The sequence below is a fragment of the Bradyrhizobium sp. BR2003 genome (assembly GCF_009720285.1).
Lineage (GTDB): Bacteria > Pseudomonadota > Alphaproteobacteria > Rhizobiales > Xanthobacteraceae > Bradyrhizobium > Bradyrhizobium elkanii.
Genome location: NZ_SMYJ01000027.1, coordinates 53,439 through 165,383, shown reverse-complemented (window position 1 = coordinate 165,383; position 111,945 = coordinate 53,439). Strand labels below are relative to the sequence as shown.

General features: G+C 65.3%; 110 protein-coding genes, 1 tRNA gene and 3 pseudogenes (1 of these 114 cut by a window edge). 64 read left to right on the top strand and 50 right to left on the bottom strand.

Going from position 1 to position 111,945, the window contains the following annotated elements; genetic code table 11:
* The 3 genes from E2I15_RS22175 to E2I15_RS22165 all read left to right on the top strand — a co-directional run.
* Positions 1–1,114, top strand: the 3' portion of a protein-coding gene (locus E2I15_RS22175) for a sensor domain-containing protein (protein ID WP_137478981.1). Its footprint begins 1,574 nt before the window's first position; only the last 1,114 of its 2,688 coding nucleotides appear in the window; its start codon lies beyond the left edge, outside the window; the stop codon is at positions 1,112–1,114.
* Between the two features lie 364 nt (positions 1,115–1,478).
* Positions 1,479–3,008, top strand: coding sequence for an ABC-F family ATP-binding cassette domain-containing protein (locus E2I15_RS22170; protein ID WP_137478982.1), 1,530 nt, complete (start codon positions 1,479–1,481; stop codon positions 3,006–3,008).
* Positions 3,009–3,348: 340 nt separating this feature from the next.
* Entirely contained in the window at positions 3,349–4,815 is a 1,467-nt protein-coding gene (locus E2I15_RS22165; RefSeq protein WP_137478983.1) for a glycerol-3-phosphate dehydrogenase, read from the top strand.
* A gap of 153 nt (positions 4,816–4,968) precedes the next feature.
* Here the strand turns inward: E2I15_RS22165 and E2I15_RS22160 are convergent, their stop codons facing one another.
* Entirely contained in the window at positions 4,969–6,198 is a 1,230-nt protein-coding gene (locus tag E2I15_RS22160) for a tetratricopeptide repeat protein (RefSeq protein WP_137479083.1), read from the bottom strand.
* A gap of 438 nt (positions 6,199–6,636) precedes the next feature.
* Here E2I15_RS22160 and E2I15_RS22155 point away from each other — a divergent pair, with 438 nt between their 5' ends.
* From E2I15_RS22155 to E2I15_RS22145, 3 genes are read left to right on the top strand one after another with little or no spacing between them, the layout of a single operon-like run.
* Positions 6,637–7,734: an ABC transporter ATP-binding protein gene (locus E2I15_RS22155; protein ID WP_246668074.1), complete on the top strand. Its 1,098-nt coding sequence runs from the start codon at positions 6,637–6,639 to the stop codon at positions 7,732–7,734.
* On the top strand, positions 7,731–8,642 hold the full coding sequence (locus E2I15_RS22150) for an ABC transporter permease (protein WP_137478985.1): 912 nt from the start codon (positions 7,731–7,733) through the stop codon (positions 8,640–8,642). The genes E2I15_RS22155 and E2I15_RS22150 overlap by 4 nt, the downstream gene beginning before the upstream one ends.
* Positions 8,642–9,457 (top strand): ABC transporter permease, encoded by an 816-nt coding sequence (locus tag E2I15_RS22145; RefSeq protein WP_137478986.1) that lies wholly within the window; start codon positions 8,642–8,644, stop codon positions 9,455–9,457. The genes E2I15_RS22150 and E2I15_RS22145 overlap by 1 nt, the downstream gene beginning before the upstream one ends.
* Positions 9,458–9,663: 206 nt before the next feature.
* On the opposite strand, the gene E2I15_RS22140 is transcribed toward E2I15_RS22145, so the two are convergent.
* The 4 genes from E2I15_RS22140 to E2I15_RS22125 all read right to left on the bottom strand — a co-directional run bounded on the left by E2I15_RS22140 (position 9,664) and on the right by E2I15_RS22125 (position 15,087).
* Entirely contained in the window at positions 9,664–10,515 is an 852-nt protein-coding gene (locus tag E2I15_RS22140) for a carbohydrate ABC transporter permease (protein WP_137478987.1), read from the bottom strand.
* Entirely contained in the window at positions 10,512–11,381 is an 870-nt protein-coding gene (locus E2I15_RS22135) for a carbohydrate ABC transporter permease (protein ID WP_028340608.1), read from the bottom strand. Before E2I15_RS22135 ends, E2I15_RS22140 begins: the two co-directional genes overlap by 4 nt.
* 196 nt (positions 11,382–11,577) lie before the next feature.
* On the bottom strand, positions 11,578–12,963 hold the full coding sequence (locus E2I15_RS22130) for an ABC transporter substrate-binding protein (RefSeq protein WP_137478988.1): 1,386 nt from the start codon (positions 12,961–12,963) through the stop codon (positions 11,578–11,580).
* Positions 12,964–13,122: 159 nt separating this feature from the next.
* Positions 13,123–15,087, bottom strand: coding sequence for an AsmA family protein (locus tag E2I15_RS22125; RefSeq protein ID WP_069280107.1), 1,965 nt, complete (start codon positions 15,085–15,087; stop codon positions 13,123–13,125).
* A 245-nt stretch (positions 15,088–15,332) separates the two neighbouring features.
* Between E2I15_RS22125 and E2I15_RS22120 the strand changes: the two genes are divergently transcribed.
* The 7 genes from E2I15_RS22120 to E2I15_RS22090 all read left to right on the top strand — a co-directional run bounded on the left by E2I15_RS22120 (position 15,333) and on the right by E2I15_RS22090 (position 20,945).
* Positions 15,333–16,040: a CoA transferase subunit A gene (locus E2I15_RS22120; protein WP_092123538.1), complete on the top strand. Its 708-nt coding sequence runs from the start codon at positions 15,333–15,335 to the stop codon at positions 16,038–16,040.
* A gap of 24 nt (positions 16,041–16,064) precedes the next feature.
* Entirely contained in the window at positions 16,065–16,715 is a 651-nt protein-coding gene (locus E2I15_RS22115) for a 3-oxoacid CoA-transferase subunit B (RefSeq protein ID WP_018268725.1), read from the top strand.
* Position 16,716: 1 nt separating this feature from the next.
* A complete protein-coding gene (locus E2I15_RS22110; RefSeq protein WP_137478990.1) occupies positions 16,717–17,361 on the top strand; it encodes an N-acetyltransferase in 645 nt (214 codons plus the stop codon).
* Positions 17,362–17,715: 354 nt separating this feature from the next.
* Positions 17,716–18,723, top strand: a complete 1,008-nt coding sequence (locus tag E2I15_RS22105) for a GlxA family transcriptional regulator (protein ID WP_137478991.1) — start codon at positions 17,716–17,718, stop codon at positions 18,721–18,723.
* Between the two features lie 102 nt (positions 18,724–18,825).
* Complete coding sequence (locus E2I15_RS22100) at positions 18,826–19,353, top strand: tautomerase family protein (protein WP_137478992.1); 528 nt, start codon at positions 18,826–18,828, stop codon at positions 19,351–19,353.
* Positions 19,354–19,366: 13 nt separating this feature from the next.
* Positions 19,367–20,350 (top strand): carbon-nitrogen hydrolase family protein, encoded by a 984-nt coding sequence (locus tag E2I15_RS22095; protein ID WP_137478993.1) that lies wholly within the window; start codon positions 19,367–19,369, stop codon positions 20,348–20,350.
* Between the two features lie 109 nt (positions 20,351–20,459).
* A complete protein-coding gene (locus E2I15_RS22090) occupies positions 20,460–20,945 on the top strand; it encodes a Crp/Fnr family transcriptional regulator (protein ID WP_016842321.1) in 486 nt (161 codons plus the stop codon).
* Here the strand turns inward: E2I15_RS22090 and E2I15_RS22085 are convergent.
* The gene (locus E2I15_RS22085; RefSeq protein WP_137478994.1) at positions 20,884–21,711 is read right to left on the bottom strand and encodes a metallophosphoesterase family protein; all 828 of its coding nucleotides are present in this window, start codon (positions 21,709–21,711) and stop codon (positions 20,884–20,886) included. The genes E2I15_RS22090 and E2I15_RS22085 overlap by 62 nt on opposite strands.
* 449 nt (positions 21,712–22,160) lie before the next feature.
* The gene (locus tag E2I15_RS22080; RefSeq protein WP_137478995.1) at positions 22,161–26,033 is read right to left on the bottom strand and encodes a sensor histidine kinase; all 3,873 of its coding nucleotides are present in this window, start codon (positions 26,031–26,033) and stop codon (positions 22,161–22,163) included.
* Between the two features lie 354 nt (positions 26,034–26,387).
* Between E2I15_RS22080 and E2I15_RS22075 the strand changes: the two genes are divergently transcribed.
* From E2I15_RS22075 to E2I15_RS22055, 5 genes are all read left to right on the top strand, one after another.
* Positions 26,388–26,786 (top strand): phasin family protein, encoded by a 399-nt coding sequence (locus tag E2I15_RS22075; protein WP_137478996.1) that lies wholly within the window; start codon positions 26,388–26,390, stop codon positions 26,784–26,786.
* A gap of 271 nt (positions 26,787–27,057) precedes the next feature.
* The gene (locus tag E2I15_RS22070; RefSeq protein WP_137478997.1) at positions 27,058–27,492 is read left to right on the top strand and encodes a phasin; all 435 of its coding nucleotides are present in this window, start codon (positions 27,058–27,060) and stop codon (positions 27,490–27,492) included.
* A 190-nt stretch (positions 27,493–27,682) separates the two neighbouring features.
* Positions 27,683–27,759, top strand: a tRNA-His gene (locus E2I15_RS22065).
* 200 nt (positions 27,760–27,959) lie between these two features.
* Positions 27,960–28,253 (top strand): hypothetical protein, encoded by a 294-nt coding sequence (locus tag E2I15_RS22060; protein ID WP_422109840.1) that lies wholly within the window; start codon positions 27,960–27,962, stop codon positions 28,251–28,253.
* A gap of 216 nt (positions 28,254–28,469) precedes the next feature.
* Positions 28,470–28,796, top strand: coding sequence for a hypothetical protein (locus E2I15_RS22055; protein ID WP_137478998.1), 327 nt, complete (start codon positions 28,470–28,472; stop codon positions 28,794–28,796).
* A 13-nt stretch (positions 28,797–28,809) separates the two neighbouring features.
* Here E2I15_RS22055 and E2I15_RS39570 read toward each other — a convergent pair whose 3' ends face one another.
* A complete protein-coding gene (locus tag E2I15_RS39570; protein ID WP_276486511.1) occupies positions 28,810–28,944 on the bottom strand; it encodes a hypothetical protein in 135 nt (44 codons plus the stop codon).
* 34 nt (positions 28,945–28,978) lie between these two features.
* On the opposite strand from E2I15_RS39570, the gene E2I15_RS22050 reads away from it, so the two are divergent.
* Positions 28,979–29,659, top strand: a complete 681-nt coding sequence (locus tag E2I15_RS22050; RefSeq protein ID WP_028336032.1) for an AAA family ATPase — start codon at positions 28,979–28,981, stop codon at positions 29,657–29,659.
* Positions 29,660–29,775: 116 nt separating this feature from the next.
* Here the strand turns inward: E2I15_RS22050 and E2I15_RS38835 are convergent, their stop codons facing one another.
* Together E2I15_RS38835 and E2I15_RS22045 are read right to left on the bottom strand one after the other, a co-directional pair.
* Positions 29,776–29,922, bottom strand: coding sequence for a hypothetical protein (locus E2I15_RS38835; RefSeq protein WP_016841361.1), 147 nt, complete (start codon positions 29,920–29,922; stop codon positions 29,776–29,778).
* Positions 29,923–30,071: 149 nt separating this feature from the next.
* On the bottom strand, positions 30,072–30,368 hold the full coding sequence (locus E2I15_RS22045) for a DUF4282 domain-containing protein (RefSeq protein ID WP_026193358.1): 297 nt from the start codon (positions 30,366–30,368) through the stop codon (positions 30,072–30,074).
* 320 nt (positions 30,369–30,688) lie between these two features.
* Here E2I15_RS22045 and E2I15_RS22040 point away from each other — a divergent pair, with 320 nt between their 5' ends.
* The 3 genes from E2I15_RS22040 to E2I15_RS38830 all read left to right on the top strand — a co-directional run bounded on the left by E2I15_RS22040 (position 30,689) and on the right by E2I15_RS38830 (position 31,954).
* Positions 30,689–31,147, top strand: a complete 459-nt coding sequence (locus E2I15_RS22040) for a MaoC family dehydratase (protein WP_028340591.1) — start codon at positions 30,689–30,691, stop codon at positions 31,145–31,147.
* An 8-nt stretch (positions 31,148–31,155) separates the two neighbouring features.
* Positions 31,156–31,638: a MaoC family dehydratase gene (locus E2I15_RS22035; protein ID WP_016841368.1), complete on the top strand. Its 483-nt coding sequence runs from the start codon at positions 31,156–31,158 to the stop codon at positions 31,636–31,638.
* A 172-nt stretch (positions 31,639–31,810) separates the two neighbouring features.
* Positions 31,811–31,954 (top strand): hypothetical protein, encoded by a 144-nt coding sequence (locus E2I15_RS38830; RefSeq protein WP_167350177.1) that lies wholly within the window; start codon positions 31,811–31,813, stop codon positions 31,952–31,954.
* Positions 31,955–32,429: 475 nt separating this feature from the next.
* Here the strand turns inward: E2I15_RS38830 and E2I15_RS22030 are convergent, their stop codons facing one another.
* The 5 genes from E2I15_RS22030 to E2I15_RS22010 all read right to left on the bottom strand — a co-directional run bounded on the left by E2I15_RS22030 (position 32,430) and on the right by E2I15_RS22010 (position 35,751).
* Entirely contained in the window at positions 32,430–32,852 is a 423-nt protein-coding gene (locus E2I15_RS22030; RefSeq protein WP_016841371.1) for a hypothetical protein, read from the bottom strand.
* 155 nt (positions 32,853–33,007) lie between these two features.
* Complete coding sequence (locus E2I15_RS22025) at positions 33,008–33,949, bottom strand: hypothetical protein (protein ID WP_155262509.1); 942 nt, start codon at positions 33,947–33,949, stop codon at positions 33,008–33,010.
* A 257-nt stretch (positions 33,950–34,206) separates the two neighbouring features.
* The gene (locus tag E2I15_RS22020; RefSeq protein WP_170991521.1) at positions 34,207–34,641 is read right to left on the bottom strand and encodes a nuclear transport factor 2 family protein; all 435 of its coding nucleotides are present in this window, start codon (positions 34,639–34,641) and stop codon (positions 34,207–34,209) included.
* A gap of 318 nt (positions 34,642–34,959) precedes the next feature.
* The gene (locus E2I15_RS22015) at positions 34,960–35,220 is read right to left on the bottom strand and encodes a hypothetical protein (RefSeq protein ID WP_137479000.1); all 261 of its coding nucleotides are present in this window, start codon (positions 35,218–35,220) and stop codon (positions 34,960–34,962) included.
* A 60-nt stretch (positions 35,221–35,280) separates the two neighbouring features.
* A complete protein-coding gene (locus E2I15_RS22010) occupies positions 35,281–35,751 on the bottom strand; it encodes a nuclear transport factor 2 family protein (RefSeq protein WP_137479001.1) in 471 nt (156 codons plus the stop codon).
* A 311-nt stretch (positions 35,752–36,062) separates the two neighbouring features.
* Between E2I15_RS22010 and E2I15_RS22005 the strand changes: the two genes are divergently transcribed.
* The 4 genes from E2I15_RS22005 to E2I15_RS21990 all read left to right on the top strand — a co-directional run bounded on the left by E2I15_RS22005 (position 36,063) and on the right by E2I15_RS21990 (position 38,494).
* Positions 36,063–37,181 (top strand): alpha/beta fold hydrolase, encoded by a 1,119-nt coding sequence (locus E2I15_RS22005; RefSeq protein WP_137479002.1) that lies wholly within the window; start codon positions 36,063–36,065, stop codon positions 37,179–37,181.
* Between the two features lie 412 nt (positions 37,182–37,593).
* Positions 37,594–37,833 (top strand): hypothetical protein, encoded by a 240-nt coding sequence (locus tag E2I15_RS22000; protein ID WP_137479003.1) that lies wholly within the window; start codon positions 37,594–37,596, stop codon positions 37,831–37,833.
* A 112-nt stretch (positions 37,834–37,945) separates the two neighbouring features.
* Positions 37,946–38,137: a hypothetical protein gene (locus E2I15_RS21995; protein ID WP_172646835.1), complete on the top strand. Its 192-nt coding sequence runs from the start codon at positions 37,946–37,948 to the stop codon at positions 38,135–38,137.
* Between the two features lie 96 nt (positions 38,138–38,233).
* The gene (locus E2I15_RS21990) at positions 38,234–38,494 is read left to right on the top strand and encodes a GNAT family N-acetyltransferase (protein WP_338134465.1); all 261 of its coding nucleotides are present in this window, start codon (positions 38,234–38,236) and stop codon (positions 38,492–38,494) included.
* Positions 38,495–39,474: 980 nt separating this feature from the next.
* On the opposite strand, the gene uvrB is transcribed toward E2I15_RS21990, so the two are convergent.
* From uvrB to E2I15_RS21965, 5 genes are all read right to left on the bottom strand, one after another.
* The gene (gene uvrB / locus E2I15_RS21985) at positions 39,475–42,387 is read right to left on the bottom strand and encodes an excinuclease ABC subunit UvrB (RefSeq protein ID WP_137479004.1); all 2,913 of its coding nucleotides are present in this window, start codon (positions 42,385–42,387) and stop codon (positions 39,475–39,477) included.
* A gap of 112 nt (positions 42,388–42,499) precedes the next feature.
* The gene (locus tag E2I15_RS21980) at positions 42,500–42,706 is read right to left on the bottom strand and encodes a zf-TFIIB domain-containing protein (RefSeq protein ID WP_155262508.1); all 207 of its coding nucleotides are present in this window, start codon (positions 42,704–42,706) and stop codon (positions 42,500–42,502) included.
* Positions 42,703–42,990, bottom strand: coding sequence for a hypothetical protein (locus E2I15_RS21975; RefSeq protein WP_246668071.1), 288 nt, complete (start codon positions 42,988–42,990; stop codon positions 42,703–42,705). The genes E2I15_RS21980 and E2I15_RS21975 overlap by 4 nt, the downstream gene beginning before the upstream one ends.
* Positions 42,991–43,100: 110 nt before the next feature.
* Positions 43,101–44,321 carry an NAD(P)-binding domain-containing protein gene (locus E2I15_RS21970; RefSeq protein WP_137479005.1) on the bottom strand — a complete coding sequence of 407 codons (1,221 nt, stop codon included), beginning with the start codon at positions 44,319–44,321 and terminating at the stop codon, positions 43,101–43,103.
* Entirely contained in the window at positions 44,314–45,216 is a 903-nt protein-coding gene (locus E2I15_RS21965; protein ID WP_018273588.1) for a LysR substrate-binding domain-containing protein, read from the bottom strand. The genes E2I15_RS21970 and E2I15_RS21965 overlap by 8 nt, the downstream gene beginning before the upstream one ends.
* A gap of 146 nt (positions 45,217–45,362) precedes the next feature.
* Between E2I15_RS21965 and E2I15_RS21960 the strand changes: the two genes are divergently transcribed.
* Positions 45,363–45,596 (top strand): hypothetical protein, encoded by a 234-nt coding sequence (locus E2I15_RS21960; protein WP_137479006.1) that lies wholly within the window; start codon positions 45,363–45,365, stop codon positions 45,594–45,596.
* A gap of 69 nt (positions 45,597–45,665) precedes the next feature.
* Here E2I15_RS21960 and E2I15_RS21955 read toward each other — a convergent pair whose 3' ends face one another.
* Genes E2I15_RS21955 through E2I15_RS21945 form a run of 3 tightly spaced genes read right to left on the bottom strand, consistent with a single transcriptional unit; the run spans position 45,666 to position 47,661 of the window.
* Positions 45,666–46,322: an SCO family protein gene (locus E2I15_RS21955; protein WP_137479007.1), complete on the bottom strand. Its 657-nt coding sequence runs from the start codon at positions 46,320–46,322 to the stop codon at positions 45,666–45,668.
* Positions 46,319–47,434, bottom strand: a complete 1,116-nt coding sequence (locus E2I15_RS21950) for an MBL fold metallo-hydrolase (RefSeq protein ID WP_137479008.1) — start codon at positions 47,432–47,434, stop codon at positions 46,319–46,321. Before E2I15_RS21950 ends, E2I15_RS21955 begins: the two co-directional genes overlap by 4 nt.
* 47 nt (positions 47,435–47,481) lie before the next feature.
* Positions 47,482–47,661 carry a hypothetical protein gene (locus E2I15_RS21945; RefSeq protein ID WP_137479009.1) on the bottom strand — a complete coding sequence of 60 codons (180 nt, stop codon included), beginning with the start codon at positions 47,659–47,661 and terminating at the stop codon, positions 47,482–47,484.
* Here E2I15_RS21945 and E2I15_RS21940 point away from each other — a divergent pair.
* The gene (locus E2I15_RS21940; protein WP_137479010.1) at positions 47,660–48,367 is read left to right on the top strand and encodes a glutathione binding-like protein; all 708 of its coding nucleotides are present in this window, start codon (positions 47,660–47,662) and stop codon (positions 48,365–48,367) included. The genes E2I15_RS21945 and E2I15_RS21940 overlap by 2 nt on opposite strands.
* 78 nt (positions 48,368–48,445) lie before the next feature.
* On the opposite strand, the gene E2I15_RS21935 is transcribed toward E2I15_RS21940, so the two are convergent.
* Positions 48,446–49,237, bottom strand: a complete 792-nt coding sequence (locus E2I15_RS21935; protein WP_137479011.1) for a crotonase/enoyl-CoA hydratase family protein — start codon at positions 49,235–49,237, stop codon at positions 48,446–48,448.
* Between the two features lie 93 nt (positions 49,238–49,330).
* On the opposite strand from E2I15_RS21935, the gene E2I15_RS21930 reads away from it, so the two are divergent.
* Positions 49,331–49,927, top strand: a complete 597-nt coding sequence (locus E2I15_RS21930; protein WP_137479012.1) for a TetR/AcrR family transcriptional regulator — start codon at positions 49,331–49,333, stop codon at positions 49,925–49,927.
* 140 nt (positions 49,928–50,067) lie between these two features.
* On the opposite strand, the gene E2I15_RS21925 is transcribed toward E2I15_RS21930, so the two are convergent.
* Positions 50,068–51,783: an arylsulfatase gene (locus tag E2I15_RS21925; RefSeq protein WP_155262507.1), complete on the bottom strand. Its 1,716-nt coding sequence runs from the start codon at positions 51,781–51,783 to the stop codon at positions 50,068–50,070.
* A pseudogene (locus tag E2I15_RS21920) lies at positions 51,780–52,148 on the bottom strand (SUMF1/EgtB/PvdO family nonheme iron enzyme); the annotation flags it as partial. The pseudogene E2I15_RS21920 and the gene E2I15_RS21925, both read right to left, overlap by 4 nt.
* A gap of 478 nt (positions 52,149–52,626) precedes the next feature.
* Between E2I15_RS21920 and E2I15_RS21915 the strand changes: the two are divergent.
* A complete protein-coding gene (locus E2I15_RS21915) occupies positions 52,627–53,697 on the top strand; it encodes a SphA family protein (RefSeq protein ID WP_422109841.1) in 1,071 nt (356 codons plus the stop codon).
* A gap of 156 nt (positions 53,698–53,853) precedes the next feature.
* Here E2I15_RS21915 and E2I15_RS21910 read toward each other — a convergent pair whose 3' ends face one another.
* Positions 53,854–54,528 carry an HAD family hydrolase gene (locus tag E2I15_RS21910; RefSeq protein WP_137479014.1) on the bottom strand — a complete coding sequence of 225 codons (675 nt, stop codon included), beginning with the start codon at positions 54,526–54,528 and terminating at the stop codon, positions 53,854–53,856.
* Between the two features lie 315 nt (positions 54,529–54,843).
* Between E2I15_RS21910 and E2I15_RS21905 the strand changes: the two genes are divergently transcribed.
* The 3 genes and pseudogenes from E2I15_RS21905 (at position 54,844) to E2I15_RS21895 (ending at position 58,053) form a co-directional block, all read left to right on the top strand.
* Positions 54,844–56,403 carry a DUF1800 domain-containing protein gene (locus E2I15_RS21905; protein WP_137479016.1) on the top strand — a complete coding sequence of 520 codons (1,560 nt, stop codon included), beginning with the start codon at positions 54,844–54,846 and terminating at the stop codon, positions 56,401–56,403.
* Positions 56,400–57,629, top strand: a complete 1,230-nt coding sequence (locus E2I15_RS21900) for a DUF1501 domain-containing protein (protein ID WP_137479017.1) — start codon at positions 56,400–56,402, stop codon at positions 57,627–57,629. Before E2I15_RS21905 ends, E2I15_RS21900 begins: the two co-directional genes overlap by 4 nt.
* An 80-nt stretch (positions 57,630–57,709) precedes the next feature.
* Positions 57,710–58,053, top strand: a pseudogene (locus tag E2I15_RS21895) (endonuclease domain-containing protein).
* Between the two features lie 66 nt (positions 58,054–58,119).
* Here E2I15_RS21895 and E2I15_RS21890 read toward each other — a convergent pair.
* The 3 genes from E2I15_RS21890 to E2I15_RS21880 form a co-directional block, all read right to left on the bottom strand.
* On the bottom strand, positions 58,120–59,061 hold the full coding sequence (locus tag E2I15_RS21890) for an aldo/keto reductase (RefSeq protein WP_137479018.1): 942 nt from the start codon (positions 59,059–59,061) through the stop codon (positions 58,120–58,122).
* Between the two features lie 270 nt (positions 59,062–59,331).
* Positions 59,332–59,793: a GNAT family N-acetyltransferase gene (locus tag E2I15_RS21885; protein WP_137479019.1), complete on the bottom strand. Its 462-nt coding sequence runs from the start codon at positions 59,791–59,793 to the stop codon at positions 59,332–59,334.
* Between the two features lie 89 nt (positions 59,794–59,882).
* Positions 59,883–60,701 carry a PAS-domain containing protein gene (locus tag E2I15_RS21880; protein WP_137479020.1) on the bottom strand — a complete coding sequence of 273 codons (819 nt, stop codon included), beginning with the start codon at positions 60,699–60,701 and terminating at the stop codon, positions 59,883–59,885.
* 212 nt (positions 60,702–60,913) lie between these two features.
* Between E2I15_RS21880 and E2I15_RS21875 the strand changes: the two genes are divergently transcribed.
* The gene (locus E2I15_RS21875) at positions 60,914–61,267 is read left to right on the top strand and encodes a DMT family protein (RefSeq protein ID WP_028336063.1); all 354 of its coding nucleotides are present in this window, start codon (positions 60,914–60,916) and stop codon (positions 61,265–61,267) included.
* Positions 61,268–61,284: 17 nt separating this feature from the next.
* Here E2I15_RS21875 and E2I15_RS38825 read toward each other — a convergent pair whose 3' ends face one another.
* From E2I15_RS38825 to E2I15_RS21870, 3 genes are all read right to left on the bottom strand, one after another.
* Positions 61,285–61,437 carry a hypothetical protein gene (locus E2I15_RS38825; protein ID WP_196238926.1) on the bottom strand — a complete coding sequence of 51 codons (153 nt, stop codon included), beginning with the start codon at positions 61,435–61,437 and terminating at the stop codon, positions 61,285–61,287.
* Between the two features lie 60 nt (positions 61,438–61,497).
* Complete coding sequence (locus E2I15_RS38820; RefSeq protein WP_170991522.1) at positions 61,498–61,674, bottom strand: hypothetical protein; 177 nt, start codon at positions 61,672–61,674, stop codon at positions 61,498–61,500.
* A gap of 178 nt (positions 61,675–61,852) precedes the next feature.
* Positions 61,853–62,506 (bottom strand): glutathione S-transferase family protein, encoded by a 654-nt coding sequence (locus E2I15_RS21870; protein ID WP_137479021.1) that lies wholly within the window; start codon positions 62,504–62,506, stop codon positions 61,853–61,855.
* Positions 62,507–63,130: 624 nt separating this feature from the next.
* On the opposite strand from E2I15_RS21870, the gene E2I15_RS21865 reads away from it, so the two are divergent.
* The 3 genes from E2I15_RS21865 to E2I15_RS21855 all read left to right on the top strand — a co-directional run bounded on the left by E2I15_RS21865 (position 63,131) and on the right by E2I15_RS21855 (position 65,905).
* Positions 63,131–64,333, top strand: a complete 1,203-nt coding sequence (locus E2I15_RS21865) for a pyridoxal phosphate-dependent aminotransferase (protein WP_028340563.1) — start codon at positions 63,131–63,133, stop codon at positions 64,331–64,333.
* Between the two features lie 245 nt (positions 64,334–64,578).
* On the top strand, positions 64,579–65,100 hold the full coding sequence (locus E2I15_RS21860) for a DUF992 domain-containing protein (RefSeq protein ID WP_057015953.1): 522 nt from the start codon (positions 64,579–64,581) through the stop codon (positions 65,098–65,100).
* A gap of 322 nt (positions 65,101–65,422) precedes the next feature.
* A complete protein-coding gene (locus tag E2I15_RS21855; RefSeq protein WP_137479022.1) occupies positions 65,423–65,905 on the top strand; it encodes a DUF992 domain-containing protein in 483 nt (160 codons plus the stop codon).
* Here E2I15_RS21855 and E2I15_RS21850 read toward each other — a convergent pair.
* A complete protein-coding gene (locus E2I15_RS21850) occupies positions 65,902–66,834 on the bottom strand; it encodes an alpha/beta fold hydrolase (RefSeq protein WP_137479023.1) in 933 nt (310 codons plus the stop codon). The two genes, E2I15_RS21855 and E2I15_RS21850, sit on opposite strands and share 4 nt — an antisense overlap.
* Before the next feature lie 124 nt (positions 66,835–66,958).
* Between E2I15_RS21850 and E2I15_RS21845 the strand changes: the two genes are divergently transcribed.
* From E2I15_RS21845 to E2I15_RS21820, 6 genes are all read left to right on the top strand, one after another.
* Positions 66,959–67,873: a LysR substrate-binding domain-containing protein gene (locus E2I15_RS21845; RefSeq protein WP_137479024.1), complete on the top strand. Its 915-nt coding sequence runs from the start codon at positions 66,959–66,961 to the stop codon at positions 67,871–67,873.
* Between the two features lie 159 nt (positions 67,874–68,032).
* Entirely contained in the window at positions 68,033–70,081 is a 2,049-nt protein-coding gene (locus tag E2I15_RS21840) for an elongation factor G (protein WP_137479025.1), read from the top strand.
* A gap of 199 nt (positions 70,082–70,280) precedes the next feature.
* A complete protein-coding gene (locus E2I15_RS21835; protein WP_137479026.1) occupies positions 70,281–70,922 on the top strand; it encodes a YoaK family protein in 642 nt (213 codons plus the stop codon).
* A gap of 31 nt (positions 70,923–70,953) precedes the next feature.
* Entirely contained in the window at positions 70,954–71,796 is an 843-nt protein-coding gene (locus E2I15_RS21830) for a shikimate dehydrogenase (protein WP_137479027.1), read from the top strand.
* 116 nt (positions 71,797–71,912) lie between these two features.
* Positions 71,913–72,491, top strand: a complete 579-nt coding sequence (locus tag E2I15_RS21825; protein WP_170991527.1) for a hypothetical protein — start codon at positions 71,913–71,915, stop codon at positions 72,489–72,491.
* 292 nt (positions 72,492–72,783) lie between these two features.
* Positions 72,784–73,392 carry a single stranded DNA-binding domain-containing protein gene (locus E2I15_RS21820; protein ID WP_137479029.1) on the top strand — a complete coding sequence of 203 codons (609 nt, stop codon included), beginning with the start codon at positions 72,784–72,786 and terminating at the stop codon, positions 73,390–73,392.
* A gap of 265 nt (positions 73,393–73,657) precedes the next feature.
* On the opposite strand, the gene E2I15_RS21815 is transcribed toward E2I15_RS21820, so the two are convergent.
* Entirely contained in the window at positions 73,658–74,794 is a 1,137-nt protein-coding gene (locus tag E2I15_RS21815) for an alpha-hydroxy acid oxidase (protein WP_016846679.1), read from the bottom strand.
* Between the two features lie 142 nt (positions 74,795–74,936).
* On the opposite strand from E2I15_RS21815, the gene E2I15_RS38815 reads away from it, so the two are divergent.
* The 11 genes from E2I15_RS38815 (at position 74,937) to E2I15_RS21770 (ending at position 86,390) form a co-directional block, all read left to right on the top strand.
* Positions 74,937–75,110 (top strand): hypothetical protein, encoded by a 174-nt coding sequence (locus E2I15_RS38815; protein ID WP_170991523.1) that lies wholly within the window; start codon positions 74,937–74,939, stop codon positions 75,108–75,110.
* A gap of 216 nt (positions 75,111–75,326) precedes the next feature.
* Positions 75,327–76,673: a phosphoglucosamine mutase gene (gene glmM / locus E2I15_RS21810; protein ID WP_137479030.1), complete on the top strand. Its 1,347-nt coding sequence runs from the start codon at positions 75,327–75,329 to the stop codon at positions 76,671–76,673.
* A 287-nt stretch (positions 76,674–76,960) separates the two neighbouring features.
* Positions 76,961–78,208, top strand: coding sequence for an MFS transporter (locus tag E2I15_RS21805; protein WP_170991524.1), 1,248 nt, complete (start codon positions 76,961–76,963; stop codon positions 78,206–78,208).
* Positions 78,209–78,511: 303 nt separating this feature from the next.
* Entirely contained in the window at positions 78,512–79,360 is an 849-nt protein-coding gene (locus tag E2I15_RS21800; RefSeq protein ID WP_170991525.1) for an outer membrane protein, read from the top strand.
* Between the two features lie 180 nt (positions 79,361–79,540).
* The gene (locus E2I15_RS21795) at positions 79,541–80,425 is read left to right on the top strand and encodes an outer membrane protein (protein ID WP_246668072.1); all 885 of its coding nucleotides are present in this window, start codon (positions 79,541–79,543) and stop codon (positions 80,423–80,425) included.
* Between the two features lie 81 nt (positions 80,426–80,506).
* Entirely contained in the window at positions 80,507–81,097 is a 591-nt protein-coding gene (locus E2I15_RS39310; RefSeq protein WP_137479032.1) for a glutathione S-transferase family protein, read from the top strand.
* A gap of 18 nt (positions 81,098–81,115) precedes the next feature.
* A complete protein-coding gene (locus E2I15_RS39305; protein WP_137479033.1) occupies positions 81,116–81,586 on the top strand; it encodes a GNAT family N-acetyltransferase in 471 nt (156 codons plus the stop codon).
* A 170-nt stretch (positions 81,587–81,756) separates the two neighbouring features.
* Positions 81,757–81,969 (top strand): hypothetical protein, encoded by a 213-nt coding sequence (locus tag E2I15_RS21785; protein ID WP_137479034.1) that lies wholly within the window; start codon positions 81,757–81,759, stop codon positions 81,967–81,969.
* A gap of 78 nt (positions 81,970–82,047) precedes the next feature.
* On the top strand, positions 82,048–83,220 hold the full coding sequence (locus E2I15_RS21780; RefSeq protein ID WP_137479035.1) for a phosphoserine transaminase: 1,173 nt from the start codon (positions 82,048–82,050) through the stop codon (positions 83,218–83,220).
* Between the two features lie 146 nt (positions 83,221–83,366).
* Positions 83,367–84,956, top strand: coding sequence for a phosphoglycerate dehydrogenase (serA, locus tag E2I15_RS21775; protein ID WP_137479036.1), 1,590 nt, complete (start codon positions 83,367–83,369; stop codon positions 84,954–84,956).
* A gap of 261 nt (positions 84,957–85,217) precedes the next feature.
* Positions 85,218–86,390, top strand: a complete 1,173-nt coding sequence (locus E2I15_RS21770) for a thiolase family protein (protein ID WP_137479037.1) — start codon at positions 85,218–85,220, stop codon at positions 86,388–86,390.
* A gap of 112 nt (positions 86,391–86,502) precedes the next feature.
* Here E2I15_RS21770 and E2I15_RS21765 read toward each other — a convergent pair whose 3' ends face one another.
* Entirely contained in the window at positions 86,503–86,748 is a 246-nt protein-coding gene (locus E2I15_RS21765) for a hypothetical protein (protein ID WP_137479038.1), read from the bottom strand.
* Between the two features lie 25 nt (positions 86,749–86,773).
* Here E2I15_RS21765 and E2I15_RS21760 point away from each other — a divergent pair, with 25 nt between their 5' ends.
* Positions 86,774–88,447, top strand: coding sequence for a mucoidy inhibitor MuiA family protein (locus tag E2I15_RS21760; protein ID WP_137479039.1), 1,674 nt, complete (start codon positions 86,774–86,776; stop codon positions 88,445–88,447).
* 207 nt (positions 88,448–88,654) lie between these two features.
* Here E2I15_RS21760 and E2I15_RS21755 read toward each other — a convergent pair whose 3' ends face one another.
* The 5 genes from E2I15_RS21755 to hemP form a co-directional block, all read right to left on the bottom strand.
* Positions 88,655–90,007: an esterase-like activity of phytase family protein gene (locus E2I15_RS21755; protein ID WP_137479040.1), complete on the bottom strand. Its 1,353-nt coding sequence runs from the start codon at positions 90,005–90,007 to the stop codon at positions 88,655–88,657.
* Positions 90,008–90,244: 237 nt separating this feature from the next.
* The gene (locus E2I15_RS21750; protein WP_137479041.1) at positions 90,245–91,036 is read right to left on the bottom strand and encodes a heme ABC transporter ATP-binding protein; all 792 of its coding nucleotides are present in this window, start codon (positions 91,034–91,036) and stop codon (positions 90,245–90,247) included.
* A complete protein-coding gene (locus E2I15_RS21745; RefSeq protein WP_137479042.1) occupies positions 91,033–92,082 on the bottom strand; it encodes a FecCD family ABC transporter permease in 1,050 nt (349 codons plus the stop codon). The genes E2I15_RS21750 and E2I15_RS21745 overlap by 4 nt, the downstream gene beginning before the upstream one ends.
* A gap of 47 nt (positions 92,083–92,129) precedes the next feature.
* Positions 92,130–93,080 (bottom strand): heme/hemin ABC transporter substrate-binding protein, encoded by a 951-nt coding sequence (locus E2I15_RS21740; RefSeq protein ID WP_137479043.1) that lies wholly within the window; start codon positions 93,078–93,080, stop codon positions 92,130–92,132.
* Between the two features lie 8 nt (positions 93,081–93,088).
* Positions 93,089–93,295, bottom strand: coding sequence for a hemin uptake protein HemP (gene hemP, locus E2I15_RS39300; RefSeq protein WP_137479090.1), 207 nt, complete (start codon positions 93,293–93,295; stop codon positions 93,089–93,091).
* A 252-nt stretch (positions 93,296–93,547) separates the two neighbouring features.
* On the opposite strand from hemP, the gene E2I15_RS21730 reads away from it, so the two are divergent.
* From E2I15_RS21730 to E2I15_RS21705, 6 genes are all read left to right on the top strand, one after another.
* Entirely contained in the window at positions 93,548–95,884 is a 2,337-nt protein-coding gene (locus E2I15_RS21730) for a TonB-dependent hemoglobin/transferrin/lactoferrin family receptor (RefSeq protein ID WP_137479044.1), read from the top strand.
* Between the two features lie 135 nt (positions 95,885–96,019).
* Complete coding sequence (hmuQ, locus tag E2I15_RS21725; protein WP_137479045.1) at positions 96,020–96,352, top strand: heme-degrading protein HmuQ; 333 nt, start codon at positions 96,020–96,022, stop codon at positions 96,350–96,352.
* Positions 96,353–96,399: 47 nt separating this feature from the next.
* Complete coding sequence (hutX, locus tag E2I15_RS21720) at positions 96,400–96,873, top strand: heme utilization cystosolic carrier protein HutX (protein WP_155262518.1); 474 nt, start codon at positions 96,400–96,402, stop codon at positions 96,871–96,873.
* 58 nt (positions 96,874–96,931) lie between these two features.
* Positions 96,932–97,684 (top strand): tonB-system energizer ExbB, encoded by a 753-nt coding sequence (gene exbB, locus E2I15_RS21715; RefSeq protein WP_246668075.1) that lies wholly within the window; start codon positions 96,932–96,934, stop codon positions 97,682–97,684.
* Between the two features lie 3 nt (positions 97,685–97,687).
* On the top strand, positions 97,688–98,134 hold the full coding sequence (exbD, locus tag E2I15_RS21710) for a TonB system transport protein ExbD (RefSeq protein ID WP_137479047.1): 447 nt from the start codon (positions 97,688–97,690) through the stop codon (positions 98,132–98,134).
* A 3-nt stretch (positions 98,135–98,137) separates the two neighbouring features.
* A complete protein-coding gene (locus tag E2I15_RS21705; protein ID WP_137479048.1) occupies positions 98,138–98,959 on the top strand; it encodes an energy transducer TonB family protein in 822 nt (273 codons plus the stop codon).
* Between the two features lie 155 nt (positions 98,960–99,114).
* On the opposite strand, the gene E2I15_RS21700 is transcribed toward E2I15_RS21705, so the two are convergent.
* The 4 genes from E2I15_RS21700 to E2I15_RS21685 all read right to left on the bottom strand — a co-directional run bounded on the left by E2I15_RS21700 (position 99,115) and on the right by E2I15_RS21685 (position 103,622).
* Entirely contained in the window at positions 99,115–99,957 is an 843-nt protein-coding gene (locus tag E2I15_RS21700; protein ID WP_016840579.1) for a carbohydrate ABC transporter permease, read from the bottom strand.
* 46 nt (positions 99,958–100,003) lie between these two features.
* Positions 100,004–100,960, bottom strand: coding sequence for a carbohydrate ABC transporter permease (locus E2I15_RS21695; protein ID WP_137479049.1), 957 nt, complete (start codon positions 100,958–100,960; stop codon positions 100,004–100,006).
* Between the two features lie 128 nt (positions 100,961–101,088).
* On the bottom strand, positions 101,089–102,435 hold the full coding sequence (locus E2I15_RS21690; protein ID WP_137479050.1) for an ABC transporter substrate-binding protein: 1,347 nt from the start codon (positions 102,433–102,435) through the stop codon (positions 101,089–101,091).
* Between the two features lie 143 nt (positions 102,436–102,578).
* Positions 102,579–103,622 carry a C-terminal binding protein gene (locus E2I15_RS21685; RefSeq protein WP_137479051.1) on the bottom strand — a complete coding sequence of 348 codons (1,044 nt, stop codon included), beginning with the start codon at positions 103,620–103,622 and terminating at the stop codon, positions 102,579–102,581.
* A gap of 283 nt (positions 103,623–103,905) precedes the next feature.
* On the opposite strand from E2I15_RS21685, the gene E2I15_RS21680 reads away from it, so the two are divergent.
* The gene (locus E2I15_RS21680; protein WP_137479052.1) at positions 103,906–105,591 is read left to right on the top strand and encodes a methyl-accepting chemotaxis protein; all 1,686 of its coding nucleotides are present in this window, start codon (positions 103,906–103,908) and stop codon (positions 105,589–105,591) included.
* 82 nt (positions 105,592–105,673) lie between these two features.
* Here E2I15_RS21680 and E2I15_RS21675 read toward each other — a convergent pair whose 3' ends face one another.
* On the bottom strand, positions 105,674–106,651 hold the full coding sequence (locus E2I15_RS21675) for a Bug family tripartite tricarboxylate transporter substrate binding protein (RefSeq protein WP_137479053.1): 978 nt from the start codon (positions 106,649–106,651) through the stop codon (positions 105,674–105,676).
* 258 nt (positions 106,652–106,909) lie between these two features.
* Positions 106,910–107,293 (bottom strand): nuclear transport factor 2 family protein, encoded by a 384-nt coding sequence (locus E2I15_RS21670; RefSeq protein ID WP_137479054.1) that lies wholly within the window; start codon positions 107,291–107,293, stop codon positions 106,910–106,912.
* Between the two features lie 135 nt (positions 107,294–107,428).
* On the opposite strand from E2I15_RS21670, the gene E2I15_RS21665 reads away from it, so the two are divergent.
* The gene (locus tag E2I15_RS21665; protein WP_137479055.1) at positions 107,429–108,385 is read left to right on the top strand and encodes a LysR family transcriptional regulator; all 957 of its coding nucleotides are present in this window, start codon (positions 107,429–107,431) and stop codon (positions 108,383–108,385) included.
* A gap of 13 nt (positions 108,386–108,398) precedes the next feature.
* Here the strand turns inward: E2I15_RS21665 and E2I15_RS21660 are convergent, their stop codons facing one another.
* Positions 108,399–109,283 (bottom strand): DUF1254 domain-containing protein, encoded by an 885-nt coding sequence (locus E2I15_RS21660; protein ID WP_137479056.1) that lies wholly within the window; start codon positions 109,281–109,283, stop codon positions 108,399–108,401.
* Positions 109,284–109,598: 315 nt separating this feature from the next.
* Here E2I15_RS21660 and E2I15_RS21655 point away from each other — a divergent pair.
* A pseudogene (locus E2I15_RS21655) lies at positions 109,599–109,753 on the top strand (IS5/IS1182 family transposase); the annotation flags it as partial.
* A 93-nt stretch (positions 109,754–109,846) separates the two neighbouring features.
* On the opposite strand, the gene E2I15_RS21650 reads toward E2I15_RS21655, so the two are convergent.
* Together E2I15_RS21650 and E2I15_RS21645 are read right to left on the bottom strand one after the other, a co-directional pair.
* Entirely contained in the window at positions 109,847–110,800 is a 954-nt protein-coding gene (locus tag E2I15_RS21650) for a DMT family transporter (RefSeq protein WP_137479057.1), read from the bottom strand.
* A 275-nt stretch (positions 110,801–111,075) separates the two neighbouring features.
* Positions 111,076–111,921: a metal-dependent phosphohydrolase gene (locus E2I15_RS21645; RefSeq protein WP_137479058.1), complete on the bottom strand. Its 846-nt coding sequence runs from the start codon at positions 111,919–111,921 to the stop codon at positions 111,076–111,078.
* Positions 111,922–111,945 lie beyond the last annotated feature (24 nt).

The following is a 111,945-nucleotide window of genomic DNA, read 5'->3' as shown; positions in this document are numbered from 1 at the left end:
GCGCTTGCAGACCGTGGCGCGCGGCGGCGTGGTGGCGCGGCTGTCCGGCGACGAATTCGGCCTCATCATCGACGGCAAGCAGCCGGTCGCCGGCATCGCACTGGCCGAGCAGGCCGCCGAGGCGCTCGGGCAGGATTTCCTGATCGACGGCAAGTCGGTGCGGACCGGCCTCACCACCGGCATCGCGGTGTTTCCGGACAACGGATCCGACGCGGCGTCGCTGCTGGCCAATTCCGGCGCGGCGCTGTTTCGCGCCAAGGCGAAGTCGCGCGGCACCATCTCGATCTTCGAACCGGAGATGGATCAGCAGATCCGTGATCGCCGCGTGCTGCACCAGGAGCTGTCGGTCGCGATCAAGAATGGCGAGTTGTCGCTCTACTACCAGCCGCAGGCCGCCGCGGGCGGCAGCGTGGCGGCCAGCCGGATCATCGGCTTCGAGGCGCTGGCGCGCTGGCACCATCCGGTGCGCGGCTTCGTGCCGCCCGGCGACTTCATTCCGCTCGCGGAAGAAAGCGGCCTGATCGTCGAGATGGGCGAATGGATTCTGCGCGAAGCCTGCCGCGAGGCGGCTTCCTGGGCGATCCCGCTGCAGGTCGCGGTGAACCTGTCGCCGGCGCAATTCACCCATGGTGACCTCGTCGGTCTCGTGCATTCGATCCTGCTCGAGACCGGGCTCATGCCTGACCGACTCGAGCTCGAAATCACCGAGGGCGTGCTGATCGAGGATTTCGACCGCGGCCTGTCGCTGCTGCGGCGGCTGAAGGCGCTCGGCGTCCGCATCTCGATGGATGATTTCGGCAGCGGCTATTCCTCGCTGAGCTACCTGCAGGCGTTTCCGTTCGACAAGATCAAGATCGACCGCGCTTTCGTCATCAATCTGGGCCGCAACCCGCAATCGGCCGCGATCGTACGCGCGGTGATCGATCTCGGCCACGGCCTTGAAATGTCGATCGTCGCCGAAGGCGTCGAGACCGAGGCGCAGCTCGGCTTCCTCGCCGAAGAAGGCTGCGACGCGGTGCAGGGCTATCTGATCGGCCGGCCGGCCCCGATCGGTCAATTTGCCGCGCTGGTCGGCGGCGACCATCTTGCCGAAACCGTGCGCAGAGCCGGGTAATTTGGCCTGAATGGTCGGGCCGGCCCGGCCGGCTGTACTTGCCATCCGTTGCACGTCCGGCTACATCTCGACCCACCACATCATTTCAGCCGAGAAAGGAGGGCCGCGTCGTGGCGAGATACACCGATCCCCACCTCAAGCGTGGCCCCGTCAACGCCCTGCAGATGCGTTTGCAGGGCTGACCGGAAACTCGCGCAACATCTCTTCCTGGTCTGCCCTTCGTGGCCGTGCGGCGTCGAACGCTTGAGCGTTCGTGCCCGCATATCAATCCCTCGCCGCGCTTCGACACGCACATCCGATGGCTGGATGCCCAAGGGCATGCTGGCATGCCCGGGGATGTCGCGATGGCCGGCAAGACCAGAGAATGATCGTGACCCTCATCAATGTCCGCAATCTCGGCGTGACGCTGAACGCGCCGCTGTTTTCCGAACTGAATTTTGTCGTCAATGCCGGCGACCGCATCGCCCTGGTGGCCGCCAACGGCCGCGGCAAGTCCACGCTGCTGCGCTGTATCGCGGGCCGAATGGAGCCCAACGCGGGCGACATCACCCGCGCGCGCGGGCTGACCGTCGGCCATGTCGAGCAGAATGCGCCACTGAGGCTGCTGGATACGCCGTTCCATATCGCTGTGCTCGAGGCGCTTCCCGGCGAGCAGCGCGCCAGCGAGGGCTGGCGGGTCGACGTCGCCCTGCAATCGCTCGAGGTGCCGGAGGAGCTGTGGACGAGACCGCTGAAGCAGCTGAGCGGCGGCTGGCTGCGGCTTGCGGTGCTCGCCCGCGTGCTGGTGACCGAGCCCGATGTGCTGCTGCTCGACGAGCCGACCAACCATCTCGATCTCGCCAAGATCGGCCGGCTTGAGGCCTGGCTGAACGCGCTGCCGCGCGAGATGCCGGTGGTGATCGCAAGCCACGATCGCGCCTTTCTCGATGCAACGACCAACCGGACGCTGTTCCTGCGCCCGGAGCGGTCGCAGCTGTTCTCGCTGCCCTATACCGCGGCGCGCGCGGCGCTCGACGAATTCGATGCCTCGGACGAGCGGCGCTATCGGCGCGACATGAAGGCCGTGCGGCAGCTCCGGCAGCAGGCCGCGAAGCTCAACAACCTCGGCATCAATTCCGGCAGCGACCTCCTGCTGTCGAAGACCAGGCAATTGAAGCGGCGCGCCGAGAGGCTGGAGGAGACGGCGAAGCCCGCGCATCTGGAACGCTCGGCCGGAGCGATCCGGCTCGCCAACCGCGACACCCATGCCAAGGTTCTGGTCAGGCTGAACAACGCCGGGATCGCCACGCCCGACGGCAGGCTGTTGTTCAGGACCGGGCAGCAGTTCATCTGCAAGGGCGACCGGATTGCGCTGCTCGGGCCGAATGGCGCCGGCAAGACGCGCTTCGTCGCGGCCCTGCGGCTGGCGATCGAGGATGCCGGAACGGCACCGGCCGAGATCCGGGCCACTGAGTCATTGGTGCTTGGCTATTGCGACCAGGCACTGGCCGATCTCGCCGATAGCGACACGCCGATGCGCATGCTGACGCGGCGCTTCGAGGTCGGCGATCAGCGGGCGCGCGGCCTGCTCGCCGGTGCCGGGCTCTCGATCGAGATGCAGGCCCGACCGATCGGGCGGCTGTCGGGCGGGCAGAAGGCCCGTCTCGGCATGCTAGTGCTGCGGCTCACCCAGCCGAACTTCTATCTGCTCGACGAGCCGACCAACCACCTCGACATCGAGGGCCAGGAGGCGCTGGAGGACGAATTGATGGAACAGCAGGCCAGCTGCCTCCTGGTGTCGCACGACCGCCAGTTCGTGCGGACCGTGGCCAACCGGTTCTGGGTGATCGAACGCAAGACGCTGATCGAGGTCGATGGACCCGAAGGCTTCTTCGCCGCGGCCGGTGCGGACTAGCACGTGATGGAGTCCGATAGGATAGCGTCGCGAAAACGGTGTGCCTCGCTTGCGGGGCCCGCCGCAGGAGGAGCGCTGCCAAAATATCGAAAACAACCCCATGCAAAGGAGCCGGTGGCGGCCGGCGTTCGAGCAGGCGACTTGACACGTCGGGCAACTCAGGGCCATTATTCCAATATTCCGAAATCCTGCAAACGTACGCTCGCCCCGCAAGCGGGAGAGGTGGGATGGGCCGTGAGACCGCTTCCCCCCAGGCATCATGTGGTTCGGCGCCACGCCCTGACGCAATTTGGGTGCGACCACGTATTCCGTTCGCATTGAAATGCGATAGGCGTTGCGCATGGCGGACTATGACGTCGCGATCATCGGCGGTGGCCTGAACGGCACCAGCATGGCCCGTGACGCCGCCGGCCGCGGCCTGCGCGTGATCCTGCTGGAGCAGGGTGATCTCGGTTCCGGCGCATCGCAGGCTTCGCCGCGGCTGGTCCATGGCGATCTGGCCGGGCTGGAACGGCGGGAGTTCTTCCGCGTCCGCAGGGCGCTGAGGGAACGCGACGTGTTGCTGCGCATCGCGCCGCATCTGGTGCGGCCGGTGCGCTTCGTGATCCCGTCGCATGCCGAGGAGCGGCCGCCGTGGCAGTTGCGGTCGTTGCTGCTGCTCTACGAGCGGCTGGCTTCGCGCAGCGGTCTGCCGCGCTCGGCGACGCTCGATGTCACCCACCATCCGGTCGGCAATGCGCTGAAGCGGCCGTTCGGAACCGCGTTCGAATATTCCGACTGCGTCGTCGACGATTCCCGGCTCGTCGTGCTCACCGCCGTCGACGCCGCGGCGCGCGGCGCCGATATCCGCACCGGCGCGCGCGTGACCCGGGCCGAGCGCAGTGAAACCTGGCGGCTCATCGTGATCGACCGAGGCTATCGGCGGGTGCTCACGGCGCGGGCGCTGGTCAACGCGACCGGTGCGTGGACCGCCTCGGTCGCCGACACCGTGCTGCGCGTGCCCGCGCCTCAGCTTGCGACCGTGCAGATCAGCCAGATCGTGGTGCGCCGCCTGTTCGACTGCGACAACGTCTATGTGTTTCAGAACCCTGACGGCCGGCTGATCTTCGCCAGTCCCTACGAGCGCGATTTCACCCTGATCGGCAGCGTCAGTCATCCCTTCAAGGGCGATCCGGCGGTTGTTGCGATGGATGTGCGCGAGGTGGCCTATCTCTGCGACGCGGCCAATCGCTACTTTCGCGAGCAGATCGCTCCAGTCGACGTGTTGCGGACCGTCTCCGGCGCCAATTCCGTCGTCGCGCCCGCGCGCCGGCACATGAGCGATGGCGCAGCGCTGCTCGATGTCGGGCGCGGCAAGGCGCCGCTGCTCACGATCTTCGGCGGCGACGTCACCACCGCGCGGCGCCGCGCCGAGCGGGCGGTGTCGGAGTTCATGCGGTTCTATCCGATGACGCCGCGCTGGACCGCAACGGCGTCGCTGCCGGGCGGTGAATTCGCCTGGCAGCGCTTCGAAACCGAGGTCGAGATCGCCCGCGACCGCTGGCGCTTCCTCGGCGAGGCGCAGGCGCGGCGGCTGGTGGCCGCCTATGGGCTGAACGTCAGGGATGTTCTGGGCGACGCCAGGGAAACGGCCGATCTCGGCCCGGCATTCGGTCCCGACCTGACCGGCGCCGAGGTGCGCTACCTCATGCGCAGGGAATGGGCGCGCTTTCCGGACGATATCTTGTGGCGCCGCTCCAAGCTCGGGCTGACCATGCCGCAAGCGGATTGCGAGGCGCTCGCGACGTTCATGGCGAAGGCGGATTGAGACTCTCAAACCTCCCCTTGCAAAGGGGAAGTCGCTTTTGCGCAAGAGCAAAGGGGTGGGGATCTTCGCTCCACAACGACCGGTGTCGCTTGTGGCCGCCCCCCATCCCGACCTTCCCCCTTTCAGGGGGAAGGAGAGTAGCTCCAGCAGCGGCTATTGCCGGGCAGCCTCTTGTGACCAGGCGAGGTCCCGCCGGGACGGACGGCGATGCAGCCGCTCCGAGATCAGGCTCGTTGCCTGCCGGCCCTGACCGGCGCGCAGGCAGGCGACGATGAAGGTATCTTCCCATAATTCGCGCTGCGCGTGGCTGCCGCCGATCCGCACCAGCTCGGGCATCAGCGGCGCAAGGATGCGCACGGCGTCGTGGTGGTCGCCGGCGGCGAAGGCCGCGATCCCACGTCCCAGCCCGATCGCGGCAGGGCCGGGCGCCAACCGTCCGTCGGCGTCGCGCGCGGCCATCTCGGCCAGCCGCGCCTCCAGTGCGCCATTGTCGGTCGTGGCCGCGACCAGCGCGTGGTGCACGTCGGCGAAATGCACGCCGGCCTTCGGAAAGTAGCCGTCGCCATAAGCGGCGACCTCCTTCCAGTACTGTTCCAGGCCGGTCTTGCCGGCGACCGACAGCCGCCACAGCAGCGAGGCCGTGTCTGTAAAGATATTGAGCGGCGGATAGGGCCGGCCCGCCGGCTTGATGTGCTGCTCGTAGATGTCGAGCGCGCCGTCGGCGTCGCCTTCCTCGATCGCGATCAAGGCGAGGTGCCAGGCGAGATGGCCCTGCAGGAAGCTGGTGCGATCGTTTGCCGGCAGCCACGCGGAGAGGAAGCTGCGGCCTTCCGCCCCGTCGCCCTGCTCGAACAGCGCATGCGCCACGGCGTGCGCGGCGCCGGCATTCTCCGGCTTCAGCGCGTAGCCGCGCTCGGTGATGGCACGGCCCGAGATGACGTCGCCGGCCTCGGTCTTCGACCAGCCGAGATAGGTGAGGAACCACCAATCGTCGCCATAGTCGCCGATATAGCGTTCGGAGATCGCGAGCCGCGCGGCGTCATGGTCGGCCCGGCCGGAGAAGGCGTAGAGGCCGAAGGCGCCGAGCAGCAGCGACAGCACTTGCGCATCGCGCGGATATTCGCCGAGATGCTGTTCGGCCGATGTCATCGCCTTCCTGGGCTGCCCCTCGATCGCCGACGCCATGATCTCGATGTGCTGGCGCTCGCGCGGGCTTGTGGCCGTGGCCAGCTGCCGTGCATCGGCCGCCTTGGCGCGGGCCTTGGCGCCTTCCATGTTGAGCTGGTGCACGCGGGCGCGGCCGATATGGGCCAGCGCGAAAGCGGGGTCCTCGGCGATCGCCGCCTCGAACGCCGCATCGGCGCCGTGCAGCGCCGCCAGCATGCGATCGACGCCGTCGACATAGTAGGCGGCAGCGCGGTCCGAGGTGGTGGTCAGCGGCAGGCCGTAGCGGTCGTGAATCATCGGTTGCCCTCCCGGATTTGGCTGCGAAGTCTAGAGCATTCTCGGTTCTGATTGAATCAGAACCGAAGCTCTGGCTTTTTGTTTTGACGCGTTTTCTACCGCAGATAAGTCTACGCAATCTGCGTAAACTTGATTGCTACGTGAACCGGTTTCCACTTCGCTCGAAAATGCTTTAGCAGAGGCGCGGACGCCGACAATATTGCGGGAGATGTCCGTGAGGCGGTTGAGCCGGTGGCGATCCACCGCTAGCTTGCCGCCAGAATCGGACCTTACGGGGAATCGGGGCTGACGGACGTGACATCGGGCGAAGCGAGTGCGGAGGCGGCAAGGCGGTTGCCTGAACCGGCCGTCTCGGACATGCCGCTGCTGCGGATCGAGGGTGTCGCCAAGTCGTTCGGCAATTTTCGCGCGGTCGACAAGCTCTCGCTCGATATCCGCGCCGGCGAATTCTTCGCGCTGCTCGGCCCGAGCGGCTGCGGCAAGACCACGCTGCTGCGCATGCTCGCGGGCTTCGAGACGCCGGACGCGGGCCGCATCCTGCTCGGCGGCAGCGACATCGCCCAGGTGCTGCCGCACGAGCGGCCCGTCAACATGATGTTCCAGAACTACGCGCTGTTTCCGCATCTGTCGGTGCGCGACAACATCGCCTTCGGCCTGAAGCGCGCCGGCATGGCGCGCGGCGACATCGCGACCCGCGTGGCCGAGATGGTGGCCCTCGTCAAGCTCGAGGGGATGGAGAAGCGCAAGCCCGACCAGCTCTCCGGCGGACAGCGGCAGCGCGTCGCGCTGGCGCGCTCGCTGGCGCGGCGCCCGCAGGTGCTGCTGCTCGACGAGCCGCTCGCGGCGCTCGACAAGAAGCTGCGCGAGAGCACGCAAGGAGAGCTGATGGAGCTGCAGCGCCGGCTCGGCATGACCTTCATCATCGTGACCCACGATCAGGAGGAGGCGATGACGATGGCCGGCCGGATCGGCGTGATGGATGCCGGACGTCTGGTCCAGGTCGCCACCCCGCGCAATCTCTACGAGGCGCCGGCCTCGCGCTGGATCGCCGAGTTCGTCGGCGACATCAATCTGTTCAACGGCGAGGTTACGGCCCGCGAGAATGGGCGCCTGACGGTCGCGACCGCTGATGCGGGCAGGCTGGCGGTCAGCGAGCTGTGGCCACCGGTGACCAGGCAGGTCGCCGTCGCGATCCGCCCCGAGAAGGTGAAGCTGTCGCGCCGCGCGCCGGCAACGGACGGGGGCGCGTCGCAAACGATCAACTGGCTGGAGGGCGTCGTCACCGACGTCAACTATCTCGGCGGTGTGACCAGCTACCGGGTGAAGCTGGAGACCGGCGCGGTGCTGCGCGCGTCGATGGCCAACACCGCGCGGCTCGATGTCGATGCCTATCTCGCCGGCCAGCGGGTGGTGGCTTGGTTCACCGCCGACGATTGCCTGGTGCTCGAGCAATGAGTGCGCGCCGCATCTTCGCCCGGCCGGCGCGGCTCGCCGCGATCGCGCCCTATCTGTGGATGGTGCTGTTCTTCCTGGTGCCGTTCGGCTTCGTGCTGAAGATCAGCCTGTCGCAAACCGCGATCGCGCAGCCGCCCTATACGCCGGTGTTCGATTTCAGCGAGGGCCGCGCCGCGCTCGCGGCCTTGGCGCAACTGTCGTTCGACAATTTCCGACTGCTGTTGCAGGACAATCTCTACATCCTGTCCTATCTGCGCAGCCTCGTCGTCGCCGTGACCTCGACCTTGATCCTGCTCTTGATCGGCTATCCCATCGCCTATGGCATGGCGCGGTTGCCGCAGCGCTGGCAGGGCGTCGCGATGATGCTGGTCATCGTGCCGTTCTGGACCTCGTTCCTGATCCGCATCTATGCCTGGATCAACATCCTGCAGCATGACGGCCTGCTCAACCAGATCCTGCTGGCGCTGCACATCGTGTCCGCGCCGGTGGTCTGGCTGTCGACCGACAGCGCGATGTATCTCGGCATCGTGTATTCCTATCTGCCGTTCATGATCCTGCCGCTCTATGCGACGCTCTCCAGGATGGACGCGTCGCTGCTGGAGGCCGCGGGCGATCTCGGCGCCTCGCCGCTGCAGGCGTTCTGGCTGGTGACGTTCCCGCTGTCGCTGCCCGGCGTCGGCGCCGGCGCGCTGCTCTGCTTCATTCCGATCGTCGGCGAGTTCGTGATCCCCGACCTGCTCGCGGGCTCCAATTCGCTGATGATCGGGCAGACGCTGTGGCTCGAGTTCTTCACCAACAAGGACTGGCCGGTCGCATCGGCCGCCGCGGTCGCCTTGTTGCTGCTGCTGGTGCCGCCACTCGTACTCTACGACCGCCTGCAGCGGCGGCAGCTGGAGGCGGGCCGCTGATGGCGCGCACCGCGACCCGCCTCACCCGCTTCAACATGACGTCGCTGGCGCTCGGGCTGGCGTTCCTCTATCTGCCGATCGTCATCCTCGTGATCTACTCGTTCAACGCCTCGCGGCTGGTGACGGTGTGGGGCGGCTGGTCGCTGCGCTGGTACCGCGAGTTCTTTGGCGACCGCGCCATGCTGGAGGCGGCGTGGATGAGCCTGTCGGTCGCCGCGGTGTCGGCGACGCTGGCGACACTGCTGGGCACGCTGGCGGCGATCGGGCTGGCGCGCGGCGAGCGGTTCCGGGGGCGCGCGCTGTTCTCGGGCATGCTGTATTCGCCGCTGGTGATGCCGGAGGTGATATCCGGCCTGTCGCTGCTGCTGCTGTTCGTCGCGCTCAACGCCGAGCGCGGGTTCTGGACGGTGACGATCGCCCACACCACGCTGACGATGTGCTTCGTCACGGTCGTGGTGCAGTCGCGCCTCTCCACGCTCGACCGCAGCCTGGAGGAGGCCGCGATGGACCTCGGCTGCGATCCGGTGCGCGCGTTCCTCCTGGTGACGCTGCCGCTGATCGTGCCGGCGATCGTGGCGGGGTGGATGCTGGCCTTCACGCTGTCGCTCGACGACGTCGTGATCGCGAGCTTCACCACCGGTCCGGGCTCGGCGACGCTACCGATCCGGATCTATTCCGAGGTCCGGCTCGGCGTGAAGCCGGAGATCAACGCGATCTGCACGCTGGTGATCGCGCTGATCGCCGTGATCATCGTGGTCGCCTCGTTCGCCTCGAAACTGTCGAGCGCGCGCGGCGAGAGCGCCGCGCCGCTGTAGACTCTCGTTTCGACGCTCTTTCCTTGCTCGAAACATCCCTGTGCAAGGGAGCCACTGGCGGAAGGGCTCCCTCCCCCCGCAAGGGGGGAGGGAGCTTGGGCAGTGTGCCCACCTCACGTCAGTTGCTGGCGCAATGAGGAGAGAGAACTTGCGGGCACCGCGAACGTGATGGGAGCGTCTACTTCGCTAGAAAACGCTCTGGCGCATCAAGACTTCACCGCGCCTGCGGTCAGCCCGCCAACCATGTAGCGCTTGAAGGCGTAATAGACCGCGGCCGGCGGCAGCGCGTAGATGAAGCCGGTGGTCATCAACAGCTCCCACGGTGAGTCGTCGGCGGCGAGGAAGTTGCCGAGTGCGACCGGCAGCGTGATGTCGGTGTCCTTCGACAGCAGCAGGAACGCGTAGAGATATTCGTTCCACGCGAGCAGGATCGCATAGGTGCCGACCGCGACCAGCGAGGGCATCATCAGCGGCACATAGACCAGGCGGAACAGCTGAAGCGTGGTGGCGCCGTCCATCGTCGCGGCCTCGTCGAGCTCGACCGGCAGCTTGTCGGAGGCCTGCTTCAGGACCCAGATCGCGTAGGGCGCGGCGATCGTCACCATCGCGAGAATCAGCGACCAGTGATTGTTGAGCAGGCCGTAATTGCCCATGGTGCGGTACATCGGCACGGCGAGGAACGCGGCCGGGATGAAGTAGGTGAACAGCGCCATGTTCATGACGGCGCGGCCGCCCGGCACGCGCAGCCGCGAGATCGAGAACGCGGCGGCGGTGGCCACGAACAGCGTCAGCGCGCCGACCGCGAGCGCGATCACGGTCGAATTCCAGAACTGGATCCAGAAGTCGCGCAGGAAGTAGTGCTGCTGGTTGAACACGATCTCGAAATTGTGCAGCGTCGGATGCGCCGGCCACAGCTTGCCGGAGAACGCGTCCTCCTTCGGCGAGATCGCGAACACGAACATGTGGTAGATCGGGATCATGGTCCAGATGAAGACCGGGATGCCGATCAGGAGCAGCTTGGCTTCGGTGCCGACTTCGCGGAGGGTGGGCAGCTTCATCGCGACAACCGTTTCATCATGAAATAGACCAGCGGCAGCACGAACGGCATCGCGCAGACGATCGAGGCCATCGCCAGCGAGAGCTGGTCGAGGCGCAGATAGCGGATGCCGAGAGTCGACAGCACGTGGGTGAGGTCGGCGGGGCCGCCGCCGGTGAGCAAATAGACGCTGTTGAAGTCGCCGAGCGTCCAGATCATCGAGAGCAGCGTGCAGGTGACGTAGAGCGTCTGCATCGACGGCCAGGTGATGTAGCGGAATTTCTGCCACCAATTGGCGCCGTCGACGTCGGAGGCCTCGTACAGATCGTGCGAGATGGCGAGCCGTCCGGTCAGCAGGATCAGCGTCCAGAACGGCAGCGACTTCCAGATGTGCACGCCGATCGCCATCGCCAATGCGACCGACGGATCGTTCAGCCAGTTCGGGCCGTCGTCGCCGGTGAACTTGAAGATCAGCTGGTTGACCACGCCCCATTCCGGGTTGAGCATGAAGCGCACCGACAGGATGGTCGGGATCGAGGGCACCGCCCAGGGCAGGATGAAGATGACCGACAGCCACCTGATCCAGGGCCGCTGCTGGGCGAAGAAGCCGGACAGGAACAGCGCGATCAGCATCTTGATGTTGATGCCGATGACCAGGAAGATCAGCGTGTTGACCGCCGCGCGCGCGAAGATCGGGTCATGATAGAGCGCGACATAGCTCGCCGGATGGCGCGCCAGCCACAGGCCGTAGCCGACCGGATAGACCACGAAGGCGAGGAAGACGAGCAGATAGGGCGCGAGCAGCACAATGCCCCAGACCTGCGGCGGCGACAGCCGCGCCGACAACGGCGGCGAGGGGACATCGGATGCGGAGAGTGTGATCGCCATTCGGTTACTCTTTGAGCAAGCTACCGCCTGCGCCTACGCTGTCGTCCCTGCGAAAGCAGGGACCCATAACCACCGGCCTTCGTTGTTGCACGAAAGCCGGTGACCAGCACCTTTCAAATGACCGCCGCGGCGTATGGGTCCCTGCTTTCGCAGGGACGACGGATACATATGGCCGCGGCGGCCGGTCTCGCAACGTCTACCCCGCCACCTGCTTGATGCGGGCGATCAGTTCGTCGACGGCCTTGTCGACCGGCACCTTCTCGCTGACCACGCGGTTCATGGCCTTGGCCCAGACGTTCTCGTTGTTCAGGATGGTGAACTTCCAGTTCTTGGTAAAGTCGAACGGCGCGGTACCGCCGGTGAACTGATTGTAGACCGCCTTGCGATGCCGGTCAGCCTGCCAGAACGGGCTCGCCTGGCTTGCCTTGGTCACCGGGAACCAGCGGCCGAGCGCGCCCTCGACATAGGGCCGCAAATTGTCTTCCTGCATCAGGAAGGCAATGAACTGCTTGCCTTCCGCCTTGTTCTTGGCGTTGGCGAAGATCAACCCGGTCTTGACGTCGGAGCGGTATCGGATCGTCGATCCGTCCGGCGCCTTCGGGAAGGACGCGGTGATGATGTCCTGCTCATAGGCCTGCTTGCCGGCAGCGCGCTGCGCGTCGGTCAGCGCCGGGTTGGTGGAATCCTCGAACCACTTCGCCGCGATCGAGATCGTGAAGTTGTGGGTCATCACGATCGTCTTGTTGTGGAAGGCAACGTTGTTGTCCGGATCCTTCCAGGTCGTGGAGGAGGGCGGCGAGCAGCCCTTGATGTAGGTGTCGGTGTAGTCCTTCAGCGCGTGAATCAACCCCTCGCGCACCTTGGGATCGTCGACCAGAAGCTTGCCGTCGTCGTCGACCAGCTTGACGTGGTAGGCGTCCATGAAGGTGTAGAACGACTGGAACGAGTCGGTGGATTCCACGCCCATCGGCTGGCCGACGCCGTAGATGCGCTGGCCGGTCGCCTTGCGGATCGCCGGCTGCACCTTGTCGCACCAGAACGACCAGTAGTCCTCCCACTTGGTCGGGATGTCGGCGGCCTTGAAGCCCGCCTTCTCGAGCATGTCGCCCCAGATCTGGACGTGCATGCTCTGCTGCTTCAGCGGGAAGCCGTAATAGGCCTTCTTCTTGGCGACGTCATTGTAGAGCAGCGCCGTCTCCAGCGTGTTCGGCGCGAACGCATCCTTCATCGGCAGCAGGATGTCGGAGAGATCCTCGAGCTTGCCCTCATAGGCCCATTTGCCCTGCGCCTGCACGTCGTAGGAGTCGGAATAGGCGACGTCGGGCACGGTGCCGGAATCGAGCGCGGCGACCGTCTTCGGAATCATGTCCTGGATCGCGTATTGCGACAGTTCGACCTTGATGCCGGTCTTGGCTTCGAATTTCTTGATCGTCTCGAGCAGCGCGTCGTCTTCGGATTTGTAAAATCCCTTGCCCCACCAGACGGTGATCGTCTTGCCCTGGGCCAGAGCGGGTGCAGTTGCGGCGAACAGGCCGACCGCGGCGACCGCAATTGATAGCGCACCGATAACCTTGGATCTCACGTTGTTCTCCCTCATGAGGCCGGTTTTTAACCGGTTGGAGAAAACACTAGCGCATGCCCGTGACCCGATAAAGATGTCGCGCCGCCGACTTGCGTAGGGGTTTGCGGCGAGCGCGTGGATCGGTCCCGGTGCATCGATGCGCAAAGTGAATGGATTCGATCAGTTCGACTTCGCATTCTCGGCCGACGCCGCCGGTGCGCTGCCGGGCGCGCCTGCCGCGGCATCGGGCGCCGCCGCGGGCCGCGCGGCGCCGCCGGTGAAGCGCTCGATCACCGAGCGCACCGCGTCGCGGGTCTTGCGATCCTTCACCGCATCGAGCAGCGGGGCGGAGGCCGGCGAGCGGCGGATCAGGCTTTCCGGATCGGGGAAGATCAGCGGATCGTCCCACGGCCCCTGGATCACGAAGGGCAGATCGAAACCGTTGCCGCCGGCCGATGCCGAGGTCAGGCTGGCGACGCCCTTGAGATCGTATTCGCGCGACGGCACCGAGGCCGTGCCGGTCAGCGTGATCTTCGCCGTTGGGCTTTCGACATGAATGTCGTCGGCGGTCGCGACGCCGTCGGCGAATTTCACCGAGATGCTGAGATTGTCGTAGGGCGTCGAGCCGGAGCGGAAATTGCCGCCGCCGGACAGCGGCCGCTTCTCCAGCCGCTTCAACAACTGCTCGACATTGAAGCCCGCGATCGCGCCGTCGTGCCCGTTCAGCGTCGCGGTGCCGTCGAGCGACGAGGCGAGCCCGAACGGGCTCGAGCCCGAGGCCGTCAGCGAGACGTTGAGGTTGCCGCGGCCGGATAGCTTGTTGATGCCGAACAATTCGCTGGCGCAGGCCTGCAAATCGACATCGGTGAACTGGAATTGCGCTCTGACGTCGGCGACCGCATCCGAGCGCGCGATCGCGAACGAGCCCTTGGCGATGCCGCCATACATCTGCGCCTCACCGACGCTGAGCGCCAGCGCGCCGCCGCGCAGATTGGCGCCGAACGCGGTGCGGCCGAGCTTGGACGGGCCGACCGTCACCTTGGCCGCCGACAGGCGCATGTCGAGATCGGTCGACGACAGCGAGGAGAGGTCGAACAGCTGCCTGTTCCAGTCGCGCTGGCCGCTGGCCAGCAGGCGGAACGTCGAGATGTAGGGCGTGAAATCGAGATTGCCGGCGGCAAGCGTCGCCTGCAGCGTCTGCCGGCCGTTATTGGCGTAGGTCATCACGCCCTCGGCGACGTTGCCGTCGAGCTCGACATTGACATTGGTGAGTGCGACCGAGCCGCCGACCACATTGGCGCGGGCCTTCAGCGCGAAGCGGCCGAAGCCGCCACCGCCGCCGGGCGGGGCCTGTCCCATCCAGCGCAACGCGTTGCGCAGCGACGGGCTGTCCATGGTGGCGACGCCTTCCATCATCAGGCTGGTGCGGTTGGCAACGGTTCCGTCGAAAGCAACCTTCAGCGGCGCGCTGGCGAGCCGCGCCTTCAGGCCGGAGCGGTCGCCCGACAGCAGCGCGACGAAGTCGCTGGCGCTGATCGAGCCGTCGACGCGTTCGCCGCGCCAGTCGAACTGGCCGGTTGCGGCAAAGGAGCGCGAGATCGAGGGCCAGGCCAGCGACAGGTCGATATCGCCGAGCTGTTCGGAGATGTTGTTGGTGCCGTCCTGGTAGTTCAGCTCGCCGTCCTGGATCCGGATTTCGGAGAACGACACCTGGTTCTCGGCGCCGGGCGTCATCGCCTTGGCGATGGTCTCGACGAACGGCGTCCAATTGCTCTCGCCGGCGCCGTCGCGGACCACATGGATATGCGGGCGGAGCATCATGACATCGGCAATCTCGAACCGCCGCAGCAACAGCGGCAGCAGGCGCAGATTGGCGGTCAGCACGTCGACCTGCAGGGCGGGACCGATGGTATCGGCGCCCTTCAGCCCGACATTATGAAAGGAGACGTAGCTGCCCGGAAAAACCGAGACGTCGATCGGGCCGTTGACGACGAGCTCGAGCCCGGTCACGGCGCGAATCTGCGCCTCCACCGCGCGCTGCAACGCGTCCCGGTTGAGGAACCACGACGTTCCGACCAGCCCGACCAGCGCCAGGCCGAAAAGCGCCGCGATCGGCATCCCCAGGCGCTTAATTCCTTGGGCCATCGTCAATGACATATCCGGGTCGGGTTGAGTTTTGTCGAGTCGTCGTCGAACACAGCGGGCTCTCGCCGGAGGCCCCTGCCAACCCACGCAACTTGAAGGGTTTTCTTGTCGCTTTCAAGGCCATGTTGATTGCCGCAGGCCGCCGCCCGTCGCCGCACCCGGCCGTGATTGACGCACTGCGAAGATTTCGCCTAATAATCCGCTTTGCCACAGCCGTTCCGCGCCCTCCATCAGGTATTCGCTGCATGAACAAAGTTTATCCCGACGCCAAATCGGCACTCGATGGTCTCCTCAAGGACGGCATGATGATCATGTCGGGCGGCTTCGGCCTCTGCGGCATCGCCGAAACCCTGTCGGACGCGATCCGCGACTCCGGCGTCAAGGGCCTCACCGTCGTCTCCAACAATGCCGGCGTCGACGGCATTGGCCTCAGCCGGCTGCTGGAGACGCGCCAGATCAAGAAGATGATCTCGTCCTATGTCGGCGAGAACAAGCTGTTCGCCCAGCAATATCTCGCCGGCGAGCTCGAGCTCGAGTTCAACCCGCAGGGCACGCTGGCCGAGCGCATCCGCGCCGGCGGCGCCGGAATCCCGGCCTTCTACACCAAGACCGGCGTCGGCACGCTGATCGCCGAGGGCAAGGAAGTGAAGGAATTCGACGGCGAGAAGTACATCATGGAGCGCGGCCTGTTCGCCGACGTCGCCATCGTCCATGCCTGGAAGGGTGACACCGCCGGCAACCTCGTCTACCGCAAGACCGCGCGCAACTTTAACCCGATGATGGCCACCGCGGCGAAGGTCACCGTCGCCGAGGTCGAGCACCTGGTGCCGGCCGGCGAGATCGATCCGGACCACATCCACACCCCCGGCATCTTCGTCAAACGCATCATCGAGGTCGGGACCGGCAAGAAGCGGATCGAGTTCCGCAACACCCGTCCGCGGCCCGCCGCCTAAAACCCAATTCTTCAGGAGAGCCACATGGCCTGGACCCGTGAACAGATGGCCGCCCGCGCCGCCAAGGAGTTGCGCGACGGCTATTACGTCAATCTCGGCATCGGCATTCCGACGCTGGTCTCGAACTACATTCCCGACGGCATCGACGTCAGCCTGCAGAGCGAGAACGGCATGCTCGGCATGGGCCCGTTCCCCTATGAGGACGAAGTCGACGCCGACCTGATCAACGCCGGCAAGCAGACCGTGAGCGAGCTGCCCTCGACCAGCTATTTCTCCTCGGCCGATTCCTTCGGCATGGTGCGCGGCGGCCATATCGATCTGTCGATCCTCGGCGCCATGCAGGTGGCGCAGAACGGCGACCTCGCCAACTGGATGATCCCCGGCAAGATGGTGAAGGGCATGGGCGGCGCCATGGACCTCGTCGCCGGCGTCAAGCGTGTCGTGGTGGTGATGGAGCATTCCGCCAAGGACGGCCCGAAGCTGCTCAAGCAGTGCAACCTGCCGCTGACCGGCGAGCGCGTGGTCGACATGGTGGTCACCGACCTTGCGGTGTTCACCATCGACAAGCACGGCAAGGACGGCATGGCGCTGATCGAGCTTGCCGACGGCGTCACGCTCGACGAGGTCAAGGCCAAGACCGAGGCCGAATTCCGCGTCGCGCTGAAGAACACCTGAGATGATCGGCGCGGGACGATCCTCGATCCGTCCCGCACGATCCGACGACGCCGGCTTCATCGCCCGCACCGTCCTGGCCGCGCAGCGCGGCCCGTTGCCGCGCGGCTGGTTCGACATCGCGCTCGACCGGGGCGAGGCGGAATGCCTGGCGTTCATGACGCGGCTCGCCGTGGCGCGGGTGCGGTCATGGTATCACGTCGCCCATTTCCTGATCGCTGAAGTCGATGGCGCGCCGGCCGCCGCGCTGTGCGCGATGCCGGCATCCGGAACCGTCGTCGCGGCACGTGCGGCGATCGAGGAGGTCGCGGCGGAGACCGGCATGGATGCCGATGCCATCGTCGCGCGCGGCGGCTATGCCCGTAACTGCTGGGTGCAAGGCGGCGAGGGCGACTGGCTGATCGAGCACGTCGCCCGACAAGTGTCGCATCGCAGCGGCGGTCTGGTGCAGGACTTGATCCGCCGCGCACTCGCCGACGGCAAGGCGGCCGGTTACGCGCAGGCATCGATCTCGTTCCTGATCGGCAATGACGCCGCCGAACGCTGCTACGCCAAGGCCGGATTCGCCTACGCCGAAGAGAAACGCGACGCCGCCTTCGAGGCGATGACCGGCGCGCCGGCCTTTCGCAGATTTGTGCGGGTGATGTGAACAGGGCGCACGGCGAACGGCCCGCATATACATCTGTCGTCCCGGCGAAGCCCGGGACCCATACGCCGCGGCGGATGTTGCAGGCGGGACCCGTCGTTGCAATCGCGCGTAACGATCACCGTCGGTGGTTTTGGGACCCGGCCTTCGCCGGGACGACAGTGAGTGTGCGGCACGGTTTGTGAGTCATACGCCCGCATTCTCGCGACATGGTTTGTCCGAATTGACAGGTATTGCTGAATTGCCCGTCGGGCAGTCACACGGCGCGTCACATTCGGCGCCCCGACGCTGCCGGCTTGTCCGGTCGTCCATGCGATGGCAGAATTGCACCATATTGTGCAAAATCGGACACGGGCCATGCCACTCATCCGGATCTGGGTCTATGACGGCATCCTCGCTTCGGGCGTGGCGGGCATCGTCGACGTGTTCACCGCCGCCAATTCGGTGATGGCGCGGCGGCCGCGGCGTCACAGCGTCAAGCCGGCACAGCTGCGGTGGCGCGTCGAGTCCTTGAGTGGCCGGCCGGTCCAGACGGCGTCTGGCCAGGTCATCGGCGTCGATGGACCGATCGGCGCGCGGTCTTCGGCAGACGCCGTGGTGATCCCGGGACCGTTCGTCGGCGATATCGAGCGCTTCTTCGCGCGGCTCGATACCGTCGCGCCGCTGCTCGCGGCGCTGCGGCGGCAGCATGAGCGCGGCACCCTGCTTGCGTCCTATTGCACCGGCAGCTTCATCCTCGCCGAGGCCGGCCTGCTCGACGGCAGGGTTGCGACCACCCACTGGGCCAAGGGGCGGACATTCGCGATGCGATATCCGGCGGTGGATCTGCGCGTCGCCGAGATCCTCACCGAGCAGAACCGCATTGTCTGCTCGGGCGCGGTGACCACCTCGCTCAATCTCGCGCTTCGGCTGGTCGAGAAATTCGCCGGTGCCGACGTGGCCGCCGAGACCGGCAAGCTGATGCTGATCGACAGCAATCGCGTCTCGCAGGCGCCCTATGCCAGCCGCGCGCGCGACACGCAGCACTCCGATGCGCTGGTGGCGCGGGCGCAGAGCATGATGGAGAAGTCGCTGCAACAGGGCTTCAGTCTGGCCAGGCTGGCCCGCGATCTTGCGGTCAGCGAGCGCACCCTGAACCGCCGCTTCAAGCTGGCGGTCGGCGAGGCGCCCCTGCAATATCTGCAAGCGTTGCGTGTCGATGTGGCCAAGCGCCTGATCGAAACCACGCGGCTGAAGCTCGACGCGGTCAGCGCGCGCGTCGGCTACGACGATCTTTCGACCTTCCGTCGCCTGTTCAAGCGCGAAACCGGACTCTCGCCACGCGAATACCAGCGCCGGTTCGTGCGCAGGGCCGCCGCGAGCTGAGCACGCCGTGTCCGAATTTGCACTGATAATGGCGATACTGCCACTGCTGTCGGGAGCACGCCGCGCATAGACCTCGTGCTGTCAACAACAGGAGGTCTCTCAATGCCGATGATCGACGTGACAATTCCCGAAGGAGCCCTGAAGCCGGAAGCGGAGGCGCGGCTCATCAAGGAGCTCGGCGATATCCTGATCGGTCACGAGGGGTTCGATCCGGCGAACAAGGTTGCGCAAGGCGTCACCGTTGTCTTCCTGCATCGGCCGGCCGCCGTTTATGTCGCGGGCCAGCCATCGCCGTCGCCGCGTTACCGGATTGTCCCGACCGTGCCGGAAGGCCAGTACACCGAAGCGTCGCGCGCGGCGCTGGTGAAGGACGTCACCGATGCGGTGGTGCGCGCCGCCGGCGGTTCGTTCGAGGACGTGGCGCCGCAGGTCTGGGTGTTTCCGACCGAGATCCCCGACGGCCAGTGGGGCAGCCGTGGCGTCATTCGTCCGTTGCCGGACATCCAGGCCTTCATCGCCGGCGAGCACGAGCGCAAGGTCGGCGAGGCGCGTCTGGCGCGACGGCGGCGCGTCAAGGCGCTGGAGTTGCTTGCGGGCGCGCTCGACGCTGCCCGCAAGGGCGTCGACTGACGCGGGCAAAGCCATGACATCCGACACGCATTTCAGGCTCGCGGCGGTCCAGGCCGCAGCGGTGCCATTCGATCGCGACGCCTCGGTGGAGAAGGCCTGCCGCCTGATCGGCGAGGCCGGCGCCATGGGAGCGACGATCGCCGCCTTCGGCGAGACCTGGCTGCCCGGCTATCCCTTCTTCTGTCACGCGCCGACCGGGCCGAGCACGTTTCGCGCGATGGCCGAATATCTCGACAACGCGGTCGAGGTTCCCTCGCCCGCGACCGACCGGCTCTGTGCCGCCGCCGAGGCCGCCGGACTGGATGTCGTGATCGGCGTCGCCGAACGTGATGCCGTGACCAAGGGCACGGTCTACTGCACGCTGCTGTTCATCGGCCGCGAGGGACGGCTGCTCGGCCGCCATCGCAAGCTGAAGCCGACCTTCAACGAACGCTCGGTGTGGGCCGATGGCGACGCGGCGGGGCTGCGCGTGCATGAGCGGCCTTATGGCCGGATCAGCGGCCTCAATTGCTGGGAGCACAACACCATGCTGCCCGGCTACGCGCTGGCCGCACAGGGAACGCAGATCCACGTCGCGGCGTGGCCGGGGCGGGAGCCTGCGGTGGCGCCACCGTCGCCGACGCCGCTCTGGCCGCGGCAGTTGTTGCTGTCGCGCGCGTTCGCCTCGCAGGCGGGCTGCTACGTCATCGCCGTCGGCGGCATGCGCTCGCACGAAGCGACGCCGGAGCGCTACCGCGACCTCTCGACGATCGAGTACAGCGGTGACAGCGTCATCATCGATCCGCGCGGCGAGGTCATCGCAGGTCCGGCGCAGGGCGAGACCATCCTGGTCGCTGACGGATCGCGGGAGGCCGTGCTCGCCGCCAAGGCGCTGTGCGATATCGGCGGCCATTATTCGCGCCCCGACCTGCTGCGGCTGATCGTCGATCGCAATCCACAGGAGCGTGTCACCGACTGCGGCTTCGCCGGGCGTGTCACACCGGAGATGTGGGAGTGACGCGACCCGCACCATTGCCGGCGTGCCGACAATTTGGGCAGAACGCCCAGCTAATGCCGTTTGACGCGACAGCATCTCTGCCTAGTCTGACCGGAGACGGAGATGAAACATGCGAGCGATCCTTGATCACTGCACCGGCGGTCGCAGGCGCAGCTTGCCGGCCGGCACGGATTTCATCGAGGAGGGCGGCAAGACCGGGCACCTGTTCGTGCTGCTCGAGGGCAAGGTGGAAGTCGTCAAGGGGGACAGTCTGGTCGCCGTGATCGACGAGCCCGGCGCGGTGTTCGGCGAGATGAGTGTGCTGCTCGACCGGGCGCACAGCGCCAAGGTGCGCACGGCCTCCGATTGCGTCCTGTACGAGTTCGACGATGCGGCGTCGTTCCTGCGCCAGCAGCCGGCGGTGGCGCTGCTGATCGCGCAACTGCTGGCGCAACGGCTTCATGTCGCCACGACCTATCTCGCCGACCTGATGCACCAATATGCCGATCACGGCACCCATCTGGCGATGGTCGGTGAGGTGCTGCAGAGCATGATCAACCTGCCGCCGATGCAGGTCGCGCCAGGCTCGGATCGGCAATCCGATCCAAGGATATGAGCCAGTCCGGCGCATCGCGCACAGGCGCTGCCGGCCGCGACAGCGGCGCTTTGAGATCGATCATCTGCGCATCGCCGGCGGCGAGCCAGAATGCCTTGTCCTGCGCGAGATCGAGCACGATGTAGACCGGGGGCCGGCCGGGCTGCAGGCCGGTGTTGAACACCCAGGTCCCTCCGATCCGGTCGAACCACGAGCCGCTCTGGATGAACGGCGACTGATGCACATGGCCCGAGATCACCATCGCCGGATGGTGGCGCCCGATCCAGCCGAGCAGCTCGGCGTCGCCGAAGAAGCGCTTGCCGCCCCAACTGGTCGGCGAATCCGCCGGCGGGGCGTGATGGACCCAGACCCAACGCTTATGCGGCATCGCGGCTGCGGCGCGAAGCTGCTCGTCGATCCGCGCCTTGACCAGCGGGCCGTCCCACCACGGGCACACCGTGAACAGCGTGTCGCCGATGGTCAGGTTGTCGCCGTCGCAGGCGACGCCGAATTCCCTGATGCCCGCGACCCAGCGCGCGATCTTCTCGCCCTCCGGGTTGCGCTCATCGAGGTCGTGATTGCCCGAGCAGAAGATCACCCGCGTGAGATCGGCGAGCCGCGACAGGTATTTCGTGACGACGACGATCTGGGCGCGGAAATCGACCGCCGACCCGAGGTTGAGCGCATCGCCGGCGAAGATCACGAGATCGAATTGCGGTGCCGCCGCCAGCAGCCAGTCGAACTGCGGCAACGAGTAATGCAGGTCGGCGACGACAAGACAGCGCATCGGTGAAAATCCGAATGCCCGGAAAACGGGCGGGGCCGCACGGCAATGAATTCAAACAAGCCGAATCGCAGCAAGATCTATGCCGCGCTGCGCGGATCCGACGCGACAGATTTTCGCAGTGTCCGGCGAGTAGTTGGTCCTGCCGGCGCGGCGGTGGAGCGCGAATTTCGAAGCGAGTTGAATTTTGCGCGGTTGTGCGCCGCTCAGGCAAGTGAGGTTAGCACGCCTGTCAGGCTCCCTCTCCCCCTGCGGGAGAGGACGGGGAGAGGGGTGGCCCCGGGCGAGATTTTTGCGATGAGTGTCAGTCTCACAGTCTCGGCCGCGCCGTTCTGCAAATGGAGAGAGCACGTCGTGTGGTACCCCTCTCCCCAACCCTCCCCCGCGAGGGGGAAGGGAGCCCCTCCGCCGGTGCGTCCCTTACGCTTGAACGCGCATCCTTCAAGTCCCGCTTACGCCCTTGCTGCGGCGTGGACGAAAGTCACCTCGATCAGCGTGCCGGTGCGGCCGCCGGTCCTGATCTGGAATTTGGCGCGATTGGCTTCGACCAGCGCCTTGGTCAGCGACAGGCTGACGCCGCCGGAGCCGGCCTGATCCGATGGCGTCGGCGCGCGGAACGGCTCGAGCGCCGCGGCGACCTCGTTGTCGTTGAGGCTCTGCCCGGTGTCGCGCACGCGCAGCATCACCTCGCCGAAGTCCGACAGCGCGGTCGAGACGATCACCTGGCCGCCGGCGTTGGCGAGATGGATCGAGTTGCCGATCAGGTTCAGCGTGATCTGGCGCAGCGCGCGGGCGTCGGCGACGACAGGCGGCAGCGTGTGCGCGAGCGAGGTGCGGATGATGATGCGTTCGCGGTTGGCCTGCGGCTGCATCACCGCGACGCAGCTCTCCACCATCTCGTTGAGGTTCTGGCTGGCGAAGGCGAGATCGAGCTTGCCGGTCTCGATCCGCGAGAGGTCGAGCAAATCGTTGACGATCGCGATCACCCGCTCGCCGGAGGCGCGGATGTCCTTCATGTATTCGACATAGCGCTCGTTGCCGAGTGCACCGAAGCGCTCGCCGATCATGACCTCGGCGAAGCCGATGATGGCGTTGAGCGGCGTGCGCAGCTCGTGGCTGATCCGCGCCAGCATGTCGGACTTGGCGTTGGCGGCGCGTTCGGCGAGCCGCCGTGCCTCGCGCAATTCGCCCTCGCTCTTCCTGGTCTGCGACAGATCGCGGAACACCGCGAAGAAGTTCGGCCCGTCGGCGCGGGTGCGGCCCATCGTCACCGACAGCGGGATGATGCCGCCCTGGCGGACGCGGCCGAGCGTCTCGCGGCCATGGTCGAGCAGGCTGGCGACGCCGGCCGATTTCAGGCTCGAGAGATAGTCGAAGATGCCGTGCTGGCTTTCCGGCGCGAACAGGTCGGCGAGCTTGCGGGTGACGAACTCGTCGCCGTCATAGCCGAACAGCGCCTCGGCGCTGCGGTTGCAGGAATGGATGTTGCCCTCGGCATCGAACATGATGATGCCTTCGGCCGCGGTGTCGAGGATCGCGCCGAGTTCCTCGGCGTCGGCGTGGCCGGCCTGCGGCTCGGCCGGCGCACGCGGCGGCTCGGCGGCGGCCGCAGGCTCCGGCTCGGGTTCGGAGAGCGCGGCGGCGATCGCGGCATCCTCGTCCAGCGTGCGCGAGAAGATCAGCGCCAGCGCGGAATCGTCGTCCCAGGTGATGGTGTGCAGCCGCGCCTCGGCGGACACCGACTGCGCGCCGTGCTCGGTGCTCTGGTTCGCCGAGATCGTCACCGGCGTGCCGGTGCCCGACGTGCTGCTCGCCTGCGCGACGCCGGGCTCGACATAGAGCGCGTCGAGGCCGCCGGCGGCTTCCAGCGCGTGCAGGCTGTCATGGCCCATGCGTGCGAGGAAGGCGTGGTTGGCATAGAGCAGGCGGTCGAGGCGGTAGATCAGGACGCCGACCGGCAACAGATCGAGCAGCGCGCGGTCGCGCCGGGAGTCGGCGCGCGGCGCCGGCTCCGCCGCAGCGAGCCAGCTGGCCTTTGGCGTTTCCGCCGGCGGCTCCAGCTGCGCGACCGTCTCCTGCGGTGCCGCCGCTGCTTCCTGCGGCGGTTCGCTGGCGGGCTGCGCTTCGGCGACCGGCTCGGCCGGCACGCTGTCGTTCGTGGTCGCGGCGAGGCCGGCCTCGTTCTCGAGCCGCGCCGACAATTGGCGGGCGAGCTCGTTGAAGGCGTTGTTCTCGACCGGCGTCAGCGACGGCGGCCGGGTGTCGCCGGCGGGACGGAACGGCACCACATTCGGTGGCGGGTCGTGACGCACTTCGTGCGTTTCCTCGTGCGTTTCCACGGCGTGATCCGGATCGGCTCGGTGTGAAGTCTCTGCTGCTGTCGGCTCGGTCAATTCCTCGGGTGGTGCTATCGCGGTCGTGTCGGGCGGCGGCTCGGCGTGCGGCGGAGGATGGTCCGGCGGCGCGGCGGGCCCGGGCGGCGCATCGCTGCGTGGCGCCGGCGCGACATCGGCCGACAGCGACTTCGGCGCGACCCAGCCGCTGAAGAACTCATAGCGGCGCAATGCGGCGAGTCGCGCAAGCCCGTCGAGGTCGCGACACACACCAAAGCCGCGATAGCCGGCGAAATTCCGGGCACGATCGAACACCGGCAGCCCGGACAGTTCGACCGGGAGCCGGCCGCCGCCGTCGACCGGCCAGTGCAACGTGATGCCGCTCCAGGTGTCATGGCTGGCGAACGCCTGCATCACGCGGCCCTCGGGATCGAGGCCAAAACTCTCGGCGATATCGCTCCACAGCCGGCCGAAGCCCGCCGCGGTGTGCAGGCCGATCAGGCGGGTGAATTCATCGGAGCCGAGCGAGAAGCGCGCCTCGTGGTCCATCTGCCACATGAAACGCAGCGGATGCCGCCGCACCGGCAACGGCTCGTCGAGCCAGGATGGCAGTGGCACCGGCGCCAATGTCGCGGGCTCCGGTTCGGCGGCAGGCGCAGGCGTCTCAGCGACCGCATAAGGCGAGGGGGCGGGATCGGCCGGCGGCCCTGATGTTTCCGGCGCGTTTGCCGTCTCTTCTAGATCAGGCGCGGGCTCCGGCTCAGGCTGTTCGACCCGCGCCTCGGCGGGCACGTCGATCAGCGCTTCCGACAGCGGCTCCTCGACGGCGGGAGCTTCGTCGGGCGTGGTGTCGAGAAGCGCAGTCTCTGCGTGCGCCTGTTCTGCTGACGCGAAAGATGGAGCGACGTCTGCAGGCTCTTCGACCCGCGCTTCCATAGGTGCCTCGATCAGCGCTTCCGACAGCGGCTCCTCGACCGCGGCAGTTGCGTCGGGCGTGGTATCGAATGCCGCGGTCTCGATGGGCGCCGCTTCGACAGGCGCGGGAGATGAATCCGCAGAGTCGGGTTCAGTCGCGCTGATGATCGGCGCGGCCGCTTCTTCCGGCGTCGGATCGAGCGCATCGAACAGCGTGAAGGTGGCCGGCGCTTCGCTTGCCGACGCAGGGGCTTCGTGATGCGCGGCTTGTTGGTCGACGGCGACCGGTGCTGGCGGCAGTTCGGTTGCCGCGGCCTCTGGCGGCGTCACTGTTGGGGATACGGGGGCTTCGGACGCTGCCGGCGCGACCGGCCCAGGTACGACCGGCTCAGGCGCGATCGGCGCCGCCGGCCTTGCGGCGAGATGCGGCGCCGGCTTGATCAGCGCGACCAGCGCGCGATCGGCGCCGCGGCCGATCCGCTGCAGCACGACGCGGCCGATCGCAACGCCCGCCGCTGCGCGGCCCTGCGCCAGCGCCTCGCCGCGCGCGGCATCGAGACCGGCTTCGGTGAGGTCGTGCAGGCCGGGCAGCGCCCGCGCCGCCTCATTGGTTGCGACCAACAGCCCGTCGCTGGTGAAGGCGGCGGCCGGACGGGGCAAGCCCTGCAGCAGCCGCAGCAGGCGTTCCGCGAGCGGCATGCCGCGGCCGGTCGCGTTGAGCGCGGTCATCAGGATGCCGTGGCTGCCGTCCGGCAGGTCGATCCGGGCGCAGCCGCAGGTCGCGAGCATGCCGGGCGCCGCGCCGAAGCCGCGCAGCCGCTCCAGCCGGACTGCGCCATTGGCATTCAGGCTGTGGCCGAGCCGCGCGACCTGACGACGATGTGGATCGGCCGGACCGAAGCCGCGCTTTGCCAGTTCGGCGCCGTTTGCGGCACCGAATACCTGCGCGCCGACCGGATTGGCCCAGAGAATCCGCGCGCCGTCGGCCGCCCACAGCCATGCCGGCAGGGCGCCCGTCGCATGATCCGCCAGCCTGACATCGCCGAGCGCCTGGATCTGGAATTCCGCGTCACTCATCACGCAAGATTTGACCGCATGGGTTTGGCTTTCTTCCTTAAGCTCAGCCGAAGGCCCGGCAGCCGCAGGACGACAGCCTTAACAGAAGGTTAGTATCGCAACTGGGGGGCGGCAGGTCCATGTCCGCAACGAAACTGCCCCCGCCAAAGCCGGGATAACGTTAACCTGGCTGAACGATCCACAGCCGTTCGGCGTTGTGGGGCAGACAGAGGTTGCTGCGAGCCGCGCGATGCGGAACCAGGCGGCGCCGCGTCACACCTGCGATTGCAGTGCCACGCTATATTCTGCCGTCTATCTTGCCCTGGGCCCGCAGGGCCAAGCGGCGGGCCGATCAGCAAGCGAGGGAGAGCGACCATGAGCGATAACGGGCGTGACCATTTCGAGATCCCCAAGTTCGAGATTCCCAAGGATATGCGGTCGATGGCGGAGGCGAGCTTCGATCAGGCGCGCAAGGCGTTCGAGCAATTCGTGATCAATGCCAAGGACACCGCCGGCAAGATCGAGGAGCGCAACGCCACGATGCGCGCCGGCGCCAAGGACCTTTCCGCCAAGGCGCTGTCCTATGCCGAAAAGAACGTGCAGTCGTCGCTGGACTACGCCGAGGCGCTGCTCAAAGCCAAGGACCTCAGCGACGTCATGCGGCTGCACAGCGAATATGTGCAGGGCCAGATGCGCTCGCTCGCCGAGCAGGCCAGCGAAATGGGCCAGGCCGTCAGCCGCGCCGCGATGGACGCGGTCAAGCCGAAGAACTGATCGAGGCGCTTTGACCGCGGTCGACCCGGCGCGTTCAGCCTCGGTCGGCCGCGGTAACCTTATATTCCGCCATGTAAAAAATATGGCGTTGCACGCGATCTTACATTGCGTTGCACAAAATTGACATGATATGGGTGTTTATTAGGCGCGCCCGACGAAGGGCACTCCCGTGAATCAAGGCAGCGTGATCCATTTCAGCGCTCCCGGCCTGATGGGCTCCGGGACGTCCGCAATGGTCACATCTACTCACCCGTTGCGAAGGATTACACGTATGACCAACCCGTCCGATCCGTTCTCCGCCTCGATCATTCCGTTTGAAGTTCCCGAGCAGATGCGTGCGTTCGCCGAGAAGGGCGTTCTGCAGGCCCGCGACAGCTACGCCAAGTTCAAGGACGCTGCCGAGACCCACAACTCGACGGTCGAGGCCGTGTTCACCTCGGTGAGCAAGGGCGCCAGCGCGTATTCGGCCAAGCTGGTCGAATTCTTCAAGGCCAATACCACCTCCTCGCTCGACTTCGCCCAGGAGCTGTTCAGCGTGAAGTCGCCGACCGAAGCGGTCGAGCTCTGGACGTCGCACGCCCGCAAGCAGTTCGAGACCTACACCGCGCAGGCCAAGGAACTGGCCGAGCTCGGCCAGAAGGTCGCCAGCGAGGCCGCCGAACCGATCAAGGCGGGCGCCTCGAAGTTCTACAAGCCGGCCGCCTGATCGCTGCCGTTTTGAGACCAGCGAAAGGCCCGAGGCCGTAGCGGTCCGGGCCTTTTTGCTGACCAAGGGCGCGTCAAGCGGCCCGACATAACAGCGGAAATCGGCGCGTTACGGCCTTGCCAAAGCGCGGCGTTGCACCTAGTTTCCGCCCGAAATCGCCGCCCCGCTTGAGCGGGCCGCGCGTCAGGATGCAGTTGTAGCTCAGTTGGTTAGAGCGCCTGTCTGTGGAACAGGAGGTCGGTGGTTCGAGCCCACCCAACTGTACCATCCGCAAGATCACTCAGCGCGACATCGCAACATCAGACCATCGCAAGGTCGTTCGCCCTTATCGCCCGGCGTGTCATCGCGTCCGCTTGCACTTCTCTGCCCTGTCACCCAAACTGACCGACAAGACGCCTTAACGACGCCTGGTGACACCTTTGGGGGGATGCATGGGGACCGCCGGTTCAAGGAGTTTTTCGTTTGCGTTGATTTCAAGCATCGCCTTGGCGGCGCTGCTGCTGCCGGGCCGAAGCGAGGCCTACACGCCGGATCAGCAGCAGGCCTGTACGCCTGACGCGTTCAGGCTCTGCAGCCCCGAGATTCCCGACGTCGATCGCATCACGGCCTGCATGATCAGGAACAAGGCGCAGCTCTCGCCGGCCTGCCGCGTGTTCTTCCGCGCGGGTCCGGAGCCGCACGAGGCGAGCGAGCGCGTGGAGCGGCGGCCTGCGAAGCGGAAGGTCTCCAAATCGCACAAGGCGAAGAAGCCGGCCCACTGACCTCACTCGCATCGCGCGCAGGCGAGGAGTCACCAGCTTGACGCGTGTCGTCGCGCAATCGTGCGCTTCGCACGAAAATGCGCGCTAGATCGTCCGGCCGCGATTTCAAGCCTGTCATGCGCGACAGACTGACGCCTTGTGACGCTGTCACGCAGCATCATCTGTGGGACTTGTGTGGTTTGCCAAATCTGTTCCGCCGTGGAACGGATGGAATGAGTGGGACACGTGAGCGAATACTACAAGCAAGAGATCGATCGGCACTTCGCCTGGTTCGAAGCCAAGCTGCCGGAAAAGCCGGCGCGCTTCGTCGCGTGGCTGCGCAAGCCGTCGTCGCGCTATGTGCGGATTCCGCTCGCGATCCTCCTGATCATCGGCGGCATCTTCAGCTTCCTGCCGGTGCTTGGGCTCTGGATGCTGCCGCTCGGACTCCTTTTGTTCGCGCAGGACATTCCGTTTCTGCAGAAGCCCACCGCGCAATTGCTCGGCTGGATCGAGCGCAAATGGATCGAGCGCGAGCGCGCGAAAGCCGCCGGAAAACGCTAGGCACTGAGTCAAATCAAACGCTTAGCACTTCCATTTGCGGTTGCGTCATAAGTTCGGTGTGACTCAAAAAGCAAAACGCGCCGGTAATCTTGGCCACTTTGCGGATTGCAAGAAATTTTTTCTTTCGCGAATCAGCGTGCTGATTCATTTTCGCCTCCTGGGGTCAATCTGGAGGCCAACGTATGAACGTGATTGTTTTCGCTTCGCGTAAGGGGGGCTCGGGAAAAAGTACCCTGGCTGCTCACCTCGCCGCGCAAGTGCACAAGGCAACGAAGCCCTGTCTGCTGATCGACGCCGATCCGCAGGGCTCGCTGACTCTCTGGCACAAGCTGCGCGGCACCAACGAGCCGGCGATCAAGACGGCGGTGAACTCAGTCAGCGGGATCATTGCCCAGGCCAAGCGTGACGGCATCGAGTGGGTGTTCATCGACACGCCGCCGAACCTCTCGGCCGTGGTCGACGACTCCATCAAGAACGCCACGATGGTGATCATTCCGGCGCGGCCCGGCGTGTTCGACGTCAACGCCGTGCAGGAAACCATCCAGACCTGCCGCTCGATGCGCAAGCCCTATGCCGTCGTGATCAACGGCGCGCCCGCGCAGCGTGACGGCGCCGAAAGCCGCATCGTCGCGATCGCGCGCGAGGCGCTGGCGAAATTCCGCGCGCCGGTGTGGAGCGGCCAGATCACCAACCGCGCCGATCTTCTGATGGCGCTCGGCCAGGGTGAAGGCGCCCGCGAATATTATGCGGAAGGCCGCGCCGCCGCCGAGATCAATCGGCTATGGGCCGCGATCGAGCGCTCGATCAAGGCGATCCGCGGCACGGCGTCGGCGTCCGGTACGATGCACAAGCAAGCGGCGTAACAACGCCGCCTACGTTCGAAATGGAAAGAACGCGCGGCACTCGCGCGTTTTTTGCTGAAGCGACCAGGCAATCGCAGATTGCCTGGCTGACCCTCGCAATGACGCGATGGTTGGCTTCAAGCCACCATCAGCAGATAGAATGCGATCACCGGCACCAGGGTCAGGATCACCGACCAGATGCCGACAGCCCATAAAATATCCTCGGTCGTAAAGCCCGGCTCGGCACCCGGCCTCACGGCAACAAAGCCATTCCTCGAATTCACGACGCCCCCGCGTTGGTCTTGGCAATGCAGAGGCTGATACGCGAGCGGATTTAAGATCCCGGTCGGAATTTCGCGGGCATTTGCGCGCGGGTGCTACTTCGGATTAACCACGACATGGGCGGACCGCGTTCGGCTGGGTGCCGTTCTCCTCAGCGCATTGCTCCGTCCCGGTCGCGGATCGCGCCGAGATGCTCGTTGATCCGGAACACGATCAGGATGAACTCGGCGGCGATGCGCGAGAATACGATGCCGACGAAGACGCTGGCGATCGACGCGAGCAGCTGGATGAAGCCGACGAACGGGCTGATCGCCATCGCGGTGAGGCTCCACAGGATGCCGGAGATCCCGAACAGCACGATCACCGCGATCACCAGCCAGTAGAACGTCTTGATGATCGTGGGCGTGATGAAGCGGTCCCACTGAAACAGATCCTGGAAATCGAACATCATGGTTCTCCCGGCCAGCCGAAATATGATTCGCGTCGCTTTCATCCTACTGCGTCACCGCCGGCGCGATCACTTCGTCGCGGAAGCCTGCGCCGCAGGCGTCCATCGGGACGAGGCTTTTCGCCGGGCCAATGGTTTGGGACGACGCCAAAGCGCCTCCGCGACCAGAGGGATCGATACCGCAGAACCCCAATCGGTCTCGCCAAAGGCGAGCCCCGGACCGGGCGCCGGCGGTCCAGGGCGAGCTATGCGAGTGGGCCGGTTGTGATTGCTGCAAATAACGGCCACAATCGGGCTTCCCTCCGGCATATCCTCACCCAATGACCACGCTGACCTTCGAAGACTTCAAGCCCGGCCGCTTCGGCACGTTCGGCCCGCGCCATGTTTCACGCGAGGAAATCCTCGCCTTTGCCGCCGAATTCGACCCGCAGCCGATGCATCTCGACGAGGAGGCGGCGAAGAAATCCATGCTCCGCGGCCTGTCGGGCTCGGGCTGGCATCTCGGCTCGCTGATGATGCGGATGCTGTTCGATGGCTTCATCGGCCGCACCGCCTCGCTGGGCGCACCCGGGGTCAACGAGATGCGCTGGGTGGCGCCGCTGCGTCCGGGCGACGATTTGACGCTGGATGTCGATGTCGTCGAAGCGCGCGTCTCGAAGAGCCGTCCCGAGACGGGCATCGTCACCTTCAAGAGCACGATCCGCAACGCGCGCGGCGAGATGCTGTGCGAGATGGAGGCGCCGATCATGATCAGCCGCCGCGACGCTGCGAGCGCATAGGAGAGGTCATGCGCTTTTTTGAAGATATCGAGATCGGCGCACGGCGCGAGTTCGGCTCCTTCACCTTCACGCCTGAGGACATCAAGCGCTTTGCCGCACAGTTCGATCCGCAGCGCTTCCATCTCGACGAGGAGGAGGGGCGCAAGTCGCTGTTCGGCGGGCTCGCCGCATCGGGCTGGCATGTCGCCAGCGTCTGCATGAAGCTGCTCGTCGCCGACGGCAAGCGGCTCGCCGCGGAAGCCGCCGCGCGCGGCGAACAGGTCGCGGTCTGGGGGCCCTCGCCGGGCTTCCGCGAACTGCGTTGGATCCGCCCGGTGCTGGCGGGCGATACCATCAGCTTCACCAACCAGGTCGAGACCAAGCGCACGTCCGAGAAGCGGCCCGAATGGGGCATCCTCCAGGCCCGCAACATCGGCGTCAATCAGCGCAATGAGGTGGTGTTCTCGTTCCTCGCCACCGCTTTCGTGCCGCGGCGGAATCCCGGTTCCTGATGTTGCCCGCATGCCTCTGATGTTGCCCGGACGCCATGGTTAGCAGATGACTTCTGCCGCCGACGCAGTTGTGCGTTGCGTGGAACTCATTTTTTGCTAACGCATTCTGAACCTTTGTCCCTGCCTTATGGTTTGAGGGCACGGACATCTGGCAAGAATGACTGGGGATACCATGGCAGATCGCAGCGCGCTGAAACTCGTCGGCATTATCTTCGCGACGGTAACGGTTGTGGTGATGCTGGCCACCGGACTGGTCGTGAAGGGCTTCGCCGACGGCAATTATTCCTTCGAGACCACCGCGAGCATCGATCGCTGATTGACCGTCTGTAACTGCCGGCGCTCGAGGGAGCGCAGGTAGCGTGCATTTGCGCTTTTCAATGTGACCTGTCGGCAGGCTGCGTCACACATCTTCCAAGCTTCAGTCTAACGATTCCAGATCAGCACCATCACGATCGTCGCGGCTGCCATGTGCCGATGAACCGGATCATGATCGTGCCGATGCCCTGCTGCGGCTGGCGCAACGGAATCGGATCGGCGGCGTTATCCGGCCGGACGCTCTGCATGACTTCGTCTCCAAATGGATGCCGGGCAAGGCGCGGTCCGGACGCGAATTCCGGATTGGAGGCGGGCTCGGCATCCGAAGTTCAAATCGGCTTCTGCAAAAACTGACGTCGCGGAGTTTACACCGCGCTGAATAATGAATCGTTCTGCGCTGAATCGCGGCCGCAAAGCGAAGCCGCCGCCCCCTGTCCAGGAGGCGGCGGCTGCCAATCCTAAAAGGCGGATCCGGATCAGCTGTTGCGCAGGCCGTCGGCGGCGCGCTTCCACTGCGAGACGTTGTCGGCGATCATGCGCGTCGACTTCATCGCGGCCTGGCTGAGCTGGGCATAGCCGGAGATCTCGCGCTGGACGCGCTGGCCCTCGGCATGCAGCAGGTCACGCAGGCTCTCGAGTTCGCCGATCAGCTTCTCGATCTCGGCGAGCGAGGTGCCGGCGACGCGCTGGATCAGCGAGTTGACGTTGCTGACGGTGGCATCGGTGTTGGTGTCGGTCGGCGCGGTCTCCGGGCTCGCCACCGGCCGGCGCAGATAGGCGATATCGTTGCGCACGAAGTCGCGGATGCCGGCTTCGACTTCCGAGACCGCGGCAAGGTTGGTGTCGACCTCGGACGTCGTTTCGACTTCGGCTTCCTCGGTACGGTTGGTGGCGTTCATCGGCTTTCCCCTTGTTCGCAATAGCGAAGCGCGGCTTGTCCCCCGCACGACGAATTGATGAAGTTACGGACCTATCAGTGCCGCCGAATTTGACCGCATCTGGGCCAAGTTGCGGCAATGCCTGATCATTTAGCGCGATAGAGCTAACAGACCGTTCACCATGAGCGCTTGTAGCCGGCGCTGATGCTCTTGTTGGTCGTGCCCTGGGAGGTCTCGCCGACCGAGCCGGAGACGGTGACCCCGTCGAACAGCTTCTGCTCGGCGCCGATCCGGCGCAGCCATCTGTCGTCGGACGTCGACAGCGTCTGGCCTGCCGTGATGCTGGTGCCGGTGTCGTTAACGGACAGGCTCGCCGATTGATCGGTGTCGTAGCTGCGTGAGGGGTGGCTGATGATGCCGGGCACCGGGACCACGCCCTGCTGGATGAGGTTGTAGCCGTTCTGCAGCGTCAGCGAATATTGCTCCGACAGCGGCACCGACTTGCTCAAGGAGGTGCCGACCTTGCTCTGGTCGGCGGAGGGATCGACCCGCGCCTCGACCGAGGTCTTGTCCCAGATCGAGGCCACGCCGCCGGTCGAGATCGCAGCCCAGGCCGAGCCGCCGGATTGCGGCAGGCTGCCGCCATTGGCGAGCCGCTCCGACAATTGCTCCGACGTCGTCATCGTGCCTTGCCTCGCGACCGTCACGTCGGCGCCGATGCGGGTGTCGAGGAAAGGCGAGATCGACTGCTTGACCGATACCGCCGACGAGCCGTTGCCGTTGTTGTTGGTTGACCAGGATGGATCGTTGCCGGCGACGCTGGCGGGCCTCGCCGCACGCTTCGGCGCCAGCGTCGGCAGGCTGGTGGAATCGGTGTCGAGCTGGCTCCAGTCGAGCTTGCTCTCGTCGATGTCCTTCAGGATGTCGGCGTCATTGGCATTGGCCGCCGGCGGCTCCTGGTCGGCCGCAGCCTCGGCGTTATCGGCTGCGGTATCCTGGGCGGCGGGAGCGATCTGCCATGGCGGGGTTTGCGCGGCGGCCGACAGCGCCATCGCCAGGCCGAAGCCGGCCGCCAGCACCGGCAGCCTTGCCCACCCAAATCGTAATGTGAAAGTCATTCCCAGCCCGCAAATTCCAGAGCCGCAGCATGCGTTTGCCGAGGCGCAAAATTGTGGCATCGGCGCTCTGAAAGCAAGTGATCAACGCGTGATCGTCATGTCCGGGACAAACGCGCTGCGGGTTCGCGCGGCGCGTCCCGGAGCGCGGCCGTTCGGGGCTGGCAAAACAGGCCGCCGCTGCCGGGCCGCCTGAACGCGAAGACGCGCTTCGCGCTTTCAGGTCCCGGACATGACGAAGGCGTGAAATCGAAAAGCCGTCAGACCGCGATGCGCGGCAGATGGATCGGGTAGCCGACGGTCTGCTCGACCAGGTCGAAACTGTCGACCAGCACGCGGAAGCTGGTCAGCTTGCCGGCCTTGAACTGCGCGAAATGCGCGATCCGGAGCGAGATCGGCTTGTTGGAGTCGAGTGCCGTCAGCGAATAGCGCAGCATCGAGGCTGCGGAATCCACGCCGAGCATGATCTGTTCCCGGTCGAAGCGGTGAACCCTGAGGTTCTCGCCGATCTGCCTGATCACCTCGAGCACCGCGGCCTTGCCGCGGCGCGCGCCGAAGAAGGAAAACAGGTCGATCGGCCCGTAGATGGACCATTCGACCTCGTCGTCGAGCAAGGGCTCGATATCTGCAAGCTGGCGTTCGTTGATCGCGCGATGCAATGCGCGCGAAAAACGCCAGAGACTATGCTCTGTCATTTTGGCCTTGTCCTGAAACTGGATTTTCAAACGCAAACGACTGGCAGGGGTCAGCGCCGACGCCTTGCCAGGTTGCTGCACATCGCTATTGCGGGCTGAAATAGTGCGGAACGGCAAAAACGCAAATGACTTTTTTGCAATGCACAATTGCGCGGAATTTTACCGGAATGTGACCGCCGCCCTCTGGAATCCCGTTCCGACAGGATCGGAACGGGGTTCCAGATTCTGGTTCTGATGCGTTTTCTTGACGCGACGTCCACCACCCCGCATCACGTGCGGGGGGCAGGCTTCGCTCGAAAATCCTCCGGTCACCGCATTTCAGCGGTCGCGCTGCCGCACCGGTTGCCGCTCGATCACGATCTCGGCGTCGCGGATCGCCACCACCGCGAACAGCAGCGCGCCGCCGATGCCGCCGATCGCGGCGCCGAGCGGCATGAAGGTGAAAAACACCAGCGTTCCGCTGTCGATACCCGAGGTTCTGGCCAATCCGATCCAGCTAAGCCCGGCTCCGATGCCGAAGGCGGCGCCGCCAAGGGCGCCCAGCGCCAGGCCAAGCACAGCGAGCAATGCGACTTTCATGATGATTTCAGCCCCGACCGCAACAAGCCCAGTCATAGGTCAGCGCCGGGCCGGCGAGGTTCAACGGCGGCGTTGCGAATTTGCGTGAGCGATGTCGTCATGGCCGGTCAGCGCCGCCGCGACGTCGCGCTCCAGCACCTGCTGGACGAGGTCGAAGGTGTCGATGATCTCGCGGATCTCGGTGATCTTGCCGTCGCGCAGGGTGTAGAACACCGCGACGTCGAACTGCACCACGCGGGCGTTGTTGCGCTTGCGGAAGAACACGCGCAGCTGCGCGGCGACCCGGTCGCCCTGGGTCACCACGATCGGCGCCTCGTAGCGCATGTCGGAATAGCGCTCGTGGATCGTGGTCCACATCTGGCGCAGCGCCGCCTTGCCGCGGTGCTGGCCCATATGCGGAAGAATGTCGATCGGGGCGTTGGCGAGAAACGCGACGTCGTCGCTGCAGCGATCGAGCGCGCCCTCGATGCCGCCGGCATAGTAGACGTCGAGGAAGTTCAAGACGCGCTGCCGGTTCAAATCCTCGCCCATGATCGACTCCGCCGGTCCGACTCGCTCTGGCCCGGCATTGTGAGCCGGAGCATTCCGCAATCAAACAACATATGTTTGACGCGCGAGACGCGATTAGGTTCGGCAACCAGCGCGTGCATCGTGGCACAAAATGCAGGCGGCGCGCCGGTTCGCGCAATGCGACGACGGCGGCCGTCGCGGTGCAGGCGGCGGTTTATTCCGCGCCCGCGCCATCTAAAACTTTGTGCCGCGGCCTTGCCGCGGCACGGCCGGCCCGTATGCTTCGCGGCGGAAGGCGGCCGAACAGAGCCGCCCCCGATGGGGAGAGACCAATGCAGCGCATCACCCACGTCGCCGCGATCCTGTCGCTGCTGGCATGCCCGGCGATCCCGCCCGCCTCCGCACACACGCCCCAGCAGCCTGCCCACCAGCTCTACAACGAAGGCGATCTCAAGCTCGAGAGCGGCGAGGCGATCAAGGATTTCTCGATCTCCTACGTCACCCACGGCACTCTGAACGCGAAGAAGTCGAACGCCATCCTGATGGTGACCGCGATCTCGGGCAATCATCACCGGCTCGATTTCATGATCGGCCCCGGTAAGGCGCTCGACCCCGACAAGTACTTCATCGTCTGCACCGACGCGATCGGCAACGGGCTGACCACGTCGCCGAGCAATTCGAAGGCGCAGCCGCGGATGCAGTTTCCGAAATTCGCGATCCGCGACATGGTGGAATCGCAGTACCGGCTGATGAAGGAGAAGCTCGGCATCGACCATGTCGTCGCCGTGGTCGGCCCCTCGATGGGCGGCATGCAGGCGCTGCAATGGGGCGTCAGCCATCCGGACTTCATGGACGCGCTGGTTGCGATGGTGCCGCTTGCGAAGACGCCGGCCTGGTCGGTCGCGGTGATGGAGGCCTCCCGCAAGGCGATCATGAACGATCCGGCGTGGAAGGACGGCAATTACGAGGCGCCGCCGGAGAAAGGCCTCAAGCTGTTCCGCGATATCGTCGCGCTGCTCGCAGCGCGCACGCCCGACATGTATGCGGCGCAGTTCAAGTCCGGCCCCGACGTGCTGCCCTGGATGGCCGAGCAGGAGACCGCGCTGTGGAAACTGTTCGACGCCAACGACTGGATCTACCAGAGCTGGGCCTATGACCGGCACGATGTCGGCACCACGGCCGGGTTCGGCGGCGACACCGCGAAGGCGCTGGGCTCGATCAAGGCGAAGACGCTGATCCTCACCGGCACCAAGGACCTGCTCAATCCCGAATTCGAGCCGAACCAGATGGGCCAGAACATCGCAGGCGTGACCATCAAGACGATCAGCCCGGGCACCGTGACCGGCCACGCCTCGGCCGGCGGCTTCTTCCCGGCGGATGTCGAGTTTCTCAACCGCGAAACCGGCGTGTTCCTCGACGGTGTGACCGACGACGGCAAGAAACTGAACTGATCGGCTGAACCGGCCTCGCCTCGCAGACGTGGAGCATGCGGTGCCAACTGTCCGCGAGTTAATGAAACCTCCCGGCGCGCGCCCGGTTGGTTCGGCGTGGGCGACGCATCCGCGATCAGGAGTTCCTTATGAGAAACACCATGCCGCTTGCTGTCGCCGCCCCGGTTGTCTCCAAATAGATCATGCGAGCGCGCACCGCGCGACGGTGAGCCGGCGCCGACGCCGGCCACGAGGCCTTGAGCTCCTCCGGGGCCGACCGGTGAGATCGCGCCGGCTCGCTGTCGCGGTGCGTTCGATGACAGCTAATCCAACGCCGCCTTGCCGGCGGCGAGGTCGATGGTGAACCGCTTCTTCTCGGAACCGGCGGTGCCGCTTCGCCGTTGATGCGGCAGCATTGCATTGGAGCCGCATCATGAAACCGATTGTTCTCGCGTCCGTCATTGCCGCCGGCGCGCTCGCCGCGGCGTCGCCCGCCGACGCCAGGGGCTGCATCAAGGGCGCGATCGTCGGCGGCGTCGCCGGTCATTATGCCGGCCATCACGGCATGCTCGGCGCCGCCGCCGGTTGCCTCTACGGCCGCCATCACGCCAAGGAGCAGGCTCGGCAGCGCCAGCAGCAACAGGCGCAGCCGTCGCAGCAGGAGAAGCTGTAGGATCAGCTGTGAAGGCACATCTCAACGTGAAGTTTCGTTCCGGGAACGACGTGTCGTTCCGGGAACGCCCGCCGCACCGGCTGCGTTGTCTCCATGCGTAACGGAGACGATGATGACGAAACCAAAGACAAAGACCATCCAGCCCGTTCCGGACGACAACAAGAGCCATAAGGGCCCCGGCAGCACCCCCAGCGTTCCCATCGACACCACCAAGGGCCATCGCGACGACGAGAAGCACAACATCCGCGAGCAGGCCGCGCACGGCAACCTGACCCAGAACACCAGCAACAAGCGATCGGGATAGCGGCGCGAGGCCGCCGCACCCTCGTTTCACATGTCAAACCGCTCGCTCAGCGTCATCACCCGCGCATGCGGGTGAACCAGCATTCCAGAGACGGTTGTGCGTGAGCCGATCACCCCCGGGCTGCAGCGCCGGGGCATCGGCGGCGCGCTGATCCGCGCGGGACTGACGCGCCTGATCGCAGTGAATGCCGACGGCTGCGTCCTGCTCGGCGATCCCGCCTATTACCGCCGCTTCGGCTTCACCAGCGATCCCGTGCTGACCTATGGCGGTGAGCCGAGCCCGTACTTTCAGCGGCTGGTGCTGAAAGGGGATGCCTGTCGCATTCCTCCATTCTTTGACGTGGTACCGCTCTACTAGATCGGGAGGAACGAGGTGAAGGGTCGACATTCGGCACTGCAGATGTTGCGAAGACGGAGGGCGGAATTATCCACTATCCATCTTGAGAACGTATCGTGAACATGATATTATGCGTCCTGCATAACGCGTATATCGTTCGTCATGCCTAATCATTCTCGCGTCCCCGATTCCGGCGACTTGTCCTGATCAATCGATCAACATTCCCCTCGACAGTCTCGTCGATCCCCGGAGCACGCAACATCTTGAAGACCAAAAGCGCGTGATACATCGCCAGATAGATTGCGTAGATCCAAATGCTAATTCGGACGAGCACGGGATTTATTGGCTTAGACAAGGTCGGGTCAGCACTGTAGACCAACAGGCACAAGAACGCCGAGAGGATCGCAGCAATCACAAAATACTTTCTCGGGGCGAAGGTCTTTTGCGAAACATCCTCGACACATAACCAGATAATCGTGCCAAACAAAGAGAAGCTATAGATGTATAACTGTCCTGAAGAAATTGCGGACCAAATCTCCGTGGTCAGACGGAACGGGGTCTCCGCTGTCGACTTTGCGCTCGCAATGAATGGTAAGATGACGAGAGGAAAAATCGAAACCGCTGCGACAACGAGCACCTCCTCAAATGCTCGTCTATGAAATCCGCCATTTGAGAAGAAAAGGCCAATCCAAAATCGCATTTAGTCCGACTACCACATATCCCGTTTGGTCAATCACTTACAACCATAACGAATGTCACGGAAATCTACTACCTCTTCTTTTATCCACCTTAGTCGAGTGGGCTACCGGGTCGTCAAGCGGATCTAGACCGTCTCCTGAATGCTCCACTGCACTGCGCCAAAATCGCTGAATTGCACCCAGTTCGGTCGTATCTTGGAAATAGCCGATATTCGGCCACCTCTCGCACTCGGGGCTGGACTAGGCTGCGAAATGGACCTGTCTGTGGGCGGCGAACTCCGGGCCGGCTTCCGCAATCGTGATCTACCTCTTCTTCCACCCGCCGCGCTTCCCGGGCGTCCCACCGCTGCTCCGCGGCGACGGCCCGAACTCGGGCCCCGACTGCCGCGAGTCGGTTGGCTGGATGATGCGGCTCGTGGTGCCGAACGGCTTTGCGGGCAGCGCACCGCTGGGGCGGAAGGGCAGCGATTCCGGGCCGTGCATTTCGTCGAGGTCGGGCTTGTGCACGCGCGAGCCGGCCTTGCCGCCGCGGCTCGCCTTGAGCGAGGTCTGCGCCGACTTGTTCTTCAATGCGCTGACCGGCAGGTTGGCGGCATCGCCGTATTTCCGGGTGCCGGCATAGGCGCCGGCCTGCTTCTGCACGTTGCGCTGCTTGGCGGTGGGATCGTCGACCACGGCCATTTCGGTGGCGCGCAGCCGCTTGACCTCGTCGCGCAGGCGGGCCGCTTCCTCGAAGTTCAGGTCGGCCGCGGCCTCGCGCATCCGCGTTTCGAGGTCGCTCAGCACGGCCTCGAAATTGTGCCCGATCGAGATCACGTCGTCGGCCATGCCGCCGTCGCCGATCTCGACCAGCACATGGTCGCGCTCATAGACCGAGTTGAGGATGTCGCCGATCGACTTCTTCACGCTCTCCGGCGTGATGCCGTTGGCCTCGTTGTACTCGACCTGCTTCTCGCGGCGCCGCGTGGTCTCGGCCATCGCGCGCTCCATCGATCCGGTCATGCTGTCGGCATAGAGGATCACCTTTCCGTCGACATTGCGCGCGGCGCGGCCGATGGTCTGGATCAGCGAGGTTTCGCTGCGCAAAAAGCCTTCCTTGTCGGCGTCGAGGATCGCGACCAGCGCGCATTCGGGAATGTCGAGGCCCTCGCGCAGGAGGTTGATGCCGACCAGCGCGTCGAACGCACCGAGCCTGAGATCGCGGATGATCTCGATGCGCTCGATCGTGTCGATATCCGAGTGCATGTAGCGGACGCGGATGCCCTGCTCGTGCAGATATTCGGTGAGGTCCTCCGCCATGCGCTTGGTGAGCACTGTGATCAGCGAGCGATAGCCCGCCGCCGCGGTGGCGCGCACCTCGCCGACGAGGTCGTCGACCTGGGTGCGGGCAGGGCGGATGTCGACCGGCGGGTCGATCAGCCCGGTCGGACGGATCACCTGCTCGACGAACACGCCGCCACTTTCGTTCAGCTCCCAGCCGCTCGGCGTCGCCGATACCGCCACCGTCTGCGGCCGCATCATGTCCCACTCCTCGAAGCGGAGCGGGCGATTGTCCATGCAGGAGGGCAGGCGGAAGCCGTATTCGGCGAGCGTCGCCTTGCGGCGGAAGTCGCCGCGGAACATAGCGCCGATCTGCGGCACGGTGACGTGGCTCTCATCGGCGAAGATCAGCGCGTTGTCCGGCACATATTCGAACAGCGTCGGCGGCGGCTCGCCGGGGCGGCGGCCGGTGAGGTAGCGCGAATAGTTCTCGATGCCGGCGCAGCTTCCGGTCGCCTCCATCATCTCGAGATCGAAGGTGGTGCGCTGCTCCAGCCGCTGCGCCTCCAGCAGCCGGCCCTGGTCGTTGAGCTGATCGAGCCGCTGCTTCAGCTCGGACTTGATCGACTTGATCGCCTGCACCAGGGTCGGGCGCGGCGTCACATAGTGCGAGTTGGCGTACATCTTGATGAATTCGAGCTCGTCCTGCTTGTGGCCGGTGAGCGGGTCGAACTCCTCGATGGTCTCGATGGTGTCGCCGAACAGGTTCACGCGCCAGGCGCGGTCCTCGTAGTGCGCCGGGAAGATGTCGATGACGTCGCCGCGAACGCGGAAGGTGCCGCGGGTGAATTCGGCCTGGGTGCGCTTGTACTGCAGCGCGACCAGGTCGGCGATCAATTGCCGCTGGTCGATGCGCTCGCCCTTCTTCAGCGCGAAGGTCATCGCGGTGTAGGTCTCGACCGAGCCGATACCGTAGATGCAGGACACGGAAGCGACGATGATGACGTCGTCGCGCTCGAGCAGCGCACGTGTCGCCGAGTGGCGCATGCGGTCGATCTGCTCGTTGATCGAGGAATCCTTCTCGATATAGGTGTCGGTGCGCGGGACGTAGGCTTCCGGCTGGTAGTAGTCGTAATAGCTGACGAAATACTCGACCGCGTTGTCGGGGAAGAAGTTCTTGAACTCGCCATAGAGCTGGGCAGCCAGCGTCTTGTTCGGCGCCAGGATCAGCGCCGGGCGCTGCGTCGCCTCGATCACCTTGGCCATGGTGTAGGTCTTGCCCGAGCCGGTGACGCCGAGCAGCACCTGGGTGCGGTCGTTGCGGTCGATGCCCTCGACCAGTTCGGCGATCGCGGTCGGCTGGTCGCCCTTCGGCTGATAGTCGGACTTGATCTCGAAGCGCACACCGCCTTCGGATTTCTCCGGGCGCGGCGGGCGGTGCGGGGTCCACACCCGCATCGAGCCGTCGTCCTTGCGGAATTCCGGGCGGCCGTCGCGGATCAGGTTCTCCAGCGCGTCGGCGGTCGCCTTGACGCCGAGCGCCTCCATCTTGCTGCGCGGCGGCCGCGCCAGGGCCTCCTCGTCGTCCTCGGCGGTCGGCAGGCCGAGCTGCCGCGCCAGTTCCGGATCGAGCGTCGGGATGGTGGCCGAGGTGCCGTAATTGGCCTGCGGGGCCTCCTCGAGCCCGGAGGCATCGCGCCTGGCGACGCCCTCGCTGGTCTCGCGCGTCGACGCCCGCGCGCGATGCGCGGCGGCCTCGCCGCCGGCGCGGCGATCCCAGGAATTGTCCGGCGGCGGCTGCAGGCCGGTGCCCGAACCCATGCCGGCATCGCCGCGGTTGATCGCCGGATTGAGCAATTCGGCAAGCGCGGGCCCGATCGGGAGGACCTCGGGCCGATGTGCTTTGGATTTAGGGGTTTTGCCGGGCTTTTTCGGAGTGTTCGGTGTCTTCGCCATGCCCCGAATATGGGACGAGTCCGGCAGCGAGAAAAGGGCAAACGACGGCTGGACTTGCGTCTCGGCGAGGCTGCTGACAGCAGGGTGTCAGCAGGCGGCGCCGTCGCGGAGTTCAGGCCCGCGGCAGGTCGACGATGTCGAGATGGATGCCGCCGCAGCTGTCGCAGCGCATGGTCCAGTATTCGGCGGCGCGGCCGGGGATCAGGCGCAGCAGCGAGAGCGGAGCGGCGCATTCCGGGCAGCTGGTGCGGACCTGCGCCGGCCAGACCGGATCCGGCTCGCATCGCGGGACGGCGGCAACCACGACGTTGCCGGTCACGCCGACGCTTCGGCCGCCGGCATTGTCATGCCATAGCGTTGCGGGAACCGGTCGATAGCCCGCTTCGCGTCGGCGATCGCCGCATCCGGATCGGACCACGCAAAGCCGATGTCGAGCATCGGAAACAGCATGCCATCGATGACGACCGGCCTTTGATCGACCCGTTGAACCCTGGCGTGCCATTGCCCCTTCCCCACTTCGAACGACTTGATCTCAAAACCGCTGTAAATCATGTGCGACCTCGAAATGCCATTCTCATAGGAAGCACGAGCGCGCTGCGCCAAATGTGAAGCAGTTCACAACCCGCCGGGTTTATTTCCGCCCAGCAAAGGGAACCGGAGCCTGACGCGTTTTCTGCGCGCGCGAACTGGCCTCCACTTCGCACGACAATGCGCTAGCGGCGACCGGCAATGTGGTCGGCGAGCACCGCGGCATCGTCGCCGACGCCTGACAGGAACGAGGATTTCATCTTCGACAGCCATTGCAGGCCGAGGAAATAGAGGCCCGGTACGTCGGAGACGCCATGGCGGTGTCGCGGCGCCCCGTCGGCATCCAGCACCGGTATGTCGATCCAGTTCAGATCGAGGCTATAGCCGGTGGCCCAGATCACGCTCCTGATCCGCGCGGCACGCAGGTCGATCGCATCGAGCGGCGCGGCGAGGCACGGCGGATCGGGCAAACGGAGGTGCGCCAAGGGATCTTCGGGATGATCGAGGCCGCGCGCCGCGACGAAGTCGTCGACGATCCCGAGGAAGGTCGCGTAATAGGCGTCGCCATTGGCGATGTTGGCGGCGAGGTCGGGCGCGATCTCGAGCACGCCGTCGCGCGCCGCCGTCACACGGCCGAGCAGGGTCACGCCGCCGGCGGCGAAGCGGCGGAAATCGACGGTGTGGCCGCCATGGGCGCCGGAGATCACCGGCAGCAGCCGCGACGGTCCGCGCTGCTCGACCGGCGTCCGGTCGATGCCCATCTCGGCCAGCCACCAGATCAGGTCGCGGCCGCGATAGCGGCGCGGCAGGCGGTTGTGACGCCCGACCGAGAGGAAGACATCGCGGCCGGCGCGCATCAGCTCTTCGGCGATCTGCGCGCCCGACGCGCCGGCACCGACCACCAGCACCGCGCCGTCAGGTAATTGCGCGGGATTCCTGTAGCCGGCGGCATCCACCTGAAACAGGCCGGGGTGATCGCGCAGCAGGTCGGGCCGCAGCGGCCGTTGATAGGGGCCGGTGGCGATGACGACGTTGCGGGCGGCGATGCTGCCGCCGGCAAATTCGGCGAGGAAGCCGCCGGCATCGCGGCGCAGCTTGGTGACCGCAACGCCGCAGCGGATCGACGGCGCGACGAACGCGGCGTAGTCCTCGATGAAGGCGATGATGGCAGCGGTGCCCGAGAAGCCGTCGGGATCGCTGTGCGGAAACGCAAATTCCGGCAGCCGCACCGACCAGTTCGGAAACTGGAACGTCAATCCGTCCCAGCGTTCGCTGCGCCAGCGCTCGGCGATGCGGCCTCGCTCCAGCACCAGATGGGCGATGCCGCGCTGCTTCAGCCGGTGGCTCATGGTGAGCCCGGCTTGGCCGCCGCCGATCACCAGCGTATCGATGGTCTCGTCAGGCACTGCGCGTTCCCTTGCGGCGGGCGGCGGGCTCCGCCGCGGCGCGGATGATCCAGCGCCGGAACGCGGCGAAATCGCGCTGCTCGGCGTGGAAGCCGCGATAGACCAGATACCAGCGCATGCCCTTGGGCACGCTGAGCGCAAACGGCGCCACCAGCCGGCCGGCGGCGAGATCGTCGTCGATATAGGGCCGGATGCCCATCGCGATGCCGAGCCCGTCGCTAGCTGCCTGCAGCGCCTGGCCGTAGAACTGGAATTCCGGCCCGCGCGCGGTCAGGCGCGGCACGCCCGCGGCCTTCAGCCAGGACGGCCAGTCGTCGGGCGAATGCGCGACGCGGATCAGGCTCGGGCCCTTGAGGTCGGCGGGGCGCTTCAGGGTGTTGGCGAGCCGCGCCGTGCACACCGGCATCAGATCGGCGGCGAACAGCGGCTCGGCGACGAGGCCCGGCCACTGGCCGTCGCCGAGCTGGATGCCGCAGCTCCAGTCGTCGGCGAACGGCACCGCCATGCCGCCGGTCGTGATCCGTACCTCGATGTCGGGCTCCGCTTTGCGGAACTCGGCGAGGTGCGGGATCATCCATTTCAGCGCAAAGGTCGGACCGACGCCGACGGTCAGCACCCGCGCGCTCGCGGACGCCGTGACCTGCGCGGTGAGGCTCGCCAGCGCGTCGAAGATCGGCGTCAGCCCGCCCTGATAGGCGCGGCCGGCCGGCGTGGTGACGAGGCGGTTGGCCTTCCGTTCGAACAGCGCGACGCCGAGCCGCTCCTCCAAAAGATGCACCATCCGGCTGATCGCGGCGGCCGAGACATTGAGCTCGCTGCCCGCCGCCGCGAAGCTGCCGGTCCGCGCCGCGGCTTCGAACGCCTTGATGCCGTTGAGAAAGAGCAGCCGTCGCATGAACCCTCAGGAAAACTGATGCAAGGGCAAGATAACTCGGTTTGCGGCGAGAGGCCAAGCGGCGCAGAAATACCGGCGGAGACATTGCATGAGTCCCCTCCCGATCGCAGCACCCGGTGCGATCGCGCAACGACGGGAGACGTTCAATGAGCGAGACCACCGATGCCCTGGTGCTCGATCTTGTCGAGTGGGTCGCGCGCGAGCCGCGGCGTTATGCCGAGGTGCTCGAGGTCTGGCGCACCTCGTGCCCGCGGCTGACGATCTGGGAGGACGCCGTCGACCGCGGCTATGTCGCGCGCCGACCCTCCGTCGAGGGCATGCGGGTGACGGTGACGGAGAGCGGCGCGAGCTTTTTGCGCGCACATAGGCGGATGCAGTGATGCCAAACTAATCGATGCCCCCTTCACCTCTCCCGCTTGCGGGAGAGGGGGCGCAATCTCGATACGGCGCTAGCGCGCCGGCTCGGCGAGCCTCGGCCGGATGATCTCGACCATGCGGTCGGCCGACGTCCCCGGCGGGAAGAAGCCGAGATAATTGCCGTCGCGGTCCATCAGATAGATGTAGGCGGTGTGATCGACGGTGTAGTCGGCGCCGTCCTTCAGCGGCACCCGCGCGAAATAGACCTTGTAGGCATCGGCCACCTTGTGGATCGTATCAAGGTTGCCGGTCAGCCCGATCAGGCGCGGATGAAACATCGGCACGTAGTCTGCGAGATGCGCCGCGGTGTCGCGCTCGGGATCGACGGTGATGAAGATCGGTTGCACCTGATCGCCGTCGCGGCCGAGCTTGTCGAGCACAAGCCCAATCGCCTGCAGATCGGTCGGGCAGACGTCCGGGCAAGTAGTGAAGCCGAAATAGACCAGCATCAGCCTGCCGCGGAACTCCTTGTCGGTTCGCTGATGGCCGGCCTGATCGGTCAGCGCGAACGGGCCGCCGACCGGCTCCCTGTTCCACATCAGGATGTCCATGATCTCGGCGGGCGAACGCGCCGATTGCGGCGGCGCATCGGCGGCCAGCACCGGCGCCAGCGTCAGCCACAGGCCGGTGCCGGCGCTCGCCAGGCCCGCGCCAGCGAATGCAATGCCGCGCAGGATCGGCGCGATCATATGCCGAAGGAGAGGCGGCTGCCCGTCGTCGTGACCAGCACCTTGTCGCCCATCTGCGCGGTCGCCTCCTGCACGAAGTTGAGCCCGGAACAATGCATCGGGATCAGCACGTCGGGGTCGAGTTTCTTGATCTCGGCGACCACCTCGGTGAGGTAGTCCTTCGGCGCCGGTCCGAGGTGGAAGCCGCCGACGATGGCGTGCACCTTCTGGATGCCGGAGACCTCCTGCGCCTGCTTCACCGAATTGACGATGCCGACATGGCCGCAGGACGAGATCACGACGAGGCCGAAGTCCCGCACGTTGAAGCAGGTGGCGTGCTCATGGATGTGTTCGTCGGGCACGATCTTGCCGTCCATCTCGGCCGGCAGATAGTGGCTGGCGTTGCAGCCGAGCCCGTCCTTGATGCCGAACTCGATCCAGGTCTGCGGCAGCACACGCTCGATGCTGCGGCGGGTGATCTTGCCGGTGGTGAAGGCATGGCCCGCGATCACGGTCGGGGTTTCGCACAGCACCGTGGCGACGCGCTGCGCCGCGAGCTGGCGGCGGTCGAGCGTGCCGAAATCGCTGAACTGGCCCTTGGTCGGCGTCGCGCTGACGCGGTGGCAGAAATTGTCCTCGCCGCCGGCATAGAGCTTAACGTCGGCCGGCAGCTTGTCGCGGAATTTGTCGAGGAAGCCGTTGAGGCCGCCGAAATGATCGTAGTGGCCGTGGCTCACGATCAGCGCGTCGAGCTTCGACGGATCGACGCCGACCAGCGCCATGTTGTTGAGCAGGACTTCTGGCGTGTAGCCGTAGTCGAGCATCAGCGTGCGCTGCGCGCCCTTGGCCTCCGACTCCAGCCACAGCGACAGGCCCCATTCATTGTGCAGCGACTTCTGGTAGTCGGCGGAGCGCGGCGGCGACGCGATGGTGACGCCGCCCGCCTGCTTCGGCTTGAAGAACAAATCGAAGCTGGAATCGACCAGCACGCGGATCGAGAGCTTGTCGACGGTCGGCACCTCGATCGGTGCGGCGCTGGCGATCTCGACGCAGGAGAAGGCGCCCGCGGCCGCGGCGCCGGCAATCGCCGCCGAGCCCTTGAGGAAATCACGCCTTGCCAAATCATGTGTCATTGCAATGCCCCATGTTTGAAAATTCGTCACGCGATCCCTTCCGCAGCCTAGGAGCAATCGGGACGGGGCTCAATCGGGCATTTGCGCTGCCCGCAGATCACATTCGCGCGCGGTGCATTGCGCGCGGCATTGACTTGGGTGCGGTTATGCGCCCAACTCCATGCATTCGCATCTTTCTTGCCGATGCATGACATCGGCAGTCCCTGGCAATGCAGGATCACGCCCATGATCGATCTCCACTACTGGTCCACGCCGAACGGTCACAAGATAACGATGTTCCTTGAGGAGACCGGATTGGAGTACAAGATTTTCCCGGTGAACATCGGCAAAGGCGATCAGTTCAAGCCGGACTTTTTGCAGATCGCGCCGAACAACCGCATCCCCGCAATTCTCGATCACGCGCCGAAGGGCGGCGGCAAGCCGCTACAGCTGTTCGAGTCCGGCGCGATCCTGCTCTATCTCGCCGAGAAGACCGGACAATTCCTGCCAGCCGATATCCATGGCCGCTATGACGCGATCCAGTGGACATTCTGGCAGATGGGCGGGCTCGGGCCGATGGCCGGGCAGAACCATCACTTTCGCAACTACGCCGTCGAGAAGCTGCCTTACGCGATCGATCGTTACGTCAACGAGACCAACCGGCTCTACGGCGTGCTCAACAAGCGGCTGGCGGACCGCGAATTCGTCGCCGGCGACTATTCGATCGCCGACATGGCGAGCTATCCCTGGGTCGTGCCCTACAAGAACCAGGGCCAGGAGATCGACGATTTCCCGCATCTGAAGCGCTGGCTGGAGACGATCGGCAAGCGTCCGGCGACCGAGCGCGCCTATGCCAGGGCGAAGGAGGTCAATCCGAATTTCGGCCAGCCCGCGATCCGCACCGAGGAAGAGCGCAAGTTGCTGTTCGGGCAGACCGCGGCAGTGGTGCGGTAGGGCACAGGTCTCAGCAAATTCGTCATTCCGGGTTCGATGCTGCGCATCGCCCCGGAATGACGGCTGTGAGGTGGGCCTTCACGCCCCGACATATTTCGCCGGCCGCCGTTCCTTCCACGCCGCAAGCCCCTCGGCGAGATCGCGTCTCGGCACCAGCGCGGCGAACTGCTCGCTCTCGACCAAAAGGCCCTCGGCAATCGGCATGTTGAGCCCGCGCGTCACCGCGGTGATGGTGCCGGCGACGGATCCGGGCGAATGCCTGGTGATGCGGCCGGCGAGTTCGCGCGCGGCGGTCAGCAATTGATCGTGCGGCACGATCTGGTTGACCAGCCCGATCTCGCGCGCATGCTCGGGCGGGAACGGATCGCCCGCCAATAACAGTTCGAGCGCGCGCTTGCGTCCCGCCAGCCGCGGCAGGCGCTGCGTGCCGCCGAAGGTTGGGGGCATGCCGAGCTTGATCTCGGGCTTTGCAAATTGCGCGCGGTCGCTGGCGATTGCGAGGTGCACGGCTTCGGTGATCTCGCAGCCGCCGCCGAAGGCGAGCCCGTTGACAGCGGCGATCACGGGCTTCTTGAACGCCTCGAGCCGCGCGGTCATGGCTTGTCCCCGGCGGACGAAATCGCGCGCCGCGACGGCTGCGCCCTGTTTGACGCTCTCGGAAAATTCCTTGATGTCGGCGCCGGCCGAGAAGGCGCGCGCGCCGGCGCCGGTCAGGATCACCGCGCGCACGCCGGCGTCGCCCTCGATGCGATCGAGTGCCGCCATCAGCTGATCGATCAGCGCGTAGTTCAGCGCGTTGAGCTGCTCCGGACGGTTCAATGTGATCAGGGCGATCCCGTCGGTAATCTCGAGCAGGATGGGTTCGGGCATGTTGCGCTCTCCGGCATGGCTGTTTGGTGTCAGCGCCGAATGTAGGGCTGGCCGCGATTTGTGTATATTCACTGGTTAGTATACATACGCGCCATGCCCAGACCCTCCGAGCCCACCCGCGAGCGCATCGTCCAGGCGGCGAGCGCGCTGTTCTACAATGAAGGCATCCGCCGCGTCAGCGTCGACGAGGTCGCCGCCAAGGCCGGCCTGACCAAGCGCACGCTGTATTATCATTTCAAGAGCAAGGACGATCTCGTCGCCGCCTACCTCGCCGCGCGGGACCAGCCCAATCTCGCGCTGTTCCGAAAGTGGTTCGCGGAGGCCGAGGGCGGCCTGGCGGCCAAGGTCGAGGCGATCTTCAAGAACCTTGCGCGCTCGGCGCGGCATCCGAAATGGAAGGGCTGCGGCTTCCTGCGCACCTCCGCCGAGCTCGCCAACATGCCCGGGCATCCGGCGATCCGGATCGGCGCCGCACACAAGAAGAAGTTCGAGGACTGGCTGCGCACGGCCGTCGCGGACGAGGGGATCGCCGATCCGCTCAAGCTGGCGCGGCAGATCCTGCTGTTGCTGGACGGATCGTTCGCCGTGGTGCTGCTGCACCGCGACGCGAGCTATATGGAAACCGCCGGCGAGGCCGCGCGCACGTTGATCGAGACGGCGCTGGCGAAGCCGGCGCGCAAACGGGGTTAGAGCGTGTACTCATGGAGGCCCGTCCGCTATGGGCCCGCTCCACTCCCGGAAGCGGACTTCGGTGAACCGATCTGCGTTATCGAAGGGCCGGAGAAGACTGGGTTGGGCGGCATGGACGCCGCCCAACACGATTAAGAATCTCACTTAGCCATTGCCGTCCTGGCGGCCTCGATTTTCGCCTTCACGGAATCGAGGTTGAAGCTCGCGCCCTTCTGCATCGGCGGAAACTCGACCGCGGTCATGGCCAGCTTCTCGACCTCCTGCTGAACGAACACGAAGCGCCAGAACTCATATTTGAACCAGTCGAAGTATTGTTGCGCGCCGTATTTGGTCCCGCTGTCAGGCCAGCCCGTTCGCTCGAACGGATCCAGGCGAAGGTTGGTCAGGTAGGGCACGTCAACCTTGCTTTTTTCGCCCAGCCAGCCCCCGGGCTGGTCGATGAAACGATACTTGTAGTCGTCAATGCGCACAGCCCCGAGCTCGCTCTCACCGAAGTACCAGATTTCGTGCCGGTTCGACGGCCCCTTGCCGGTAATCATGTCCATCTGATTATAACCGTCCAGATGGCACTTGTAGGTGCGGTCCCCGATGTGCTTCCCCTTCTTCAGTTCTTCGACAATGTTCGGGTTGCCGGCAGCGGCCAGCAAGGTCGGGAACCAGTCCAGCCCGGAGATGATGCCGTTCTCGATCTTGCCGGCCGGCACCTTGCCCGGCCAGCGGATCATCGCCGGCGCGCGGAAGCCGCCTTCCATGACGGTACCTTTGCTCTGCGCGAAAGGAGTCTGTCCGCCATCCGGCCAAGTAAAGACCTCGGTGCCGTTGTCGGTGGTGAAGATGACAATGGTGTTGTCGTCCACGCCCATGTCCTTGAGCTTCTGCATGACGATGCCAACATCGTCGTCGAGCTGCGCCATGCCGGCTTCGTGAATCGACCAACCGTTCTTGGAGTTGCGCATCGCCTGGTACTTTGGCGACAAGTGCGTGACGATGTGCATGCGGGTTGGATTGAGCCACAAGAAGAACGGCTTGTTGTCGGCTTTGGCCTTTTCGATGAAACTCAAGGCTAAGTCTCGGATTTCATCGTCCACGGTTTCCATCCGCTTGGGATAGAGCGTTCCGGCGTCCTCAATCCTCTGCTTGCCGACCTTGCCCCAGCGCGGATCCACGGTGGCATCGTCCACATTGGTTGCCCACGAATGGATCATGTTGCGGGGACCGACCTTGTTCAACAGGTCCTGCGGATAAGCAGGGTGGGCCGGGTCTTCCATCGCGTCGAGATGATACAGGTAGCCGAAGAACTCGTCGAAGCCGTGCACCGTCGGCAGAAACTCGTTCTTGTCGCCAAGGTGGTTCTTGCCGAACTGGCCGGTGGCATAGCCCATGCCTTTGAGCGCGGTGGCAATGGTCACGGCCTCCGCCGGCAAGCCTGTGGGGGCGCCGGCCTGACCGACCGTTGTCATGCCGGTGCGGATCGGCAGCTCGCCGGTGATGAAGTTGGCGCGGCCTGCGGTGCAACTCGCTTCGGCGTAATAATCGGTAAACAGCATGCCTTCTGCGGCGATCTTGTCGAGGTTCGGCGTCCGGCCGGCCATCATGCCTCGATGGTAAGCACCGATATTCCAGATGCCGATATCGTCCCCCATGATGACGACGATATTCGGCCGCTGTCCGGCCGGCGCGGGTGCCGGGGTCGGCGTTGGTTGCTGCGCTTGCGCGAAGCTTGTTGCCCCGACGGCAGAGAGTGCTGAAGCGGCGACGAGCGAACTACCGCTCAACAAGAGATCGCGGCGTTTCAATCCTGTACTGATCGGCCCTGTACTCATCTCAGTAATTTCTGGAATCGTGTCGTTACTCATGACGTGATCCTCTTCCTGGTAATGCACCTGAAGCCGACATGGCTTGCTGAGGTGTCGATCGGCTCGGCATGACGCGCGGCCGGACGATAGCGGCGGCAGTAGCTGGGAGCGCAAAGATGCGAGCCGCCTTCAAGCACCTTGCGTGGAATCCTGACGTTCGGCTAACGAGGGTCGTAGCTCGCGCCCTCGGACCGGCCGCGAGGATCTTGCGGGATGCAGCAGGCGCTCGGGGCGTCTGCGTCGTGCTTTTGGTGAATACCAATCGGTCGTCCATTCCCAGACGCTGCCGATTCACGAAGGCCGTGGCCATTGACCGGGAATGCGGTGGCGCGCGAGATGCGTTCGAAGCCATCGGCCACCGGATTGGATACGCCTGCCGCGACGCCAACGTCATGCATGAGCTACTCGCAGTGAACGAGTTTCAAAGTTACGAGTATCGCCCGAGCAACACCTCTCGGCAGCTTTCTAGCTCGCCGGTTGCTTCGGGGTTTTAGCGCCACGGTTGGTCAAAAGACGATCAAGTATCTGAAGTGCGAGGCCGACTACACAGAGTGTATGGACAGACAAGATAAGATGCTTCCAGCGGTGCATCCTAATTATGTTGATCTAGATCAATCGAGTCAGGCCGCCCTCCTTGTCGGGAGCCCTGACGACTATGCAAAAAGTGCCAAGGCTGTGGCGTTATGAACACAGCCTTTCAATAAAGAGCCGGCTGGACGCAAGTATGCCGATTTCGCATGGACCAACGGCGGCGTCGGCTTATTCTTTCCGAGTTTCTACCCCGCCGGGGCAACGGTGGGATCGCGAGAGTCGGGGGCGGCGATGCGGTACCTTGGACTGGGTTTGGGACGCAGTTTCTTTTTGCTGTGGCATTTGAGTGTTGGGGTGCTTGCCGCTCTGCTGGTGCTTTCCAACCAAACGGCTCGCGCCGATGAAAATGGCATCAGCTTTTGGCTACCCGGATTTTTTGGCAGCCTCGCGGCTGTTCCTCAGCAGGCGCCGGGCTGGTCGGTAACCTCGGTTTATTATCACACCTCTGTCTCCGCCGGCGGCGACGTGGCGCGGTCGCGCGAAATCACGCTTGGTCGCTTTCCCGCGAATCTGACGGCCACCGTGAACGCGAACGTCAATGCGAACGTGAATCTTGGCCTTGTGGCCGGGACTTATACCTTTGCAACACCCGTGCTGGGCGGTCAGGCCTCTGCCAGCCTGCTGGCGACCTACGGCTCCAACTCCACGTCGCTGGCGGGATCGCTCGTTGGGACATTGACGGGACCGGGCGGCGCCACGTTCCCCTTCTCCCGGTTTGACAGCATCGACAGCTCGCTCATTGCATTCGGCGACCTGATCCCGCAGTTCGCGCTGCGCTGGAATGCAGGTGTCAACAATTACATGACGTACATTACCGCCGACCTCCCGGCCGGCGCCTACCAGTCGACCCGCCTAGCGAATTTGGGGATTGGGCACTGGGCAATCGACGCGGGCGGCGGCTACACCTATTTCGATCCGAAGACTGGCCATGAATTTTCGACGGTGCTGGGATTTACCTACAACTTCGTCAACCCCTCCACCCAATATCAAAGCGGCGTCGACATGCATCTCGACTGGGGCGCGTCGCAATTCCTGACCAAGCAGTGGCAGGTCGGTCTCGTCGGTTACCTCTATCAGCAACTCGGCTGCGACAGCGGCTCGGGCGATCGTGTCGGCTGCTTCCGGTCGCGCGTGGCGGGCGTCGGCCCGCAGATTGGCTACATTTTCCCGGTCGGAGACATGCAGGGATATCTGAACCTGAAGGGCTACGGCGAATTCGCCAACGAAAATCGGCCAGCAGGCTGGAACGTCTGGCTGACGTTCAATCTTCAGCCAGCGGCGCCAACGCCGCCGACATCCACGCGGCCCAGAATCACGAAATAGCAGCGCGCATGATGCTGCTACTGGCGCCGTGCTGAAGGATCAATCTGGCGCGGCGGTAGCAACTCAACCAGCCAATGGACACTCCGCGAGCGTGCGGACAACATGTCCGGGCATATGCAGGACGATGGACTGCTTCGCTGACGCTCGCAATGGCGATCAGAGCGCGCCGCGCTCGCGCAACAACGCCAGCACCGCGTTGAGGTCCGGCAGCACGGCCGCGCATTTCGCGCGGGTCTCCTCGGTCGGCGGCGCCATGTCCGGCACCATCAGCGTGATCGCGCCGGCGGCGTGGGCGGCGGCGACGCCATGGTTGGAATCCTCCACGGCGATGCAGGACGCCGGCGTCACGCCGAGCCGTGTGGCTGCCTTGAGATAGAGTTCCGGATCCGGCTTGCCCTGCGCGACATCGTCAAGCGTCAGCAGCGTGTCGAAGCGCGCGCGGATGCCGGCGAGGGTCAGGTTGCGCTCGGCCGAACGGCGCGACGACGAGGTGACGATCGCCATCGGGCGTTCCGCGGCGGCGATGGCGTTGAGCAGATCGAGCGTGCCTGATTTGAGCGGCAGGCCCGACCGCATCATCCGATCGCGATGGTCGAGGAAGGCGAGGTTGACCGCCTCCAGCGGAAACGCCGCGCCGTAATGATCGCGCAGCATCGCTTCGCAGGCCGGGCCGGGAAGGCCGACCATGGAGTGACACAGCGCGACGACGTCGTCGGTGTAGCCGCATGCATTCAGCGCCGCGACCAGGCTGTCGAAGTAGACCTTCTCGGTGTCGAGCAGCGTGCCGTCCATGTCGAGCAGGACGGCGTCGACGGTCCAGCGTGCGTTCACGTGGCACTCACCGCTGCTTGCTGTTCCGCGAGCTTGCGCAAGCATGCGGGGCACAGGCAGTCGCCGCCGTCGATCGGCATCGGCAGGCGAAAACTCTCATCGGAGCACCAGCATGCGCCCGTGAGCGAACAGGAAAATTCGCTGCCGCATGCCGTGCAGGCAAGCCGGCGCGGAGTTGCTGGTTCCGAACGATCGTTTGCTGGGAGGTCCATTCTAACCGCGATTTAATGCGCGAATTAATCTCGGGTTCATCCCGGACCGCGCTATGATGCCATGCGACAGATATAGCCGGGATAGGCCGTTAAGGGAATTCTGATGGCCCGTGATTCGCAAGCCGCGCTGGTTGCCCTCAACCGGTTTGGATTCGGCGCCCGCGGCGGGGCGTCCGGCGACTTCACCAACGCGGCCTCCGATCCGCGCGGTTTCGTGCTGGCGGAACTGGCGCGTCCGAACGGCGCGCTGCTCGAAGTGCCGGGCCTGCTCTCGACACCCGAACTCGGCAAGCAGGTGTTCGACTATCAGTTCGAGATCCAGCAGGCGCGCAACGCCGCGAAGGCCGCGCAGCAAGGCGCGAGCGAGACGCCGCCGCAAGGACCGGACGCCAAGCCGCAGCCGCGGCGCAACCCGTCGCTGCCCACCGCCGCCAAGGAGATCGCCGGGAGGGATTCGGCGATGCAGGCGCCTGACAACGCCAATGCGGCGATGCAGCCTCCGACGATGCAGCCGCAGGCCGGTCCGCCCAGGCTGCCGGCGCAGCCGCTCAACATCATTCAGAAGACGTTCCGCGCCGAGGCGCTGGCGCGCCTGCAACGCGGCGTGGTCGCCGATTGCGGTTTCGTCGAGCGGCTCGTGGTGTTCTGGTCCAACCACTTCTGCATCTCCGCCAACAAGGGTGCGCTGGCGCGGATGTGGGCCGGCTCGTTCGAGCGCGAGGCGATCCGTCCGCATGTGCTCGGCCGTTTCTCTGACATGCTGAAGGCCGTCGAGCAGCACCCGGCGATGTTGTTCTTTCTCGACAACCAGCAATCGCTCGGCCCGGAATCGCGCGCGGGCATCAACCGCAATCGCGGCCTGAACGAGAACCTCGCGCGCGAGATCATGGAGCTGCATACGCTCGGCGTCGGCGGCGGCTACACCCAGGACGACGTGACGGCGCTGGCGCGCGTCATCACCGGCTGGACCTTTGCCGGCCGCCGTGGCCAGCTCGGCACGCCTGGCAGCTTCGTGTTCAATGCCAATGCGCATCAGCCCGGACCGCAGCAGGTGCTCGGCAAGACCTACGCGCAGGCCGGCGTCGCGCAGGGCGAGGCGGTGCTGTCGGACATCGCGCGGCATCCCTCGACCGCGAAATTCATCGCGACCAAGTTCGCGCGCCACTTCGTCGCCGACGATCCGCCGCCGGCGCTGGTGACGAGGCTGCAGGATACGTTCACGAAAACAGACGGCGATCTCGGGGCGCTGGCCACCGCGCTCGTTCAGTCGAACGAGGCCTGGCAGCCGCCGCTGACAAAAATGCGTTCGCCTTACGAATTCCTGGTCGCATCCGGCCGCCTGCTGGCGCGCAACCCCGAAGATCCGGGCCGCTATCTCAACGGCCTCAACGTGCTCGGCCAGCCCTTGTGGTCGCCGGCCGGGCCGAACGGATTTCCCGACACCGCCGCGGCGTGGGCGGCGCCTGAAGGCGTCAAGCTCAGGCTCGACATTTCGGCGCAAGTCGCCTCCCAGCTCGCCGACCGGTTCGACCCGCGCGACCTGCTCGAGCTCATTGCCGCCGATGCCGCCTCGCCCGAGACACGGCGCACCATCGAGCGTGCGGAATCGCGGCAGCAGGCGCTGGCGTTGCTGTTGATGTCGCCCGAATTCCAGAGGAGATGACGATGGAATGCTCCGAGAGCCTGATGCTGCAGGCGACGTCGCGGCGCGCGCTGCTGCTCGGCGGTGCCTCGTTTGCGGCCTGGGCCTATTTGCCGAAATTCGCACGCGCCGCCGATGGCCGCGATCCACGCTTCGTGACCATCATCCTGCGCGGTGCGCTGGACGGCCTTGCCACGGTCGCCCCGGTCGGTGACCCCGATTATGCCGGCCTGCATGGCGCGATCGCGCTGCGCCCCGATGGCCCGAACGCAGCGGTGATGCTGGATCCGTTCTTCGGCCTGCATCCGGCGATGCCGGAATTTTCGCGGATGTATCGCGCCAGGCAGGCCGCGGTCGTTCATGCGGTGGCGACCTCCTATCGCGATCGCTCGCATTTCGACGGCCAGGATGTGCTGGAGAGCGGCTTCCCCGGTCCGGGCCGCGTGCAGTCCGGCTGGCTCAACCGCGCGCTGGAGGCGCTGCCGAAAGGCGAGCGGGTGACGAGCGCGCTTGCGGTCGGCCCGACCACGCCGCTGGTGCTGCGCGGCGCGGCGCCAACCGTCGGCTGGGCCCCGACCGCTCTGCCGCAAGCCGCTGACGACACCGCGATGCGGCTGCTCGATCTCTATGAGCATCGCGATCCGGCGCTGGCCAGCGCGCTGACGCAAGGCTTGCAGCTCGAGAAGCAGGCGCAGGGCGACGAGATGAAGCCGAAGCAAGGGGCAGGCGGCGTGGCGGCGATGCGCCTCGTGGCGCGCGGCGCCGCGAAATTGATGGCGGCCGACGACGGCCCGCGGATCGGCGCGCTCGCCTTCGACGGCTGGGACACCCATGCCAATGAAGGCGGGCCGATCGGCCGCCTCGCGCAGTTGCTCGGCGGCCTCGACGGCGCGCTGGCGGAATTCCAGAGCGGGCTCGGCGCGCGCTGGCGCGACACCGTGATCGTGGTCGCGACCGAGTTCGGCCGCACCGCGCGCATCAACGGCACCGAAGGCACCGACCACGGCACCGGCACCATCGCGCTGCTCGCCGGCGGCGCTGTCAATGGCGGCCGCATGATTACCGACTGGCCGGGCCTCAAGCCCGCAAATCTCTACCAGGCCCGCGACCTCGCCCCGACCACCGACCTGCGCGCCGTGATCAAGGGCGTGCTGCACGACCAGTTCGGCCTCGGCGAGCGCGTGCTGGCTGATGCCGTGTTTCCGGACAGCGCCCCGGTAAAGCCGATGAAGGGGCTGGTGGCTTGACTTCCTCGACCTCTCCCCGCTCTTTGCGGGGAGAGGTCGGAAGCAACGCATCGCGTTGCTTCCGGGTGAGGGGCAAGGCAATGCGGGGCCGCAGGGAAACGCCTATCCGACTCGCTAGAGGGCTGCGCGTCAACCAAACGAACGCCGAGACCGCGCTATGGAATCGCATCCGCAATCGCCAGGTTGACGGCACAAATTTGCGCGGCAGGTCCCGATCGGGAGCTACATCTGCGACTTTGTGTGCCGCGAGCGGAAGGTCTTCATCGAGGTGGGCGGCGGCCAGCACGCAGAATCTGCCGCCGATACGATCCGCGATCGCTTTTTGAGCGAGGAAGGTTATCGCGTGTTGCGCTTGTGGAACAACGATGTGCTCGGAAACATCGAGGGCGTCCTGATTACGATTCAGGCCGAGCTCAATGGATAGAGCCCCTCACCCCAACCCTCTCCCCGTGAAGGACGGGGAGAGGGAGCTGAGAGTGCGTCGCTCGTTTCAGCCCTTCGTGATCCCATCGATCTCCGTCATCTCCTCCGTACTCAGCTTCCAGCTGATCGCCTTGACGTTCTGCTCGATCTGCTCGGGGCGGGTGGCGCCGGCGATGACGCTTGCGACTTGCGGGCGGGCGGCGAGCCAGGAGAAGGCGAGCTCGAGCATGGAGTGGCCGCGCTCCTTCGCAAATGCCTGCAGCTTCTCGACGATGTCCTCGTTGCGCGGCGTGACGTAGCGATCCTTCAACGCCGGCGCCTTGGCGAAGCGGGTATCAGCGGGTGCAGCGGCGCCGCGCTGGTACTTGCCGGTCAACAGGCCGCTGGCGAGCGGGAAGAACGGCAACAGGCCGAGATTGTATGCTTGCGCCGCCGGCAGCAGGTCCTTCTCGATGTCGCGCACCAGGAGGCTGTATTCATCTTGGCAGGACACAAAGCGGTTCACGTTCGACTGGCGCGCGACGTGCTCGGCTTCGGCGATCCGCCAGGCCGGGAAGTTGGAGTTGCCGATGTAGCGCACCTTGCCCTGGCGCACGAGATCGTCGAGCGCGCGCAGCGTCTCGTCGATTGGTGTGAGCGGATCGTAGTCGTGCTGCTGGTAGAGATCGATATAGTCGGTCTTCAGGCGGGTGAGGCTCGCTTCGACCGCCGACATGATGTAGCGCCGCGAGGCGCCCTGTTTGGTGCCGTCGCTCGCCATCGGCTTGGAGAATTTGGTGGCGAGCACGATGTCCTTGCGGCGGTCGCCCAGCACGGTGCCGAGCACGGTCTCCGAGCCGCCCATGCCGGCATAGATGTCGGCGGTGTCGAACAGGGTGATGCCGAGATCGATCGCCTTGTGGATCACCTTGCGCGAGGTTTCGAGGTCGGTGCGCTGACCGAAATTGTTGCAGCCGAGGCCGACCGCGGACACGCGCAGCCCGGAGCCGCCGAGATTACGAATTTCCATGAGACAATCCTGTGGGATAGGCGAGGGGTGCCGCGCATTGTGACAAGCACGCCAAGGCCCGGCAAGGTGCCCTTCTACCGCCGATTACGCATGGCGATGTCGCAAAATGAGATGTGCAAAAAAAGCGGTCCCGGTCAGACGCGGCGACTGACGGGGACCGCTCGGCGAAGATCTGAGACGGGGGGCCTGATCTTACGCGAGCGGAAGCGTAGCCGGGCTTTGTAACGCGCCGGTGACACCTCTGTTCAATCCACAGGCGCGGATGCGGACTCAGAGAATCTTGCGATAGATGACGAAGCCGGGCTTGTCCGCGACCTTGTCATAAAGCTGCATCGCGGTGTGGTTGGTCTCATGCGTCTGCCAGTAGACGCGCGGCGAACCCACGAGCCTGGCCTGCGTGTAGACGCCGTTGATCAACGCGCGGCCGACGCCTTTGCCGCGCGCGGCTTCACTGGTGAACAGATCCTGCAAATAGCAGGTCGGCGCGATCGCCGTGGTCGAGCGGTGAAACAGATAATGCGTCAGCCCGAGCAATCTGCCGCCGGCGTCGGCGACCAGTGCATGCACCGGCTCATAGGCATCGAAGAAACGCTCCCACGTCATCGCGGTGATCTCGGGCGCGAGCGCGGTCGGCCCGGATCGCTCATAGAAGGCATTGTAGCCGTCCCACAGAGGAAGCCACTGGGCGTAGTCGTCGCGCGTGACGAAGCGGATGGTGACGTCGTCGGCCATGTTGATCCTGTGTTGCGCGATGCCTCCGCACCGCTCGCAAGGTTCTACCGTCGCTATCTCGCAGGATCAATTGCGGACGAGGCCGCGCCTCACCCGGCGGCGCGCAGCAGTCGCGCCAGATGTCGCTCGCGGCGGTCGGCGCGCTGCGCCCGATATTCATCGGCCTTGGCGGGATCGTCGGTGCGCCGTACCAGGTCGGTGACCGGCGTGTAGCTCAGCATGCGGCCGCCGTCGGGCAGCGCGGTGCAGCTGAAGCGCAGCACCTGGCCGTCGGCGAGGTTGAGATTGATCGGCGTGGAGTCGCCGGCGCGCATCATCGCGATGCGCTCGGCGATGAACGCGCCCAGCTCGTCCTCCGGCAGTTCATAGGCGCCGGTGTCGCGGCCGTGATACATCAACGCGACGAAGGGCGGCTTGCTGTCGGCCTGCGCGTCCGACAGCGCGAAATAGTCGCGGAAGGCACGGTTGATGAATTCGGCGCGGGTGTCGGCGTCGAGCAGCACGATGCCGATGTCGACCTGGTCGAGCGCGGCGGCGAGCCGCTCCGAGGTCGCGTGATGCTGCTGGTCCGCGGCAAAGGCATCGATCCATTTCTGCCGCAGCATTCCGGTGATCACGGCGGTGCCGGCCGCGGTCGCCGCCAGCATCAGCATCCGCACGACGTCGGCGGTGTCGTAACCGGGCAGCGCGCGATGATCGAGGAAGAACAGCGCCGAGGCGGCCACCGCGATCGCGGCGGAGATCAGCCCGGAGGTGATGCCGCTGATCGAACTCGCAAGCGCCACGATGCAGACGAACAGCGGCGCGGGATTGGGGACGGCGACAACGAGGCGATCGATCAGGAAGGCGGCGGATGCCGTGATCGCCGTCAGGGCCGGACCTGAAATTGCACGCCAGTCGAACCGCATGCGCGTTCTCGCTGTCTGTCAAACGAACGATAAAGCCGCAGTTTGACGACAGGGCCGCAACGGCGCCGGCATTTCCGTCCCGACCGTTAAGCGGGCGTTGCGAGGGCCGAACCAGCTTTCGCTGCTTTCAAATCAAATGATATGCAGATCGGCGCGGAACCCGGTTCCGTGCCTGCGGGTTACCGCGTGCTTTGCTTGCAAGAGGACAATCGATGCCCGCCATTTCGCCGTCGCTGCTGCCGATCCTGATGCTGTTCGCCTCGAACGTCTTCATGACCTTCGCCTGGTACGGCCATCTCAAGTTCAAGGATCATTCGCTCCCCATCGTCATCCTGGTGAGCTGGGGCATCGCCTTCTTCGAATACTGGCTGGCGGTGCCGGCCAATCGCTGGGGCAGCGCGGTCTACTCGGCGGCGCAGCTCAAGACCATGCAGGAGGTGATCACGCTGGTCGTGTTTGCCGCCTTCTCGGTCTTGTACCTGAAGGAGCCGCTGGGCTGGAATCACGCGCTCGGATTTGCCTTCATTGCCGCCGGTGCGTTTCTGATCTTCCACAAATGGGGCTAATGCGCTTTGCGCCTGAGCTAGTGGTGCGGGGCCGGCTTGGCGGGCGTCGTGACATGCGCGGGGCGTGCGCGGTCTTCGCCTTGCGTGCCGGTCACGATCAGGAGCGATGCCGCCAGCAGGATCGCCGCCGACAGCGTCACGGTCACCAGTCCGACGGGGGTCTTCATCATGTCGCGCCGCTGTCTCCCCGCGCCTTGCCGCGGATTAGGTGCCAACCGAAAATCGCTTGATTACGCCGGGATCGCCGTTGCCATGGTGACGTTGCTCGACAGCACGGTCACGGCGACGACCAGGCACAGCGTCAGCGCGCCAAGCGCGAGCGACGCGGCGATCGCGTTCGTCAGCCGGGATGATGCCACTGGGGCAGGGCGGCCTTCGAAGCCTGCCGTGCCGGACCACCGTTTCATGGTCTAAATCCCTCAGGCCGCGAGCGAATCACTCGCGACAACCGCGCGAATCTGCCGGTTGTGACCGGCAACATTGCGGCGGCGGCGCCGTCCAAAATGGCCAAAATGCGGCGGTGGCGCGGGTTTTGCTCGCTATTTGGGCAGTTTCCCGTTATTCCTTGGATTCACACCCAACCGGTCAGACGCCGGCCGCGAGGTGGGGCTCAGGCTCGGCCTCGGTACCGGGCTGCCAGTCCATCGAGACAAATCCGGGGGTCTGCTCGACCCGCTTCAGCCAGGCGCGGATTGACGGAAAGGTCGCCAGGTCGAAGTCGCAGCGGTCGGCGACGTGGGTGTAGCCGTAGAGCGCGATGTCGGCGACGGTGAGCTGTCCGGCGGCGAAATAGGTGTGTTCCTTGAGGTGATTCTCCATCACCTGCAGCGCCGCATAGCCACGCTCCATCCAGTCCTCCAGCGCGTGCGTCTGGAGGTCGCGTCCGCCCTTGACCAGCGACAGCCAGAAATAGGCGGCGCCGATGTTCGGCTCCAGCGCGTGCTGCTCGAAGAACATCCACTGCAGCGCCTCGGCGCGCTCGATCCGCGACTCCGGCGCCAGCGGTGTGCCGATCGCGACGTACCAGAGGATGGCATTGGACTCGGCGAGATGGCGGCCTTCGGCGACCTCGAGCAACGGCACCTGGCCGCTCGGATTCTTGGCCAGGAATTCCGGGGTGCGGCTCTCGCCGCGCAGGATGTCGATCTCGACCGCCTCGTACGGCGTGTTCAGCACGGCAAGCGCCAGCCGGACCTTGTAGCTGTTGCCGGAGCGCTGCATCGAATAGAGCTTGTACATTGCGTCGGTGTTCACTCGGGTCAGGGAGACGGTACGCTCGAATTGCGCGGCCTGTCACACCGCAACGCCGCTAAACAATGATGCCGACGGGGGTGCGTCGCAAGCCCTGCAGTGTGGAAAAAGTCGAAACGTCTACCGCACTGCACGCGTGCAGAACGATTCCATCAACACGGCAGAACAACTCGGATCACGCCTGCGCGACGCTCTGCACGGTGCCGGTCGATGGCAAGGTTGATACCAAGGTCGCGACCATGGCCTGCGCGCTGCAACTCACAAACCTTAACGCGCCACCTTGGCGGCACGATGCGCAGGCCGGCGCTGACGGCCCGCCGCTAGCGCTGTGCGGCTGGTGCCGCGCGGCATTGTCCTCGGAGCAATCCGCGCCGGCGCATGCCGCCGGAGCCCTGCCGGCAAGGCCAGAGCTGTGGTCACCGGGCTTGCCGGATATGAGTCATCCGGCGCAGGAACTTGCGGAAAATTGCGCGCGCGGCGAGCCATGCGCGAAAGTTTTCGTGCTTTACCGCCAAGCTTCTTGCGGTGCAGCGGCGACAGGCCTAGTGTGCCGCGATCCCATTCAAATCAAGTCGTGGCCCAACGGCTCACGACGTTTGCCAGGAGATGATAATGGCCTTCCTGTCCGCTGCGCTCGACCGTGTGAAGCCGTCCGCGACGATCGCGGTCACGGACAAAGCACGCGCGCTGAAAGCCGCGGGCCGCAACGTCATCGGCCTTGGCGCCGGCGAGCCTGACTTCGATACGCCCGCCAACATCAAGCTGGCTGCGATCCACGCGATCGAGGCTGGGAAGACCAAGTACACCGATGTCGGCGGCATTCCGGAGCTCAAGGAAGCCATCATCAACAAGTTCGCGCGCGAGAACGGCCTGACCTACAAGCCGAACCAGGTCATCGTCGGCACCGGCGGCAAGCAGGTGCTCTACAACGCGCTGATGGCGACCATCAATCCGGGCGATGAGGTGATCATCCCGGCGCCGTACTGGGTCAGCTATCCCGAGATGGTGGCGCTCGCCGGCGGTGAGTCGGTGCCGGTGGTTTGCCCGGCCTCGACCGGCTTCAAGCTGCGTCCGGAAGATCTCGAGAAGGCGATCACGCCGAAGACCAAATGGGTGATCCTGTGCTCGCCCTCGAATCCGACCGGCTCGGCCTATACGAAGAGCGAGCTCAAGGCGATCACCGACGTGCTGGTCAAGCATCCGCATGTCTGGGTGATGACGGACGACATGTACGAGCACCTCGTCTATGACGACTTCGTCTTCACCACGGCGGCGCAGGTCGAGCCGAGCCTGTACGATCGCACGCTGACCGTGAACGGCGTATCGAAGGCCTACTGCATGACCGGCTGGCGCATCGGCTATGCCGGCGGCCCGGCGCAGTTGATCAAGGCGATGGCGACGATCCAGTCGCAGTCGACCTCGAACCCGTCGTCGATCGCGCAGTGGGCTTCGGTCGAGGCGCTCAACGGTCCGCAGGACTTCATCGCCGCGAACAACAAGGTGTTCAAGGAGCGTCGCGACCTCGTGGTGTCGATGCTCAACCAGGCGAGCGGCATCGAGTGCCCGCGGCCGGAAGGCGCATTCTACGTCTATCCGTCCTGCGCCGGCACGATCGGCAAGAAGGCGCCGTCGGGCAAGCTGATCGACAACGACGAGGCGTTCGTCACCGAGTTACTCGAGAGCGAAGGCGTCGCCGTGGTGCAGGGATCGGCGTTCGGGCTCGGACCCGCGTTCCGCATTTCCTACGCCACCAAGACCTCCGATCTCGAGGATGCCTGCAAGCGCATCCAGCGCTTCTGCGGTAATCTGCGGTAGTTCGATCCGAACTTGAAAAACGCTCCCGCACTTGGTGCGGGAGCGTTTTTGTTTGCGTGCTGAAATCGCGTGCCGGTAAATTCGACGAGTCAAATCACATCCTGCTCACCTCACGCGCGTGTGTGCGAACATCGATGCCACACGCGGGAAGTTTTTACGGCGTCTTTGCGTGCTGCCTTGTTTTGGACACGAGCCTTCCTTCCTGTCCGCCGCGCAAATTCAGTTCACCTTGCGGAGACAGTTCAATGCGACTTTCGACCCTCACCCTTGCAGCGCTTGCGTTGCTGGCGCCGTTCGCCACCGCCAACGCGGCGCCTCAGGTTCAAGCCGGGGTCCTGCAATGCCAGGGCGGCGAGAATGTCGGCTTCGTTGTCGGCTCTGTCGCGCGCCTCGAATGCGTGTTCCAGAGCGGCGGCCGTCGGCCCGAGCCCTATGTTGCGACCGTGAAGCGGATCGGCGTCGATCTCGGCGTCACCGCCACGACCCAGCTCGCCTGGGCCGTGAGCGCGCCGACCACGCAGCTTCCGCGCGGTGCGCTGGCCGGCAGCTACGGCGGCGTCGGCGTCAACGCCTCGGTCGGCCTCGGTGCCGGCGGTAACTTCCTGTTCGGCGGCCCGAACAATGCCTATGCGCTGCAGCCGGTCAGCGTGCAGGGCCAGACCGGCCTCAACGTTGCGGCCGGCATCGCCGGCATCGATCTCGAGCCGGTCGCCTACGGCGGTCCGCGCCGTCATCATCGTCACCACCGTCATCATCACCACCACTAGATTTTTGTTCTGACGCGTTTTCTTCACGCGAACCGGTATCCACTTCGCTCGAAAACGCTCTAAGCTGGATGGCGCCTGATCAAGGGGCCCGCGAAAGCGGGCCTCTTTTTTGTTGTCTGTTGTTTGCTGTCCGTTGCTCGACCACATCGGTAGGTCGAAAGGAACATAGCAGCGCAGCAACATCTCCTGACGATCGGTGGCCGGGCACCGCAAATTCTGGCTGGACAAGCGGTGTTGTGGCATAGGATGCGGACGGCGCCGCAGACACGGCGCCGTTCTGTTCTCTGCTCGCCTCATGCCTCTCAGCCGGAGACTCCGCAACATGCGTCGCTTCACTCTCCTCGCCGGTGCTGCCATTGCCATGCTGAGCGTAATCGTCGGCGCCAGCGCCCAACAGCCGATCCAGCGCGTGCAGGTCGGCGTTCTGGAATGTCGCGGCGGCGCGAGCGTCGGCTTCATCGTCGGTTCCGTAACCCATCTCGGTTGCGTGCTGCGCGCCAATGGTCTGCCTGAAGATCGCTACATCGCGACCATCCAGAAGGTCGGCATCGATCTCGGCATCACCCAGGAATCGGCGCTGGCCTGGGGCGTCTACGCACCGGTGGAGCGGCTCGGGCCGGGCGCGCTCTCCGGCAACTATGCCGGCGCGCAGGGCAGCGCGACGCTCGGTGTCGGCGTCGGCGGCAACGTGCTGGTCGGCGGCTCCGACAACACGATCGCCCTGCAGCCGCTCAGCGTGCAGGGCCAGGTCGGCATCAACATCGCCGCCGGCCTCGAGAGCCTGGAGTTGCGGCCGGGTCGCTAACGCGCGCCCTTGCGGTTGATCAGCTTGCCGAAGAAGCCGCTTGCTTCTTCGGCAACGATCCCGGGCGCTTCGGCGTGAACATAGTGCCCGGTCTCGACGAACCTGATCGAAGGTTCGCTCCAATAGTCTCCCAGCCTGTCCGACCATTCGGGCGCGATCAACGGATCGCGGCGGCCCCAGAGAAAGCGCGAGGGCACGTCGATGCGCGGCTGCGGCGGCAGTTTGCCTTCCAGCCAGCGCCGGCGATTGGGCGCGGACGAGAGATACCAGTCGAAGCCGCCCTGGATGTTGCCCGGCTTCATGAAGTTGTCGACATAGGCTTCCAGCAGATCGCCGAACACGGCGGGATCGTCGCCCGACCAGTGGTCGAGGAAATGTCGGAAGTAGAGCCGGCATGACTCGCGCGAGCTTCCGACCAATTGCGCGGCCCATGGCAGCTGCTGGAAGTATTGATACCAGACCTCGATCAGGTGACCGGGCTGGCCGTAGCGATGCCCGAGGCCCGGATAGGGCGTGCAGAGATAGAGCGTGCCGGTCAGCCGCTGCGGCTGTCGATGCGACATCGCCTGCATGACATAGGCGCCGAGATCGCCGCCGATCACGCCGAAGCCGTCACGACCGAGCGCGTCCATGACGGCAAACATATCCAGCGCGTGGCACTCCGCGGTGGCGGACGCATCGGGCCCCGGTGTCGGCTTGCCGGTGTCGCCGCAGCCGCGCAAGTCGGGCGCGATCAGTTCAAAACTCTCGCCGAGGCGCAGCATCAGCGGACGCCACACCAGCCAGAACTCCGGCCAGCCGTGAAGCAAGAGCAGCGGTGGCCCCTTGCCGAAGCGCGCGACATTGACGCGCAGGCTGCCGATATCGATCTTCTGTTGTGTGATACCTGCCGCGGCTGCTTCCGCGAAGGCTTTTTCCAGCGCCGTCATCGGGACTCCCTGTGGTTTGCCGCAGGCTGTCCGCGTTCGCGCGTCCGGTCCAATACTCGTTCGATACGGTTGCAGAGCTATTGCGTATGACTGACGGCACCCGCCGCCGTGCTATACCGCCGGCATGGAACTGCGACACCTCAGATATTTCGTGGCGCTCGGCGAAGAATTGAACTTCACCCGTGCGGCCGAGCGGCTGCACATCGCGCAACCGCCGCTGAGCCAGCAGATCCGTCAGCTCGAGGACGAACTCGGCGTGACATTGCTGCAGCGGAATAGCCGTCCTGTCAGGCTCACCGAGGCGGGCGAGCTGTTGCTTGCGCGCGCCCGCTCGCTGCTCGCAAATTTCGAGGCCGCGATCGCGGACACGCGGCGCGTCGGGCGCGGCCAGGCCGGCAGGCTCGCGATCGGATTCGTCGGCTCCGCGATGTTCGCCGGTCTGCCCGATCTCATCGGCAGCTATCGCGACGCCTGTCCCGACGTCGAGCTCGTGCTCGACGAGATGCTGGCGGCCGAGATTGCCGAAGCGCTGCGGCGACGCCGGATCGATGTCGGCTTCGCACGCCCGGCGCTGTCGCCGGAGGCGGGACTCGCCCAGCGCCTGATCCTGGAGGAACCCTATGTCGCGGCGTTGCCGCGCGCGCATCCGCTCGCCGAGCGGGACGACATTGCGCTCGCCGAATTGTCAGACGATGCCTTCGTGCTGTATCCGGCGCGGCCGGAGCCATCGGTCACCGGCCTGATCGTCGCCGCGTGCCAGGCCGCCGGCTTCACGCCGCGGCTCGCGCAGGAGGTGCTGCATCTGCAGACCGCGATCGGCCTGATCGCCGCCGGCGTCGGTGTATCGCTCGTCCCGGAGGCCGCGGCACGCGCGCAGACCGGTCGGGGCGTCGCGTATGTCCGGCTCGCCGCGCCGGCGGTAACGGCGCCGCTCACGATTGCGTGGCGCGATGAAGATGTCTCGCCCGCCGTGCAGCGTCTGCTCGACCTTGCGACGCGCTGGCGCGAGATTGCTCCGGGACTTGCGCAAAGGAACTGACGCAGCGGCCGCAATTGTCCGGACGATGGCTCGGGATTGCAAACTTACGCGCCGCCGCACCGCAGCGACGTTTTCCCGCTTGCCAAATGTCAAACGCAGGCAGACCATAAACGGTCGCCGACCCAATCATGGGCCGAGCTCCAAAACGAGGAGGCGGCAATGGGACAAGACGTCAGAAGTCCCCGAGGTCCACGGTGCATCGCATTGGTGGGCCCTTTCCAAAGCGGTAAAACCACACTTCTGGAAGCGATCCTGGCGCGAACTGGCGCCATTAAGAATGCCGGCAGCGTCGATGCCGGAACCTCCGTCGGCGATGCCAGCCCCGAGGCGCGTCAGCACAAGATGGGCGTAGGCCTGACCGCCGCCACCACCACCTTTATGGGGGACAGCTACACCTTTATCGATTGTCCCGGCTCGATCGAATTCGCGCACGACATGCGTGCAGCGTTGCCGGCGGTCGATGCCGCGGTCGTGGTCTGCGAAGCCGATGAGAAGAAGCTGCCGCAGCTGCAGATCATCCTGCGCGAGCTCGAGGAGCTCGGAATTCCCCGTTTTCTATTCCTGAACAAGATCGACCGCGCCAACAAGCGCGTCCGCGAGACGCTTGCGACGCTGCAGCCGGCCTCGCGCGTGCCGCTCGTGCTCCGCCAGATCCCGATCTGGAACGGCGATCTGATCGAAGGCTTTGTCGATCTCGCGCTGGAGCGCGCGTTCGTCTATCGCGAGCACAAGCCGTCGGAGGTGATGGCGCTCGAGGGCGGCAATCTCGATCGCGAGAAGGAAGCGCGCTTCTCGATGCTGGAGAAGCTTGCCGATCATGACGACGCGCTGATGGAGCAATTGCTGGAGGACATCCAGCCGCCGCGCGATGCCGTGTTCGACGATCTCGCCCGCGAACTGCGCGAAGGGCTGATCTGTCCGGTGCTGCTCGGTGCTGCGAGCCGCGAGAACGGCGTGTTGCGCCTGATGAAGGCGCTGCGCCACGAGGCGCCCGGCGTTGCCGAGACCGCCGGCCGGCTCGGCATCAAGGATCAGAAGGATGCGCTGGCCTATGTGTTCAAGACCCTGCACCTTCAGCACGGCGGCAAACTGTCGCTGGCGCGCGTGCTTGCGGGCCGGCTTGACGACGGCGCGACGCTGCAATCCTCGAGCGGCGAGAGCGGGCGCGTCTCCGGCATCCTCGCGGTCTCGGGCGCGCATGACAGCAAGCGGCCGCAGGCCGAGGCCGGCGACACTGTCGCGCTCGGCAAGCTCGATGCGATCAAGACCGGCGATACGGTCTCGAGCGGCAAGACGGCGCCGGCCTCGTTGGTCAAGGTCGAGCCGGCCGCGGCCGTGCTGTCGATCTCGATTGCCGCGACCGACCGCAAGGACGACGTCAAGCTCGGCCAGGCGCTGCTGCGGCTCAACGAGGAAGATCCCTCGCTGACGATGATCCAGAACCCGCGCACCCACGACACCGTGCTGTGGGGACAGGGCGAGATGCATCTGCGCGTGGCGCAGGAGCGCCTGAAGGACCGCTACGGCGTCAATGTCAAATCGCATCCGCCGGCGATCGGCTACCAGGAAACGATCCGCAAGCCGATCACTCAGCGCGGCCGGCACAAGAAGCAGTCCGGCGGCCACGGCCAGTTCGGCGACGTGGTGCTCGAGATCAAGCCGAAGCCGCGTGGTTCCGGCTTCGAATTTCACGAGAAGGTGGTCGGCGGCGCGGTGCCGCGCAACTATATCGGCGCGGTGGAAGAGGGCGTCGTCGACGCGCTGGCGCGCGGCCCGCTCGGCTTCCCCGTGATCGACGTCGACGTCACGCTGACCGACGGCTCCTATCACAGCGTCGACTCGTCCGATCTCGCGTTCCGCACCGCGGCGCGGATTGGGGTTAGCGAGGGGTTGCCGCAGTGCCAGCCGGTGCTTCTGGAGCCGATCCATATGGTCGAAATCGTCTGTCCGACCGACGCCACCGCCAAGATCAACGCGATCCTGTCGGCGCGCCGCGGCCAGATCCTCGGCTTCGACACCCGTGAGGGCTGGATCGGCTGGGATTGCGTCCGCGCCACGATGCCGGAATCCGAGATCGGCGACCTGATCGTCGAGCTGCGCTCCGCCACCGCCGGCGCCGGCACCTTCACCCGCCAGTTCGACCGCATGGCCGAAGTGACGGGCCGCGCCGCCGACCAGATCATCGCCGCGCATCGCGACGCGGCGTGAGGCAATTGTCGTTCTGGAGCGCTCGCGCCAGCGAGCGAATCCGGAATCTCGAGATTCCCCAATGCGCAATTGCGCATTGGGATTCGATGCTGTCGCATCACCCCGGAATGACGGGGAGACTGCTTCGCTCCCTTCCTTCCCAAGCCGACTGCTTTCATGAACATTGTCGTTCTGAACACCGGGAGCAATTCCCACCGTCATGCTTGAATCTCGCCGCAACCTGGCGCTGGCCTGCGCACTCAGCGCGCTGGCCGGCTATGTCGACGGCATCGGCTATCTGCATCTCGGCGGGTTGTTCGTGTCCTTCATGAGCGGCAACTCGACGCGGCTCGGCGTGACGCTGGCCGAGGGGCATTGGCAGCACGCCCTGCAAGCGCTGCAGCTGATCGTGCTGTTCGTCGCCGGGGCCGCAGCCGGCAGCCTGATCGTGCTCAGCGCGCTGGCGCATCGCCAGCCCCTGCTCCTGCTCGCCGAGGCTTGGCTGCTCACAGCGGCGGCGGTGGCCTATGCCTACGGCCTGCCAAGCGCCGCGATCGCCGCCATCGTGCTGGCGATGGGACTCGAGAACGCCGTATTCCAGCTCGAAGGCGGCGCCGGGCTCGGCCTGACCTATGTCACCGGGGCGCTGGTAAAGGCCGGTCAGCTGATCGCCGCCGCGCTCACCGGCGGCGCGGGCTGGGCCTGGCTGCCGAACCTGCTGCTGTGGGCGGCGCTGGTCGCGGGCGCGCTCGCCGGCGCGCTGGCCTATGGCTGGATCAACCTCGCCGCGATCTGGTTCGCCGCAGCCGCCGCGTTCGCCCTCAGCGCGCTGGCTGTCGCAACCGCGAAGCGGACGGATTGACAGCGCGCCCGCCTTGGCCGATGTCACGATCATGACGTCCTCAAGCAAAACCCGCGCCGCGTGCCTGATCGGCTGGCCGGCGGCGCATTCCCGCTCGCCGCTGATCCATCACTACTGGCTGCGCACGCTCGGCATCGAGGGCGGCTATGTGATCGAGGCGGTGCCGCCGGAGGATTTCAAGGATTTCCTGTTTCGCCTGTCGCTGCGCGGCTTCGTCGGCGCCAACGTCACCATCCCGCACAAGGAGCAGGCGCTGGCGCTGACGGCGCCGGACGCGCGCGCCCGTGCCGTCGGCGCCGCCAACACGTTGTGGTTCGCGGACGGCGAGTTGCGCTCGACCAACACCGATGTCGAAGGCTTCATCAACAATCTCGATGCCTGCGCGCCGGGCTGGGACAAGACCGAGGATGCGCTGGTGCTAGGCGCCGGCGGCGCGTCGCGCGCGGTGGTGTTCGGCCTGATCGAGCGCGGCATCAAGCGCGTGCATCTGGTCAACCGCACCATCGGCCGCGCCCGTGCGCTGGCCGACCAGTTCGACGCGCGCGTTCATCCCGCGACGTGGGACGCGGTTGGCGAATTGCTGCCGCGCGCAGGGCTGCTGGTGAACGCCACGTCGCTCGGCCAGCATGGCCAGCCCGCGCTCGAGGTGGATGTGGGGTTGCTGCCGCAAGATGCGGTTGTTTCCGATATCGTCTATGTGCCGCTGGTGACGCCGCTGCTCGCGGCGGCGGAGGCGCGTGGCCTGAAGACCGCTGACGGGCTCGGCATGCTGCTGCACCAGGCGGTGCGCGGTTTCGAATTGTGGTTCGGGCGGCGTCCGCACGTCACGCCGGAACTGCGTGCGCTTGTTGAAGCCGATCTCACAAAGACTTGAGGCCTGGAATAGCATCTCCGGAACGGGGTCTGGTGTTAGTCCCCCCGCGTTCTTCCCGGAGATCAATGATGCCTGCCAGCCGTACCCATCTCGTTCGTCCGTTCATTGCGCTTGCGATGGTGACGGCATCAACGCTTTATGCGCTTGCACAGCAGCCGCCGACGCCGACGCGCGTGCGTGGAACCGTCGAGAGCGTCGATGGCGATACGCTGGCGGTGAAGTCGCGCGGCGGCGAGGACGTCAAGCTGCACATGGCAGGCAACATGGTGGTGCTCGGTCTCACCAAGGTCGCGCTGTCCGACATCAAGGTCGGTTCCTTCATCGGTACGACCACGGTGCCCGGACCCGACGGCACGCCGAAGGCGGTCGAGGTGCATGTCTTCCCGGAGAACATGCGCGGCACCGGCGAAGGGTCGCGGCCCTACGATCTGAAGCCGAACAGCAGCATGACCAATGCGACCGTCGCGCAATCCGTCGTCAGCAATGACGGCCACACATTGCTGGTCAAATACAAGGACGGCGAGAAGAAGGTGGAGGTCGCACCCGATACGCCGGTCGTGACCTATGTTCCCGGCGACAGAGCGGACCTGAAGGCCGGCGCCAAGGTCATCGCCTTCATGAAGAAACTGCCGGACGGCTCGCTTGAAACCGATCGCGTCAGCGTCGGCCGCGACGGCCTCACGCCGCCGATGTGACGCACAATGTCATCCCGGGGCGGTGGAAGCGTCGAACCCCAATGCGCAATTGCGCATTGGGGGATCTCGAGATTCCGGGTCTGGTCCTTCGGACCATCCCGGAATGACGATCTGAACAGGCTACATCAGAACACGCGAGCGCATCACCTGTCCGTTATCGCAATAACGGCACCCTCATCCGGCGCGTAGTTGTGGTGTGAGCCGTCGCTTCCGCGAGAAGTTGTGGCTTGCACGGAATACCACCAATTCCCCGGTGTTCCCTAATCCGCCAGCCCAACCCATGAGGGACACCATGCCAAAATCGCAGCTGTTCGCCGCATTGCTTCTCGTTGCCTTTGCCTCGGCCGCATCCGCGCAGCAGCCGCCGGCGGTGCGCATTCGCGGCACCATCGAGGCCGTCGACGGCGCAATGCTGTCGATCAAGTCGCGCGACGGCGCCGACATGAAGGTGCGGACCACCGACAACGTCGCGGTGTTCGGCGTCGCCAAGACCGATCTGTCGGAGATCAAGCCCGGTTCCTATATCGGCGTCACCGCGATGCCCGAGCCCGATGGAACGCAGAAGGCGATCGCGGTTCACATCTTCCCGGAAAACCAGCGCGGTGCCGCCGAAGGCTTCCGCCCCTGGGACCTGCGCGCCAACTCGACCATGACCAACGCCACCGTCGCCGAGACCGTGAAGGGCACCGACGGCCAGAACATCACGGTGAAGTACAAGGACGGCGAGAAGAAAGTCGTGGTGCCGCCGAGCACGCCGGTGGTCACCTTCGTCGCCGGCGACAAGTCGGAGCTGAAGCCGGGCGCTAAGATCATCATCTTCGGCGCGGTGAAGAAGGACGACGGCACGCTGGAAGCCAACCGCGTCAATGTCGGACGCGACGGGGTTACGCCGCCGATGTGAGGCGCAACTTCTCTCAACACGTCGTCCCGGCGGAAAGCCGAAACCCATAACCACTGATGATAATTGTTGGTGAAGGCTGTGGCCACAGCCGCGTTCTAATCTCGCACGGCTGTGGTTATGGGTCCCGCGTCGCGCTTCGCCTGCCCGGGACGACGGAGATTGCGTAGCCCGGATGGAGCGCAGCGCAATCCGGAGCAAATCTATGCACGAAGAAAGACCCGGATTACGCTTCGCTTCATCCGGGTTACGATCGTAGCGCCGGCGGCTAAACCGCCAGCACGTGATCGTCGATCTCGGCGATGGTGTTGACGCCGCACAGCCCCATCGTGGTGGTGAGCTCCTTGCCCAGGATATCGATCGCCTTGGCGACGCCTTCCTGGCCGCCGGCGCCGAGGCCATAGGCATAGGCGCGGCCGATCATGCAGGACTTCGCGCCGAGCGCCAGCGCCCGCATCACGTCCATGCCGGTGCGGATGCCGCCGTCGAACATGATCTCGAGCTTCGAGCCGACCTCATCGACGATCTCCGGCAGCACCTCGATCGAGGACGGCGCGCCGTCGAGCTGGCGGCCGCCATGGTTGGAGACCACGATCGCCTGCGCGCCGGTCTTGGCGGCAAGCTCGGCGTCCTCGACATCGAGAATCCCTTTAAGGATCAGCTTGCCCGGCCAGATGCTGCGGATCCAGTCGATGTCCTTCCAGTTCAGCGAGGTGTCGAACTGCGAGGCGGTCCATTCCGACAGTTTCGTCAGATCCTCGGTGCCTTTGACGTGGCCGGCAATGTTGCCGAAGGTGCGGCGCTTGCCTTGCAGCACGCCTGACACCCAGGCGGGCTTGGTCGCGAAGTCGATCAGCTTCGACAGCGACCATTCCGGCGGCACCGTCATGCCGTTCTTGATGTCCTGGTGGCGCTGGCCGATCACCTGCAGGTCGACGGTCAACACCAGCGCCGAGCATTTCGCGGCGATCGCGCGCTCGATCAGCGACTTGATGAAGCCGCGGTCCTTCATGACGTAGAGCTGGAACCAGAACGGCTTGTCGACGGCGGCCGCGATGTCCTCGATCGAGCAGATCGACATCGTGCTCTGGGTGAAGGGAATGCCGGCCGCCTGCGCGGCGCGGCATGCGTAGATCTCGCCGTCGCCATGCTGCATGCCGAGCAGGCCGACCGGCGCCAGGATCAGCGGCATCGCCGCCGGCTCGCCGAGGATCGTGGTCGCCAGGGTGCGCTTGGACACATCGACCAGGATGCGCTGGCGGAACTTGATCTGCTGCAGATCTTCCGAATTCGCGCGCAGCGTGTCCTCGGTGTAGGAGCCGCGGTCCGCATAATCGAAAAACGCCTTCGGCACCCGGCGCTTGTGCAGCTGGCGCAGATCTTCGATGCAGGTAATGTGCTTCATGGACGGTCCCGGCCCTTCTTCTGTGTCGCAAGTTCGATGTCGCGAGCCTTGTTTTAAGCGGCAAGTCTTGCGGGTGTTCGATCTTGCCGTCATCTAGCATGGATGGGGGGCCTGCCAAATCGAAGACGGATGGGAGAGCGCGATGACCCAATCAGGCTCCAAGCCGAAAGCAGACGAGAACGCCGAGAAGCGCCGGCTCGACGAGGCCCTGGAAGAGGGGCTGGAGGAGACGTTTCCCGGTTCCGACCCCGTCAATGTCACCCAGCCGGCCCCCACCAAGGGAGACCAGCACGTCAAGCGCAACGGCAAAGGGTAGGGGACGACGTTCGTTCCCCAGGTTGCCGAACGAGTAATAATGTTATATCTTTCAGTGTCTTAATGTCGAAGCACGGGGTTTGGCCCCGGTAATGATTCATCATATTTTTTGAAGTCCTTTTAGCGCCTGGCAGTCTATAAGGCCGATGCACGCTAGACTGGTAGGCGTTCGGGACTCTCTCGCCGGGTGGTTCGAGAGGTCCGTCTTGGGGGTTACATGAGCCGCAAATATTTCGGGACCGATGGAATTCGGGGCCGCGCCAATGGACTGATCACGCCGGAGCTCGCGCTCAAGGTGGGGCAGGCCGCCGGATTGGTGTTTCAGCGTGGCGACCATCGCCATCGCGTCGTGATCGGCAAGGACACGCGGCTGTCCGGCTATATGATCGAATACGCCATGGTCGCGGGTTTCACGTCGGTCGGCATGGACGTGCTGCTGGTCGGCCCGATGCCGACCCCGGCGATCGCGATGCTCACCAAGTCGATGCGCGCCGACCTCGGCGTCATGATCTCGGCGTCGCATAATCTGTTCGAGGACAACGGCATCAAGCTGTTCGGCCCGCAGGGCTTCAAGCTGTCCGACGATGTCGAGAAGCAGATCGAGCAGTTGCTCGACGAATCGCTCGACCGCCGCCTGGCGCAGAGCGCGAGCCTCGGCCGCGCCCGCCGCATCGACGGCGTCCATGACCGCTACATCGAATTCGCCAAGCGCACGCTGCCGCGCGATCTCTCGCTCGACGGCCTGCGCGTCGTGGTCGATTGCGCCAATGGCGCCGCCTACAAGGTGGTGCCGGAAGCGCTGTGGGAGCTCGGTGCCGACGTGGTGCCGATCGGGGTCGAACCCGACGGCTTCAACATCAACAAAGAATGCGGCTCCACCTCGCCGGAAGCGCTGTCGCGGAAGGTGCGCGAGATGCGCGCCGACATCGGCATCGCGCTCGACGGCGATGCCGATCGCGTCATCCTGGTCGACGAGCGCGGCCACATCGTCGACGGCGACCAGCTGCTCGCGGTGATCGCGCAGAGCTGGAAGGAAGAGGGGCGCCTCGCCAAGCCCGGCATCGTCACGACCGTGATGTCCAATCTCGGGCTGGAGCGCTTCCTGCAGGGTATCGGGCTGCAGATGGTCCGCACGCCGGTCGGCGACCGCTACGTGCTCGAGCAGATGCTGAGCGGCGGCTACAATCTCGGCGGCGAGCCGTCGGGCCATATCATCATGTCGGACTATTCGACGACCGGCGACGGTTTCGTCGCGGCGCTGCAGGTGCTGGCCGTGGTGCAGAAGCTGCGCCGCCCGGTGTCGGAGATCTGCCGGCGTTTCGATCCATTGCCGCAAATCCTGAAGAACGTGCGCTATCGCAGCGGCAAGCCGCTCGACGACGCCGAGGTCAAATCCGCGATCACCGACGGCGAGAAGCGCCTCAACGGCCATGGCCGTCTGTTGATCCGTCCCTCCGGCACCGAGCCGGTGATCCGCGTGATGGGCGAGGGCGACGATCGCATCCTGGTGGAAGAGGTCGTCGACAACATCGTCAGCGCACTCGGCCACGCCGCCGCGGCATAGGACTGCTGATTCCATATCGAGCTGCCAGTCCCGTCATCCTGAGGTGTGAGCCTTGCGGCGCAATTGCGCCGCTGGGCGAGCCTCGAAGGGTGTACGGCCCGGCTGGTGGCCGATTCATCCTTCGAGACGCGGCCAAGCGGCCGCTCCTCAGGATGACGGGGAGGCGGGACGGTTGTTGCTGAGAACCTCACAGCGCATCGCTGCCATCGGCTAACGCAACTGGTCCGGCTCGCCTTCGCGTCGTACGACACGGAGGTATTTTTGCGAATCTGTCCGGGAATGCTGCATTGAACAAACCCGTTGTGAGCAAACAGGCGCTGGGCGAGCCGGTGCCGGTGCCGGAGTTGACGGCTGCGAAAGCGGCCGTGGCGGGGCCGGCCTATGTCGTGCTTGCCGGCATCAGCTTCTCGCACTTCCTCAACGACACGATGCAGTCGCTGATCGCCTCGGTCTATCCGATCCTGAAGGACAATTACGCGCTGGACTTCGCGCAGATCGGCATGATCACGCTGGCGTTCCAGTTCACGGCGTCGCTGCTGCAGCCGCTGGTCGGGCATTTCACCGACAGGAAGGCGCAGCCGTTCTCGCTTGCGATCGGCATGGGCTTCACCTTTTTCGGGCTGTTGCTGCTCAGCGTTGCGCACACCTACGGGATCATCCTGATCGCGGCTTCGCTGGTCGGCCTCGGCTCCGCGGTGTTCCATCCGGAATCGTCGCGCATCGCGCGGCTGGCGTCAGGCGGGCGTTACGGTTTCGCGCAATCGGTGTTCCAACTCGGCGGCAGTTTCGGCACCTCGATGGGACCGGTGCTCGCAGCACTGATCGTGGTGCCGTTCGGCCAGCCCTCGATCGCCTGGTTCTCCTCGATCGCGTTCCTTGCCATCGTGATCCTCTGGCGCATCGGCGTCTGGTACAAGCCGCAGATATCGGGCAGGAAGGCGGCCGCCATCGCGCGGCATCCCGACCATCCGGATCAGCGGCGCGTGAGGATCGCGCTCATCGTGCTGGTGGCGCTGCTGTTCTCCAAGCAGCTCTATGTCTCGAGCCTGTCGAGCTATTACATCTTCTATCTGATCGACCGGTTCGGCGTCTCGACGCAGGCGGCGCAGCTCTATCTGTTCGTCTTCCTTGCCGCCAATGCCGCGGGCGCGTTCATCGGCGGGCCGCTCGGCGACCGCTTCGGCCGCAAATACGTGATCTGGTTCTCGATCCTCGGCGCGCTGCCGTTCACGCTGGCGCTGCCCTATGCCGGCCTGTTCGCCAGCGCCGTGCTGACGGTCGTGATCGGTTTGATCATCTCGTCGGCGACGTCGGCGATCATCGTGTTCGCGCAGGAACTGATGCCGCATCGCTTCGGCATGATCTCCGGCGTGTTCTTCGGCGTCGCGTTCGGGATCGGCGGTCTCGGCGCCGCCGTGCTCGGCAAGCTCGCCGACCACACCTCGATCGCCTTCGTCTATCAGCTGTGCGCCTTCCTGCCGGCGATCGGCCTGCTCGCAGTGTTCCTGCCGAAGATGCCGAAGGCCGTGCGCTGAACGCTTGGCCGCAGACGCGACGCCCGCGTTAAGCATTCGCTAACACACGGCCCGCTCGCGTGCGCTGCGAACGGCGCGCATGCGTCAACGCTTCATTAGCACTTGTGGCGAGATCGCGATGTTTCGTCGCTTCCTGCGCCATTTTGATGGACCTATCAGCGACAGCCGCAGAAAAAGGTGAGAGAAAATCAACCTTAAAAATTAGGGTTAAGTGCCGCTTAAACATTTCCTGCCATCGTCCGGCCGTGAGTTTCAGACGTGGGGCTTTCGTGTCGCCTCACTTGGCCCAAAAGGACGAAGCCAATGCGTAGCGTAAAGACCCTGATTGCCGCCGGCGCGGCATCTCTGTTGTCCACGGCGGCGTTCGCCGCCGACATGCCCATCATGCCGCCACCTCCGATGGCGTATGCTCCTCCGCCGGTCCAGGATTTCGGCGGCTGGTATCTGCGCGGCGACATCGGCATGACCAACACCCAGGCCAAGCTGCACGTCAACGGCTACGACACACTGCCGGCCGGCACCGCCTTCAACCAGTATGGCCACGGCTTCGACGGCGGCGTGCTCTACGGCATCGGCGTCGGCTATCAGTTCAACAGCTGGTTCCGCGCCGACATCACCGGTGAGTATCGCTCGAAGGTGAGCTTCAACGGGACCGATTTCTTCACCTTCCCCGGGCCCAGCCCGCTGGCCGACGCTTATCATGGCGGCATTCAGAGCTGGGTCGGCCTCGTGAACGTCTACGCCGATCTCGGCACCTGGGGTTGCTTGACCCCGTTCATCGGTGCCGGTGTCGGTGCCGCAGTGCTCAAGACCTCGGCCTTCTCCGACGTCGCCACGTTCCCGAGCGGGTCGGGCCTCACCAGCTCCTTCATCGCCGATGGCGCCACCAAGACCAATTTCGCCTGGGCGCTGCATGCCGGTGTCGCCTACAAGGTGACAAATAACTTCACGGTCGAGCTGGCCTATCGTTACCTCGACATGGGCACCGCCGGCCAAGGTCAGGGTCATTTCTTCGACGGTACGCCGACGGGTCCCTCGAGCTTCCAGTACCGCGACATCACCTCGCAGGACGTGAAGCTCGGCGTGCGCTTCAACTTGCCCTGCTGCGACGTGCCGCCGCCCCCGCCGCCGCCGCTGATCCGCAAGGGTTAATTTCAAGCTTCCACGGTTAACGATTGCAACGGCGCGGGACCATCCCGCGCCGTTTTTCTTTGCCGCGTCGCGGCGCGAACTTCTGCAACTTGCGTGCTCGAAAACGGGCGGCGACAACGATTGGTTAAGGTTAACAGGCGATGATCAACGCGAAATCGGTGCGGTGGATGGAGCGTTGCAATGCGTAGGTTGGTGCTGGCGGCGATGATGATTGGAACGGTGACCGGCGCGCAGGCTGCCGATCTGCCGGACTTTCCGATCCTGCGCGGCTCCTATGTCGATGCACCGAGCAGAAGCGGAAACTGGGAAGGATGGTATGTCGGCGGCCAGATCGGCTACACCTCCGGCGACATCGATTTCAGCCACGCGCCAAGCGCAATGACCTCCTTCATGCTGCGCGAGAGCGTTCTGGCCGACCCGGTTTCGGGTTGGGCCCTGCTGCCGAAGAACCATGCGCAGAGCAACGGATTCGGCGCGTTCGTCGGCCGCAACTGGCAATGGGACGACGTCGTGCTCGGCGTCGAGGCCAACTACAATTACCTGAACGGCCTCGAGAGTTCGGCGGGCGACTCGATGACGCGGCAGATCGTGAATCCCAAGGGCGAGACTCCTCCGAGCGGGCACACCTACACCTACAACACGACGTTGTCGGGGAGCGCCGCCTTGCAGGTCAAGGACGTCACGACCTTCCGCGGACGTGCCGGATGGGCGGCAGGCAACTTCCTGCCTTACATGTTCGGCGGTGTTGCGGTGGGACGCATGTCCGTGTCGCGTTCGGCGGCGGTGTCGTTTGACAAGTACGATGCCTGGGCCGAGACCCAGACGGTCGGCAACAACACCGTTACAATTCAGCATAACGACTACCTGGGCTCGGGCAGCGCCGCCCAGACGGAGCAGCGGGTGAACAATTATGCGATCGGCTGGACCGCGGGCCTCGGGCTTGAATATTGCGTGGTCGGCGGATTGTTTCTCCGCGGCGAGTGGGAATATGTGCGCTTCGCGGCGGTCAAGAATATCGCCGTCGACATGAACAGCTTCCGGGTCGGCGCCGGCTACAAGTTCTGATCGCCGCCGCCTTAGCCGGCGACGGTTGACAGATCGGGGAGCGACTGCTGCTCTGTCGCTTCACGGTCGGAGCGCGATCACATGAAAATCTACGGCGACGCCAATTCGGGCAACTGCCTGAAGGTGAAATGGGTGTGCGACAAGCTGGCGCTGCCGTACACATGGGTCGAGATCGACACCATGAAGGGCGGCAGCCGGACCGCGGAATTCCTCAAGCGAAACGGCTGGGGCCAGGTGCCGACGGTGGAGCTGGATGACGGCCGCACGCTGGCGCAATCCAACGCCATCATTCGCTACCTCGCGCGCGGCAGCGACCTGATCCCGAGCGATCCCTATCGCGCGGCGCAGATGGATGCCTGGATGTTCTGGGAGCAGAACAGCCACGAGCCTTATGTGGCCGTCTGCCGCTTTCAGGCCGTGTATCTCGGCAAGGCCATCTCGGAGATCGATCGGAACCTCGTCAAGCGCGGTTATGTCGCGCTCGATCATCTGGAGCGGCATCTGGCGGGCACGCAATTTCTGGTCGGAGACACGTTCTCGCTCGCCGACGTCTCGCTGCTCGCCTATACCCGTGTCGCGGAGGATGGCGGCCTCGAACTCGCGCGCTATCCCGCGGTCCGTCGCTGGATCGCCGACGCCGAGCGCGTGCTCGCGCTGCCGCCGGTCCGCTGACTTCCGGTGAATGCCGCCATGACCGAAGCCTCATCCATCACGATCCGCCGCGCCCGCCGCGAAGACGTCGTCGCCATCGTCGGCATGCTTGCGGACGATCCGCTCGGCAGTGCGCGCGAGCGGGTCGAAGACCCGTTGCCGCAAAGCTATTACGAAGCCTTCGCGCGGGTCGAGCGCGATCCCAACCTGCAACTCGTCGTCGCCGTCGACGGGGAGGGCGTCGTCGTCGGCTGTCTGCAGCTCGCGGTTCTGCCGGGCATCAGCTCGCAGGGCGGCTCGCGCGGCCTGCTTGAGGACGTTCGCGTTGCAAGACATTGCCGCAGCCGCGGCATCGGCGAGAAGCTCGTGCAGTGGGCGGTCACGGAGGCGCGCGCGCGAGGCTGCATGCTCGTCGAATTGCTGACGCATCAGACGCGGGTCGATGCGCAGCGATTCTATGAACGGCTTGGGTTCGCACGCAGCCATGTCGGGATGACGATTCGATTTTGAAAACGCGCGCGGGAGAGTTGTGCCATCTACCGGGCAACGCCTGCGGCAGCCGTTGCTCTGCGATCCGGTTAACAGGCGATAAACTAAGCTGGCCACCGTGATTTTACGGGTCGGAACGAGTCCGCTATGTCGGACGTCTCCCACGTGGCGGCGGGCAACTGGGGATTGGAATGTCGGATTATTCGATCGTGCGGGTCGGCAACGAGTACATCGTGCAGGCCGGCGAGAAAAGCATTTTGAAAGTATCGAGCCGGCGCAGGGCGGTTAAGATCATGACTCTGGCGGCAGATTTGCTCGATCAGGAGACGATCCAGCAGGTCGAGGACGCCCCATCAATCAGCCGTGATGCCCGGATCGTTCCAGACGGGTCCGAACTTTCTTGACGTTTGGGTACCTTTCCACTATCCCCGACCGCGGGAAACCTCTCCCCACCGAGAGGCAGCTATCTGGAAGGGTAGACTATGACTGCAGCGAAGCCCGCTTCGCGGCCTGAAGTGCCGCATTTTTCCTCCGGCCCCTGTGCCAAGCGCCCCGGCTGGATCCCCAACAATCTCAAGGACGCCGCCCTCGGCCGCTCGCATCGTGCGAAAGTCGGCAAGGCCAAGCTCAAGCTCGCGATCGAACTGACGCGCGAGGTGCTTGAGGTGCCTGCCGATTACAAGATCGGCATCGTGCCGGCGTCGGATACCGGCGCGGTCGAGATGGCGCTGTGGTCGCTGCTCGGCGCGCGGCCCGTCACCACGCTCGCCTGGGAATCCTTCGGCGAGGGCTGGGTCAGCGATATCGTCAAGGAATTGAAGCTGAAGGACGTCACCAAGCTCAACGCGGCTTATGGTGAAATCCCCGATCTCTCCAAGGTCGATCCGAAGTCGGATATCGTCTTCACTTGGAACGGCACCACCTCGGGGGTGCGCGTGCCGAACGCTGACTGGATCAGTGCGGATCGCGAAGGCCTGACGATTTGCGACGCGACCTCGGCCGCCTTCGCGCAGCCGCTCGATTTCGCCAAGCTCGACGTCGTCACCTTCTCCTGGCAGAAGGCGCTTGGCGGTGAAGCCGCGCACGGCATGCTGATCCTGTCGCCACGCGCGGTGGAACGGCTCGAGACCTACAAGCCGGCCTGGCCGCTGCCGAAGATCTTCCGGCTCACCAAGGGCGGCAAGCTCAACCAAGGCATCTTCGAAGGCGAGACCATCAACACGCCGTCGATGCTCTGCGTCGAGGACTATCTCGATGCGTTGAACTGGGCGAAGTCGATCGGCGGCCTGAAGGCGCTGATCGCCCGCGCCGACGCCAACACCAAGGCGCTCGCCGACTGGAAGGCGCGGACGCCGTGGATCGACTTCCTGGCCAAGGATCCCGCGATCCGCTCCAACACCTCGGTGTGCCTGAAGTTCACCGATCCCGCGATCACTTCGCTTCCATCCGACGCGCAGGCCGACTTCTGCAAGAAGCTGGTCGCGCTGGTGGAGAAGGAGAACGCCGGCTTCGACTTCGCGTATTACCGCGACGCGCCGGCCGGTTTGCGGATCTGGTGCGGCGCCACCGTCGAAGCCAAGGATGTCGAGCTGCTGACGCAGTGGATCGACTGGGCCTTCGCCGAGACCAAGGCAGCGTTGCCCAAGGCGGCTTAAAAGGGAGGCCTGAGCCGCTTCGCGTAACTCATCATCGTCATGGCCGGGGGCTCGACCCGGCCATCCATCGCGCAAAGTGGCCGGGCGGGCTCCGCGCCCGCGGCCGTCGTGTATTCAAACGCATCGTTCAGCAACGGATCATTCCGATGACAAAACCCAAAGTTCTGATTTCCGACGCGCTGTCTCCCGCCGCCGTGCAGATCTTCAAGGATCGCGGCGTCGAGGTCGACTTCCAGCCCAACCTCGGCAAGGACAAGGAAAAGCTCGCCGAGATCATCGGCAATTACGACGGCCTCGCGATCCGCTCGGCCACCAAGGCGACCGCCAAGCTCATCGAGAAGGCGACGAGGCTGAAGGTGATCGGCCGCGCCGGCATCGGCGTCGACAATGTCGAGATTCCGGCCGCGACCGCCAAGGGCATCATCGTGATGAACACGCCGTTCGGCAATTCGATCACGACCGCCGAGCATGCGATCACCCTGATGCTGGCGCTGGCGCGCGAGATCCCGCAGGCTGACGCCTCGACCCAGGCCGGCAAGTGGGAGAAGAACCGCTTCATGGGCGTCGAGATCACCGCCAAGACCCTCGGCGTGATCGGCTGCGGCAATATCGGCACGATCGTCGCCGACCGCGCGCTCGGCCTGCGCATGAAGGTGATCGCGTTCGATCCGTTCCTGTCGCCGGAGCGCGCCAGGGACATCGGCGTCGAGAAAGTCGAGCTCGACGATCTCTTGAAGCGCGCCGACTTCATCACGCTGCACACGCCGCTGACCGAGAAGACCCGCAACGTGATCGATGCGGCTGCGATCGCCAAGATGAAGAAGGGCGTGCGCATCATCAACTGCGCGCGCGGCGGCCTGGTCGACGAGCAGGCGCTGGTCGACGCGCTGAATTCCAAGCACGTCGCGGGCGCCGCCTTCGACGTGTTCGTCGAGGAGCCGGCGACCTCGAACGTGTTGTTCGGCCATCCCAACGTGATCTGCACCCCGCATCTCGGCGCCTCCACCACCGAGGCGCAAGAAAACGTCGCGCTGCAGGTCGCCGAGCAGATGTCGGACTATCTGCTGTCGGGCGCGATTTCCAACGCGGTCAACTTCCCCTCGATCACCGCGGAAGAGGCGCCGAAGCTGAAGCCGTTCATCGAGCTCGCCGAAAAGCTCGGCTCGTTCGCCGGCCAGCTCACCGAGAGCGGCATCCTCAAGACAGAGATCACCTATGAGGGCCACGTCGCCGAGATGAAGATCAAGGCGATCACCTCGGCAGTGCTGTCGGGCTTGCTGCGTCCGATGCTGGGCGAGGTCAACGTGGTCTCGGCGCCGGTCGTCGCCAAGGAGCGCGGCATGGTGGTGGACGAGGTCGTCCGCGCTGCGCAGAGCGACTATGAAAGCCTGATCACGGTCACCGTCACCACCGAGCGTCAGGAGCGTTCGGTGTCCGGCACCGTCTACGCCGACGGCAAGCCGCGTCTCGTCGACATCAAGGGCATCCGCGTCGACGCCGAGTTCGGCAAGTCGATGATCTACGTGACCAACGAGGACAAGCCGGGCTTCATCGGCGCATTCGCGAGCCTCTTGGGTGATGCGAAAATCAATATCGCGACCTTCCATCTCGGCCGCGTCAAGCAAGGCGGCGACGCCATTGCGCTGGTCGAGGTCGACGGCGCGGTGCCGGCGGAGCTGCTCGCCAAGGTACAGACGCTGCCGCAGGTGAAGCAGGCCAAGGCACTGACGTTCTGAGCCGCTGACGTTTTAAAGGCGCTGGCGTTTCAAACGCTGTTTGAGCGGTCCTCGTCATCGCCCGGGACACCCGGGCATGACGGAGGGAAGATACCGCTCAAGCAGTCCATATTCCGATCTGCGGAACATGACGCCGTCTCCGGTCGCGGAGGCGGCGTTTGTCGTTCCGGGACGTCCGGTATTGCTGTTGCGCCCGCCGAAAAATGTGTACGAACGGGCCACGACGCGCCACAATGACCGTCATCTCAGAGGGAGAAAACAATGCGTGAAGCCGTAATCGTTTCCTACGCGCGCACCGGCCTGGCAAAGTCCGGCCGTGGTGGATTCAACATCACCCCGCCGATGTCGCTCGCCGCGCACGCCATCAAGCACGCGGTCGACCGCGCCGGCGTCGACAAGGAATATGTCGAGGATTGCTATCTCGGCAATTGCGCGCATGGCGCGCCGAACATCGGCCGCCAGGCGGCGCTGCTCGCCGGCCTGCCGAAGTCGACCGCGGGCGTCTCCGTGAACCGCTTCTGCTCGTCGGGCCTGCAGACCATCGCGATGGCCGCCAACTCGATCCGTTCCGACGGCTCCGATTGCATCGTCGCCGGCGGCGTCGAGAGCATCTCGATTCCCGGCGGCGGCTCGCCGAAGGAATCGATCGATCCCGAGCTGCTCAAGACCGCGCCCGACATCTTCATGGCGATGATCGACACCGCCGACATCGTCGCGGAGCGGTACAAGCTCAGCCGCGAATACCAGGACGAGTATTCGCTGGAGTCGCAGCGCCGCATGGCGGCCGCGCAGCAGGCCAACAAGTTCAAGGACGAAATCGTCCCGATGAAGACCAAGATGAAGGTGGTCGACAAGGCGACCAAGGCCGAATCGATCGTCGACTACGTGGTTGATCGCGACGAGTGCAACCGCCCCGAGACCACGCTGGAAGGCCTTGCCAAGCTCGAGCCGGTCAAGGGTCCGGGCAAGTTCGTCACCGCCGGCAATGCCAGCCAGCTCTCCGACGGCGCCGCCGCCGTGGTGCTGATGGAAGCCAAGGATGCCGAGAAGCGCGGCCTCAACCCGCTCGGCCGCTTCGTCGCCTGGGCCTCGGCCGGCTGCGAGCCCGACGAGATGGGCATCGGTCCGGTCTTTGCGGTGCCGAAGCTCCTGAAGCGCCACGGCCTGAAGGTCGACGACATCGATCTCTGGGAGCTCAACGAGGCATTCGCCAGCCAGTGCCTCTATTCGCGCGACCAGCTCGGCATCGATCCCGAGAAGTACAACGTCAATGGCGGCTCGATCGCGATCGGCCATCCCTTCGGCATGACCGGCGCCCGGCTCACCGGCCACCTGCTGCAGGAAGGCCGTCGCCGCAAGGCCAAGTGGGGCGTCGTGACCATGTGCATCGGCGGCGGCCAGGGCGGCGCCGGCCTGTTCGAGATCTACAGCTAAGCGCGCAGTCGGCTGACTGCTCGAGATTTGCAGCACGGCGCCTCCGGGCGCCGTGTTTTTTATGCCGGACTCGCTTCCGCGGTCATTGCGAGCGAAGCGAAGCAATCCATTGTCACCGCACATGCGGAAGGACGGATTGCTTCGTCGCTTCAGCGCAAAATTGCCTGGCAATTTTATCGCGATCTCCTCGCAAAGACGGCAGATAGATACCATTGACGCGCCCGCGCCACGCCGCAGCCCCCGCGACGCCACTATCGTGCCGCAGGGAAACCTCAATCGAACCAGTCCCTTCCTCGCTGCGTCTCACCACGAGAAACGGCGCGCAGTCGAGCCCGGCGCGCCGTTCGTCTCGCGCCATGCGGCGGTTTTCCCGGAGGGATGTCATGTGTAGAATTGCGAATTATCTTGTGACCACCAGCCTGGTGCTGGCGGGTACGCTGGTTGCGGGGCCGCTGCATGCGGCCAATCTCGATGCGGCCTCGCAGGTCGATGCCGTGACCGTCTATCCCGATGGTGCGAGCGTCACCCGCGTCATCACGCTGGATTTGCCTGCCGGCGACAACACGCTTATCGCCAAGGATTTCCCGATGGAGCTCGACACGGGCTCGCTGCGGGTGGAGGGCGAGGCGGGCGGCCAGCTGACGATCGGGGCCATCGACGCGCGGCACCCGCGCCCGGTGGAGCCGGCGAACCTGCCTGAGATCGACAAGCGGATCGAGGCGCTGCGGGATCAGCGCGAGGATCTGCAAGGGCTCATCGCGTCGGCCGAAGCGCGGCGCAAATTCGCCGAACATTTCGCCGAGGCAGCGCCGGTCGGGATCGGCGAGAAGGGCGAGGCGCGTCCGGTAAGCGAGTGGCGCGCAGCGTTCTCGGCGGTGGGGGATGAAGTCGCAACTGCCGACAACGCCATCCGCGACGCCGTGCGCAAGCAGCGCGACATCGACCGCGAAATCGTGCGTCTTGAAGCCGATCGTGCCGCCAAGCCGCCGAGCAAGCTCGAGGTACGGATCGAGCTTGCTTCAGCCGCCGCCACCCGCGCGACGCTGCGGGTCACCTATGCGGTTCCCAACGCGCGCTGGACGCCGCTCTATGATGCCCGGCTCGACACCGGCGCCAGGGATCGCAAGCCCGCGATCGAGCTGGTGCGCCGCGCCGAGATCACCCAGTCGACCGGCGAGGATTGGTCGAACGTGGCGCTCGTCGTCTCCACCGTGCGGGTCGCGCGCGGCGGCAATGCGCCCGACCTCCGCTCGCTGATCGTGCGATATCCGCAGCCGCCGCGGCCGCTGGCGAAGCTTTCGGGAGAGGCCAGCATGCGGTCGCGCGAGGCGCTGGCACCCGCGCCGGCCGCTGACGCGGTTCAGCAATTCCGCTTTGGTGGGGGACGCGCGGACGAACTGGAGGCCACCGCCGAGGTCGGCGCCTTCCAGGCCACCTTCAGGATCCCCGGCCGCGTCAGCGTTGCCGCCAATGAGGGCGCAAAGAGCCTGCGCATCTCGACGGCGACGATCACGCCCGATCTCGCGGTTCGCGCCGTCCCGGTGATCGATCCGACCGCGTTCCTGGAAGCAAGCTTCGTGCAGGCCGACGATGCGCCGCTGCTGCCGGGGCAGGTCTCGATCTACCGCGACGGCATCTTTGTCGGCCGCAACCGGATGGCCACGGCCGCCAAGGACGAGACCGTGCGGCTCGGTTTCGGCGCCGACGACAAGGTCAAGATCGAACGCACGGTGGTGAAGCGCAACGAGGGCTCCGCGGGCCTGATCGTGACGACGTCGAAGACCGACGAGCGCGCGTTCAAGACCACGGTGCGCAACGGCCACGACTTCCCGATCAAGGTCGCGATCCAGGATCAGCTCCCGGTCAGCGAGAACGACGATATCGTGGTCGAGATGCTGCCGTCGTCGACGCCTGCGACGACGACCAATCTGCGCGACAAGCGCGGCGTGCTGGAATGGGCGTTCGAGGCCAAGGCCAGCGAAGTCCGTGACGTCAATTTCGCCTGGCGGATGCGCTGGCCGAAGGACAAGGGCGTCGTGATGGTGCCGGCGGGATGACGATTGGAAAACTGCCGTCATTGCGAGGCGTGATGGCGACGCTCGCAATGATGGACCGTCTTCCCGCAAATTCACTGTCATGCCCCGCCTTGAGCGGGGCATCCAGTACGCCGCGGCTTGTCCGTTGAGCTCGGACGCCTCTGCATACTACATCGCCCGGTCGATCCGGGCGACGACACTGTTGTGTGCTGCGACAGCAGCTGCCCTTCACTTCGCCTTCAGGAATTCGCCGACCTCGAGCAGCACGAACTCGTCGTCATCGGCCTTGTTCGGGTCGCGGCTCGAGGAGAACGGCAGGTTGTTGTCGTTGCCGACGATGATGTGGGTGTCGTCGACCCGATCGACATTCTCGATGGTGAAGAACGGGAAAGTGTAGACGCCGTCGTTGAGCGGCTTGCGCGCCCTCTTGTTGGGATCGCGGATCTTCATCAGGTCGATATAGGCGATCTTGCGCACCGGCTTGCCGACATTGGGGTCGGACAGCTCGACCTTGTAGACGCGCTTGAACCTGGCGAGATCAGGGAAACAGTTCTCGCCGCGCTGGCCTTGCGGGCAGGCCTTATCGGCGGTGCCTTCGCCATTGTCGCGTTCGATGACGAGGCCCTGGGCCGGATCGATCATGTTGAAGTCGCCGATCGCATTGCCGTTCTGCTCGAACACGTACTGCCAGTAGCGTCCGGTGAACTTCTCCGCCGCGACGTCGAATTCCAGGATGCGCGAGGCTTCCTTGCCGTCGACCTTCTCCCAATCCTTCTTGTCGGCATCCCACAGCGGGCCTTCGAGCAGGCCGTAGAGGAACTTGCCGTCCTTGGAGGAAGCAAAGCCTTCATAGCCCTTGGAGCGGCGCAGGTTGACGTTGGTGTAGGAGGCGCCGGGCGCGCCCGGCGACTGCACCGCCCAGTGATCCGGCGAACGCACCGGCTTGTAGTCGGCGACAGTCTCGAACACGGCAAGGATCTTGCCGGTCTTGTCGGCCTTGAGGATGTAGGGCCCGAACTCGTCGCCGATCCAGAAAATGTCGTTGATGACCTGGAAGCCCTCGGTGTCGAAGTCGGCACCGGTGAGGTAGCGCTTGGCGGTGTCCTCGTGCACGATGCGGAACGGCACCTTCCTGTCGGGATCGTGCAGGAACACGGTCTCCTGACGCTCGATCTTGCCGCTCGCCCAGTCGATCTTGTGCCGGTTCAGGTACAGCATCGAGTCCGCCGAGTTGTAGCGCGAGCCCATGCCGTTGTCGGTGATCACCCAGAACGAGCCGTCGGGCATCACCTTGATGCCGGAATGGCCCTGCAGCGGCTGGCCCTTGAACGGCAGCGACACGCCGGTCGGCCGCTCATAGGACTTGCCCATCACGGTGCCGATGGCGTCGACGCGCTTGCCGGTGGTGTATTTGCCCGAGGTCTTCAGATCATCAGGGGCGTCGGCGGGGGCGTCGATGAAGCTCTCCGCCGGCATCACGGCATGTCCTGCCAGCGTCGCCGGGTATTCGCCCTCGCTCTGCGCGAACGCCGATGTGGCGAGCAGTATCGAGGCGACGGAGCAGAGCAGGGACAGGCGCATGGTTGATCTCCAAAAGGATAAACGATGCGGTGTTCTCCGAGCCGCCTGTTACAACCGGCTGACAGTTTTGTGAACCGCGGATGTTGCGGCGGGATAAGGCTTGCGGCGTTACGTCGCCTCTCACTCGCAATCCTCATCCTGAGGAGGCCGCGCAGCGGCCGTCTCGAAGGATAGCTGCAAGTGACAGCCGGGCCTCCTGGTTCGAGACGCGCGTACCGCGCTCCTCACCATGAGGGTCTAAACGGGTCGCATCGTTTGCGGCAGCAGGAACGGCGCGCCGTCTCCGGTGTAGGCGACCGCAGCGTCGATCTCGAAGATCTCGCGCAGCGTCTCGGCCTTCATCGCCGCCGTGCGGTCGCCGTCGACGGCTAGCCGGCCGCGGTGCAGCAGCAGGATGCGGTCGGCGAACCGCATCGCGAGGTTGAGGTCGTGCAGGATCGCGATCACGGCGGTGCCGCGCGCGGCGCGCCGGCGCGCCGTTTCGACCAGGTCGATCTGGTGCCGCAGATCGAGGCTCGAGGTCGGCTCGTCCAGCAGCAACAGTCCGGGTCCGTGCAGCGCTTCGCCGCAGGCGAGCTGCACCAGCACGCGCGCGAAATGCGCCCGCTGCTGCTCGCCGCCCGACAGCGTCGGCAATTGCCTGAAACGGAACCGCGCGAGGCCGACCTCGTCGAGTGCCGCCTCGACCAGCGCCCGCGCCATGGCACGCGGGCTTTCGCCGGCGCCCATGCTGACGATTTCCTCGACGGTGAACGGGAAGGTGACGTTGACCTGCTGCGACAGCATCGCGCGGTGCTTCGCCAGCGCGCGTGGTCCGTAGGTTTGCAGGTCGCGCTGCCTGAGCCTGATCGCCCCGCGTGACGGACGCAGGTCGCCCGACAGCATCCGCAGCAGGGTCGACTTGCCGGCGCCGTTGGGGCCGACGATCGCGACCATCTCGCCGGCACCGATCCGCAGCGACACCGCATCGACCAGCGTCGCGCCGCCGACCGTCATGGATACCGACTGCGCTTCGAGCAGGGCCGTCACAGCGACACCAGAGAGCGCTGCCGCAGCAGCATGGCGAGGAAGAACGGCGCGCCGATCGCCGCCGTCAGGATGCCGATCGGCATTTCCGCGGGCGCCACGATGGTGCGCGCCACGGTGTCGGCGCCGACCAGGAGGATGGCACCGAGCAGTGCGGACGCCGGCAGCAGCAGCCGATGCGCGGGCCCGATCACCAGCCGCAACAGATGCGGCACCACGATGCCGACGAAACCGACCACGCCGCAGACCGAGACCGCGCCCCCGGTCATCGCCGACACCAGCACGATCGAGATCCGCTTCAGCCGTTCGACGTCGACGCCGCTGTGGAACGCCTCGGCCTCGCCGAGCACCAGCACGTCGAGCCCGCGCGCGATCGAGAGGCAGGCGACCAGCGCCACCGCCAGCACCGGCGCCAGCGCCGTGAGCTTGCTCCAGGTCGCGCCGCTGAGCGAGCCGAGCAGCCAGAAGGTGATGTCGCGAAGCTGGCGATCGTCGGCGACGAACACCAAAAGGCCGATGCCGGCATTGGCGATCGCGGCGATCGCAAGCCCGGCCAGCAGGAAGATCGCAATCGATGTCCGGCCGCCGCGGCTGGCGATGCCGTAAAGCACGATGGTCGTGAGCAGCGAGCCGGCAAAGGCCGCGATCGGCAACAGCTGGTGTTGCAGGAAGCGCAGGCTTTCGCCGAGCTGGCTGTCGGTGAACACGATCGCGGCCGCCGCGGCAAACGCGCCGCCGGAGGAGACGCCGACCAGCGCGGGGTCGGCGAGGGGATTGCGGAACAGGCCCTGCATGATCGAGCCTGATACGGCAAGGAGTCCGCCGACCATCGCCGCCGCTGCGATCCGCGGGATGCGGATCGACCACACCACGAGCTGGTCGCGTGCGAGCAGCGGGTTGGCGACACTATCAGCCCATAGCCCAAGCGCTGCCGGAAGCCGCGCCATGGGAATGCCGGCGGCCCCGACCGTCAGGGCGACCAGCGCGGTCGCCGCGAGCGCCGCAAGCAGGCAGAGCAGGGTGAGTGTCGCGGCCGGCCGCAGCGACATGCCGGCACGCCGCTGTTTCGCACGCCCGCGGCGATCGGCGAGCCCGCTCACTGCCGGCAATTCGCGGTCGGCGCTGCCGGCTTGAAGTTGTCGGCCTCCGGCGCCAGCGCCGGATAGAGTTTGATCGAAAGGTCGCGTGCCGCGGCCGCGGTGCGCGGTCCGAAGCCGAGCAGATAAAGGCCTTCCATCGAGATGAAGGCCTTGTTGGCCGCGACCGGTGTCAGCGCGAAGGCCGGATGCGCGAACACGGCATCCGACGTCAGCGAGTCCTTGCCGCGATCGATCGACAGCACGACATCCGGTTTCGCCGCCACGATGGCCTCGTCATTGACCGGCTTGTAGCCGTCGTAACCGTCGATGGCGTTGACGCCGCCGGCAAGCCGGATGATTTCGTCCGCGGCGGTCTTGTGGCCCGCGGCCATCGCCCGGCCATTCAACAGCGACATCACGAACATCACGCGCACCGGCTTCGTCACCTTGGCGCGCAGCGCGCGCAGTTGCGCGAGATCGCTCTCCACCGCCGTGGTCAAGCAGGCGGCGCGCGGATCGACACCCATGGCGTGGCCCACCAGCCTGATCTTCTCGACCAGCCCGGCCTCCGAGAACGTCTCCGGCACCAGCACCAGCGGCACCTTGGCCGCCTCGAGCACGTCCATGGTCTCCTTCGGCCCGGAGCCCTGCACCGCGAGCACCAGCGACGGATGCAGGCCGAGCACGCCCTCCGGCGACAGCTGGCGCATGTAGCCGACGTCGGGCTTCTCGCGCAGCGCAGCCGGCGGGTAGAGGCTGGTCGCATCGACGCCGGCGATGCGGTCCTCGAAGCCGAGCGCATAGAGGATCTCGGTGATCGCGCCGCCGATCGAGACGATCCGCGACGGGTTGTCGATCACGACGTCGCGGTCGCGTGCGTCATGCACGGTGATGCTCTCGGCCGTCACGGCTTCGATCGGCAGCAAGCAGGAGAAGGCGAGCAAGGCGAGCGTGCGACAAATTGTCATCGGGGCCGTCACTTCGTGAGGATCAGCTTGTTCTGCGAGGTCAGCCGCAATCGGTAATGTTCGTCGCCATGCATGATGATGATCTCGCGCTCCGCCGCGAACAGCTCGCGACTGTCGAGACGATTTCCGCGCATGATCAGCGTTTTGGCCGCTCCGGATGCAGGCTCGGTCTGCTTTCCGGCTGCGCCGATATTGTCTCCGGAAGCTGCGGACATATCGTGGTGGCTGCGCCTGCGAAAATTTTCAAATGGTGTTTGCTTGTATAAGCGGGCGAAGGCGCATTCCAACGGCTGCACTTTACAATCGATATAAACAGCGCCGCCGCATTCTTGACCGTTTTGTTGCGGGCCCGTAACCAATCCTCACGCGATGCAGGCGGGTGGCTTGCACCGCGATGTAGCCAGCAAACCGCTCGTCAGAGCGCACGCCAGCCAAACCAGACAAGCGATGATCAGGCTGGGGCTAGAATGGCTGACGGGGCTAGGGTTTCGCGCGCCCTGATTTTGGGCGCGTCGATGTTTTCATTTACGGCGGCACTGCCGGAACGCGGGTTCGCGCAGACCGCCGATCCGTCGGCTGTGCGTCCTTCGACCGAGCGGCCGAAGCAGAAGCTGAAGCCGGCGGCCGAAGCTCAGGCGGCGCCGGCGGCGCTGAATGCGCGCTCGCAGATCGGCGCGGTGCCGGTGCAATCGCTCGACACCATCACGGCGGTGGCGTCCAAGACCGAGGAGCGCGCGATCGATGCGTTGGCGCCGGTCAGCTCCGTCACCCTGGAGAAGATCCAGGGCCTGCAGCCGAACCGGCTCTCCGATATTCTCTACAATGTGCCCGGCGTCTCGGTCCAGGAGCGCGGCGACGATCCGGCGACCGTCATCAACATCCGCGGCCTGCAGGATTTCGGCCGTGTCGCTGTCGTCGTCGACGGCGCGCGGCAGAACTATCAGCGCACCGGCCACAATGCCAACGGCTCGTTCTTCCTCGATCCCGAATTGATCGGCGGCGTCGACGTGGTGCGCGGCCCGACCGCGAACATCTACGGCTCCGGCGCGATTGGCGGCGTGGCCTCGTTCCGCACCAAGGACATCGACGACGTGGTGCGTCCCGGCGAGCGCTGGGGTGTCGACATGTCGGGCTCCTACGGCACCAACACGGACCGCGGCATGGGCTCGGTGTTCGGCGGCGTACGCGTCGATCCGAATGTCGATGTGTTCGGCGGCGCGGTCTATCGCACCCAGGGCAATTACAAGGACGGCGTGGGCACCGAGATCGGCAACACCGGCAACGATATCGCGGCCGGCCTGATGAAGGTGACGTTCCGCCCCGCCGAAGGCCACGAGTTCAAGATCGGCGGCATCTTCCAGGACTACCAGTATAATATCGGTCAGCCGAACCGCGGCGCGACCACGACGGCGGCGCCGCTCGCCGCCATCGCGGGCTCCTCGGTCTACGCCTCCGATGCCAAGAATTACACCGGCACCTTGAGCTGGCGATATTCCAAGCCCGACGACATGCTGTTCGACTGGAACATCTCGGTCTACGGCAACCGTACCGACAACGACCAGGTCAAGACCTACAACAACCGCATCACCACCGGCGGCGGGGTCTGCACGCTCGCCAATCCCGGCAACAACATCTCCGGCTGCGTCGGCGACAAGCGCGGCTATTTGCTGGACACCGTCGGGATCGACGTCAACAACACCTCGCGCTTCAATTTCGGCGACTGGCGCAACGCCGTGACCTACGGCTTCGACGCCTTCCGCGACGATGTCGAGACCTTCGACTCCCGCGGCAATTCCAACGTCACGACGCCGGGCGGCCAGCGCACCGTGTCCGGCGGCTTCGTGCAGCTGAAGCAGAACTATTCGACCTGGCTCGAGCTGATCAGCGCTGTCCGCTACGACCATTACGAGCTCAATTCGATCAACACCACGACCAGCGGCGACCGGCTGTCGCCGAAGATCACGCTCGGCGTCACGCCGGTTGCCGGCTTCACGCCCTATGCGAGCTATGCCGAAGGCTATCGCGCGCCGTCCATCACCGAGACCCTGATCGCGGGTGGCCATGCCACCGGCGGCGGGCCGGCGCTGTTCAATTGCCCCGACGGCACCAGCGGCCTGTTCTGCTTCGTCCCCAATGCGGCGCTGCGGCCGGAGGTCGGCAAGAACAAGGAAGCCGGCATCAATCTGAAATATGACGGCATCTTCACGGCGAGCGACTCGTTCCGCGGCAAGATCAACGTGTTCCGCAACGACGTTGACGGCTATATCGATCTCGTCGCGTCGGCGCCGACCCTGACGCCGTTCGGGCGGTTCAGCCAGTTCTATCAGTACCAGAACATCGCCCACGCCCGCATCGAGGGTTTCGAGCTCGAGACGATGTATGACGCCGGTGACTGGTTCGTCGGCGTCGCCGGCCATTTGATGCGCGGCCGGAACACCCAGACCAATGTCGGGCTCGCCACCATCACGCCGCGCAAGGTGACGACGACGGGCGGCGTCCGCCTGCTCGACCGTTCGCTGATCATTGCCGCGCAATGGTCCTCGTTCGGCGCCAACAACGATCTGCCGGCGGGCTATCTGCCCTCGACCGGCTACGAGCTCGTCAATCTCTATCTGACCTGGAACGCCACCAAGGACATCACCTTCACGGCGTCGGTCGACAACCTCTTGAACCAGTACTACCGGCCTTATGCGATCCCGGGCTCCTCGACCGACGGCACGACGCAGAACGACGTGCTGTTCTCGAGCCCCGGTCCGGGCACCGTTTACAAGGCCGGGCTCAGGATTCACCTAGGTGGAGCGTAACGCGAGACGCCGATCATTCCATCCAGGTTGCTCCGGCCGCGCTGGTGCCCCCAGCGCGGCTTTGGCGCGTTCATGTTATTAACGAGATCATCCGGCAGGATCCAGACATCCGCCGTCAAACAGGAGAGAGTTTTCATGTTCATCGCAATGAACCGGTTCCAGGTGATCAAGGGCAAGGAACAGGCGTTCGAGACGGTCTGGAAGACGCGCGAATCCTATCTCGGCGATCTGCCGGGCTTCGTCGAATTTCATCTGGTGAAGGGCCCCGAGGCCGAGGACCACACGCTCTATGCGACCCACACCGTGTGGGCCAGCAAGGCGGCGTTCGAGGACTGGACGAAGTCCGACGCGTTCCGCCGCGCCCATTCGCGCGCCGGCAACGAGACCGGCGGCAGCCTCTATCTCGGCCACCCGAAATTCGAGGGCTTCGAGGTGCTGATCACCGAGCGCGCGAAGAGCCCGGCGTGACGGAGGCGGCCGTGCAGAACGCGGAGCTTGCGGGATTGAAGGCCTATATGGCCGACAATCCCGGCGCGGTCATCGAGGATGTTGCGCGCGAGCGCAAGGTGACGCTGCGCGCGGTGCTCGAGGCGCTCCCCGAGACCATGGTGCGGATCGGCCCCGGCGAGTTTGACGCCGCGATGCAGGACATCGCGGAGTGGGGCGAGGTGACGCTGATCGTGCACACCGATGACGCGATCTTCGAGTTCACAGGCGCCATTCCGAACGGCGAGGTCGGCCGCGGCTATTTCAACCTGATGCAGCCGAAGGGCTTGCACGGCCATCTGAGGCACGAGCGCTGCGCGGCGATCGCCTTCGTCGAGCGGCCTTTCATGGGCAAGGTGTCGGCGTTCATCGCCTTCATCAATCGCGACGGCGGCATCATGTTCAAGGTGTTCGTCGGCCGCGACGAGACGCGCGCGCTGCGCGGCGATCAGCAGGCGCGCTTCCATGCGCTGGCGGACCGCCTCGCGCCGAAGGCGGGCTGACACCAACGAGGGACGGGAGGCGACCATGTCGCAGCGCTGGCTTGGGCGAAGCATCTGGATGGCGGCATCTGCCTTACTCGGCATGCTGCCGGGCGCGAGTCTTGCCGCAGCCGACGCCGCACTGCTGCCGCGCAACCTCTCGCCCTGGGGCATGTTCGAGAGCGCCGACATCGTCGTGAAGGCTGTCATGGTCGGGCTCGCCTTCGCCTCGCTCGTTACCTGGACGGTCTGGCTCGCCAAGACCGTCGAGATCCGCCGCAAGACCGCGCTCGCCCGGCAGCGGATCGGCCTGCTGGAACGCGATACCCAGCTTGCCGAGGCCGAGCAGGCGAGCCGCGACGGCAACGATGCGGTGGCGCAGATCGTGCAGTCGGCCTCGCGCGAGGCTGCGCTGTCCGGCGGGATGTTCGACGACGGCTTCAAGGAGCGCATCGCGCTGCGGCTCGAGCGGGTCGAAGCAGCGATGTCGCGGCAGATCGCGCGCGGCACCGGTGTGCTGGCGACGATCGGCGCCACCGCGCCGTTCGTCGGCCTGTTCGGCACGGTGTGGGGCATCATGAATGCCTTCATCGGCATCTCCGAGGCCCACACCACCAATCTCGCGGTGGTCGCGCCCGGCATCGCCGAGGCGCTGCTTGCGACCGCGCTCGGCCTGGTCGCTGCGATTCCGGCCGTCGTGATCTACAATCACCTGACCCGTTCGATCGCGTCCTATCGCGCGTTGCTCGGCGACGCCTCCGTCATGGTGATGCTGCTGGTCAGCCGCGAGGGCGGTCGCAGCCTGTTCCGGCTGGCGCGCGCTGCGGAGTAGGCGATGGGCGCGAAGCTTGGCACAGGCGGCGCGTTCGGCGGCAGGCGCCGCGGCGATGACGATCTGGTCGAGGCGCACGAGATCAACGTCACGCCGTTCATCGACGTGATGCTGGTGCTGCTCATCATCTTCATGGTGGCGGCGCCGCTTGCGACCGTCGATCTCGGCGTCGATTTGCCGACCTCGACCGCCGAGCCGCAGCCGCGGCCCGACAAGCCGGTGTTCGTCACCGTGAAGCCGGACCTCTCCGTCGCGGTCGGCGAGGACGTGATCGCGCGCGATGCACTGACGTCAACGCTCGATGGCGCCACGCAAGGCAAGAAGGACGAGCGCATCTTCCTGCGCGCCGACAAGGCGGTCAGCTATGGCGATCTGATGGAGGTGATGAACCTGCTGCGCAACGCCGGCTATCTCAAGATCGCGCTGGTCGGCCTCGACGGACGTAGCTGATCCATGAATGCGTACGCGCTTCATGATGCGGGCGGCGAGATCCGGCTGAGGCGCTGGGGCCTGTCGGCGGTTGCGATGCTGGCGGCGCATGCGGCGTTGCTCGCGCTCGGGATGACGTGGGTCTCGGCGCCGCCGCCGGGCGTCGCCGTGCCGGCGGTGCTGGTCGACCTGACGCCGATCACCTCGGCGCCGAAGATTTCGAAGACCGAGCTGCCGCCGGGCCCGGCGATGCAGGAGGCCGACGCGTCGCCGCCGGCACCTGCCGCCGCGCAGCCCGTGCAGCAGGAGATCGCGCCAACGCCGATGCAGGAGAAGCCCGACGTCGTCGCGCCGCCGGAGCAGAAGCAGCAGATCACGCCGCCGCAACCCGAGCCCGCGAAAGTCGTTCCGGAGACGAAGCCCGAACCGGTCAAGCCGAAGGTGGCTCGCCGGGAAGCCAAGAAGCCGTCCGAGGCAACGCCGGCACCGCGCACCAGCGCGCCGAGCCGCGCCGAATGGCAGGCGCCGGCGGCCTCCGCGATCAGCGCGGGCGCAGCGGCGTCAGCGATCGCGGCCTATAACGCCCGCGTCCGCGCTCATCTGCTGCGCTTCCATTCCTATCCCGCGGGCGGCAACGGCCAGCGCGGCGTGGTCCGCCTGGTGTTCACGCTCGGCCGCGGCGGACAGGTGCTGTCGAGCCACCTCGGCGGCTCCTCCGGCAATCCGACCTTCGACGCGCGGGCGCTGGCGATGGTGCGCCAGGCGCAGCCGTTTCCGGCGTTTCCGTCCGAGATCACGCAGGGCTCGATGGGTTTTTCCGTGCCGGTCGCGTTCGTGCCGCGGTAGATCTCCTTCACCGTCACCCTGAGGAGGCTGCGAAGCAGCCGTCTCGAAGGGGCGACGGCCCCACAGGTGGCCGTGCATGCTTCGAGGCTCGCTCCGCGAGCACCTCAGCGTGACGGGGATGGAGTGAGCTCGCCTCGATTTTCCATCCCCGCTCGCTACTCCTTTACCGCCCCCGTCAGCGACGACACGTAGTAGTCGACGAACAGCGAGTAGAACAGCGCGACCGGCAGCGAGCCGAGCAGTGAGCCTGCCATCAGCGCGCCCCACTGGTAGACGTCGCCGGTGACGAGCTCGGTCAGGATCGCGACCGGCACCGTCTTGTTGGCGCCGCTCTGGATGAAGGCGAGCGCGTAGATGAACTCGTTCCAGGACAGCGTGAAGGAGAAGATGCCGGCCGAGATCAGGCCGGGCACCGCGAGCGGCAGCGTGATCCGCCACAGGATCTGCAACCGCGTCGCGCCGTCGACCAGCGCGCATTCCTCGAGCTCGTAGGGGATCGACTTGAAATAGCCGATCAGGAGCCAGGTGCAGAACGGCACCAGGAAGGTCGGATAGACCAGGATCAGCGCCAGCGGAGAATCGAACAGGCCGAACTGCACGATCACGGTGGCGAGCGGAATGAACAGGATCGACGGCGGCACCAGATAGGCGAGGTAGATGCCGAGGCCGACATAGGGACTGCCGCGGAAGCGCAGCCGCTCGATCGCGTAGGCGGCGAGCGTCGAGGCGAACAGCGACAGGAAGGTCGAGCCGATCGCCACCAGCATGGTGGTCTTCAGCCAGCGCGGATAGGCGGTGTCGAACAACAGATGCTTGATATGCGCGAGCGTCGGCGAGGTGATCCAGAACGGATTGTGCTCCTTGTAGTTCAGGAGCTCGGCGTTCGGTTTGAACGAGGTGACCGCCATCCAGTAGAACGGAAACAGCAGGATCAGGATGAAGCAGGCGAGCGGCAGATAGATCATCACCACGCGGCGGGCGCGGGAGTCCCACGCCATCGTGTCGGGCGTGGCGCTGGCGACGTTGGAGGATTGGGCTGCAACGTCAGTCATTGGCTTCTCCCTGCTGCCATTTGCGGCGCGCGAGGCCGAAGTAGCTGAACAATGTCGCGAACACCAGGAACGGGATCATCGAGACGGCGATCGCGGCACCCTCGCCGAGTTCGCCGCCGGCGATGCCGCGCTGGAACGCCAGTGTCGCGAGCAGATGGGTCGAGTTGACCGGGCCGCCGCGGGTGATGGCGTAGACCAGCTGGAAGTCGGTGAAGGTGAAGATGATCGAGAACGTCATCACGATCGCCAGGATCGGCATCATCATCGGGAAGGTGATGTAGCGGAAGCGCTGCCAGGAGGTGGCGCCGTCGAGCATCGCCGCCTCATAGAGCGAGGGCGAGATGGTCTGCAGTCCCGCCAGCAGCGAGATCGCGACGAACGGGATGCCGCGCCAGATATTGGCGGCGATCAGCGAGAACCGCGCCGGCCAGGGCGAGCCGAGGAAGTCGACATTGCTGTCGCGCCAGTGCAGCACGTCGACCAGGAGATAGGAGATGATCGAGAACTGCGGATCGTAGATCCACCAGAACGCCAGCGCGGAGAGCACCGTCGGCACGATCCACGGCAGTAGCACGATGGCGCGGATCAGGCTCTTGAACGGGAAATGGTTGTTGAGCAGCAGCGCCAGCCAGAAGCCGAGCGCGAACTTTCCGAAGGTTGCGACCGCGGTGTAGAAGATCGAATAGAACACCGCGTTCCACCACAAGGGATCCTTGAGCAGATACTGGAAGTTCTCAAGTCCGATGTAGATGCCGCGCTGGCCGATCGTGGTGTCGGTGAAGGCGAGCCAGATGCCGAGGCCCAGCGGATAGGTGAGGAACACCAGCAGCAGGCCGATCGCCGGCGCAAGGCACATCACGATCAGGAACGGCTTGTAGTCGAACAGGCGCGCGAGCCAGCCCGGCTGGTGCAAGGCCGCGCCGCGTGAGGGGAGAGTAGTGACAGACATCAGGTTCTTGTCTCGGTCCGACTTGCAGGGTCATTCCGGGATGGTGCGTTAGCACCAGACCCGGAATCTCGAGATTCCGGGTTCGATGCTACGCATCGCCCCGGAATGACAGCGGCTTGAGGTCGATCTTACCGGCCTTGCCGCCGGAAGTACCGCTTGGCGCGCTGTTCCGCTTCGGCGGCTGCGGCTTCGGGCGTTGCGGCGTCGGTCGCGACCGAGGCGCACATCTGCACCAGCACATAGTCGGCGTTGACGGCACCGGTCGCGGTCGAGATCGGCCCCTTGTAGCCGTTGTAGTACGGGCTCCGCATCGTGTCCTTGAAGATCGCGACCTTGGGGTCGCTCGACCACACTGCGGCGGCGGCATAGGCCGCCAGCGGCTGCGACCAGTAGCCGGAGTTGGCGTTGAGCCACGGCTCGTACTGTTCGTGCTCGAGCATGAACTGCAGGAACGCCTTCGCCGCGTTGGGATACTTGCTGTGCTTGAACACCATCGCGTTCAAGGTCAGGCCGGACATCGGAGAGGTCGGGGCCAGCCCCTTGATCAGGAACTGATGCGCGGTGTCGTCGGCGATCGCCTTGGTCGCGGGATCGTTCTTCAGCGAGAAATACAGCGAGACGCCGTTTGCGGTCAGGCCGATCTCCTGCGACGAGTAGGCGCGGTTGTTGGAAACGTCGTTCCAGGACGGGGTGCCGGCGATGAAGGTCGGATAGAGCTCCTTCAGATATTTCAGCGCCGCGATCGTCTCCTTGCTGTTGATGATGATGTTGCCTTCCTCATCGAGCAGCGCGGCGTTGTGCGACCACAACAGCCAGTTGGCGAAGCCGTTGCCGTCACCGACCGCGTTGCCGAGTGCGAAGCCCGCGGGCTTGCCGGCCGCCTTCAGCTTCTTGCAGAGTTCGAGGAAGCCGGCGTGGTCCTCCGGCACCTTGTCGAAGCCGGCGGCGTTGACCAGCGACTTGCGGTAGACCAGCGGGCCGCCCGAGGCGCCGAACGGCAGGCCGACCCAGCTCTTCGACTTCGAGCGCATGCCGTACCGGCGCGCCAGCGTGAGCCATCCGCCATAGCGCTTGTCGAGATAGTCGGCAACATCGGTCAGCTCGATCAGCTTGTCGATATAGATGTGCGGCGCGTCGCCGAAGCCGATGATGATGTCGGGGCCGGCGCCGGAGTTCGAGGTCACGGCAGTCTGCTGGTTGATGTCCTCCCAGCCGACGAAGTCGACCTTGATGTCGACACCGGTCTTGTCGGTGAATTTCTTGGCGTTGGCGCGGAACACGTCCTCGTCGGCCTGGACGAAGCGCACCGGCCGCAGCATGCGCAAGGTGGCGTCCTTTTCGATCGGCAGCGACGGCGCCGCCACGTCGGCAGCCTTCACCTTCGAGGCCTCCTGCGCCGAGGCGCCGGTGACCGCCAGCGCCGCCGTGGAAACCCCCAGCGCCAGCGCGTCGCGACGCGTGATCTCGTACTTCATGTCGTTCGCACTCCCGTTCTTATTGTTTCGTTGTTGTCTTTCCTTACCGGCGTTTGGCCGCCGGTGAAGGTGTCTTAGTCTCGGCGCCAGCCGCGCAAAGGGCCCGCAAGAGACGGGCCCCGCACGAAAAGCGCGTTCCCGCCCTAGCTGTTCGGACCGCGATCCATGCTGACGGGCTGCCAGCGGCGCAACGCGGTGTTTTGCAGCACCGACGGGTTGACGCAGCTTACCGGCCACATGCCTTGCAGCACTAGTGACAATTCGTAGCCCACCCGGCGCTTGCGCGCCTCGTCAAAACGTGCCGACGCCGAGGCGACATGGGCGGTCAAGGTAACATTGTCCATCCCGAGCATCGGATTGTTGTGCGACGGGGGCTCCTTTTCCAGCACGTCGAGCGCGGCGTGGGCGATCCAGCCCTCCTGCAGCGCCTTGATCAGCGATTCCTCGTCGACCGTGGCGCCGCGGCCGGTGTTGATGAAGATCGCCGACTTTTTCATCTGGCGAAAATGCTTCTCGGTCAGCATGTGGTGCACTTCGGGCCGCGCCGGGGCGTGCATCGAGACGAAATCCGACTGCGACAGCACCTCCGACAGCGTCGAGGGGATCACGCCGTGGTCGTACATCAGGGTTTCCTGGATGAAGGGATCGTAGGCCACCATCCTGAGGCCGAACGGCGCGGCGCGCTTGGCCACCGCGCGGGCGACCCGGCCGAACGAGATGAAGCCGAGCGTCTGGCCCATCAGCCGCGGAATCTTCAAAAGCGCCGGACGGCCCTCGGCCCAGCGGCCGGTGCGCACCATCTTGTCCTGCTCGATCAGGCGGCGGAAGCCGGTGAGCAGCAGCATCATGGCGTGGTCGGCGACCTCCTCGATGAAGGTGTCGGGGATGTTGGTGACGGGGATGCCGCGGGCGGTCGCGGCCTTGACGTCGACCGAGTCGACGCCGACGCTGCCGAGCGTGATCACCTTGCAGTTCTCGAGCGTGTCGATGACCGCCTTGGTGATCGGCATGCCCTTGGCGTAGATCGCGTCCGCGGTGCGTGCCGCCGCGATGAATTCGGCCTCATTGGCCGGTGCCTCGACGATCTCGGCGCCGATCGGATCGAGCGCCTCGCGCTCATAATCGTAGCCGCCGCCGGCGACCGTGAAGCTCGCGCCCTTCGGCGTGACCACCCTGAATTTCGACATTGTCTGCTCCCGATGTGAGTCTGCTGTTCTTGCTTCTTGCTGGTTTGCTTCTTGATCTTGCTGCTTGGTCTTCTTGCTTCTTGGGGCGCGGCTTGCATCACCGCCCTCCCATGCTTGTACGCGAGCCGCGCTGTTGTCTCCACAATTGCCGGTTGGTCCGCGGCCTGATTCTCCGGGCTTCTACGGGGAACCCCCGTAACCATCAGGTAAAGGGTCTCACATTACGGTGAGCCGAATCAATCCGCCAATCGCGTCGCGTTCCCCGCCTCTTCTGGAGATCCCCGTGAAGCTGTCAAATTTGAAGATCACCCCCAAGCTCGGCATTCTGGTGGGGGTGACCCTCCTTGGCCTGTGTACGGCCGGCATCCTCGCCGGTCACTTGATGCAGCGAGAGATGCTGAATGCGCGCATCGACCAGGCCAAGGCCATCGTCGAGATGGCGAAGAACATGGCGGCGGGCCTGAAGAAGGATGTCGATGCCGGCAAGCTGACCAGGGAAGCGGCACTGGCCGAGTTCGGCAAGCGTGCCAACACCCTGACCTACGACAACGGCGCCGGCTATCTGTTCGGCACCGACTACAGCGGCATCACGGTGCTGGCGCCCGATCCGAAGCAGGTCGGAACCAATCGCATGGACGTCGTGACCAATGGTCGCAAGCTCTCGCAGGAACTGATGGACGGCGTGAAGGCCAAGGGCGAGATCCTGCTGTTCTACGATTATGTGAAGCCCGGCCAGGAGACGCCGATCCGCAAGCTCGGCTACGCCGTCGCGGTGCCCGGCTTCGACATTTATCTCGGCACCGGCGCCTATCTCGACGATATCGATGCCAAGATGCGGCCGATTGCCTGGCTGCTCGGCCTCGCGATCCTCGGCATCGGCATCGTTTCCGGTTCGGTCGCCTGGCTGATCGGCCGCAGCATCTCCCGTCCGCTCAACCTGCTCGGCGCCCGCATGCGCGACATCGCCGACGGCAAGCTCGACGGTGACATCCCCGGCGTCGGCCGCGGTGACGAGGTCGGCGCGATGGCGGCCACGGTTCAGGTCTTCAAGGACAACGCGGTTCGCATCCGCGGCCTGGAACAGGCCGAGGCCGAGACCAAAGCGCGTGCGGAGGCCGAGCGCCGTGGTGCGATGGAGAATATCGCCAACGATTTCGAGCGGAGCGTGAACGGCATCGTCCGCACGGTGGCCTCCGCTGCCGCCGGCATGCAGACCACGGCGCAGTCGATGACCGCGACCGCAAGCGATGCCAGCGCGCGGGCCGCGACCGTCGGCGCTGCGTCCGACAGCGCCTCCAACAATGTCGGCACCGTCGCCGCGGCCGCCGAGGAGCTCTCCAGCTCGGTTGCGGAGATCTCCCGCCAGGTGGCGCGCTCCAGCGAGGTCGCGAGCCAGGCGGTGGCCGATGCCGAGCGTACCAACGCGACCGTGCAGGCGCTCTCCACCGGCGCCGAGAAGATCGGCGAGGTGGTCAAGCTGATCCACTCGATCGCGGCCCAAACCAACCTGCTCGCGCTCAATGCCACCATCGAGGCGGCGCGCGCCGGGGAATCCGGCCGCGGTTTCGCGGTGGTCGCCTCCGAAGTGAAGGCGCTGGCCAACCAGACCGCGAAGGCGACCGAGGAGATCTCGGCGCAGGTCGCCGCGATGCAGGCTTCCACCGGTGAGGCCGTGACCTCGATCGGCGGCATCACCGCGACCATCGCGCAGATGAGCGAGATCACCGCCTCGATCTCCACCGCGATCGACCAGCAGGGCGATGCGACGCGCGAGATCGCGCGCAACATCCAGCAGGTCGCGGCCGGCTCGAGCGAGATTTCCGCCCATATCGGCGGCGTCACGTCAGCGGCCGCCGCCACCGGCACCGCGGCCGGCGACGTGCTGTCGAATGCCCGCGAGCTCGACACGCAATCGGGCATGCTGCGCAATGCGGTCGACGAGTTCCTGCACAAGGTGCGCGCGGCGTAAGGCCGACGCGATCAATCGACATCAACGTGATGCCCGGGCTTGTCCCGGGCATTCGCGTTCTGGGACGTGCGGAAGAGGACGCCTACTGCTTCTCGATCCCGGCGTCGGTGATCAGCTTCTCCCACAGCACGAGCTGCTCCTTGAGAAATGCCTCGAACTCCTCGGGCGTGCCGGAGAATGCCTCCATGCCACGCTCGGCGAGCTGGCTTTTGATGTCCGGCCGTTCGATGATCTTGCGGATCTCCGCATTCAGCCTGACCACGACGTCCTTCGGCATGTTGGCGGGGCCGAGATAGCCTTGCCAGGAGGTGATATCGAAGCCCTTCACGGTGTCGTCCATCGTGGGCAGGTCCGGCAGCAGCGCCGACTTGCGCTTGGTGGTGACGGCGAGCGGCTTCAGCACCTTGGCGTTGACGTGCGGCAGCCCGGTCGGCACGTCGATGAACATCATCGAGATGCGGCCGGCGATGACGTCGGTCAGTGCCGGCGGTGAGCTCTTGTAGGGCACATGCAGAAGGTCGATGCCGGCGAGGCGCGCGAAGGTCGCGCCGGAGACGCTCGCCGACGACGAGCCGCTGGCGTAGCTGTACTTGCCCGGCTCCTTCTTGGCGAGCGCGATCAGCTCGGCGACCGAGTTCGCCGGGATGTCCGGATGGATCACCAGCATGAAGGGCAGGTCGCCGGTGCGCGCGATCGGCGTGAAATCCTTGATCGGATCGTAGGTCATGGTCTTGAGCAGATACGGATTGGCCGAGTGCGTCGTGTTCGTGGTGACGAACAGTGTGTAGCCGTCGGGGGCGGAGCGGGCGACATAGTTCGCCGCGATTGACCCGTTGGCGCCGGCCCGGTTGTCGATCACCATGCCGACGCCGAGCGCAACTCCGAGCTCCTTGGAGATCAGCCGCGTCGTGGTGTCGGTGCCGCTGCCGGCGGCGAACGGCAGCACCAGCGTAATGTTGCGGGTGGGATAGGTCTGGGCAAGTGCCGCATCGGATATCGCCGCAAGCGCGGCGGCGGCCGCAGCGGCCAGGCGGCAGTATCGTCTCAATCCCATGATCATGTCGTCGTCCCCCCGCGCAGGCCCTGAACAGGCCCATTGCGGCCGAAGCTAGCCCGGCCGCCATGGCTGCGGAAGCCGTGCCGGGAGCAGCCTTTCGCCGCATGGCCACTCCCGGGCCGTCGCAGGGGCGCGCTGCCGAAAATATCAAAAACAACCCCATGCAAAGGAGCCGGTGGCGGCCGGCGCCCGACCAGGCAACTTGACACGTCGGGCAAATCAGCGTCATATTCCGATATTCAGAAAATCAGTCGTGGGGCGCTACGATCCCGCCGGGAAGACCTGCGCGACGTGAAACGCCTTGGTGGTGATGAGCCACCGGCCGTCGATCCGATGAAACACCAGATGGTCGATGAAGCCGGTTTGGCCGGCCCTGACGCGCACCTTGGCGATGGCCAGATCGGACGCGGTCTGGTCGATGCTGATGATGGCTTCCTCGCGCGGCGATTTCATCGACGCCGGCGAGGGACGGCTGCGGATGAAGTCGCGGAATTCCGCGGCCGACCGCACCGTGTGCTTGCCGTCCCGGATGCCGTGCACGATGCAGGCATCGGCGAAGACGTCGCGGAACCGGCTATCGTCGACGTCGTACATCAGGTTGAAATATCCATCGATCGCGGATGCGATGGCCTCGATGTCGCTCATTGCAAAATCTCCCTGGCGGATGATGTGGCGGTGGCCTCACCGGATCGAACCGGTGATCTGCGCCGACAGTGGCCGATATGGTGGCGGAGTGCTACGACTGGGCGGTCATCTCTTGGATGACTGAAAGGCATCGGCATGGACGAAGTTGACGGTCGGCTGGTTGGCGGCCTGGTGGTCCTCGCGGCGCTGGCGGATGCGCGCAGTTTTGGCCGGGCCGCCGAACGGCTCGGCATGACGCAATCCGGGGTCAGCAAGGCGATCGCGAAGCTCGAGGCGCGCCTCGACGCCAGGCTGGTTCACCGCACGAGCCGCGCCGTCGAGCTCACCGAGGAAGGACGCGCGCTGGTCGAGCGGGTTGCCGCGCATCTGGCGGGGATCGGCGAGGCGGCGGCGGAGACCTCGAAATCGCGCGATGCGGTTCGCGGCAGGCTGCGGGTCAATGTCGACCCGCTGTTCTCCCGCATGGTGCTGTCGCCGAAGCTGAGCGAGTTCCTGCTGCAGAATCCGGGCATGGAACTGCGTATCGAAACCCGCGACCGGATCGCGGATCTGGTCAGCGACGGTTTTGATCTGGCGGTGCGTTTCGGCGAGCCGACGCCGTCGGCGCTGATTGCGCGCCGCGTCCTCGATACCCGTGTGCTCACCGTGGCCTCGCCGATCTATCTCGAACGACACGGCCGGCCGCTTGACCCGCGGGAGCTGGCAAGCCGCGACCATCAGTGCATCCAGGCAATCGACGCGGCGACCGGGCGTCCGTTCGATTGGGAATTTCGGCGCGGCAACGAGGTCGTGCCGGTCGCGGTCAACGGGCGGCTGACCGTGACCGATTCGGGAACCAAGCTCGGCGCTTGCCTGGCCGGCTTCGGCATCGCGCAGGTGATCGATCTCGGCCTCGACGATCACCTGAGGAGCGGCGCGCTGATCGAACTGTTCCCGGACTGGCCCGACGAGCGTTTTCCGCTCTACGTCTATTACGCCTCGCGTAATCACGTGCCGGCCAAGGTGAGGCGATTCATCGACTTCATCACGCAAACGCTGGCGGCAAAGTCACATTCGCCGCGCAAGCCCGCCGGCTTGCGCAAGGTAGGCTAGCGGTATCCTCTAGTCAGTTCGTTGGTCGAGCCTCGGGAAATTTCCAGGTGCCACTCAAAATCTCGGTCCGCGGACGATAGAGACGCACCATGTAGTTCCAGTCCTTCATGACCGGCAGGCAGTTCGGCGTCTTTCCATCACAGCCTCCGAACTGAACACTGATCGTACCGTCCGGATTCTTCTTCGCCGTCAAGCTGTTGAGCGAGTATGAATTCAGGGCGTTCGGTTCGAAGTAGCCCTGGGCATTGTAAATGCTGACCGACCAAAAGCCGTCGACGGGAACGTCGGCCACCTCGAGCTTGTAGACGGTGTTGCCGTCGTTCTTGGCCGGTACGATGTTGAGATACAGCGCCTCGCTGGGAGGATTAGCACCCCACCCCTGTGCCGCACCAATGACGAAGCGGACAGGGTCGACGTCCTCCTTCCGCCCGTACATCCGTTTGGTGTCCGGAAGTGTTGAGGCGAGCACAAGCAGTGCGTCCCGAACCTTTTTCTGGCTCGCCTGATCCCACTTCGGAATCTCGAAGCGTCCCGTCCCGCTCCGGGACGAGCGAACGGCATCTTGAAGCTCGTGAACGGTCGAAACGTCCTTTGGGTCGCTGGGGTCGACAAGTGTTCGGACCGCAGTCACAACATAGCGTGTGCCAATGTCCTGCCGCGTAAGCGTGTAAGCACCTGGCTTGTAGAACACACCATCGGTGTACTGATCCTCGTTTATGACCTGTAACGACATGAACCGCTGCCCCGCATCCGGGAGGGTGATGGTCACCGGTCCTGCATCCAGGTCGAATACAGCCGCGGAATAGAGCGTGTCCCGATTGAGCCGGATGACAGTTTGCTTGTCGAGCGGAGCGGGATCGCGCGTATGGTCGAACTTGCCAAAGGCGCCGTCAGTCATACGTATCGTTCAATTACGATCCGCGACGTGAATGCCCTCCGCGGCTTTGCAGAGGCTGATGGGGAAGACTGAGTGCTCAACCTCACTTGCTGCTTGATGCGAACGACCGCCAATCGGTCATTCGCGACCGAGTCGAGATGACAGCAAGTCTGACCATATCAGTTATGCCGCCGAAAGCCGAAGTAAATTCGGGGCATTGGCGACGCAGTAACCCATTGCGGGTTGATCGCGCCGCCGTGGACCTAATTCAGGCTGCGAAACGGGAGCCTCTCATGCTCTACGAACTCAGCGCCGATCTGCTCCAGCCCGTATCTGTATCGTGCGCGCAATTTGATCGAACGGTTCTTCAACAAGATCAAGCAACATCCCGTGTCGCGACCCGATACGACAAACTCGCGGCCAACTATCTGACGTTCATCAGGATCGCACCAATCCGCATTTGGCTAGGCGCTAGTGAGTCCACGCCCTAGCTTGAATCGGTTTGCGCTCGGATTGGGCTCACCCCTCCCAAGGGAGAGGTGAATCTCCGACGTCGTTCCAATTCAACCTGATCTCATCACGCTTTAGCGTTTCGCCGAACCTTTGGCGGATGCTTGCCGCGAGGCGGTGATGACGCCGGCGAGCACCAGCGCGTAGCCGATCAGATGGAACGGCGCGAGCGTCTCGCCGAGCAGCAGGATCGCCATCGCCGAGCCGAACACCGGCACCAGATGGAAGAACGGCGCGGCGCGGTTCGGGCCGATCAGCGCGACGCCGCGGTTGAAGAACAGATAGGCGAGCGTGGACGGGAAGATCAGCGTGTAGCCCAGCGTGGCAAAGGTCAGGACGTCGGGCTTCAGCGTCACGCCGTTTAAGAATTCCCAGATAGCCACCGGCAGCAGCATCAGCGCACCGCAGCAGGTGGTGAACGAGATCAGCGAGAGCTGATGGATCTTCGGCCGCCGCGGGATGAGCGCCGAATAGAGCCCGAACGACACCAGCGAGGCGCCGAACATGATGTCGCCGCGGTTGAAGCTGATGCCGGCGAGCGCGGAGAAGTCGCCGCGCAGGATGATGGTCAGCACACCGGCCAGCGAGATCGCGATGCCGGCCAGCTGTGCCGGCGTCAGCCGCACGCCGAACAGGATCAGCGACCACAGCGCCACGAACAGCGGCCCCGCCGACTGGATCAGCAGCGCATTCAGCGCCTCGGTATACTGCATCGCCCAGTAGGAGATCGCATTGTTGAAGGCGAAGCCGACCGCGGACAACAGCAGCATCAGCGGCAGGGCGCTGCGCAGCTTCGGCCAGTCCTGTTTCAGGTGCGGCCAGGCGAACGGCAACAGGATCAGGAAGACGCCGAACCAGCGGATCGTGGTCAGCGTGACCGGCGGCACATGGCTGCCGACATGCCGCGCCAGCACGATGTTGGCGGCCCAGAACAGCGACGTCAGGCTGAGCAGCAGATAGGGCTGATTATTGAGCCAGCTGAGCGGCGAGCGGCGCGGCGTCGTGGCAGGTGCGGGCAAAGCGGTCATTATCGGACGGATGTTGTGCCCGAATCCGTCGCCGCGACAAGACGAAAGAGCGGATTGGAGCCATGCATGCGGTGGCGCAATCTGTCGCGGAAGTCACAGCGCCGGAGATGTCTCCTGGACCGCGTGCCGGAACTATCCCCGTCACCCTGAGGAGCGCGGCACGCGCGTCTCGAAGGGTCGACGGCCACCAGCGGGGCCGTGCATCCGTCGAGGCTCGCTGCGCTCGCGCCTCAGGATGACGGGACTAGCTCTTGCGCCTGTCTCGAATGACCCGCCTATTTCTGCGGCCCCGACAGCGAGATGTCGCGCTCGGCGCGGAACACGTTGCTGTAGAGATTGGCGATCCATTGCCGTCCGCTCGAGGTGATGTTGAGGTGGCGGATCGCCTTCTGCACGTGCGGCGCGACGCTGTCCCAGTAGAACCGCGGATAGCGGTCGACGAGGTCGGCCGGCGAATCGTAGCCGAGCTGTTGATTCAGGCCGGCCTCCTCGAATTCGATGTACAGCGCGTTGGCCTTGCGGATGTAGTGGGGATCGCCGAGCTGGCCGATCAGGTCGGCGGCCCGCAGCAGGGTGGCCTCCTCGCCGAAATCCTCATCGTCCTCAGGGGCGCTCAGCGGAAACCGCGTCCCCTCGATCGCACGCACGATGCGCTCCCTGTCGAGCAGCGTGACGCCCTTGAGCCGCTCCATCACGAAGATCTTGGAGCGGTCGACGTGGTAGGACATCAGCGCGGCATCCGACGAGCCGCGCGGCAGGATGATCTTGCGGCCGTCGGCATCGACCAGATAGCCGTTCTGGTCGTCGGCATCGAACAGCCCGCGCACATAGCCGATGTCATGGGTGAGGCAGGCGATGATGACATGGGCATAATCCTCGGCGCTCATGTGCGAGTGCAGCGCGCGGCCGCGCAGGATGTCGTGGCCGGCGAGCGTCACCAGCATGGTGTGCTCGACATTGTGATAGAGCGCGTCGCTGTTGCCGATGCATTCGAGCGCGATCCGCGCGATCGAGGGCACCATCTCCACCAGCTGGGTCTGCGAAGAGCCGAACCGGCGCTGCATATACTCGCCGAGGAATTTGCCGAGCGCGTCGGCCGCTAGTTCTGGAAGGGTCATCACGGCCTTGACCTCCGAGAGCTGGCA

Bases quoted from the DNA above. Each gene is read 5' to 3' on its own strand.
- E2I15_RS22170 (WP_137478982.1), top strand. From the start codon at position 1,479: ATGATCGTGACCCTCATCAATGTCCGCAATCTCGGCGTGACGCTGAAC.
- E2I15_RS22165 (WP_137478983.1), top strand. From the start codon at position 3,349: ATGGCGGACTATGACGTCGCGATCATCGGCGGTGGCCTGAACGGCACC.
- E2I15_RS22160 (WP_137479083.1), bottom strand. From the start codon at position 6,198: ATGCTGGCGGCGCTGCACGGCGCCGATGCGGCGTTCGAGGCGGCGATC.
- E2I15_RS22155 (WP_246668074.1), top strand. From the start codon at position 6,637: ATGCCGCTGCTGCGGATCGAGGGTGTCGCCAAGTCGTTCGGCAATTTT.
- E2I15_RS22150 (WP_137478985.1), top strand. From the start codon at position 7,731: ATGAGTGCGCGCCGCATCTTCGCCCGGCCGGCGCGGCTCGCCGCGATC.
- E2I15_RS22145 (WP_137478986.1), top strand. From the start codon at position 8,642: ATGGCGCGCACCGCGACCCGCCTCACCCGCTTCAACATGACGTCGCTG.
- E2I15_RS22140 (WP_137478987.1), bottom strand. From the start codon at position 10,515: ATGAAGCTGCCCACCCTCCGCGAAGTCGGCACCGAAGCCAAGCTGCTC.
- E2I15_RS22135 (WP_028340608.1), bottom strand. From the start codon at position 11,381: ATGGCGATCACACTCTCCGCATCCGATGTCCCCTCGCCGCCGTTGTCG.
- E2I15_RS22125 (WP_069280107.1), bottom strand. From the start codon at position 15,087: ATGGCCCAAGGAATTAAGCGCCTGGGGATGCCGATCGCGGCGCTTTTC.
- E2I15_RS22120 (WP_092123538.1), top strand. From the start codon at position 15,333: ATGAACAAAGTTTATCCCGACGCCAAATCGGCACTCGATGGTCTCCTC.
- E2I15_RS22115 (WP_018268725.1), top strand. From the start codon at position 16,065: ATGGCCTGGACCCGTGAACAGATGGCCGCCCGCGCCGCCAAGGAGTTG.
- E2I15_RS22110 (WP_137478990.1), top strand. From the start codon at position 16,717: ATGATCGGCGCGGGACGATCCTCGATCCGTCCCGCACGATCCGACGAC.
- E2I15_RS22105 (WP_137478991.1), top strand. From the start codon at position 17,716: ATGCCACTCATCCGGATCTGGGTCTATGACGGCATCCTCGCTTCGGGC.
- E2I15_RS22100 (WP_137478992.1), top strand. From the start codon at position 18,826: ATGCCGATGATCGACGTGACAATTCCCGAAGGAGCCCTGAAGCCGGAA.
- E2I15_RS22095 (WP_137478993.1), top strand. From the start codon at position 19,367: ATGACATCCGACACGCATTTCAGGCTCGCGGCGGTCCAGGCCGCAGCG.
- E2I15_RS22090 (WP_016842321.1), top strand. From the start codon at position 20,460: ATGCGAGCGATCCTTGATCACTGCACCGGCGGTCGCAGGCGCAGCTTG.
- E2I15_RS22085 (WP_137478994.1), bottom strand. From the start codon at position 21,711: ATGCGCTGTCTTGTCGTCGCCGACCTGCATTACTCGTTGCCGCAGTTC.
- E2I15_RS22080 (WP_137478995.1), bottom strand. From the start codon at position 26,033: ATGAGTGACGCGGAATTCCAGATCCAGGCGCTCGGCGATGTCAGGCTG.
- E2I15_RS22075 (WP_137478996.1), top strand. From the start codon at position 26,388: ATGAGCGATAACGGGCGTGACCATTTCGAGATCCCCAAGTTCGAGATT.
- E2I15_RS22070 (WP_137478997.1), top strand. From the start codon at position 27,058: ATGACCAACCCGTCCGATCCGTTCTCCGCCTCGATCATTCCGTTTGAA.
- E2I15_RS39570 (WP_276486511.1), bottom strand. From the start codon at position 28,944: ATGAATCAGCACGCTGATTCGCGAAAGAAAAAATTTCTTGCAATCCGC.
- E2I15_RS22050 (WP_028336032.1), top strand. From the start codon at position 28,979: ATGAACGTGATTGTTTTCGCTTCGCGTAAGGGGGGCTCGGGAAAAAGT.
- E2I15_RS22045 (WP_026193358.1), bottom strand. From the start codon at position 30,368: ATGTTCGATTTCCAGGATCTGTTTCAGTGGGACCGCTTCATCACGCCC.
- E2I15_RS22040 (WP_028340591.1), top strand. From the start codon at position 30,689: ATGACCACGCTGACCTTCGAAGACTTCAAGCCCGGCCGCTTCGGCACG.
- E2I15_RS22035 (WP_016841368.1), top strand. From the start codon at position 31,156: ATGCGCTTTTTTGAAGATATCGAGATCGGCGCACGGCGCGAGTTCGGC.
- E2I15_RS38830 (WP_167350177.1), top strand. From the start codon at position 31,811: ATGGCAGATCGCAGCGCGCTGAAACTCGTCGGCATTATCTTCGCGACG.
- E2I15_RS22030 (WP_016841371.1), bottom strand. From the start codon at position 32,852: ATGAACGCCACCAACCGTACCGAGGAAGCCGAAGTCGAAACGACGTCC.
- E2I15_RS22025 (WP_155262509.1), bottom strand. From the start codon at position 33,949: ATGACTTTCACATTACGATTTGGGTGGGCAAGGCTGCCGGTGCTGGCG.
- E2I15_RS22020 (WP_170991521.1), bottom strand. From the start codon at position 34,641: ATGACAGAGCATAGTCTCTGGCGTTTTTCGCGCGCATTGCATCGCGCG.
- E2I15_RS22015 (WP_137479000.1), bottom strand. From the start codon at position 35,220: ATGAAAGTCGCATTGCTCGCTGTGCTTGGCCTGGCGCTGGGCGCCCTT.
- E2I15_RS22010 (WP_137479001.1), bottom strand. From the start codon at position 35,751: ATGGGCGAGGATTTGAACCGGCAGCGCGTCTTGAACTTCCTCGACGTC.
- E2I15_RS22005 (WP_137479002.1), top strand. From the start codon at position 36,063: ATGCAGCGCATCACCCACGTCGCCGCGATCCTGTCGCTGCTGGCATGC.
- E2I15_RS22000 (WP_137479003.1), top strand. From the start codon at position 37,594: ATGAAACCGATTGTTCTCGCGTCCGTCATTGCCGCCGGCGCGCTCGCC.
- E2I15_RS21995 (WP_172646835.1), top strand. From the start codon at position 37,946: ATGACGAAACCAAAGACAAAGACCATCCAGCCCGTTCCGGACGACAAC.
- uvrB (WP_137479004.1), bottom strand. From the start codon at position 42,387: ATGGCGAAGACACCGAACACTCCGAAAAAGCCCGGCAAAACCCCTAAA.
- E2I15_RS21965 (WP_018273588.1), bottom strand. From the start codon at position 45,216: ATGCGACGGCTGCTCTTTCTCAACGGCATCAAGGCGTTCGAAGCCGCG.
- E2I15_RS21960 (WP_137479006.1), top strand. From the start codon at position 45,363: ATGAGCGAGACCACCGATGCCCTGGTGCTCGATCTTGTCGAGTGGGTC.
- E2I15_RS21955 (WP_137479007.1), bottom strand. From the start codon at position 46,322: ATGATCGCGCCGATCCTGCGCGGCATTGCATTCGCTGGCGCGGGCCTG.
- E2I15_RS21950 (WP_137479008.1), bottom strand. From the start codon at position 47,434: ATGACACATGATTTGGCAAGGCGTGATTTCCTCAAGGGCTCGGCGGCG.
- E2I15_RS21940 (WP_137479010.1), top strand. From the start codon at position 47,660: ATGATCGATCTCCACTACTGGTCCACGCCGAACGGTCACAAGATAACG.
- E2I15_RS21945 (WP_137479009.1), bottom strand. From the start codon at position 47,661: ATGGGCGTGATCCTGCATTGCCAGGGACTGCCGATGTCATGCATCGGC.
- E2I15_RS21935 (WP_137479011.1), bottom strand. From the start codon at position 49,237: ATGCCCGAACCCATCCTGCTCGAGATTACCGACGGGATCGCCCTGATC.
- E2I15_RS21930 (WP_137479012.1), top strand. From the start codon at position 49,331: ATGCCCAGACCCTCCGAGCCCACCCGCGAGCGCATCGTCCAGGCGGCG.
- E2I15_RS21925 (WP_155262507.1), bottom strand. From the start codon at position 51,783: ATGAGTAACGACACGATTCCAGAAATTACTGAGATGAGTACAGGGCCG.
- E2I15_RS21905 (WP_137479016.1), top strand. From the start codon at position 54,844: ATGGCCCGTGATTCGCAAGCCGCGCTGGTTGCCCTCAACCGGTTTGGA.
- E2I15_RS21900 (WP_137479017.1), top strand. From the start codon at position 56,400: ATGACGATGGAATGCTCCGAGAGCCTGATGCTGCAGGCGACGTCGCGG.
- E2I15_RS21890 (WP_137479018.1), bottom strand. From the start codon at position 59,061: ATGGAAATTCGTAATCTCGGCGGCTCCGGGCTGCGCGTGTCCGCGGTC.
- E2I15_RS21885 (WP_137479019.1), bottom strand. From the start codon at position 59,793: ATGGCCGACGACGTCACCATCCGCTTCGTCACGCGCGACGACTACGCC.
- E2I15_RS21880 (WP_137479020.1), bottom strand. From the start codon at position 60,701: ATGCGGTTCGACTGGCGTGCAATTTCAGGTCCGGCCCTGACGGCGATC.
- E2I15_RS21875 (WP_028336063.1), top strand. From the start codon at position 60,914: ATGCCCGCCATTTCGCCGTCGCTGCTGCCGATCCTGATGCTGTTCGCC.
- E2I15_RS38825 (WP_196238926.1), bottom strand. From the start codon at position 61,437: ATGATGAAGACCCCCGTCGGACTGGTGACCGTGACGCTGTCGGCGGCG.
- E2I15_RS38820 (WP_170991522.1), bottom strand. From the start codon at position 61,674: ATGAAACGGTGGTCCGGCACGGCAGGCTTCGAAGGCCGCCCTGCCCCA.
- E2I15_RS21870 (WP_137479021.1), bottom strand. From the start codon at position 62,506: ATGTACAAGCTCTATTCGATGCAGCGCTCCGGCAACAGCTACAAGGTC.
- E2I15_RS21865 (WP_028340563.1), top strand. From the start codon at position 63,131: ATGGCCTTCCTGTCCGCTGCGCTCGACCGTGTGAAGCCGTCCGCGACG.
- E2I15_RS21860 (WP_057015953.1), top strand. From the start codon at position 64,579: ATGCGACTTTCGACCCTCACCCTTGCAGCGCTTGCGTTGCTGGCGCCG.
- E2I15_RS21855 (WP_137479022.1), top strand. From the start codon at position 65,423: ATGCGTCGCTTCACTCTCCTCGCCGGTGCTGCCATTGCCATGCTGAGC.
- E2I15_RS21850 (WP_137479023.1), bottom strand. From the start codon at position 66,834: ATGACGGCGCTGGAAAAAGCCTTCGCGGAAGCAGCCGCGGCAGGTATC.
- E2I15_RS21845 (WP_137479024.1), top strand. From the start codon at position 66,959: ATGGAACTGCGACACCTCAGATATTTCGTGGCGCTCGGCGAAGAATTG.
- E2I15_RS21840 (WP_137479025.1), top strand. From the start codon at position 68,033: ATGGGACAAGACGTCAGAAGTCCCCGAGGTCCACGGTGCATCGCATTG.
- E2I15_RS21835 (WP_137479026.1), top strand. From the start codon at position 70,281: ATGCTTGAATCTCGCCGCAACCTGGCGCTGGCCTGCGCACTCAGCGCG.
- E2I15_RS21830 (WP_137479027.1), top strand. From the start codon at position 70,954: ATGACGTCCTCAAGCAAAACCCGCGCCGCGTGCCTGATCGGCTGGCCG.
- E2I15_RS21825 (WP_170991527.1), top strand. From the start codon at position 71,913: ATGGTGACGGCATCAACGCTTTATGCGCTTGCACAGCAGCCGCCGACG.
- E2I15_RS21820 (WP_137479029.1), top strand. From the start codon at position 72,784: ATGCCAAAATCGCAGCTGTTCGCCGCATTGCTTCTCGTTGCCTTTGCC.
- E2I15_RS21815 (WP_016846679.1), bottom strand. From the start codon at position 74,794: ATGAAGCACATTACCTGCATCGAAGATCTGCGCCAGCTGCACAAGCGC.
- E2I15_RS38815 (WP_170991523.1), top strand. From the start codon at position 74,937: ATGACCCAATCAGGCTCCAAGCCGAAAGCAGACGAGAACGCCGAGAAG.
- glmM (WP_137479030.1), top strand. From the start codon at position 75,327: ATGAGCCGCAAATATTTCGGGACCGATGGAATTCGGGGCCGCGCCAAT.
- E2I15_RS21800 (WP_170991525.1), top strand. From the start codon at position 78,512: ATGCGTAGCGTAAAGACCCTGATTGCCGCCGGCGCGGCATCTCTGTTG.
- E2I15_RS21795 (WP_246668072.1), top strand. From the start codon at position 79,541: ATGCGTAGGTTGGTGCTGGCGGCGATGATGATTGGAACGGTGACCGGC.
- E2I15_RS39310 (WP_137479032.1), top strand. From the start codon at position 80,507: ATGAAAATCTACGGCGACGCCAATTCGGGCAACTGCCTGAAGGTGAAA.
- E2I15_RS39305 (WP_137479033.1), top strand. From the start codon at position 81,116: ATGACCGAAGCCTCATCCATCACGATCCGCCGCGCCCGCCGCGAAGAC.
- E2I15_RS21785 (WP_137479034.1), top strand. From the start codon at position 81,757: ATGTCGGATTATTCGATCGTGCGGGTCGGCAACGAGTACATCGTGCAG.
- E2I15_RS21780 (WP_137479035.1), top strand. From the start codon at position 82,048: ATGACTGCAGCGAAGCCCGCTTCGCGGCCTGAAGTGCCGCATTTTTCC.
- serA (WP_137479036.1), top strand. From the start codon at position 83,367: ATGACAAAACCCAAAGTTCTGATTTCCGACGCGCTGTCTCCCGCCGCC.
- E2I15_RS21770 (WP_137479037.1), top strand. From the start codon at position 85,218: ATGCGTGAAGCCGTAATCGTTTCCTACGCGCGCACCGGCCTGGCAAAG.
- E2I15_RS21765 (WP_137479038.1), bottom strand. From the start codon at position 86,748: ATGGCGCGAGACGAACGGCGCGCCGGGCTCGACTGCGCGCCGTTTCTC.
- E2I15_RS21760 (WP_137479039.1), top strand. From the start codon at position 86,774: ATGTGTAGAATTGCGAATTATCTTGTGACCACCAGCCTGGTGCTGGCG.
- E2I15_RS21755 (WP_137479040.1), bottom strand. From the start codon at position 90,007: ATGCGCCTGTCCCTGCTCTGCTCCGTCGCCTCGATACTGCTCGCCACA.
- E2I15_RS21745 (WP_137479042.1), bottom strand. From the start codon at position 92,082: ATGTCGCTGCGGCCGGCCGCGACACTCACCCTGCTCTGCCTGCTTGCG.
- E2I15_RS21740 (WP_137479043.1), bottom strand. From the start codon at position 93,080: ATGACAATTTGTCGCACGCTCGCCTTGCTCGCCTTCTCCTGCTTGCTG.
- hemP (WP_137479090.1), bottom strand. From the start codon at position 93,295: ATGTCCGCAGCTTCCGGAGACAATATCGGCGCAGCCGGAAAGCAGACC.
- E2I15_RS21730 (WP_137479044.1), top strand. From the start codon at position 93,548: ATGGCTGACGGGGCTAGGGTTTCGCGCGCCCTGATTTTGGGCGCGTCG.
- hmuQ (WP_137479045.1), top strand. From the start codon at position 96,020: ATGTTCATCGCAATGAACCGGTTCCAGGTGATCAAGGGCAAGGAACAG.
- hutX (WP_155262518.1), top strand. From the start codon at position 96,400: ATGGCCGACAATCCCGGCGCGGTCATCGAGGATGTTGCGCGCGAGCGC.
- exbB (WP_246668075.1), top strand. From the start codon at position 96,932: ATGGCGGCATCTGCCTTACTCGGCATGCTGCCGGGCGCGAGTCTTGCC.
- exbD (WP_137479047.1), top strand. From the start codon at position 97,688: ATGGGCGCGAAGCTTGGCACAGGCGGCGCGTTCGGCGGCAGGCGCCGC.
- E2I15_RS21705 (WP_137479048.1), top strand. From the start codon at position 98,138: ATGAATGCGTACGCGCTTCATGATGCGGGCGGCGAGATCCGGCTGAGG.
- E2I15_RS21700 (WP_016840579.1), bottom strand. From the start codon at position 99,957: ATGGCGTGGGACTCCCGCGCCCGCCGCGTGGTGATGATCTATCTGCCG.
- E2I15_RS21695 (WP_137479049.1), bottom strand. From the start codon at position 100,960: ATGTCTGTCACTACTCTCCCCTCACGCGGCGCGGCCTTGCACCAGCCG.
- E2I15_RS21690 (WP_137479050.1), bottom strand. From the start codon at position 102,435: ATGAAGTACGAGATCACGCGTCGCGACGCGCTGGCGCTGGGGGTTTCC.
- E2I15_RS21685 (WP_137479051.1), bottom strand. From the start codon at position 103,622: ATGTCGAAATTCAGGGTGGTCACGCCGAAGGGCGCGAGCTTCACGGTC.
- E2I15_RS21675 (WP_137479053.1), bottom strand. From the start codon at position 106,651: ATGATCATGGGATTGAGACGATACTGCCGCCTGGCCGCTGCGGCCGCC.
- E2I15_RS21670 (WP_137479054.1), bottom strand. From the start codon at position 107,293: ATGAGCGACATCGAGGCCATCGCATCCGCGATCGATGGATATTTCAAC.
- E2I15_RS21665 (WP_137479055.1), top strand. From the start codon at position 107,429: ATGGACGAAGTTGACGGTCGGCTGGTTGGCGGCCTGGTGGTCCTCGCG.
- E2I15_RS21660 (WP_137479056.1), bottom strand. From the start codon at position 109,283: ATGACTGACGGCGCCTTTGGCAAGTTCGACCATACGCGCGATCCCGCT.
- E2I15_RS21650 (WP_137479057.1), bottom strand. From the start codon at position 110,800: ATGACCGCTTTGCCCGCACCTGCCACGACGCCGCGCCGCTCGCCGCTC.